Origin of the sequence: Marinobacter sp. (genome assembly GCF_039977835.1) — a bacterium.
GTDB lineage: Bacteria > Pseudomonadota > Gammaproteobacteria > Pseudomonadales > Oleiphilaceae > Marinobacter.
This window is the reverse complement of the sequence record NZ_JBDWCL010000017.1, coordinates 57,672-171,031: the sequence shown is the minus strand read 5'-3', so window position 1 is coordinate 171,031 and position 113,360 is coordinate 57,672. Positions and strand designations below refer to the sequence as shown.

At 58.1% G+C, this 113,360-nt stretch carries 107 protein-coding genes and 4 tRNA genes (2 of these 111 cut by a window edge); 30 read left to right on the top strand and 81 right to left on the bottom strand.

Features of this window, described 5'->3' with window-relative positions; all coding sequences use genetic code 11:
- Positions 1–768 carry the 5' portion of an SDR family oxidoreductase gene (locus ABJM11_RS07185; protein WP_348295071.1) on the bottom strand. 6 nt of this gene lie to the left of the window's left edge, so the window shows 768 of its 774 coding nt (coding positions 1–768); the start codon lies at positions 766–768; its stop codon lies off the left edge, out of view.
- Positions 769–915: 147 nt separating this feature from the next.
- On the opposite strand from ABJM11_RS07185, the gene dusA reads away from it, so the two are divergent.
- The 5 genes from dusA to ABJM11_RS07160 all read left to right on the top strand — a co-directional run bounded on the left by dusA (position 916) and on the right by ABJM11_RS07160 (position 5,457).
- Positions 916–1,950: a tRNA dihydrouridine(20/20a) synthase DusA gene (gene dusA / locus ABJM11_RS07180; RefSeq protein ID WP_348295070.1), complete on the top strand. Its 1,035-nt coding sequence runs from the start codon at positions 916–918 to the stop codon at positions 1,948–1,950.
- Positions 1,951–2,069: 119 nt separating this feature from the next.
- On the top strand, positions 2,070–3,035 hold the full coding sequence (gene tal, locus ABJM11_RS07175; protein WP_348295069.1) for a transaldolase: 966 nt from the start codon (positions 2,070–2,072) through the stop codon (positions 3,033–3,035).
- A 34-nt stretch (positions 3,036–3,069) separates the two neighbouring features.
- Entirely contained in the window at positions 3,070–3,516 is a 447-nt protein-coding gene (locus ABJM11_RS07170; RefSeq protein ID WP_348295068.1) for a TerB family tellurite resistance protein, read from the top strand.
- Positions 3,517–3,532: 16 nt separating this feature from the next.
- Positions 3,533–4,660: a 3-deoxy-7-phosphoheptulonate synthase gene (locus ABJM11_RS07165; protein WP_348295067.1), complete on the top strand. Its 1,128-nt coding sequence runs from the start codon at positions 3,533–3,535 to the stop codon at positions 4,658–4,660.
- Positions 4,657–5,457, top strand: coding sequence for a glycerophosphodiester phosphodiesterase (locus ABJM11_RS07160; protein WP_348295066.1), 801 nt, complete (start codon positions 4,657–4,659; stop codon positions 5,455–5,457). The genes ABJM11_RS07165 and ABJM11_RS07160 overlap by 4 nt, the downstream gene beginning before the upstream one ends.
- On the opposite strand, the gene sthA is transcribed toward ABJM11_RS07160, so the two are convergent.
- The 10 genes from sthA to ABJM11_RS07110 all read right to left on the bottom strand — a co-directional run bounded on the left by sthA (position 5,431) and on the right by ABJM11_RS07110 (position 15,908).
- Positions 5,431–6,822: a Si-specific NAD(P)(+) transhydrogenase gene (gene sthA / locus ABJM11_RS07155; protein WP_348295065.1), complete on the bottom strand. Its 1,392-nt coding sequence runs from the start codon at positions 6,820–6,822 to the stop codon at positions 5,431–5,433. The genes ABJM11_RS07160 and sthA overlap by 27 nt on opposite strands.
- A 123-nt stretch (positions 6,823–6,945) precedes the next feature.
- Positions 6,946–7,194: a (Na+)-NQR maturation NqrM gene (nqrM, locus tag ABJM11_RS07150; protein WP_348295064.1), complete on the bottom strand. Its 249-nt coding sequence runs from the start codon at positions 7,192–7,194 to the stop codon at positions 6,946–6,948.
- Positions 7,195–7,208: 14 nt separating this feature from the next.
- Complete coding sequence (locus tag ABJM11_RS07145; protein WP_348295063.1) at positions 7,209–8,258, bottom strand: FAD:protein FMN transferase; 1,050 nt, start codon at positions 8,256–8,258, stop codon at positions 7,209–7,211.
- A 9-nt stretch (positions 8,259–8,267) separates the two neighbouring features.
- Entirely contained in the window at positions 8,268–9,494 is a 1,227-nt protein-coding gene (nqrF, locus tag ABJM11_RS07140; RefSeq protein ID WP_348295062.1) for an NADH:ubiquinone reductase (Na(+)-transporting) subunit F, read from the bottom strand.
- A gap of 37 nt (positions 9,495–9,531) precedes the next feature.
- Positions 9,532–10,140: an NADH:ubiquinone reductase (Na(+)-transporting) subunit E gene (gene nqrE / locus ABJM11_RS07135; RefSeq protein WP_150987815.1), complete on the bottom strand. Its 609-nt coding sequence runs from the start codon at positions 10,138–10,140 to the stop codon at positions 9,532–9,534.
- Positions 10,140–10,805: an NADH:ubiquinone reductase (Na(+)-transporting) subunit D gene (locus tag ABJM11_RS07130; RefSeq protein ID WP_348295061.1), complete on the bottom strand. Its 666-nt coding sequence runs from the start codon at positions 10,803–10,805 to the stop codon at positions 10,140–10,142. The genes nqrE and ABJM11_RS07130 overlap by 1 nt, the downstream gene beginning before the upstream one ends.
- A gap of 2 nt (positions 10,806–10,807) precedes the next feature.
- Positions 10,808–11,611 (bottom strand): Na(+)-translocating NADH-quinone reductase subunit C, encoded by an 804-nt coding sequence (locus ABJM11_RS07125; protein ID WP_348295060.1) that lies wholly within the window; start codon positions 11,609–11,611, stop codon positions 10,808–10,810.
- On the bottom strand, positions 11,604–12,809 hold the full coding sequence (locus ABJM11_RS07120) for an NADH:ubiquinone reductase (Na(+)-transporting) subunit B (protein ID WP_348295059.1): 1,206 nt from the start codon (positions 12,807–12,809) through the stop codon (positions 11,604–11,606). Before ABJM11_RS07120 ends, ABJM11_RS07125 begins: the two co-directional genes overlap by 8 nt.
- 4 nt (positions 12,810–12,813) lie before the next feature.
- Positions 12,814–14,160, bottom strand: a complete 1,347-nt coding sequence (locus tag ABJM11_RS07115; protein WP_348295058.1) for a Na(+)-translocating NADH-quinone reductase subunit A — start codon at positions 14,158–14,160, stop codon at positions 12,814–12,816.
- A gap of 344 nt (positions 14,161–14,504) precedes the next feature.
- Positions 14,505–15,908: a glyceraldehyde-3-phosphate dehydrogenase gene (locus tag ABJM11_RS07110; RefSeq protein ID WP_407069974.1), complete on the bottom strand. Its 1,404-nt coding sequence runs from the start codon at positions 15,906–15,908 to the stop codon at positions 14,505–14,507.
- A 259-nt stretch (positions 15,909–16,167) separates the two neighbouring features.
- Here ABJM11_RS07110 and mfd point away from each other — a divergent pair, with 259 nt between their 5' ends.
- A complete protein-coding gene (gene mfd, locus ABJM11_RS07105) occupies positions 16,168–19,677 on the top strand; it encodes a transcription-repair coupling factor (RefSeq protein WP_348295056.1) in 3,510 nt (1,169 codons plus the stop codon).
- A 23-nt stretch (positions 19,678–19,700) separates the two neighbouring features.
- On the top strand, positions 19,701–20,534 hold the full coding sequence (locus ABJM11_RS07100; protein ID WP_348295055.1) for a CsiV family protein: 834 nt from the start codon (positions 19,701–19,703) through the stop codon (positions 20,532–20,534).
- Here ABJM11_RS07100 and ABJM11_RS07095 read toward each other — a convergent pair.
- The 5 genes from ABJM11_RS07095 to ABJM11_RS07075 are packed head-to-tail and all read right to left on the bottom strand — an operon-like array spanning position 20,515 to position 24,774.
- Positions 20,515–21,297 carry an S-methyl-5'-thioinosine phosphorylase gene (locus ABJM11_RS07095; protein WP_348295054.1) on the bottom strand — a complete coding sequence of 261 codons (783 nt, stop codon included), beginning with the start codon at positions 21,295–21,297 and terminating at the stop codon, positions 20,515–20,517. The two genes, ABJM11_RS07100 and ABJM11_RS07095, sit on opposite strands and share 20 nt — an antisense overlap.
- On the bottom strand, positions 21,294–22,535 hold the full coding sequence (locus tag ABJM11_RS07090; RefSeq protein ID WP_348295053.1) for a mechanosensitive ion channel family protein: 1,242 nt from the start codon (positions 22,533–22,535) through the stop codon (positions 21,294–21,296). The genes ABJM11_RS07095 and ABJM11_RS07090 overlap by 4 nt, the downstream gene beginning before the upstream one ends.
- Positions 22,536–22,568: 33 nt before the next feature.
- Positions 22,569–23,087 carry a L,D-transpeptidase gene (locus ABJM11_RS07085; protein ID WP_348295052.1) on the bottom strand — a complete coding sequence of 173 codons (519 nt, stop codon included), beginning with the start codon at positions 23,085–23,087 and terminating at the stop codon, positions 22,569–22,571.
- A 58-nt stretch (positions 23,088–23,145) separates the two neighbouring features.
- Positions 23,146–23,820, bottom strand: a complete 675-nt coding sequence (locus ABJM11_RS07080) for a TetR/AcrR family transcriptional regulator (protein WP_348295051.1) — start codon at positions 23,818–23,820, stop codon at positions 23,146–23,148.
- 60 nt (positions 23,821–23,880) lie between these two features.
- Positions 23,881–24,774, bottom strand: coding sequence for a hypothetical protein (locus ABJM11_RS07075; protein ID WP_348295050.1), 894 nt, complete (start codon positions 24,772–24,774; stop codon positions 23,881–23,883).
- Between the two features lie 204 nt (positions 24,775–24,978).
- On the opposite strand from ABJM11_RS07075, the gene ABJM11_RS07070 reads away from it, so the two are divergent.
- The gene (locus ABJM11_RS07070; protein WP_348295049.1) at positions 24,979–25,593 is read left to right on the top strand and encodes a riboflavin synthase subunit alpha; all 615 of its coding nucleotides are present in this window, start codon (positions 24,979–24,981) and stop codon (positions 25,591–25,593) included.
- Here the strand turns inward: ABJM11_RS07070 and ABJM11_RS07065 are convergent.
- From ABJM11_RS07065 to ABJM11_RS07045, 5 genes are all read right to left on the bottom strand, one after another.
- Entirely contained in the window at positions 25,572–26,717 is a 1,146-nt protein-coding gene (locus ABJM11_RS07065) for a methyltransferase (RefSeq protein ID WP_348295048.1), read from the bottom strand. The two genes, ABJM11_RS07070 and ABJM11_RS07065, sit on opposite strands and share 22 nt — an antisense overlap.
- Before the next feature lie 128 nt (positions 26,718–26,845).
- The gene (locus ABJM11_RS07060; RefSeq protein WP_348295047.1) at positions 26,846–27,910 is read right to left on the bottom strand and encodes a methyltransferase; all 1,065 of its coding nucleotides are present in this window, start codon (positions 27,908–27,910) and stop codon (positions 26,846–26,848) included.
- A 115-nt stretch (positions 27,911–28,025) separates the two neighbouring features.
- Positions 28,026–28,199, bottom strand: coding sequence for a hypothetical protein (locus tag ABJM11_RS07055; protein WP_348295046.1), 174 nt, complete (start codon positions 28,197–28,199; stop codon positions 28,026–28,028).
- Positions 28,200–28,323: 124 nt separating this feature from the next.
- Positions 28,324–29,001: a carbonate dehydratase gene (gene can, locus ABJM11_RS07050; RefSeq protein WP_348295045.1), complete on the bottom strand. Its 678-nt coding sequence runs from the start codon at positions 28,999–29,001 to the stop codon at positions 28,324–28,326.
- A 65-nt stretch (positions 29,002–29,066) separates the two neighbouring features.
- On the bottom strand, positions 29,067–33,953 hold the full coding sequence (locus tag ABJM11_RS07045; RefSeq protein WP_348295044.1) for an NAD-glutamate dehydrogenase: 4,887 nt from the start codon (positions 33,951–33,953) through the stop codon (positions 29,067–29,069).
- Positions 33,954–34,097: 144 nt separating this feature from the next.
- On the opposite strand from ABJM11_RS07045, the gene ABJM11_RS07040 reads away from it, so the two are divergent.
- Genes ABJM11_RS07040 through ABJM11_RS07015 form a run of 6 tightly spaced genes read left to right on the top strand, consistent with a single transcriptional unit; the run spans position 34,098 to position 41,055 of the window.
- Positions 34,098–35,060, top strand: coding sequence for a MoxR family ATPase (locus ABJM11_RS07040; protein WP_348295043.1), 963 nt, complete (start codon positions 34,098–34,100; stop codon positions 35,058–35,060).
- 11 nt (positions 35,061–35,071) lie between these two features.
- Entirely contained in the window at positions 35,072–36,019 is a 948-nt protein-coding gene (locus ABJM11_RS07035; RefSeq protein WP_348295042.1) for a DUF58 domain-containing protein, read from the top strand.
- Positions 36,020–36,037: 18 nt separating this feature from the next.
- Entirely contained in the window at positions 36,038–36,508 is a 471-nt protein-coding gene (locus ABJM11_RS07030) for a DUF4381 domain-containing protein (protein WP_348295041.1), read from the top strand.
- Positions 36,502–37,524, top strand: coding sequence for a VWA domain-containing protein (locus ABJM11_RS07025; protein ID WP_348295040.1), 1,023 nt, complete (start codon positions 36,502–36,504; stop codon positions 37,522–37,524). The genes ABJM11_RS07030 and ABJM11_RS07025 overlap by 7 nt, the downstream gene beginning before the upstream one ends.
- On the top strand, positions 37,517–39,310 hold the full coding sequence (locus tag ABJM11_RS07020) for a VWA domain-containing protein (protein ID WP_348295039.1): 1,794 nt from the start codon (positions 37,517–37,519) through the stop codon (positions 39,308–39,310). The genes ABJM11_RS07025 and ABJM11_RS07020 overlap by 8 nt, the downstream gene beginning before the upstream one ends.
- Positions 39,304–41,055, top strand: a complete 1,752-nt coding sequence (locus ABJM11_RS07015) for a BatD family protein (RefSeq protein ID WP_348295038.1) — start codon at positions 39,304–39,306, stop codon at positions 41,053–41,055. Before ABJM11_RS07020 ends, ABJM11_RS07015 begins: the two co-directional genes overlap by 7 nt.
- Positions 41,056–41,059: 4 nt before the next feature.
- Here the strand turns inward: ABJM11_RS07015 and ccmI are convergent, their stop codons facing one another.
- From ccmI to ccmA, 9 genes are all read right to left on the bottom strand, one after another.
- Positions 41,060–42,337 (bottom strand): c-type cytochrome biogenesis protein CcmI, encoded by a 1,278-nt coding sequence (gene ccmI, locus ABJM11_RS07010; protein WP_348295037.1) that lies wholly within the window; start codon positions 42,335–42,337, stop codon positions 41,060–41,062.
- Positions 42,338–42,409: 72 nt separating this feature from the next.
- Positions 42,410–42,892 carry a cytochrome c-type biogenesis protein gene (locus ABJM11_RS07005; RefSeq protein WP_348295036.1) on the bottom strand — a complete coding sequence of 161 codons (483 nt, stop codon included), beginning with the start codon at positions 42,890–42,892 and terminating at the stop codon, positions 42,410–42,412.
- Positions 42,892–43,428 (bottom strand): DsbE family thiol:disulfide interchange protein, encoded by a 537-nt coding sequence (locus ABJM11_RS07000; protein WP_348295035.1) that lies wholly within the window; start codon positions 43,426–43,428, stop codon positions 42,892–42,894. The genes ABJM11_RS07005 and ABJM11_RS07000 overlap by 1 nt, the downstream gene beginning before the upstream one ends.
- Positions 43,425–45,437 (bottom strand): heme lyase CcmF/NrfE family subunit, encoded by a 2,013-nt coding sequence (locus ABJM11_RS06995; RefSeq protein WP_348295034.1) that lies wholly within the window; start codon positions 45,435–45,437, stop codon positions 43,425–43,427. Before ABJM11_RS06995 ends, ABJM11_RS07000 begins: the two co-directional genes overlap by 4 nt.
- Positions 45,438–45,476: 39 nt before the next feature.
- Entirely contained in the window at positions 45,477–45,953 is a 477-nt protein-coding gene (gene ccmE, locus ABJM11_RS06990) for a cytochrome c maturation protein CcmE (protein WP_348295033.1), read from the bottom strand.
- Positions 45,954–45,967: 14 nt separating this feature from the next.
- The gene (gene ccmD, locus ABJM11_RS06985; RefSeq protein WP_348295032.1) at positions 45,968–46,195 is read right to left on the bottom strand and encodes a heme exporter protein CcmD; all 228 of its coding nucleotides are present in this window, start codon (positions 46,193–46,195) and stop codon (positions 45,968–45,970) included.
- Between the two features lie 4 nt (positions 46,196–46,199).
- Positions 46,200–46,943: a heme ABC transporter permease gene (locus tag ABJM11_RS06980; RefSeq protein WP_348295031.1), complete on the bottom strand. Its 744-nt coding sequence runs from the start codon at positions 46,941–46,943 to the stop codon at positions 46,200–46,202.
- Between the two features lie 22 nt (positions 46,944–46,965).
- Entirely contained in the window at positions 46,966–47,691 is a 726-nt protein-coding gene (ccmB, locus tag ABJM11_RS06975) for a heme exporter protein CcmB (protein ID WP_348295030.1), read from the bottom strand.
- Positions 47,681–48,319 carry a cytochrome c biogenesis heme-transporting ATPase CcmA gene (gene ccmA, locus ABJM11_RS06970; protein ID WP_348295029.1) on the bottom strand — a complete coding sequence of 213 codons (639 nt, stop codon included), beginning with the start codon at positions 48,317–48,319 and terminating at the stop codon, positions 47,681–47,683. Before ccmA ends, ccmB begins: the two co-directional genes overlap by 11 nt.
- A 109-nt stretch (positions 48,320–48,428) precedes the next feature.
- On the opposite strand from ccmA, the gene ABJM11_RS06965 reads away from it, so the two are divergent.
- The gene (locus ABJM11_RS06965) at positions 48,429–49,781 is read left to right on the top strand and encodes a flagellar hook-length control protein FliK (RefSeq protein ID WP_407069973.1); all 1,353 of its coding nucleotides are present in this window, start codon (positions 48,429–48,431) and stop codon (positions 49,779–49,781) included.
- Positions 49,778–50,095 (top strand): EscU/YscU/HrcU family type III secretion system export apparatus switch protein, encoded by a 318-nt coding sequence (locus tag ABJM11_RS06960; protein ID WP_348295027.1) that lies wholly within the window; start codon positions 49,778–49,780, stop codon positions 50,093–50,095. The genes ABJM11_RS06965 and ABJM11_RS06960 overlap by 4 nt, the downstream gene beginning before the upstream one ends.
- Here ABJM11_RS06960 and ABJM11_RS06955 read toward each other — a convergent pair.
- The 14 genes from ABJM11_RS06955 to flhA all read right to left on the bottom strand — a co-directional run bounded on the left by ABJM11_RS06955 (position 50,073) and on the right by flhA (position 64,284).
- Entirely contained in the window at positions 50,073–50,465 is a 393-nt protein-coding gene (locus tag ABJM11_RS06955; RefSeq protein ID WP_348295026.1) for a DUF2802 domain-containing protein, read from the bottom strand. The genes ABJM11_RS06960 and ABJM11_RS06955 overlap by 23 nt on opposite strands.
- 67 nt (positions 50,466–50,532) lie before the next feature.
- On the bottom strand, positions 50,533–51,021 hold the full coding sequence (locus tag ABJM11_RS06950; RefSeq protein ID WP_348295025.1) for a chemotaxis protein CheW: 489 nt from the start codon (positions 51,019–51,021) through the stop codon (positions 50,533–50,535).
- 143 nt (positions 51,022–51,164) lie between these two features.
- Positions 51,165–51,926, bottom strand: coding sequence for a CheW domain-containing protein (locus ABJM11_RS06945; protein WP_348295024.1), 762 nt, complete (start codon positions 51,924–51,926; stop codon positions 51,165–51,167).
- Positions 51,919–52,716: a ParA family protein gene (locus ABJM11_RS06940; RefSeq protein WP_348295023.1), complete on the bottom strand. Its 798-nt coding sequence runs from the start codon at positions 52,714–52,716 to the stop codon at positions 51,919–51,921. The genes ABJM11_RS06945 and ABJM11_RS06940 overlap by 8 nt, the downstream gene beginning before the upstream one ends.
- 198 nt (positions 52,717–52,914) lie before the next feature.
- On the bottom strand, positions 52,915–53,697 hold the full coding sequence (gene motD / locus ABJM11_RS06935) for a flagellar motor protein MotD (RefSeq protein ID WP_348295022.1): 783 nt from the start codon (positions 53,695–53,697) through the stop codon (positions 52,915–52,917).
- Positions 53,694–54,431, bottom strand: a complete 738-nt coding sequence (locus ABJM11_RS06930; RefSeq protein ID WP_348295021.1) for a flagellar motor protein — start codon at positions 54,429–54,431, stop codon at positions 53,694–53,696. The genes motD and ABJM11_RS06930 overlap by 4 nt, the downstream gene beginning before the upstream one ends.
- Positions 54,431–55,564: a chemotaxis response regulator protein-glutamate methylesterase gene (locus ABJM11_RS06925; protein ID WP_348295020.1), complete on the bottom strand. Its 1,134-nt coding sequence runs from the start codon at positions 55,562–55,564 to the stop codon at positions 54,431–54,433. Before ABJM11_RS06925 ends, ABJM11_RS06930 begins: the two co-directional genes overlap by 1 nt.
- A gap of 49 nt (positions 55,565–55,613) precedes the next feature.
- A complete protein-coding gene (locus tag ABJM11_RS06920) occupies positions 55,614–57,749 on the bottom strand; it encodes a chemotaxis protein CheA (protein WP_348295019.1) in 2,136 nt (711 codons plus the stop codon).
- Positions 57,750–57,766: 17 nt separating this feature from the next.
- Positions 57,767–58,555, bottom strand: a complete 789-nt coding sequence (locus ABJM11_RS06915; protein WP_348295018.1) for a protein phosphatase CheZ — start codon at positions 58,553–58,555, stop codon at positions 57,767–57,769.
- Between the two features lie 21 nt (positions 58,556–58,576).
- A complete protein-coding gene (gene cheY, locus ABJM11_RS06910) occupies positions 58,577–58,960 on the bottom strand; it encodes a chemotaxis response regulator CheY (protein ID WP_114613228.1) in 384 nt (127 codons plus the stop codon).
- A 178-nt stretch (positions 58,961–59,138) separates the two neighbouring features.
- A complete protein-coding gene (locus tag ABJM11_RS06905; protein WP_348295017.1) occupies positions 59,139–59,870 on the bottom strand; it encodes an RNA polymerase sigma factor FliA in 732 nt (243 codons plus the stop codon).
- 30 nt (positions 59,871–59,900) lie between these two features.
- Complete coding sequence (locus tag ABJM11_RS06900; protein WP_348295016.1) at positions 59,901–60,713, bottom strand: MinD/ParA family protein; 813 nt, start codon at positions 60,711–60,713, stop codon at positions 59,901–59,903.
- 46 nt (positions 60,714–60,759) lie between these two features.
- Positions 60,760–62,055: a flagellar biosynthesis protein FlhF gene (gene flhF / locus ABJM11_RS06895; RefSeq protein WP_348295015.1), complete on the bottom strand. Its 1,296-nt coding sequence runs from the start codon at positions 62,053–62,055 to the stop codon at positions 60,760–60,762.
- A gap of 60 nt (positions 62,056–62,115) precedes the next feature.
- Complete coding sequence (gene flhA, locus ABJM11_RS06890; RefSeq protein WP_348295014.1) at positions 62,116–64,284, bottom strand: flagellar biosynthesis protein FlhA; 2,169 nt, start codon at positions 64,282–64,284, stop codon at positions 62,116–62,118.
- A gap of 233 nt (positions 64,285–64,517) precedes the next feature.
- Between flhA and upp the strand changes: the two genes are divergently transcribed.
- From upp to ABJM11_RS06875, 3 genes are read left to right on the top strand one after another with little or no spacing between them, the layout of a single operon-like run.
- Positions 64,518–65,156, top strand: a complete 639-nt coding sequence (gene upp / locus ABJM11_RS06885; protein ID WP_348295013.1) for a uracil phosphoribosyltransferase — start codon at positions 64,518–64,520, stop codon at positions 65,154–65,156.
- Positions 65,157–65,158: 2 nt separating this feature from the next.
- Positions 65,159–66,415 carry a uracil-xanthine permease family protein gene (locus ABJM11_RS06880; RefSeq protein ID WP_348295012.1) on the top strand — a complete coding sequence of 419 codons (1,257 nt, stop codon included), beginning with the start codon at positions 65,159–65,161 and terminating at the stop codon, positions 66,413–66,415.
- On the top strand, positions 66,396–67,265 hold the full coding sequence (locus tag ABJM11_RS06875) for a class I SAM-dependent methyltransferase (RefSeq protein WP_348295011.1): 870 nt from the start codon (positions 66,396–66,398) through the stop codon (positions 67,263–67,265). Before ABJM11_RS06880 ends, ABJM11_RS06875 begins: the two co-directional genes overlap by 20 nt.
- Positions 67,266–67,448: 183 nt before the next feature.
- On the opposite strand, the gene flhB is transcribed toward ABJM11_RS06875, so the two are convergent.
- From flhB to ABJM11_RS06760, 23 genes are all read right to left on the bottom strand, one after another.
- On the bottom strand, positions 67,449–68,585 hold the full coding sequence (gene flhB / locus ABJM11_RS06870; RefSeq protein WP_348295010.1) for a flagellar biosynthesis protein FlhB: 1,137 nt from the start codon (positions 68,583–68,585) through the stop codon (positions 67,449–67,451).
- A 158-nt stretch (positions 68,586–68,743) separates the two neighbouring features.
- On the bottom strand, positions 68,744–69,526 hold the full coding sequence (gene fliR / locus ABJM11_RS06865; RefSeq protein WP_348295009.1) for a flagellar biosynthetic protein FliR: 783 nt from the start codon (positions 69,524–69,526) through the stop codon (positions 68,744–68,746).
- Between the two features lie 7 nt (positions 69,527–69,533).
- Positions 69,534–69,803 (bottom strand): flagellar biosynthesis protein FliQ, encoded by a 270-nt coding sequence (fliQ, locus tag ABJM11_RS06860; protein ID WP_348295008.1) that lies wholly within the window; start codon positions 69,801–69,803, stop codon positions 69,534–69,536.
- Between the two features lie 12 nt (positions 69,804–69,815).
- Positions 69,816–70,568, bottom strand: coding sequence for a flagellar type III secretion system pore protein FliP (gene fliP, locus ABJM11_RS06855; protein WP_348295007.1), 753 nt, complete (start codon positions 70,566–70,568; stop codon positions 69,816–69,818).
- Position 70,569: 1 nt separating this feature from the next.
- Positions 70,570–71,031 carry a flagellar biosynthetic protein FliO gene (fliO, locus tag ABJM11_RS06850; protein WP_348295006.1) on the bottom strand — a complete coding sequence of 154 codons (462 nt, stop codon included), beginning with the start codon at positions 71,029–71,031 and terminating at the stop codon, positions 70,570–70,572.
- Between the two features lies 1 nt (position 71,032).
- A complete protein-coding gene (gene fliN / locus ABJM11_RS06845) occupies positions 71,033–71,542 on the bottom strand; it encodes a flagellar motor switch protein FliN (protein WP_348295005.1) in 510 nt (169 codons plus the stop codon).
- Positions 71,535–72,536, bottom strand: coding sequence for a flagellar motor switch protein FliM (gene fliM, locus ABJM11_RS06840; protein ID WP_348295004.1), 1,002 nt, complete (start codon positions 72,534–72,536; stop codon positions 71,535–71,537). The genes fliN and fliM overlap by 8 nt, the downstream gene beginning before the upstream one ends.
- Positions 72,537–72,619: 83 nt before the next feature.
- Positions 72,620–73,129 carry a flagellar basal body-associated FliL family protein gene (gene fliL / locus ABJM11_RS06835; protein ID WP_348295003.1) on the bottom strand — a complete coding sequence of 170 codons (510 nt, stop codon included), beginning with the start codon at positions 73,127–73,129 and terminating at the stop codon, positions 72,620–72,622.
- Positions 73,130–73,284: 155 nt separating this feature from the next.
- The gene (locus tag ABJM11_RS06830) at positions 73,285–74,508 is read right to left on the bottom strand and encodes a flagellar hook-length control protein FliK (protein ID WP_348295002.1); all 1,224 of its coding nucleotides are present in this window, start codon (positions 74,506–74,508) and stop codon (positions 73,285–73,287) included.
- A gap of 119 nt (positions 74,509–74,627) precedes the next feature.
- Positions 74,628–74,972 (bottom strand): Hpt domain-containing protein, encoded by a 345-nt coding sequence (locus ABJM11_RS06825; RefSeq protein ID WP_348295001.1) that lies wholly within the window; start codon positions 74,970–74,972, stop codon positions 74,628–74,630.
- Between the two features lie 14 nt (positions 74,973–74,986).
- Positions 74,987–76,732 (bottom strand): fused response regulator/phosphatase, encoded by a 1,746-nt coding sequence (locus ABJM11_RS06820; protein WP_348295000.1) that lies wholly within the window; start codon positions 76,730–76,732, stop codon positions 74,987–74,989.
- Between the two features lie 32 nt (positions 76,733–76,764).
- Positions 76,765–77,070 (bottom strand): STAS domain-containing protein, encoded by a 306-nt coding sequence (locus ABJM11_RS06815; RefSeq protein WP_348294999.1) that lies wholly within the window; start codon positions 77,068–77,070, stop codon positions 76,765–76,767.
- Positions 77,071–77,193: 123 nt separating this feature from the next.
- On the bottom strand, positions 77,194–77,634 hold the full coding sequence (gene fliJ / locus ABJM11_RS06810; RefSeq protein WP_348294998.1) for a flagellar export protein FliJ: 441 nt from the start codon (positions 77,632–77,634) through the stop codon (positions 77,194–77,196).
- A complete protein-coding gene (fliI, locus tag ABJM11_RS06805) occupies positions 77,634–79,016 on the bottom strand; it encodes a flagellar protein export ATPase FliI (protein ID WP_348294997.1) in 1,383 nt (460 codons plus the stop codon). Before fliI ends, fliJ begins: the two co-directional genes overlap by 1 nt.
- On the bottom strand, positions 78,997–79,860 hold the full coding sequence (locus ABJM11_RS06800; RefSeq protein ID WP_348294996.1) for a flagellar assembly protein FliH: 864 nt from the start codon (positions 79,858–79,860) through the stop codon (positions 78,997–78,999). The genes fliI and ABJM11_RS06800 overlap by 20 nt, the downstream gene beginning before the upstream one ends.
- Complete coding sequence (gene fliG, locus ABJM11_RS06795) at positions 79,860–80,900, bottom strand: flagellar motor switch protein FliG (protein WP_348294995.1); 1,041 nt, start codon at positions 80,898–80,900, stop codon at positions 79,860–79,862. The genes ABJM11_RS06800 and fliG overlap by 1 nt, the downstream gene beginning before the upstream one ends.
- A complete protein-coding gene (fliF, locus tag ABJM11_RS06790; protein WP_348294994.1) occupies positions 80,893–82,593 on the bottom strand; it encodes a flagellar basal-body MS-ring/collar protein FliF in 1,701 nt (566 codons plus the stop codon). Before fliF ends, fliG begins: the two co-directional genes overlap by 8 nt.
- Positions 82,594–82,608: 15 nt before the next feature.
- Complete coding sequence (gene fliE / locus ABJM11_RS06785; RefSeq protein ID WP_348294993.1) at positions 82,609–82,977, bottom strand: flagellar hook-basal body complex protein FliE; 369 nt, start codon at positions 82,975–82,977, stop codon at positions 82,609–82,611.
- 216 nt (positions 82,978–83,193) lie between these two features.
- On the bottom strand, positions 83,194–84,645 hold the full coding sequence (locus tag ABJM11_RS06780) for a sigma-54 dependent transcriptional regulator (protein WP_348294992.1): 1,452 nt from the start codon (positions 84,643–84,645) through the stop codon (positions 83,194–83,196).
- A 12-nt stretch (positions 84,646–84,657) separates the two neighbouring features.
- On the bottom strand, positions 84,658–85,947 hold the full coding sequence (locus ABJM11_RS06775; RefSeq protein ID WP_348294991.1) for an ATP-binding protein: 1,290 nt from the start codon (positions 85,945–85,947) through the stop codon (positions 84,658–84,660).
- 219 nt (positions 85,948–86,166) lie between these two features.
- Positions 86,167–87,618 carry a sigma-54 dependent transcriptional regulator gene (locus tag ABJM11_RS06770; protein WP_348294990.1) on the bottom strand — a complete coding sequence of 484 codons (1,452 nt, stop codon included), beginning with the start codon at positions 87,616–87,618 and terminating at the stop codon, positions 86,167–86,169.
- A gap of 73 nt (positions 87,619–87,691) precedes the next feature.
- On the bottom strand, positions 87,692–88,018 hold the full coding sequence (locus tag ABJM11_RS06765) for an SOS cell division inhibitor (RefSeq protein ID WP_348294989.1): 327 nt from the start codon (positions 88,016–88,018) through the stop codon (positions 87,692–87,694).
- A gap of 72 nt (positions 88,019–88,090) precedes the next feature.
- On the bottom strand, positions 88,091–89,452 hold the full coding sequence (locus ABJM11_RS06760) for a DUF1329 domain-containing protein (protein WP_348294988.1): 1,362 nt from the start codon (positions 89,450–89,452) through the stop codon (positions 88,091–88,093).
- Between the two features lie 256 nt (positions 89,453–89,708).
- Between ABJM11_RS06760 and ABJM11_RS06755 the strand changes: the two genes are divergently transcribed.
- The gene (locus ABJM11_RS06755; RefSeq protein ID WP_348294987.1) at positions 89,709–90,185 is read left to right on the top strand and encodes a DUF6586 family protein; all 477 of its coding nucleotides are present in this window, start codon (positions 89,709–89,711) and stop codon (positions 90,183–90,185) included.
- Between the two features lie 60 nt (positions 90,186–90,245).
- On the top strand, positions 90,246–90,506 hold the full coding sequence (locus tag ABJM11_RS06750) for a hypothetical protein (RefSeq protein WP_348294986.1): 261 nt from the start codon (positions 90,246–90,248) through the stop codon (positions 90,504–90,506).
- Between the two features lie 38 nt (positions 90,507–90,544).
- Here the strand turns inward: ABJM11_RS06750 and ABJM11_RS06745 are convergent, their stop codons facing one another.
- Positions 90,545–91,033: a SulA-like leucine-rich domain-containing protein gene (locus ABJM11_RS06745; protein WP_348294985.1), complete on the bottom strand. Its 489-nt coding sequence runs from the start codon at positions 91,031–91,033 to the stop codon at positions 90,545–90,547.
- Between the two features lie 76 nt (positions 91,034–91,109).
- A complete protein-coding gene (gene lexA, locus ABJM11_RS06740; RefSeq protein WP_348294984.1) occupies positions 91,110–91,718 on the bottom strand; it encodes a transcriptional repressor LexA in 609 nt (202 codons plus the stop codon).
- A 182-nt stretch (positions 91,719–91,900) separates the two neighbouring features.
- On the opposite strand from lexA, the gene ABJM11_RS06735 reads away from it, so the two are divergent.
- Entirely contained in the window at positions 91,901–92,896 is a 996-nt protein-coding gene (locus ABJM11_RS06735; protein WP_348294983.1) for an amidoligase family protein, read from the top strand.
- A complete protein-coding gene (locus tag ABJM11_RS06730; RefSeq protein ID WP_348294982.1) occupies positions 92,889–93,653 on the top strand; it encodes a type 1 glutamine amidotransferase in 765 nt (254 codons plus the stop codon). The genes ABJM11_RS06735 and ABJM11_RS06730 overlap by 8 nt, the downstream gene beginning before the upstream one ends.
- Here ABJM11_RS06730 and ABJM11_RS06725 read toward each other — a convergent pair.
- Positions 93,638–93,838 carry a hypothetical protein gene (locus ABJM11_RS06725; RefSeq protein WP_155939962.1) on the bottom strand — a complete coding sequence of 67 codons (201 nt, stop codon included), beginning with the start codon at positions 93,836–93,838 and terminating at the stop codon, positions 93,638–93,640. The two genes, ABJM11_RS06730 and ABJM11_RS06725, sit on opposite strands and share 16 nt — an antisense overlap.
- A gap of 11 nt (positions 93,839–93,849) precedes the next feature.
- Between ABJM11_RS06725 and ABJM11_RS06720 the strand changes: the two genes are divergently transcribed.
- Positions 93,850–94,536, top strand: a complete 687-nt coding sequence (locus ABJM11_RS06720; protein ID WP_348294981.1) for an SIMPL domain-containing protein — start codon at positions 93,850–93,852, stop codon at positions 94,534–94,536.
- Between the two features lie 9 nt (positions 94,537–94,545).
- Here ABJM11_RS06720 and ABJM11_RS06715 read toward each other — a convergent pair whose 3' ends face one another.
- Both ABJM11_RS06715 and ABJM11_RS06710 read right to left on the bottom strand, forming a co-directional pair.
- Positions 94,546–98,283 (bottom strand): translocation/assembly module TamB domain-containing protein, encoded by a 3,738-nt coding sequence (locus ABJM11_RS06715; protein WP_348294980.1) that lies wholly within the window; start codon positions 98,281–98,283, stop codon positions 94,546–94,548.
- Positions 98,280–99,974 (bottom strand): autotransporter assembly complex family protein, encoded by a 1,695-nt coding sequence (locus ABJM11_RS06710; RefSeq protein ID WP_348295138.1) that lies wholly within the window; start codon positions 99,972–99,974, stop codon positions 98,280–98,282. The genes ABJM11_RS06715 and ABJM11_RS06710 overlap by 4 nt, the downstream gene beginning before the upstream one ends.
- A gap of 298 nt (positions 99,975–100,272) precedes the next feature.
- Here ABJM11_RS06710 and ABJM11_RS06705 point away from each other — a divergent pair, with 298 nt between their 5' ends.
- The 4 genes from ABJM11_RS06705 to ABJM11_RS06690 all read left to right on the top strand — a co-directional run bounded on the left by ABJM11_RS06705 (position 100,273) and on the right by ABJM11_RS06690 (position 105,469).
- Positions 100,273–101,460 carry an acyl-CoA dehydrogenase family protein gene (locus ABJM11_RS06705; RefSeq protein ID WP_348294979.1) on the top strand — a complete coding sequence of 396 codons (1,188 nt, stop codon included), beginning with the start codon at positions 100,273–100,275 and terminating at the stop codon, positions 101,458–101,460.
- A 49-nt stretch (positions 101,461–101,509) separates the two neighbouring features.
- Positions 101,510–102,718: an acyl-CoA dehydrogenase family protein gene (locus ABJM11_RS06700; RefSeq protein ID WP_348294978.1), complete on the top strand. Its 1,209-nt coding sequence runs from the start codon at positions 101,510–101,512 to the stop codon at positions 102,716–102,718.
- A gap of 231 nt (positions 102,719–102,949) precedes the next feature.
- A complete protein-coding gene (locus tag ABJM11_RS06695) occupies positions 102,950–103,957 on the top strand; it encodes a hypothetical protein (protein ID WP_348294977.1) in 1,008 nt (335 codons plus the stop codon).
- A 30-nt stretch (positions 103,958–103,987) separates the two neighbouring features.
- A complete protein-coding gene (locus ABJM11_RS06690) occupies positions 103,988–105,469 on the top strand; it encodes an amidase (protein ID WP_348294976.1) in 1,482 nt (493 codons plus the stop codon).
- On the opposite strand, the gene nhaD is transcribed toward ABJM11_RS06690, so the two are convergent.
- The 3 genes from nhaD to ABJM11_RS06675 all read right to left on the bottom strand — a co-directional run bounded on the left by nhaD (position 105,459) and on the right by ABJM11_RS06675 (position 108,472).
- Positions 105,459–106,796: a sodium:proton antiporter NhaD gene (gene nhaD, locus ABJM11_RS06685; protein WP_348294975.1), complete on the bottom strand. Its 1,338-nt coding sequence runs from the start codon at positions 106,794–106,796 to the stop codon at positions 105,459–105,461. The genes ABJM11_RS06690 and nhaD overlap by 11 nt on opposite strands.
- A 160-nt stretch (positions 106,797–106,956) precedes the next feature.
- Positions 106,957–107,033 (bottom strand) — tRNA-Met (locus tag ABJM11_RS06680).
- A gap of 101 nt (positions 107,034–107,134) precedes the next feature.
- Positions 107,135–108,472 carry an acetyl-CoA C-acetyltransferase gene (locus ABJM11_RS06675; protein ID WP_348294974.1) on the bottom strand — a complete coding sequence of 446 codons (1,338 nt, stop codon included), beginning with the start codon at positions 108,470–108,472 and terminating at the stop codon, positions 107,135–107,137.
- 166 nt (positions 108,473–108,638) lie between these two features.
- Here ABJM11_RS06675 and ABJM11_RS06670 point away from each other — a divergent pair, with 166 nt between their 5' ends.
- Positions 108,639–110,045, top strand: a complete 1,407-nt coding sequence (locus ABJM11_RS06670; RefSeq protein WP_348294973.1) for a 3-oxoacyl-ACP reductase — start codon at positions 108,639–108,641, stop codon at positions 110,043–110,045.
- A gap of 90 nt (positions 110,046–110,135) precedes the next feature.
- Here ABJM11_RS06670 and ABJM11_RS06665 read toward each other — a convergent pair.
- The 6 genes from ABJM11_RS06665 to ABJM11_RS06640 form a co-directional block, all read right to left on the bottom strand.
- Positions 110,136–110,211 (bottom strand) — tRNA-Val (locus tag ABJM11_RS06665).
- Between the two features lie 11 nt (positions 110,212–110,222).
- Positions 110,223–110,299: transfer RNA gene (locus ABJM11_RS06660), tRNA-Asp, on the bottom strand.
- Positions 110,300–110,368: 69 nt separating this feature from the next.
- A tRNA-Val gene (locus ABJM11_RS06655) sits at positions 110,369–110,444 on the bottom strand.
- Between the two features lie 79 nt (positions 110,445–110,523).
- The gene (locus ABJM11_RS06650; protein ID WP_348294972.1) at positions 110,524–110,766 is read right to left on the bottom strand and encodes a hypothetical protein; all 243 of its coding nucleotides are present in this window, start codon (positions 110,764–110,766) and stop codon (positions 110,524–110,526) included.
- Positions 110,767–110,853: 87 nt separating this feature from the next.
- On the bottom strand, positions 110,854–111,732 hold the full coding sequence (locus tag ABJM11_RS06645; RefSeq protein ID WP_348294971.1) for a DUF2846 domain-containing protein: 879 nt from the start codon (positions 111,730–111,732) through the stop codon (positions 110,854–110,856).
- 117 nt (positions 111,733–111,849) lie between these two features.
- Positions 111,850–112,857 (bottom strand): hypothetical protein, encoded by a 1,008-nt coding sequence (locus ABJM11_RS06640; RefSeq protein WP_348294970.1) that lies wholly within the window; start codon positions 112,855–112,857, stop codon positions 111,850–111,852.
- Positions 112,858–113,038: 181 nt separating this feature from the next.
- On the opposite strand from ABJM11_RS06640, the gene purE reads away from it, so the two are divergent.
- Positions 113,039–113,360, top strand: the 5' portion of a protein-coding gene (gene purE, locus ABJM11_RS06635; RefSeq protein ID WP_348294969.1) for a 5-(carboxyamino)imidazole ribonucleotide mutase. Its footprint extends 170 nt past the window's final position; 322 of the gene's 492 nt are visible here — the first part of the coding sequence; its start codon is at positions 113,039–113,041; its stop codon lies off the right edge, out of view.

Here is a 113,360-nt window from a genome sequence, read left to right as displayed (position 1 = left end):
TTTTCGCCATAACCGTTTCATAACTGCCCGTGTAACGCTGGTTGGCGCCGTGCGGGTAATGGGCCAGAGTGCCCGGAACTGCATCGAAACCGGGCGGTGCAGTCGCGGTTTGCGCACCTGCTGCCAGACCGAAGCCGCAACCGTCTCCGGCGTCAGGTTGATGCCCATGCTGTCGAACAGGGCCGACTGCCCTTCGTTGGACTGGACCATACCGGTATTCACAAACGGCGGCATCAGATCCCCGACCTGTATATCATATTGCTCCCATTCGATATCCAGCGCCTCGGTAAGCGCACGCACCGCATGCTTGCTGGCGGAATAGGAGGCGAAATCCGGGATTCCATAGGAGGCCGACGCGGAGCTCATGTTGATCACCTGGGCGCCGGGCGTCGCCTTGAGGTAGGGAAAGGCGCCGTGAAGGACATTCATCAGGCCAATCACGTTGACCTCTACCACACGACGATGCTCGGCAGGGCTCATTTCAGCAAAGGGACCGACGCTCAGGATACCGGCGTTGTTATGCAACAGTCTCAGCCTGCCCTCTGTGTACCCGGCGAACTGCTCCAGCGCCTGCGTTACTGACGAGACGTCGGTAACATCCGCGACATGAGTACTGCACCTGTTGGTGCCGAGTTCGTCGCGCAGGGCATCCAGCGCCTCGGAGTTTCTGTCTGCGGCGCCGACGAACCAGCCTTTCCCAGCAAAGAGCCTGGCCGTAGCCCGGCCGATTCCGGCACCGGCACCGGTAATAAAAATGCAATCGTTCATGACGAGTCCCGTGTTTCGCCAAAGCCTTACGGCCAGGCACTCTGATTTCCTGATAGAATAGCAGCTCTTTTCAATGGCTCCGTTGACCTCAGCGACCAGTCACAGATTCAGATTAGGCAGTTAATGATTACCAGCAGCACGGCACCGATGCCAGAACAGACCGGAGTAAAACCGGCAATCCCTCCCACCGGACTGTCACGCCGCTTCTGCGTGGCCCCGATGATGGATTGGACGACCACCCACTACCGCTACCTGGCTCGTCAGCTCAGCCGGCACACCCTGCTCTATACCGAAATGGTCACCACGGGCGCTTTGATCCACGGGGATACCGCGCGGTTTCTGCGCCACAGCGAGGCGGAATACCCGCTGGCACTGCAGCTGGGCGGCAGTAACCCGCAGGAGCTGGCCCACTGCGCCGGGCTGGCCGAGCAATACGGTTTTAGTGAAGTGAACCTGAACGTGGGCTGCCCCAGCGACCGGGTACAGAACAACATGATCGGCGCCTGCCTGATGGCCTGTCCGGACAAGGTTGCCGAGGGCGTGCGGGCGATGATCAATGCCACCGGGCTGCCGGTAACGGTGAAACACCGGATAGGGATTGATGACCGCGAATCCTGGGAAGATCTGTGTGAATTCATCGAAAAAGTCGCGGAGGCGGGATGTCGCACCTTTATCGTTCATGCCCGCATTGCCATTCTGGAAGGACTGAGCCCCAAGGAAAACCGGGACATACCGCCACTGAAGTACGACTGGGTATACCGGCTCAAGGCCCGCTACCCTCACCTGGAAATTGTCATCAACGGCGGCATCAAGACGTTCGATGAGTGCCATCAGCACCTTGAACACACGGATGGGGTGATGCTCGGCCGCGAGGCCTACCACAACCCGTGGCTGCTGGCCGGCGTGGACAGCGAGTTTTTCGGACAACCGGGGCCGGCACAATCCCGCCACGGGGTCCTGCGCTCGGTATTACCATTCATTCAGGATGAGCTTGACCGCGGCGTGTACCTCACCCATATGTCGCGTCACCTCATGGGCCTGTTCCATGGTCAGCCCGGAGGCCGCCAGTTCCGCCGCTACATCAGTGAGAACGCTCACAAGCCGGGTTCCGGTATCGAAGTTATCGAGCAGGCCATGGCCCGGGTTCCGGAGCCCGACGACCTGGCGGCAGGGCCGGCCTGACCGCCCTGATACCTTTTACTGTCTTGTTCCTGTCAGAGCAGCCCGTTATTGTAGGCGTATGACCTTCAGCGCCCACGATACGGGCGATCAATAACAGACCTATCAGGACGACAGGACGAATGACCAGCAAGCTCGAACAACTCAAAGCCATGACCACCGTGGTAGCCGATACCGGGGATCTGGACGCTATCGCCCAGTGGAAGCCGCAGGATGCCACCACCAACCCGTCGCTACTTCTCAAGGCCGCGGCCTCCGACGCCTATCGCCCCATGCTGGACGAGGCCGTGGCCGCCGCTCGTAAACAGGGTGGCTCCGACGCCGAGCAGCTGACGTACGCCACCGACATGCTGGCCGTACTGGCTGGAAAAGAGATTCTGGGCCGTATTCCGGGCGTGGTTTCAACGGAAGTGGACGCCAGACTTTCCTTCGATACCGGCGCCACCCTCACCCGGGCCCGCCGTCTGGTAGAGCTTTACGACCACCTTGGCATGGACACCAGCCGGGTACTGATCAAGATTGCCTCCACCTGGGAAGGAATTCGCGCTGCCGAGCAGCTGGAGAAGGAAGGAGTTCACTGTAACCTGACCCTGTTGTTCTCCTTTATCCAGGCTGCCGCCTGTGCAGATGCCGGCGCCTTCCTGATTTCTCCGTTTGTGGGCCGCATTCTGGACTGGCACCTGGCTGCCACCGGCCGTGATGCCTTCCCGGCGGAAGAGGATCCTGGTGTGCAGTCCGTCAGCCGTATCTACAACTACTACAAGGCCAACGGCTATAAGACCGTCGTCATGGGGGCCAGCTTCCGCAACACCGGTGAAATCGAGATGCTGGCCGGCTGTGACCGGCTCACCATCAGCCCGGCGTTGTTGCAGGAACTGGACAACGACTCCGGCGACCTGCCGCAGCGGTTGTCGGCCAACGGCGCGACAAGTGCTGACAGGCCCGGCCACATTGATGAACGCCTGTTCCGCTGGGAATCCAACGAAGATGCAATGGCCACCGAAAAACTGGCGGACGGCATCCGCCGTTTTACGAATGACCAGATCGAGCTGGAGAACCGTGTCCGCCGGCTTTCCCAGGCCGCCTGACTTGCAGCCGCTACCGGGAGGAGTGTCGTAAACCATGATTGAGCGCCTGAAAAAACTGTTTGGTTCACCTGAGGACGAACCAACGCAGCCAGACAATCACCAGCTTGCCGTTGCCGCCACTGCACTGATGGTGCAGTTGTCCAGAGTGGACAATGAGCAGGACGACGAAGAACTGAAAACCATCGTGGATTGCGCAGTCCGGGCCCACCAGGTGACCCGGGAGGAGGCGGAAGACATTCTCCAGGACGCTCTCAGCCATGCCGATGACGCCACGTCCCTGTACGAATTTACCGGTATGATCAATGAACAGCTGGGCCAGGAAGACAAACAGGCCCTGCTCGAGAGTATCTGGCGGGTAGCCTTTGCCGATGGCCGTATCGACAAATACGAGGAACACCTGATTCGCCGCATGGCAGACCTGCTGCACCTGAACCACAGGGAATTCGTGCAGGCCCGCCACCGCGCCGAGGAAGCTGACTGAAGCTTAAGGAGCAAGTATGTTAGCCATTCTCCACCCGGATACCGCCCTGGATAGCGAAGCCTATCGCCAGACCATGCACTTTCTCGAAAACCTGCCAGGGGTGTCCGTCAGGGTTCATGAGGTTCAGGGCGCCAAACAGCGCCTCACCGAGGTTTACCTGCTGGGTGAAACCAAGTCCCTCGACAAGGATGAAATCGAAGCCCTGCCGGCCGTCGAGCGGGCCATCCGCATCTCCGACGATTACCGGATACTGGGGCGCCACAAGGACGACCGCCGCCAGAGTGGCTTCACCTACAATGGTGTTACGTTTGACCAGTCCAACCTGAACATCTTTGCCGGGCTGTGCGCCGTCGATGTACCCGAGCACGTAGAGCAGATGATGCAGGCGCTGGAGGAAAACGGTCAGGTGTGCACCCGCATGGGCGCCTACAAGCCACGGACGAATCCGTATTCGTTCCAGGGTCACGGTAAGGGCTGTCTGCCCTGGGTTTTCGAAAAAGCAGGAAAGCATGGCATTAAGGTGATTGCCATGGAAATCACCCATGAAAGCCATATCGAGGAGATTGACCACTGCCTTGAACAGCTTGGCCGCCCGACCGGCGTCATGCTTCAGGTCGGCACCCGCAACACCCAGAACTTCGAGCTTCTCAAGGCCATTGGCCGCCAGTCCACCTATCCAGTGCTCCTGAAGCGCGGTTTTGGTATCACCCTTAACGAATCCCTGAACGCGGCGGAGTATCTTGCCAGTGAGGGCAACGCCAACGTGATTTTCTGCCTGCGCGGAATGAAAACCGAGGCCGGCCAGCCACACCGCAACATGGTCGACTTCGCCCATGTGCCTGCGGTGAAACGCCTTACCCGTATGCCGGTGTGCGTCGACCCATCCCATTCGGTGGGAAGCCGTGAACGAGCGCCCGACGGCGTTCTGGACGTCATGCATGCCACAGCCCAGGGGGTGATTGCCGGCGCCAACATGGTACTGGTGGACTTTCATCCGAAGCCGGAAAAGGCACTCGTGGACGGCCCACAGGCCCTGCTGATGGAAGAATTGCCGGCCTACCTGGAAGACATCCGCCTGTGTCACGACACCTGGAAGAAACGCCAGCAAATTTACAATCGCCTGAAGGAATCCGCTAAAGCATGATCGTTTATGGGCACAGGGGCGCAAAGGGAGAAGCCCCGGAAAACACCCTTGCCGGTTTTACCCATGCCTATCGTCATGGTGTACGGCATTTTGAACTCGACCTGGTCCTGTCCAAAGATGGCAAGCCCGTGATCGTTCATGACCTCACGGTAGACCGCACTACCGACCAGAACGGCAGTGTCGGCAGCTTTACCGCCGACGAACTTGCGGGGATGGACGCCCGGCGAAACAGCAAACCCTGGCCCAGGGCCGTCGGCATTCCCTCACTGGAAACACTGCTCAACGAGTATCCCGATTTCGAGCATTTGCAACTGGAAGTGAAAAAAGACACCCGTCGCCGTCTTAATGTTCTCTGCAATCGCCTGACCGAAGTGATTCAGCGTCGCGACCTGTATCACCGCGTTGCCATCACCTCTTCAGATCCATGGTTCCTTCAACAGGCACGCCGCAGGGATACAAAGGTACGAATTGGTCTGGTTACTGACCGTAAATTCCCGAAACCCGTAAACGCCGCCGCCCGGCTGCACTGTGACTTTCTGTGCATCGGCTGGCGTATCTGCTCGGAAGCCATCGTGAATGATGCACACAGAAGAGGGATGCACGTCTCCACGTGGACCGTTAATCGCATCCACGACATGCTGCAGCTTGAGGCTAAAGGCGTCGACAGCATCATCACCGACTATCCGACCAGTACACGTATGTATTTCGATAACCGGTCTAAAGCAGCCCTGAATTTACCCGGAGGGCAAAGCAGGGCCGACAACGCCAGGTCAGAAGATCCGGTTCAGGCCGTTTAGTGCGGCTACCCGATAGGCCTCGGCCATGGTCGGGTAATTGAACGTAGTGTTGATGAAATAGTTCAGGGAATTGGCTTCCCCTTCCTGGTTCATGATGGCCTGGCCGATGTGAACAATTTCCGCGGCCTGGTCACCAAAGCAGTGAATGCCCAGTAACTGGCGGGATTCGCGGTGAAACAGCAGCTTCAACATTCCGACGGGATCGCCGGTGATCTGTGCCCGCGCCAGATCCTTGAAGAATGCCTGCCCCACCTCATACGGCACCTTGGCTTCGGTCAGCTCACGCTCGGTTTTTCCGACGGAGCTGATCTCCGGGAGGGTATAGATGCCAGTAGGCACATCGGTGACAAGGCGAAAGTAATCATCCTTGACGATGTCAGAGGACGCTGAGCGGCCCTGGTCATAGGCAGCACTGGCAAGGCTGGGCCAGCCAATGACGTCGCCTGCTGCGTAAATGTTCTCCACCTCAGTCCGGTAATGGTCGTCCACGGCCAGCTGGCCCCGGCCGTTGGGGGTCAGGCCAATATTCTCCAGCCCCAGCTTCTCGGTATTGCCGCTGCGGCCATTACACCAGAGAAAGGCATCCGCACGGATTTTTTTGCCGGATTTCAGTGACAGCACTACCCCGTGGTCGTCGCCATCCACTGACTCGTATTCCTCGTTGTGGCGGACAAGTACCCCATTGTTGCGGAGGTGATAACTCAGGGCATCGGATATTTCGTCATCCAGGAACGTCAGCAGACGGCTGCCGGGGTTGATCAGATCCACCTTCACCCCAAGCCCCGCAAAAATCGAAGCGTACTCGGAACCGATAACACCTGCACCATAGATGATCAGGGTGCGGGGGGTATGGGAAAGATTCAGAATCGTATCGGAGTTGTAGATGCGGTGATGACGGAAATCCACATCGGGCGGAAGATACGGACGCGAGCCTGTGGCGATGATAGCCTGCTTGAAGTGGAGAATCTCGTGGGACTTGTTACCACGGATTTCCAGCCGGTTGGTGTCCAGAAAGCTGGCCCTGCCGTTGATCAGGTCCACCCGGTTGCGGGCATAAAACTGGGTTCTCAGCTTGACCTGTTTCCCGATCACTTTCTGGGCATTCTGCAAAACGCGCGGGAACGAGAACCAGCGTGGCTCCCCGATATCGCGGAACATCTGATTGGTGTTGAACGTGATGATCTGCTTGACCGAATGGCGCAATGCTTTGGAGGGGATTGTGCCCCAATGGGTACAGTTACCGCCAACGGTGGGTTTGTCCTCGATGATCGCGACACGTTTACCATGTTTCGTCGCATTCATCGCCGCACCCTCACCTGAGGGACCCGCGCCGATAACGACGACGTCGTAATGATGCTCTGCCATTCTGCAGTGACTCCTTATCTACGTCGTGAGGAAGCCTCTGAAAAGACCCTGCCGTTGCGCACAGGCCAGGCAGGCGCTTTTCAGAGGCTCCCGGAATTTTTATGGTGTTCTGGTTACGCCGGATCAGCGGTTCTTTTTATCGGAGGCATCATAGGTCAACGCGTCCGCTGATTTACCCTCGTTGGCAAGGCGTTCGTTTTCTTCTTCGCATTTCTGCGTGTTACCGCCGCAGATATCACAGGATTTGCTGATACCCAGTGCCCCGATGCCCCCACACGTACCACTAATAGGCTTGCGACCGAATATAACGCCAACCGACATGCCGGCAACCAGCAACACAACAATTGTCAGAACCAGTAGAAAAGTACCCATAGGAGGTCTCTCCGTTAATTTGCCAGGAACGAGGAAAAAGCTGGCGTGTAATCCGTTTGAAACCCACCTTCGCCCCGCACAATAAAGTAAGCGGCAATGTTTTCGCGGGTGGCAAGCTCTTGAGCCTGCTCATAACCCATGACATTAAAGGCAGTCGCCAGTGCGTCTGCCGTCATACAATCCTCAGCAATGACACTGACCGAAGCCAGATGGTGCGTGATCGGCTTGCCACTCTTGGGGTCTATTGTATGTGAAAACCGCTTCCCTTCCGATTCGTAATAGTTACGATAGTCTCCCGAGGTTGCCATTGCCTGGTCCTCCAGCGCAACCACCCGGTTGATCTGCCGTCGCCCGGTCACCGGCGCTTCAATGGCCAGGCGCCAGGCTTCACCGCCAGGTTTGCGCCCCGAAACGCGCACTTCACCACCGATTTCCACAAGGAATGCGGAAATACCTTCAGACTCAATGAAACGTGAAACCGCGTCCACCCCGTACCCTTTTGCTATCGCAGACAGATCAATGTACTGGTTGGGGTCGGCCCTGAGCGCAGGCGGTTCGTCTTTCAGGGCAAGTTTGTCATGGCCGATGACTGCGAGCAGTGATGAAAGTTCATCCTCGGTGGGCACCTCTTCTGGTCGGGCATCAGGCCCGAACCCCCAAAGGTTCACCACGGGGCCTACCGTCACGTCGAAAGCACCACCAGTCAGTTCGGACACTTTCTTCGCCGTTGCCAATACCTCATAAAGCGAACGGGATATGCCGGTCCACTTGCTCTGGTCGTCCAGGCGGTTGAATCGTGACAGTTCCGAGTCGTTCCGCCAGGTAGACATGGAGGCGTCAATGTCTTCAAGCACCTCTTCGATACCATTGGCCAGATTTTCAAGCCGATCCTGATCTTCCTTCAATACCACATTGATATGATACTGGGTGCCAAATACCGGCCCTGATATCTCCCAGACTTTTTCCTCTTCCTCAAACGAACAACCCGCCAGCGCGGCAACGGCCAGCACCAAAAAGGCGCTGGCCAGAACCACCCTGACGGGTCGTAGCACGCTGAATGTCATGTGAGCTGATTAACCCCCAAAGTCATCCAGCATGATGTTTTCATCTTCCACACCAAGATCTTTCAGCATCTTGATGCAGGAGGCGTTCATGATAGGGGGTCCACACATGTAGTACTCGCAGTCTTCCGGAGCCGGGTGGTCCTTCAGATAGTTCTCATACAACACGTTATGGATAAACCCTGTCGGGCCCTCCCAATTGTCCTCGGGCAGCGCATCAGAGAGAGCCACGTGCCACTCGAAGTTGTCGTTCTCTTCCTGCAGCCCGTCGAAATCTTCAACGTAGAACATCTCCCGAACGCTTCGTGCACCGTACCAGAAGCTGATCTTGCGCTTGGAGTTCAGGCGCTTGAGCTGATCGAAGATGTGCGAACGCATGGGCGCCATACCGGCACCACCACCGATGAAGACCATTTCAGCGTCGGTCTTCTTGGCGAAGAACTCACCGAACGGCCCCATCACGGTAACCTTGTCACCCGGCTTGAGGTTGAACACATAGCTCGACATGATGCCCGGGTTGTGGTCTGTGCCAGGAGGCGGCGTGGCGATACGGATATTGAACTTGAGAACACCCTTCTCTTCCGGATAGTTCGCCATGGAATAGGCCCGGATGGTCTCTTCCTTGTTGATCGCCTTATAGCGCCAGATATTGTGCTTGTCCCAGTCTTCGTGGAACTCTTCCTCTATATCGAAATCCTTGAAATCGATCTCGTAAGGAGGGCATTCAAGCTGGACGTAACCACCGGCACGGAAATCCACTTCTTCGCCTTCCGGAAGCTTCAGTACCAGTTCCTTGATGAAGGTTGCCACGTTGTGGTTGGAAACCACCTCGCACTCCCACTTCTTGACGCCAAAGAATTCCTCCGGCACCTCAACCTTCATATCCTGCTTGACAGGCACCTGGCAGGACAGGCGCCAGCCTTCCTTCTCTTCACGGTTGGTGAAGTGCGTTTTTTCCGTTGGCAGCATCGCACCGCCACCTTCCAGAACCTTGCACTTACACTGGGCACAGGTGCCACCGCCGCCACAGGCGGAAGACAGGAAAATGCCGTTATTTGCCAGAGTACCAAGCAGCTTGCTACCAGCTTCCGTTTTCAACGTGTGCTCTGGATCATCGTTGATTTCGATGGTCACATCACCGGTGCTTACCAGCCTGGACCGTGCCGCGAGGATGACCGCGACAAGGGCCAGTACGATAACGGTGAACATGACCACGCCGAGAATAATTTCTGTATTCATGGTCTCGCCTTTTCGTTAAACCGAATCACCGGATTGGTTACAGTGAAATGCCTGAGAATGACATAAAGCCCAGGGACATCAGACCAACCGTAATGAAGGTGATACCCAGGCCGCGCAGGCCCTCGGGAACATCGCTGTACTTGAGCTTTTCGCGGATACCTGCCAGTGCCAGTATCGCCAGCGCCCAGCCAACACCTGCCCCAAACCCGTAAACCACGCTTTCGCTGAAGGTGTAGTCACGCTCTACCATGAACAGTGACGCACCAAGGATGGCGCAATTCACCGTGATCAGTGGAAGAAACACGCCAAGCGCTGCGTATAGCGCCGGAATGTACTTGTCCAGAATCATTTCCATGATCTGGATAAGCGCGGCTATAACTCCGATATACGTAAGCAGGCCCAAAAAGCTCAGGTCAACGTTCGGCAGACCTGCCCAGTCCAGCGCACCTTCCCTGAGGATAGTGTTGTAAAGCAGGTTGTTCACCGGAACCGTAATTGTCAGCACCACGACAACGGCGATACCCAGCCCGGCGGCTGCCTCGATCTTCTTCGAGATCGCCAGGAAGGTACACATGCCCAGGAAGAAGGCCAGCGCCATGTTTTCAACAAAAATGGCCTTCAGGATCAGACTGATATAATGCTCCATCAGAAGGCCTCCTTAACCGTGTGGCGGGACATCTTGAAGTCGGGCTCTTCAACCTGCTCAGGCTTCCAGACCCGCAGGCCCCAGATAGCCAGACCAATGATGAAGAATGCGCTCGGCGGCAACAGCAGCAAACCATTTGGAATGTACCAGCCGCCCTCGTTCACCACCGGCATCAGGGACACGCCAAACAGCGAGCCTGCGCCCAGCAGTTCGCGGAAGAACGCCACGAAGATCAGCATTACCGAATAGCCCAGGCCGTTACCGACCCCATCCAGGAAGCTCAGCAGCGGGCCGTTCTTCATGGCGAAGCCTTCTGCGCGGCCCATAACGATGCAGTTGGTGATAATCAGACCAACGAACACCGACAGCTGCTTGCTGATTTCGTAGGCATACGCCTTGAGCACCTGATCCACCACAATAACCAGAGACGCGATGATGGTCATCTGGACAATGATCCGGATGCTGCCGGGAATCTGCATGCGGACCAGCGACACTGCCAGGTTCGAAAACGCCGTTACCGCGATAACCGCCGCACACATGACCAACGTTACGTTCATGCTGGTGGTCACCGCCAGTGCTGAACAGATACCCAGTATCTGCAGAGCAATGGGGTTGTTGCTGAAAATCGGTTCGAAGAGAACCTGTTTGGCTGAAGCGTCTGCCATGATCAGACCTCCCCTTCACGAAGTTTTTTCAGGTACGGTGCGAAGCCCCGGTCACCCATCCAGTAATTGACCAGGTTTTCCACACCACGGCTGGTCAGCGTCGCACCGGACAGCGCGTCGACCTTGTGTTCCCTGTTGGCTGCGTCGGAGCTTACACCACCCTTGACCAGACGGATCTGGGGCTCCTCAAACTCATCGTCGTAGACTTTCTTGCCCACCCACTGACGCTTCCAGCGCGGATTGTCCACTTCACCTCCAAGACCCGGTGTTTCGGCGTGGTCATAAAAGCCCAGCCCTTCGATGGTATTGGCATCGCCTTCCAGCGAGACGAATCCGTAAAGCGTTGACCAGAGACCGTAGCCATGAATCGGCAGCACCACACGAACCAGTTCGCCGTCCTCTTCCAGGGTAAATACCTTGGCGACGTTCGGGCGGCGTTTGATGCCTGCCTTGTCAGCGGCCGACAGGATGTTGGTCGACATCTCCGGATCAGACGACGCTTTGTACATGTCGTACTTCATCGGGTCTTCAACACCGACGGATGACGGTTCCACGTATTCACCGGTATCAAGATCGACCAGACGAACACTGAAACGGGAGAAGGCGTCTTCAATCTCATCTGCGCTGGCACCCGGTTCCAGCATGCCAGCAGCGGCGAGCATGTTCGAGCGGATGTCCAGGTTCTGATTCTTGACTTGCGCCGGACGGAGCATTACTGCGGCAGTAGAAACCACTACCGAGAAGGCAATACTCAACACCAGTGCAACCATCAATGTTCTGGAGACAGTTTCTTTAGCTTTAGCCACGTGCGAGCCTCCGTTTGATGTTGGCCTGAACCACATAGTGGTCCATCAGCGGTGCAAAGAGGTTGGCAAACAGGATTGCCAGCATGATGCCTTCCGGGAAAGCCGGGTTGATCACGCGGATCAGCACAGTCATGACGCCCACCAGGATACCAAAGCACCAACGCCCCGTGTCGGTCATGGCGGCAGATACCGGGTCCGTTGCCATGAACATCATACCGAAGGCAAAACCGCCCATGACGAGATGCCAGTGTGCCGGCACATCAAACATCGGGTTGGTCTCAGAGCCGATAACATTCAGCAGCAACGACATGCCAATCATGCCGATCATTACCCCTCCGACAATGCGATAGGAGGCAATTTTCATCACCAGCAGGATAAGACCGCCGATCAGCACTGCCAGCGTCGAGGTTTCACCCATGGAGCCCTGGATCGAGCCCATGAACGCCGACATCCAGCCAATCTGGGTTTCCAGTGCTTCAAGGCCACCGCTGGCTGCCCAACTGAGAGCCGTTGCACCACTGAATCCATCAACCGCTGTCCACACTGTGTCACCGGAAATCTGCGCCGGATAGGCAAAATAAAGGAAGGCGCGGCCGGTCAGGGCCGGGTTCAGGAAATTCTTGCCGGTTCCCCCGAACACTTCCTTGCCGATGACCACACCGAAGGTAATGCCCAGAGCCACCTGCCATAGCGGAATGGTTGGAGGACAGATCAGTGCGAAAAGCACAGAGGTGACGAAGAAGCCTTCGTTCACTTCATGGCGGCGGACCGTCGCGAACAGCACTTCCCAGAAACCACCCACCACAAAGGTGACGAAGTAAATGGGCACGAAGTACGCCATGCCGTATACGAAGTTGTCCCAGATGCTGGCGGCATTGTTACCGGCCAGGGCACTGATGAAAGCCGTTCGCAGGCCACCGTCACCCATCAGGGCGTCCGGATTCTCGGCCAGGAAGCTGTTGGCCTGAAAGCCGATATTCCACATCCCGAAGAACATTGCCGGGAAGGTACACAGCCAGACCGTGATCATGATGCGCTTGAGGTCAATGCCATCGCGCACATGAGACGTAGTGGAAGTCACGCTCGCCGGAGAATAGAAGATGGTATCCACCGCCTCGTAAAGCGCATACCAGCGCTCGTACTTACCACCTTTTTCGAAATGATGCTCGATACCATCGAGAAACTGTCGGATTGCCATCGATTTAGCCCTCGATCTCGATTCGGGTCAGGTTCTCACGGAGAATCGGACCGTACTCGTATTTACCCGGACACACGAAGGTGCACAGCGCCAGATCTTCTTCATCCAGCTCCAGGGCGCCCAGCTTCTGTGCCATCTCAGTGTCGCCTACGATCAAAGACCGCAACAACTGGGTCGGCAGAATGTCCAGCGGCATGACCTTTTCGTACACCCCTACCGGCACCATGGCCCGCTCACTACCGTTGGTGGTAGTGGTCATATCGAAGCGCTTGCCACCCACCAGTTTGGACAGATAGATATTCATCACAGAGAACTTATTGGCTCCCGGCGATAGCCAACCCATGAATTCGCGCTTGTACCCCTCTTCCAGAACCGAGATCTGATTGGCAAAGCGACCAAGATAGGCACACGGACCATCGCCCCGACGGCCACCGAAAACGGAGCCGGAAATTGTGCGAACCTCGCAGTCTGTGGCAACTTCACCATCCAGAAGTTCCGTCAGGCTGGCACCGATGCGGGTGCGAAGCAGGCGCGGCTTCAGCGCCTTTGGCCCGCCAACGGCGACAATCCGCTCCACCGGCAATTCTCCGGTTTCAAAAAGCCTGGCGATGTCGATCACTTCCTGGTAGCCAATACTCCAGACCACCTTGTCTCCAGCGATCGGATCCAGATAGTGGATGTGAGTACCCACATTACCTGCCGGGTGAACACCATCGAATTGCTGAACTTCCACGTTATCGCCTGAAGGAACCGGCACATCGGACCCGGGTTTACCGGTGACAAACACCTTGCCGTTGGTCAGCTTGGCAATAATCTTCAGGCCCTGCTCGAAGGCCGCCCGGTTTTCACCGATGATGACCGTGGGGTCGGCCGCCAGGGGATTGGTATCCATTACCGATACGAAGATGGAGTGCGGTGCAGAGTCGATCTCAGGCACTTTACTGTACGGACGGGTTTTGAAGGTGGTCCACAAACCGGATTCGACCAGGTTGTCAACAACCTGCTGGCGTTCAAGGCCAGCCATATCGGAGGCGTTGTAGCGCGCAAAGGTTTCAGCGTCCTCGCCATCAATTTCAATGACAAGAGACTGGAACACGCGGCGCTCACCGCGGTTAATTTCCTTGACCACACCGGCTGCCGGTGAGGTATAACGAACGCCCTCGGTCTTCTTGTCCGTAAACAGCAGCGTACCGCGCTTTACACGGTCCCCTTCTTTCACAACCATCGTCGGCTTCATGCCGATATAGTCAAAACCGATCAATGCCACATGGCGAACGGGTTTGCCGTCAGTAATGGTCTGTTCAGGAGCGCCGCTGATGGGAAGATCCAGGCCTTTTTTGATCTTGATCATTAGCCTCATCCAATCATCAGAAACTGTTCGATGGATTTGTAACGCCCGACGCCTGCGGCCCAGGTGTGCAATCCGGCTTCCGCCGGACGGCGATGCCAGAGCAACGAATACACCGGCGTCAGTTACATGCCAGGCATCCTGTTACAGATAGCGATGGGAAGCGGGTGTCAGACGTACCCAAAATCGCGCCAATTATAGAGATTAAGGAATACTATTTCCACCAGAAACCCTGCGGAGTTTGTGCCCGAACGTAACCACACAATGGTTCATAGATCCCCAAAAAGAAACCCCGACCACTTAAATGGCCGGGGTTTCCTGTGTCACCGTGGCTATCAGGGCGCCGATCAGCCCCTGGTGCGTTTCGGGAAGATCGGGTAGGTGACGCCAGCCATCTGGTTAACCACCCGGATCACCTGGGCGCTGTAACCTGCCTCGTTGTCGTACCACACATATAGAATCAGACGCTTGCCATTGGCGATCGTCGCCTGGGCATCCACAATGCCGGCGTGACGAGAACCGACAAAGTCGGTAGACACCACTTCCGGAGAGTTGACGAAGTCGATCTGCTTCTGCAGCTCCGAGTGCAGAGCCATGTCACGAAGGTAATCATTTACCCCCTCAACGGAGACTTCTTTCGCCAGATTCAGGTTGAGAATGGCCATGGACACGTTCGGTGTCGGCACACGAATCGCGTTGCCGGACAGTTTGCCCTTGAGCTCAGGCAGCGCCTTGGCAACAGCCTTGGCGGCGCCCGTCTCGGTAATTACCATGTTCAGAGGCGCACTGCGGCCGCGACGGCTGCCCTTGTGATAGTTGTCGATCAGGTTCTGGTCGTTGGTGTAGGAGTGAACCGTCTCGACATGGCCATCTTCGATGCCGTATTCGTCCACGATTGCCTTGAGCACCGGAGTAATGGCGTTAGTGGTACAGGAGGCCGCGGAAAGAATGCGATCTTCCTCGGTTATCCAGTCATTGTTGATACCATGGACAATGTTCTTGATATCGCCCTTGCCCGGCGCCGTCAGCAAGACCCGGCTTACACCCTTTGATTTCAGGTGCAGACCAAGACCGGCTTCGTCACGCCAGATACCGGTATTGTCAATGACAATGGCGTTGTTGATACCGTACTGGGTGTAATCGACCTGGTCCGGCCCCGGGGAATAAATCACCTTGATGAAGTTGCCATTGGCAATCAGCGCAGAATTCTCTTCGTCCACGGTGATAGTGCCGTTGAAGGGACCGTGGACAGAATCGCGGCGCAGCAGGCTCGCACGTTTCTCGAGGTCGTTAGCAGCACCACCCTGGCGCACAACAATCGCGCGCAGGCGAAGGTTGTTACCACCACCGGCCTTTTCAATCAGGATGCGGGCCAGAAGACGGCCGATACGGCCGAAACCATAGAGAACAACATCTTTGGTGTCGTTTTCTGCGTCCTCTTCCGACTGCGTCTGATACTGGCCTACAATCGGTCCGATTTCGCGCTTGAGGAAATCCTCGAGGGAGCCACCCTCCTCCTTGAACTTCACAGCAAGCTTGCCGATATCAACATGCCCGCGCCCCAGATCCATTTTGTCCATTGCCTGCAGAATGGGAAGGGTGTTGTGAACCGACAGTTCGCTATCCTCAACCTGCCGCACAAAGCGGTGCGCGCGGATGATATCGATAACCGACTGGTTGATGACGGCGCGACCATAAACGGAAGTAACCACGTTGTTTTTGCGGTAGAGGCGGCCTATCAGCGGAATCATGGCTTCCGCAGTGGATTCTCTTTCAGTCCAGTTAGACAGGTGCTGGTTGATCTGTTCGTGACTCACGCTTGAACCTCTGCAGTTGGAACCTGGAAAATAGGGCGCACATTATCCAACGTTATGGGACAGACAGCAAATACAGGCCCCCACTTTGCACGTATCAGTATGTCCCCGTTGTCATGACAGCGCTATCTCTGGCCGGTAGAATACGCGCCTCGCCGCTTTCCGGCCCGTCACTTTCAGGAGAACCCAAACAATCATGAGCCAAGGTGCCTCCCATTCCGACCGACCTGCCGTGCTGGTGGCTCCACCTGCTCCACACAAGGCAGCGGATCATCGAACCTGGGGCGAGCTGCAGGGCAGCAGTGACGCTCTGGCGATCTGCGAGAGCGCGCAGGCCCATGCCGGACTGACCCTGGTCATCACCCGCAGCACCGATGAAGCCATCCGCCTGGAGCAGGCCATGCGTTTCTACCTCGGCCTGCCAGCTGACGAGGACCAGGCTGCCATCACGCCTGACGGATTGGAAGTACTGTCACTGCCGGACTGGGAAACCCTGCCATACGACCTGTTTTCTCCGCACCAGGACATCACATCGCGGCGCATCCGGGCACTGCACCGGCTGCCGGCCACGAGCCATGGCGTTTTGGTGGTGCCTGCCCGCACACTGATGCACCGGTTACCGCCCGTCAGTTACCTGCAGGGTAACACCCTGCTGCTGGAAGTGGGGCAGTCACTGGATATCGACTCCTGGCGGCTGCAGCTGGAAGCCGCCGGCTATCGGCATGCCGAGAACGTCTATGAACACGGCGAGTACGCGGTGCGCGGTGCCATTCTGGACATCTTCCCCATGGGCGCAACCCGGCCCTACCGGATTGACCTGTTTGATGACGAAATCGAAACCCTGCGTACCTTTGATCCGGAAACCCAGCGCTCCATCGACAGGATCGAGAAAATCGAACTGCTGCCGGCCAACGAGTTTCCCTGGCACAAGGAAGCCCGCTCCGGATTCCGCAACCGCTGGTTCGAGCAGTTCCCTCATGCTGACAAGGACTCCCCGATTTACCAGGATGTCACCCACGGCATCACTCCGCCCGGGATTGAATACTACCTGCCACTGTTCTTCGAGCAGACAGCCACCCTGTTCGATTACCTGCCCGGAGAAACCCTGGTGTTTACCGCGTCGGGCCTGCATGAGGCGGCAGAGCACTTCGACGCCGATACCCGTGACCGTTATGAGGAACGGCGCCACGACCGCATGCGGCCGATCCTGCCTCCGGCGCGTCTATTCCTGCAGCAGGATGAACTGTTCGGACACCTGAAGCATTTCCCGCGGGTTACACTCACCGCGGAAACCACAGACTCTGCAGGCGGCCACAATTGCCACACTGAGGTATTGCCCGATGTCGCAATGGACGGCCGTGCAGCCGACCCTGCTGCCCGCCTCAAGCGGTTTATCAATGACTTCCATGGCCGGATTCTGATTTGTGCGGAATCGTCCGGCCGCCGCGAGGCTCTGATCGAGAACCTGGCCGATCACGGGCTTCGGGTAGCAGCCATGGACAACTGGCGGGCGTTCACGGATAACCCGGACTGCACGCTTGGCATCACCGTGGCGCCAATGGAATATGGACTGGTTCTGCCAGAACAGCACATTGCACTGGTCACAGAGACAGCCCTTTTCGGGGAACGGGTGCTGCAGCGACGGCGGCGCGAAAAGCCCACCGAGTCTGATGACTCCGGGTATCGCGACCTCTCTGAACTTCGCATTGGCGCCCCGGTGGTGCATATTGACCACGGTGTTGGCCGCTATCGGGGCCTGGAAACCATCACCGTCGAAGGGGACGCCAGCGAATTCCTGATGCTGGAATACGCCGGCGGCTCGAAGCTCTACGTACCTGTCTCCAGCCTGCACCTGATTTCCCGTTACACAGGCTCCGACATCGACCACGCCCCCTTGCACAAGCTGGGCACCGATCGCTGGAGCAATGCAAAACAGAAAGCGTTGGAAAAAATACGCGACACTGCAGCCGAGCTGCTGGATGTCTACGCCCGGCGGGAAGCCCGTGAAGGTTTTTCCTTCGAAGATCCGAAGGAAGCCTACCGCGCATTCGCTGCCGGCTTCCCGTTCGAGGAAACACCCGACCAAGAAGCGGCCATCGAAGCGGTTTTCGAAGACATGATCAGCGAAAAACCCATGGACAGACTGGTCTGTGGCGATGTCGGTTTCGGTAAAACGGAAGTGGCCATGCGTGCGGCCTTTATGGCCACCTACTCCGGCAAGCAGGTAGCAGTGCTGGTACCCACCACCCTGCTGGCGCAGCAGCACTATGAATCCTTCCGGGATCGCTTTTCGGATACCGCGGTCAACGTGGAACTGCTCAGCCGGTTCCGCAGCGGCAGCCAGACCACCAGAGCCTTGACCGCCATCGAGGCCGGCAAGGCAGATATCGTGATCGGAACTCACAAACTGCTTCAGGGTGATATCCGGTTCAAAAACCTGGGGCTGGTGATTATCGACGAGGAACACCGGTTCGGCGTGCAGCAAAAAGAACGCCTGAAAGCCCTGCGTGCCGAAGTCGACATGCTTAACCTGACGGCAACCCCGATCCCCAGGACCCTCAACATGGCCATGGGGCACCTCAGGGACCTCTCGATCATTGCCACCCCGCCGGCCCGGCGCCTGTCTGTGAAGACCTTTGTGCGCCAACGGGACGAGGCCATGGTCAAGGAAGCCATCCTGCGGGAAGTCCTCCGCGGCGGTCAGGTGTATTTCCTGCACAACGATGTTGCCACCATCGAGAAAACCGCCGAGGACCTGCGGCGGCTGATCCCCGAAGCCCGCGTGGGTGTCGCTCACGGCCAGATGCGCGAGCGTGAGCTGGAACAGATTATGTCGGATTTCTATCACAAGCGTTTCAACGTACTGGTATGCACCACCATCATTGAAACCGGCATCGACATTCCCAGCGCCAACACCATTATCATCGAGCGCGCAGACAAGTTTGGTCTTGCCCAGCTGCACCAGCTGAGGGGTCGGGTCGGCCGCTCCCACCATCAGGCTTACGCTTACCTGCTGACACCACCGCCACGGTCCATCACGGCGGATGCTAAAAAACGCCTGGAAGCCATCTCCGAAGCGCAGGACCTGGGCGCCGGGTTTATGCTGGCCACCCACGACCTGGAGATTCGGGGCGCCGGCGAACTGCTGGGCGAAGAGCAGAGCGGCCAGATCGAAAGCATCGGCTTCACCCTTTACATGCAGCTGCTGGACGAGGCCGTGCAGGCCATCCGTGAAGGAAGAACCCCGAATGCGGAACTGCCGCTGAGCCATGGCACCGAGATGAACCTGCGAATACCGGCGCTGATTCCCGATGACTACCTGCCCGACGTCCATAATCGGCTGATGCTGTACAAACGAATTGCCAGCGTCAGCGACAAAGATGGATTAAAAGAACTTCAGGTTGAGATGATCGACCGCTTCGGGTTATTACCGGAGCCGGCAAAAAATTTGATTCGGCAATCGGAACTGCGAATCCGTGCGGAAGCCCTGGGCATCGTGAAAGTGGACGCCGGCAAGGAATGGGCGAGGCTGGAGTTTGGCAGCTCAACACCAGTTGATCCGCTGATGCTGGTTAAAAAAGTGCAATCCTCGCCCGACCGGTATCGCCTTGAAGGGGCCAACAGTTTTCGTTTCCGGCTGAACGACACCTCAACCAGTGGTAAACTCGACGGCATTTCCGACATGCTGGGCCAGCTGGTGTCATAATGCGCCCGGCTCAGAGGCCCGAGATGAATAACAGCAACATGGGAGCAAAGCACTTGCGAACGCCCGCTAACGTACTGCCCGGAAAGTCCACCTTCGTTTTTGTGGTCGCGCTGGCGCTGTCATCAATGGCGGCCGCCCAGCAGCCTTCTCAACAGGCCGCCGCGGCAGAGCCCCGTCCGGATTACTATCGTGCCGAGATTGTGATCGTCGAGCGCACGGTTGACCCGGAAAGCATCAATGAGCGAATGGCCAGTCGCATCCCCGAGCCGCCCAATCCGGAGATTACCGAAATTCTGCGGGCGGTGGACGGCAGCGGTACGGTAGAAACCACACGGGACCTGGTTTCGCGCAGCGAACTTCATCTCAACTACGCCGCCAGCCGCCTGGAGAACAGCGGCAAATACCGGGTTCTGCTTGCCACCGGCTGGTACCAGTCCTTCCCACCCGATTTCGAGGGTGAACCACTGCGGGTCGCTATCGGCGACTGGCTGGCCGAGGCCGGTCACCGCGATGTAGAAGGCCATATCACTATCGACCGACAACGCTACCTGCACGTCGGTGTGCATCTCAATCACTGGCAGCCCATGCCCCCTGCCGAAAACACCATCGGTTTAACGGAGGAGGTTTCTGAGGAGAATCCGCCTTCCGATACGGTAGAGAATAGCGAGGAAGGTACAGAGAATGCTGGCGCCCCCCTGGCTTCACCGGAACCAGCAGCAGTTTCCGACGTGAACTGGCCAAGAGCGGAGTTGCTGACCTGGATTCGCGAAACCCGTCGCATGCGCAGTGAGGAAGTCCATTTCCTGGACTCCCCAACCATAGGGGTGTTGGTGTTTTTCAAGAAAATTGAGGAATAAGCGCGCCCAGGCCAACCATTGAAACTTCGAGAACCCGCTTGATGCCAGACATTCCCTGGTCGATAGCGGCCTCGATTTCAGCCATGGTAATAATGTGGTCAGATTTACCGGCGGCATGGTTCACCACCAGCGCCAGGCAAACGTAATTCATCTTCAGTTCCGCCGCCAGCACTGCCTCGGGCATACCTGTCATGCCCACCAGATCGCATCCGTCGCGCTCCAGGCGTATAACTTCAGCCGCTGTTTCAAGCCTTGGCCCCTGGGTCGCACCGTAAACACCAAAATCAGAAAACGACAGGTTCTGGTCCCGGGCGGCTGCAATCAGCAGTTCACGGGCGCTTTCAGTGTAGGGCCAGGTGAAATCGATATGAGTGGTCTCGTCCAGGTCACCCTCATAAAAAGTACTCGCCCTGCCCCAGGTGTAATCAATAATCTGGTTCGGGATGACGATATGCGCCGGGCCCATGTCCGGATGAATGCCGCCCACGGCATTGACACCCACAACTGTGCGAACACCCACATCATGGAGCGCCTGCAGGTTGGCCCGATAATTGACCTGGTGCGGCGGAATACGATGCGGATTGCCATGGCGGGACAGGAAAACCACCGCCTGGCCCGCCAGCCGCCCCTCAACCAGAGTCGAAGAGGGTTGACCCCACTGTGTATCAACAGGCCGCTCCGCCGTTATCTCCAAGCCTGAAAGAGTCGTAAGCCCGGTACCACCAATGATGCCAACCGGTGGGTTGTTCTCCGACCTGCTCATGATCCTTCCCCTGTTGCCTCGGCGCTGTCCCCCTGTGTTTCCGTGGAGCCCTCACTGCCGTCCACCGGTGCCCGGCTGCTGCCAGGTTCAGCACTGGAAGCTTCGCCATCGTCGCGCTTCCCGGCCTGGTCATTGGCAAGGCGCACGCCGTCCGGCAGGTGAAGTGTGCGTGTCGGGAAGGCAACCTCAGCACCATGGCCTTCAATAATGTCACTGATTTTCAACAACACATCCTGTTTGACTTCGTGGAACCTGACCCATTCGATAGTCCTCGTGAAGGTATACACCATGATATCCAGGGAGGACGCATTGAAGGCCAGGAAATTGACAATCAGCGTCTGGTCCTGGTCGATATCTTCATGGTTCTCCAGCATGTCGCGGATTTCCGCAACAATCTCCGCCATACCGCTGACATCCGCATAGCGGATTCCGATGGTTTCCGAGATACGGCGGTTAAGCATTCTGGAGGGATTTTCCACCGAAATCGTGGTGAAGACAGCGTTGGGCACATACAGTGGGCGCTTGTCGAACGTGCGGACGGTCGTAAGGCGCCAGCCGATGTGCTCAACCGTGCCTTCAATATTACGATCCGGCGAACGTACCCAGTCCCCCACTTTGAAAGGCCGATCCAGGTGAATAATGAATCCGCCGAAAAAGTTGGCAAGCAGATCCTTCGCCGCGAAACCGACCGCGATACCGCCAACACCACCAAATGCCAGCACGCCAGAAATACTGTACCCCAGTGACTGCAGGGCGATCAGTACCGCGGTAATGATCACCACCGCCCGCGACAGTTTGCTGACCGCATTGACGGTGGTGTAGTCCATCGGCGTTTTCATTTTCAGGGGTGAGGTGAGTATCTCCTCCCCCTGCTTGATAAGCCGCAACAGGGTCCAGACCAGCAACCAGACAAAACCGATCTGCAGCAGCGTGTCATTGACGGAGAATATCTCCGCTTCGGAGTACCGGTGAGCAACCTCGGCAGCCCAGAACACCCCCTGCAACCAGACGAAAGCAATGACCGGTTTCCGGGCGGCATGCAACAAGGCGTCATCCCAGAGGTTGTCGGTTTTCTTGAAGCGCCGTTCAATAGCACCGACAATAAAACTGGCAATGTAGGCAACCACTGCCGTTCCAGCCACCAGGGCAAATACCACCAGCCCGACTCGCCAGCTTTCGGACAGCAGACTCCAGTCCTGAATCCAGTTATTCACTGTGGAAGGCATTTCTTCAAGCATCGGTTTCTCGGTTCCGTCAGTTCAGGGAGAGGCTTATTGTATAAACACCGGTGTGCCTGGCTTCACCCGGCCGTACAAATCGACCACGTCAGTGTTTCGCATGCGGATGCAACCATGGGAGCGTGGAACACCCATGGGTTCAGAATCCGGTGTGCCGTGAATGTATATGAAGCGACGGAAACTATCGACCCCGGCCCCCCGGTTTTTGCCGGATTCCAGACCACAAAGCCAGAGGATGCGGGACAGTATCCAGTCCCTTTCGGGAAACTGGCCGGCAAGTTCCGGCGAATAGACTTCTCCGGTCGGCCTGCGGGCAACGAAGACAGTGTTCAGGGGCTCGCCATCACCGACCATTGCACGAACATAATGCCTGCCCGTAGGCGTGCAGCCGCTGCTCTGGCGTTCACCGGCGCCATTAAGGGCCGTCGAAATCTGGTAGGAGATTGAAGAGGTGGCGTCTTCCGGATACAGCGTCAGTGTCTGCCTGGCCAGATCGATTTCAATACCGGGAGCTGTTGAGCGCACTGAAGGGGAAACAGGATCACTTGTCATACGGTGCGGGGCTCCCAGCCGACGAATCAAACCGGAAGCCTAACCGACAGACCGCAATTCAGGCAACTGAGCTTTTATGGGACGGAGGGACCAGCATGGCGTCCTCGGCCTGCATTCCGGCTGCGAGGAAGGGTACCAGGCGAGCCGCAATTTCCTGAACCGTGGTCTCCACCCCCAGTTTGTTCTGCAGGATGTCCCTCAGGGCATCGCTGCTGGACATGGTGAAGGCAGTTGCCCCCAGCATGAACTGAATACGCCAGTAGCGGTCGACCGACGACAGTTGCGGCGTCGCCTCTTTCAGCAAACGCATGAAGCGGCTGAATGGCTGACTGTACTCCTGCTCGAGAAACTTGCGCAGGTGCCCCTGGGACTGCGTGTAAGCCAGCCCGAGCAGGCGCATGAATATGGAAATGCCCTTCTCATTGCGCTGAGGCATACGCACAGCACTTTCCGTCAGCGCCCAAAGAGTCTGGTTCAGTGTAGGGGGCTCGCCATCACAGCGCGCCTCGAGGTCATCAAACGCGTTCTCCAGGGTTGCCGAAAAAGGCGTTAGAAAACGGGCGAACACCGCATGAATGAGCGCGTTCTTGGAACCAAAATGATAATTGACAGCGGCCAGATTTACCTTAGCCTTGCTGGTAATCATCCGCAGTGAGGTTTCAGAAAACCCGCGGTCAGCGAAAAGCTCTTCCGCCGCATCCAGAATCCGGTCAACCGTATCAGACTGAGCCATTTTATTATCAGAGCCTCTAGCAAACGTCTGTTTGAAACATACGTTTGACCGGCAATCTTGTCAAGTTCTCTGCTCAGGCTCCGACGCCACGGAGACCCAACCCTTGTCGATAGCCAGCTGATGGCCTTCAAAAAACGCCTGCTGAGCGCGGGCATAAGCCTTTTCAGCCTCAAGGAGATACACCAGATAAAGACGGACATGCTCCCTGCGCGCCATGTTTCGTGCCAGCACGCGACGCTCAGACAAGGCGACAAGCTCACTGAAACGGGTCGCCTTGAGAGCAGGGTTGAATTCCGCCATGCGCGCGCATTGCCATACCAGCCCTTCTTTCCCCTCCAGGTGGTCGACGTGCTTTCGTGCGTCCCGCAACAGGCGACGCCGCCGGACTATCAGGTCTGTATACGAGGGGTGGGAGCTATACAGGCGCCTGACTGCTGGTACCCCCGTCAACAGGATAATAACAAATGCACCGAATCCGCCACCGGCAATCCAGGCGGGCACAAAGCCGGTCATCCCGCTAAGGAAAACGATTACCGCCAACAACGCACTGAACAGCCACAGATCCCTGTTCCGACGCGCGGCGGAGAGCGTGTAATTGTCTGGCCAGTCAGGCAGTGCCAGCAATTCAAAATCCAGCAACAGAACCCGGTCGCACTGCCGCAGCATCAATCTCAGCTTACGCTGGCGGGATTCCGCCATGGTTTTTTCGATATCGTTTGTATCATCACCGGTAACATCCCGCTCACCAGAGCCCACCTCATCCGAGTCATCGTCCTGCCCGGGTAAGGAGACCTCCTGGCCGATTACTGAGGGCAGGGTGTCCGCCGATATTTTTCCGGCCGTATCCCCCTGCCCTTCGGGCACAGGGGGCTGCGGATCCGCAGGGCGCCCTTTGCGCAACAGCGGCTCCTCCGGATTAGTACGCTGCCGGACTGTGCTTTCGTTCTCTGCCATCAGGTTTCCCGTTAACTTTAACCGGGCCTACACCCGCAAAACCGTGCCCGTTCCTGGCGTTTATCGACCACGGGTTCAGATCCTTGAGCCCGGGTCAGGGGCAATAGAGTGGCAAACCCGGCTTGGCATGGCATCATGCGATCGCTATCCTTGCTTCTCACAGTGTAGCCGGTACCGGCCACGAACGTCGTCAGAGGGGAATGAATGTTTACAGGCATTGTTCAGGGTGTTGCCACCATCGACAACCTTTCGGCCGAGCCAGGGCTAAGCAGCTTCGTGGTCCGTTTTCCCGAAGAGCAGGTTCACGGCATTACCGTCGGAGCGTCCGTCGCTATTAACGGTACCTGCCTGACCGTAACCCGGCAGGAAGGCGATCAGCTCTACTTCGATGCCATGCAGGAAACGCTTCGGGCCACCACCCTGGGAGAGTTAAGGCCCGGAGACAGAATAAACTTCGAAAGGGCTGCCAGGATCGGCGACGAGATTGGCGGGCATCTGCTCTCCGGCCACATTCATACCACCGCGGATATCGTTGCGATTGACCGGCCCGAGAACAACTGCACCCTGGAGTTTGAAGTGTCGGAATCCTGGGCCAGATACCTCTTTCCAAAGGGCTATATCGCTATCAACGGGTGCAGCCTCACTATCGGAGAAGTCCGGGATAACCGATTTAACGTGTACCTGATTCCGGAAACGCTGCGTGCCACTACTTTTGGCGAGGTGTCCGTTGGCGACCGGGTCAATATCGAGATCGACAGCCAGACCCAGACCATCGTCGATACCCTGGCGCGAATGGGCTACGACCGGCCGACGCCCTGATCAGAGGCTTCAAACACCACGAACCTGGGATCGGCCTCCAGCTGACGAACCCTTGAGAAAAAGCGCCTCAGGCTGCGGTGGTACCCCAGGTGGCGATTCCCCACCATAAGCATTCGTCCGCCAGGCTCGAGATGGCGGGCAACCTGGCGGAACAGTCGCAGGGCGATGTGATCGCCGACCACACCACCCTCGTGAAACGGCGGATTCAATATGACCAGCTTGAAGTGGCCGGCATCTTCAGGAATACCGTCGCTATGGAGAAACGCAACATCGGCGTCAGGAAACGCCTGTGCGGTATTATCGCGGGCACTTACAACGGCCTGACTGGAAACATCTGAAAACGTCACGGCCAATCCAGGATTCTCCGCCAGCGCCGTCAGGCCCAACACGCCATTCCCACAGGCAAGGTCCAATACTCGGCTGCCGGGAGGCAGGCCGACGGCCTCACGGGCAACCAGGGGCAGTAGCAGGCGGGTGCCTATATCCAGTTTTTCCCTGGCGAACACGTTGGGCATGGCGCTCACCTTGTGCTCCGAGTTCGGCAGCAGGTACCCCTTCCAAAGATCATCCCAGTTTCTCAGAGTCTGCTCTCCTGCGGCTGCGACAATCACCCTTGCTTTTTTGCGAGCCGGGCACACTTCCCGGGTGTGCACCAGGTCCGCAAACACAGCAGAGCTGCTGTCCGGTAAATGCTTGATCATGCCCCCCACGATAAGGGTTCCGTCAGAGTCAAGCACAGTGTTAACCCACCTGAGCAGGCAGCTCAGATAATCCACCTGCCTCGGGATGCGCATAACCACCACATCAAACGGGCCTTCTGGGGGAGCCAGCCAGCTCGAAGGCGTCTCAATGTTCTCGCCGGCGGGCGTGTTCACCGCCAGGGCGTAGGAAAGTGAGCTGCTGTCAGCAAAGGAAACCGGCGCAAATTGCGCCAGCCCGAGCGTCAGTGCGCCAAACTGGTCGTCGACAATGAGCATGCGGGGACGGGAGTCCGGGCTAAAGCGGGCAAGGGTCTGCTCCAGTAGCTGCTCGTCAGCCGCGTCCCAGGCCCGCAGCGAACGGCTACCGCCCGGGCGTTTCAGAGGCAGGGAGAGACCACTCACTTCCAGCACGTCACTTGTCATTTCGGGCTTCCGCTATCTGGTTAATGCAACAGCGGACATTCTAGGCTGATTATTCTAGAAATTAACCCTATTCTGGGCAGACGATTTCAGGTTGCTCCGCTTTTTTTGGACGCCAACCTCTTTGCCCCTTACCCCAGGGGCTTTTTTTTGTCCTCGCGGGCAGACCAGACGGTAAAACGCTTGTCGGTGGTAATGGCCTTCACCGGACCCACATGGCGACGAATCAGGTCTTCATAGGGCAGAAAACTGTTGGCCACAAGACGCAACTCACCGCCCGGTAAAAGGTGCCCAGCCACCTGCCGCAAAAACTCCTCCGTCATTGAGGTATCCGTGCGGATACCCGTGTGAAAGGGTGGATTACTCAGTACAACTGCATACTTGCCGTCAACGCGATCCAGACCGTCCGAGGCAACGATAGTGCCGAGGGCTGCAGCGCGCTGGTAGGTTGAGCGGGCACAGATGACTGCCTGTGACTGAACATCAACCCCGTCAACTTGAGTAACCGGCTGACCCAGTGAACGCTGGTAAAGCTGAAGCCAGGTGCCTATAACGCCTGCGCCACAGGCAAAATCCAGCACCGGCCCCGCTTTCAAGGGTTCGTCAGCGAGTGATTCAAGCAGCATGGCGGTGCCGGCATCCAACTCACCGGCACTGAAAATTCCTGGCAAACCGGCCACGTCGAAACGGATACCGGCACATTCAACCGGATGCCACGTCTGCCACTGGGATATATCAAAGATTTCAGCCGGTGGCAGGATCTCCGCCTGCCAGACCTGGCAGTGCCGGGCGCTGTCTATCTTGACGGCGCCGGGTGCAACAGCCTTGAGCTGTTTCACGGCACCGGCCACTCCTTCCTTTTTCTCGCCCACCAGAGTCACGCGGGCCCCAGGTGCGGCAAGCCAGCTTGCAAGCGCCAGCCTCAGAGCCAACTCGGCCCTTGCCTTGGGAAGGAAAACCACTATTGTATCCGCGATGGCAGGAGCCAACGCCTCGTCGTCGTAACCGAACGCGGCGGCCCAGCCATCAATGGTCGTCATCTGCTGCCAGAGACCAAAATGCTCGGTTACCACAAGGCCAGAGGGCGCCAGGGCGGGCATCAGGGAAATATCCACAGGGCCCAGCACCGCCACCCGGCCGTGCAGGTGTTGCAGATTTTTCAGCAGTGCTTCGTGGGAGTTAGGCAACGCAGGCATTGTTGGGTTATTCCGGTATGGGTATCAGGTATGGATATCAGGCGCCATACTCTAACCGGAACAGAACCCGGCGTCTCGGCTCGGGCCATTGGAAAGCAGGAAAAAGTCCCCGGAGTTATTTGTACCGTGCCACAGTGTTGGCACGAAGTGCGTCTTCCGGAGACATACCCCAATCTTCGGAGGCAGCGGGCTGCGATACAGAACTGCCGGACCTGCGACGGACCTCTGCCACCTGCGATGTTCTACGCTGGCTCAACGCGCTAAGGGCTTTCTGCATGATTTCTCGCATTGCTAACCTCCTCAATTGCTACAAAATCAGTGTAACAACGAAGACAACGATTAACTGTGATGACTGCGAGGGTCAGTTAGTGACGCCTGTCACGAATAATTGACACAATTTGACACCATTGGTGTCACTTTTTTTGACGACCGGAACGAACCGGCCTTAAAATCAGCTCGTCAACACTGTTCTGCTTGATGCTTTCACGGTCGGCTTCGGAGGCAATGGAGAGCCCCATATCCCGAAGAATGCCGTCGGCCACATCATAGACAAACCCATGCACCGTCAACGGCTGACCTCTGCGCCAGGCCTCCTGGACAATGCTGTTCTGACAGACATGCCCGACCTGCTCAACCACGTTAAGCTCGCATAACCGATCCACGCGATCCTGGTCCGAGGCCAGCCCGTCGAGTACACCCTGGTGCTTGTCACGGACGTCCTGAACGTGTCGAAGCCAGTTGGAAATCAGCCCGAATCCTTCGTCATGCAGCGCCGCCTTGACGCCACCACAGCCATAGTGCCCAACAACCAGGATGTGCTTCACTTTTAAAACATCAATGGCAAACTGGAGAACCGAGAGACAATTGAAATCCGTATGCACCACCACGTTCGCCACGTTGCGGTGCACAAACAGCTCCCCTGGCATCAGGTCTACAATCTGGTTAGCCGGCACCCGGCTGTCTGCACACCCGATCCAGAGATACTCGGGGGCCTGCTGATTGGACAGCCGGGTAAAGAATTCCGGATCCTGACTCTTGATGCTGTCCGCCCATGCCCGGTTTTTATCCAGCAACTTATCAAGCTGACCCATCGAACCTCCCATCCGTAAATTTGTGATGCCGGAATTGAACGGCAATAAACACCATAAATCAATACTCAAGTGGTCGGAGTGACAACGTCCTCGTGCTGCTCATGCATGGTTGTCTGTGCCAGATCCAGAAGCTCCCGCAAAGCCACCGAGAACATGGCATATTCCGGTTCCCTGACACCTTTGAGCTCGGTCAGCATGGATTTCCAGCGGTTTATCATGGCGGAGTGCCGCTCTATCCAGTTCCCGACACAGCCATTAACGTCTGCTGGTTTTTCAGCCAGTTTGAGTACCCCCGTGGTAAGCGCACGCTGCTGCCAGTCCAGGTCCTCGCGGAAGCTCTCGCGAGCCAGGGCCTGCCAGTGGGAGGCGGGCACCAGTGCCGCAATGGCATTGGCAAACCAGTTGAGGTCAAGCTTGTCACCGAGGTCATAGTACAGATTGGCAACGGTTTTCAGCGGCATACCGGTTGCCTCCCTTGCCTCGATAATACCCAGAGAGGAGTAGAGGTAACTGGTACCGGACACCACCGAGGCAAGATCCTCGGGTAACCCGGACTCAACCAGCGCATCGTGCCGCTTCTTCCAGTCTGCCCGCGCCTGGTCTCCCAGATAATCCGGCAGGTCCGCCGTGATTTTCCAAACGCTGTCGGCAAACCTCTCCATATGGCTCTGGATACTGAGTTCGGCCCGGCGGTTACGCAGCAGCCAGCGAACAGCGCGGCGAATCAGCCGCATCAGATCCCCCATCAGCTCTATCTGCAGGTTCGCCGGAATGAAGTAGTCCAGGTATTCGATCTTGTCCCACCAGGTATCCAGGCGGAACACGTCCCGGGCGATAATCCATGCCAGCGCGATCGAGGCGGCATCGGCCCCGGTAGACTGCTTCAGCCGCTCAACAAAGGTAATCCCCATGTGGTTGACCATATCGTTCGCAATCTGCGTTGCGATGATCTCCCGGCGCAACTGGTGTTCTCCCAGCTCCCTGGAGAATTTGCGGGTGAGCTCCTGAGGGAACACCTTGTACATTTCCCCGGCCAGCAAGGGCTCGTCAGGAAGACTGCTGTTGATAAGCGTCTGTTTCAGATCGCCCTTGACGTAAGAGATCAGCACCGAAAGTTCGGGGCGTGTCAGCCCCTTTTTGTCCAGTTTTCTCTCCGACAGGGTTTCATCGTCCGGCAGGAACTCAAGGCTGCGGTTCAGCTTGCCTTCGCTTTCCATGGTGTTCATCAGGCGGCGGTATTCTTCCAGGCGCGTCACTGCACTCATGCTCGCAATACTGATCGCCTGGGTTTGCCGGTAGTTGTTCTTCAGCACCAGTGCGGCAACGTCGTCGGTCATTTCCTCCAGCATGATGTTGCGCTGCTTGTCGGTGAGATCCCCCATGGCAACGGCATGGTTGAGCAGGATTTTCATATTCACTTCATGGTCTGAGCAGTCCACGCCACCGGAGTTATCGATAAAGTCGGTATTCAACCGGCCACCCCTCAGGGCAAATTCGATGCGCCCGAGCTGTGTCATTCCCAGGTTGCCACCTTCACCCACAATCTTGCAGCGAAGTTCGGAGCCGTTAATACGCAACGCATCGTTGGCCTTATCGCCGACATCAGCGTGGGATTCCTCGTGTCCCTTCACATACGTGCCGATACCACCGATCCAGAGCAGGTCTGCCTGGGATTTCAGAATGTGGGTAATCAGCATATTTGGCGGTACACGATCAGACTTGATCCCCAGCAACTTCTTCATCTCAGGGCTGACGGGTATCGACTTGGCACTGCGACTGAACACGCCACCACCCTTGGAGATCAGGCTGGCGTCGTAGTCCGTCCATGAGGAACGCGGCAGCTCGAACAGACGCTTACGTTCTTTGTAGCTTTTGGCCGCATCTGGTGTCGGGTCGATAAAGATATGGATGTGGTTGAACGCAGCCACCAGTTTTGTCTTCTCCGATGACAGCAGCCCGTTACCAAATACATCGCCCCCCATATCGCCAATACCAATGGCGGTGAATTCGTCCAGCGCAGGATTGATCCCCAGCTCGCGGAAATGCCGCTCGACGGATACCCAGGCACCACGGGCGGTAATGCCCATTTTCTTGTGGTCATAACCATTGCTGCCGCCAGAGGCAAACGCATCCCCCATCCAGAAGCCGTATTCGGCCGCCAGGCCATTGGCTATGTCAGAGAAGGTTGCCGTGCCCTTGTCCGCGGCAACCACCAGGTAGTGATCGTCGTCGTCATGCCGGATAACCGATTCAGGTGGCTGGATGCCGGTCTCCACAAGGTTATCGGTGATATCCAGCAAACCCCGGATGAACGTCTTGTAGGCCTCTATACCCTCGGCCTGGAAAGCTTCGCGGTCCGACATGTCGGGCAGGCGCTTGGCCACAAAACCGCCCTTGGCTCCGACTGGCACAATAACGGCGTTCTTGACCTGCTGCGCCTTGACCAGCCCCAGGATTTCGGTGCGATAGTCCTCGAACCGGTCGGACCAGCGCAAACCGCCCCGCGCAACTTTGCCACCGCGCAGATGCACACCCTCAACCCGTGGCGAATAGACAAAAATCTCGAACATGGGCAGAGGCAACGGCACATCCGGAATCTCTGACGGATCGAACTTCACACTGATATAAGGCTTGGTCCTGCCCTCCCTGTCGGGCTGGTAGTAGTTGGTGCGCAGGGTGGCCTGCATCAACTCGAGAAATAGCCTCAAAACGCGGTCTTCACTGAGGTTTTCCACATCATCAAGGCCAGCGTTGAACTCGATTTCCAGCTTCTGCTGCGCGGCGGCACTCTTTCCCTCACTCTGATAGCGAGCAGGGTTGAACCGTACCTCGAAGAATTCAAGCAACAGGCGCGTAAGGTCCACATGGTTGACGAGGGTGTTGGATATAAAGGTCTGACTGTTGGAGAACCGGATCTGCCGCATATAGCGGGCATAAGTCCGCAGCAAGGCGATTTCACGCCAGCTCATATAGGACGACAGCAACAACCGGTTAAAGGCATCATTCTCCGCATCGCCATACCAGACCCGGCGGAACAGGTCCTCAAAGATGGGACGAATGCGGTGTATATCCACGACCTTTCCGCTATGGGCCTGCAGGGTGAAGTCGTGAATCCAGACAATATTCCCTCGCCGGTCACTGACCTCGAACGGATGCTCACCAATGACCCGGAACCCGAGATTATCAAAAATCGGCATCACGTCCGACAACGGCAGAGGCTCATCTGGGTAGAAAAGCTTGAAGTGCAGTGTGCTCTCGTCTTCTTCCAGCGCTCTGTAAAAGCTCATCGCAAGGTGCTTTTCACTGGCCGCACCGGAAATGTGCTCGAGATCTATGGCGGCACGCCTTGGCGAGAACATATCCTTATAGCTGGCCGGGAAACCAGCGGAATAGAGCCGGAACATTTCGTTGCCCTGCTCTTCGCCGTAAGCCTCGTTCAGGGCCTCCAGGAGCCCGTCGCGCCACGACTGGGCAAGATCGATAACCTTCTCGCGTATTTCCGAGATCGGGAGCTGGCGATTTTCCACCTGGGGCACACGAATGGTGAATTGCACCCTGGCCAGCACGGATTCGGAGAAATGGGTGACGAACTCGATATCTTCGGCGTCGAGTGTATCGTGCAACACTTGCTCCACTTTCAGTCGCAGTTCGGTGTTGTAGATGTCCCGTGGGAAAAACGCCAGACAGGTCACGAACTGGCCATACACGTCTTCCCGCATGAACAGTTCTATGCGTCGACGCTCCTGTATGTACAGGATGCTCTTGGCGACCGACAACAACTCGGTTGGCTCAATCTGGAACAGCTCGTCCCGAGGATACACGGTGAGAATCTGATCCAGCTCCTTGCCGGCGTAATCATCCCTCAAAAAACCCGACCGCCTCATGACAGACTGAACCTTGCGCCTGAGCAGAGGGATCTCGTCCGGCCGCTCGTTATAGACACGGGACGTGTAAAGACCCAGGAAGCGGCGCTCGCCAACCACCTCGCCTTTGCTGTTGAACTTCTTGACCGCGATATAGTCCGGATAGGCAGGCCTGTGCACCCGCGACCGCTGGGCGGACTTGGCGAAGATGAAAATATCGTCAGTGCGGGTCATTTCATGCCGCGTGCGCTGCGGCAATTCATTCAGTCGCACTTTATCCGGCCGTTCATTGTTGACGCGGAGAATCCCCAGCTCGGAGTTCTCCACACGGCGAACCACCAACCCGCTCTTGTCCTTTGCGAAATCGTATTCGTCGTAGCCCAGAAAGGTGAAATGATCCCTGACCAGCCACTCCAGAAATGCTTTCGCCTCTTCCTTCTGATCCTCATCTATGCCGGCGGTCGTGCTATCCAGCTCCCGGCTGATTTCGTTGACTTTTTCAGTGACAATCGGAAAATCACTGACCGCAATCCGGACTTCATGAAGGATAGTCTGAAGCACTTCCTCCAGGGACCTAAGATCATCCGGGCTGCTGTGGCGATCAATCTCGAGAACAATGAACGCTTCGTATCCGGTATTGGTCGCCTTCTTCTTGGGCGGGTGCAGCTTTTTCAGCTTGCCCTGGCCATCCCGTTCCACCTGGAGGATCGAATGCTGAATGGAATGAGTACCGATTTCACGTTGATTGATCGCAATACGCAGCGAGTCGATGAGAAACGGCATATTGGGATGAAGGATATAAATAACCGTATGGGTCGACTGCCAGCCATCACTCTCCAGATCAGGATTGAAGACCGACACCGGGGTTTCATCCGCAGCGCGCTTCTGGAGAAACTGCCAGCGGGCGAGGATGGCACCGTAGGTATCTGAGAACCGGCGACTCACGAGCTCTTCGAGAGGAATATGGGCATAATGCTGTTTTGCGAATTCACTGATTTTCTTCGCTTCGGTTTTTGCTATTTTTTCCGCGAAAGCTTCGTCCAGCTGCTGAAAGAACTGTTCCTTGCTGGCGATTGTCAGCGCATTCATAGTCGACCTCTATGAGTGTGAAATAAACGTAATCGGCGTACTGTCACATAAGCATAGTCAAAGCCTTGATTTTTGCGCCGCAGATGCGAAAACTGCGGCAACTACTTACGCGAACCTTCCGTGCACCAGGAGTAGACATTTCCCATGGCATTACAGCATACGTTTGGCGAGCTCAGGTCTCAGTTAGCAAAAAGAATAATCGGCCAGGAAAAGCTGGTGGACCGTTTGCTGACTGCCCTGCTCGCCGACGGTCACCTGTTGGTGGAAGGCGCTCCCGGCCTTGCCAAGACCACTGCTATCAAGGCATTGGCCGATCACCTTGAAGGTGATTTCCACCGCATTCAGTTCACTCCCGATCTGCTTCCGTCAGACGTTACCGGTAGCGAAATCTACCGCGCTGAAACAGGCCAGTTCGAGTTTCAACACGGGCCGATCTTCCATAATCTGGTGCTGGCCGACGAAATCAACCGGGCACCAGCCAAGGTCCAGTCGGCATTGCTCGAGGCCATGGGCGAGCGACAGGTCAGCGTCGGTATGCGCACCTTTCCGCTGGATCGCCTGTTCATGGTAATGGCCACCCAGAACCCGATAGAGCAGGAGGGCACCTATCCGCTGCCCGAAGCCCAACTGGACCGCTTCCTGATGCACGTGGTCATCGACTACCCGTCCGCTGACGCCGAAAAAGCCATACTGCACCTGGCAAGAAACGACTACCGGCGCGGCCAGGTGGCGGCGGAAGTCCGCCTGACGGCAGATCAGGTCTTCCAGGCCAGAAATGAGGTTTCAGATATCTACATGTCGGAGCCTGTCGAGCAGTACCTGCTGGCACTGGTACTGGCAACCCGGGATCCGGCCACCCTGGACCCAGAGCTTGCACGCTGGACCGCGTTTGGCGCCAGCCCGCGAGGCACGATTGCGCTGGACCGTTGCGCCCGCGCCATGGCCTGGCTCGAGGGGCGGGATTACGTCAGCCCGGACGATGTCCGCAACATTGCCTTTGATGTACTCAGACATCGGATCCTGCTCACATTCGAGGCAGAGGCCGAAGGTCTGACGGCGGATGCCATCATCCAGCGGCTCATCGACCGCGTTCCGGTCACCGCCTGAACACCGTGACCATGACCGTATCTGACGAGCCAGCCACCCATATTTCACTGCCCGGGCTGATCCGGCTGCAGGCGGATGCCCGCGCCCTGAAACTGCCAGCGGCGCGGCCGGTGAGATCCCGCCAGGCCGGGCTGCAGCGTTCTCCCCGCAGGGGCCGTGGCATGGCATTTGCCGAAGTGAGACAGTATCAGCCCGGTGACGATATACGCAGTATTGACTGGCGGGTGACAGCTCGGCGCCAATCGCCCCATACCAAGCTTTATGAAGAGGAGCGTGAGCGGCCGGTGTTGTTGCTGTGTGACCTTGGCCCGTCGCTTTTCTTTGCCAGCACCGGCGCGTACAAGCAGGTTCGCTGTGCGCAACTGGCAGGCATCCTGGCATGGCTTGCACTCGGGTCCGGGGATCAGGTGGGAGGTATCGTATTCAATGGCAGGACCCTCAGTGTCCAGCGCCCTGCACGCCGCAAGAAATCGGTACTCAGGCTGCTTGATACCGTGGCACAACAGCAGCGGGTATCCCGTAACGATCAGAACCGGCAGCCGGCAGGCGAGCCGGACCGGAACCTGGATACCGCATTGCAGGAGGCTCGCCGGGTCGCCCACACCGGCAGTCGTATTTTCGTACTCAGTGATTTTCTCAACATTACCGCAGACACGTCACGGTTACTCGGAGCACTGGCGCGTCACAATAGCGTCAGTGCACTCAGGATTATTGACCCGCTGGAGCTGAAACTGCCCGAGAGTGGTCGTTTTGCCATCGCCGGCGAAGACGGGCCGGTGTGGTTTGACAGCAGCAACCCCCGGTTCCAGCAGGCGTATGCCGAAAAGGTCCGTAAGCATACCGAAGCGCTGGGAGAGTGCTTCCGCATGGCAGGTGTACAACCCGCCAGCGTCATGACCAGCGACCAGCCGGCACTGATACTGCAGACACTGCTCGGCCCCCGTGGGCACATTGGATAACAGGACCGCTTCAGACCGATGATGGAACAGGATCCACTGAGCCAGCTCAGAGACATACACCTGCCACAACCCGGAGGCTTCTGGCCCCCGGCCCCTGGCTGGTGGATATTATTGGCTATTGCCCTGACACTGGTGGTACTGGCGTTCGTTCTCCTCCGGCAGAAGCGCAGCAAAAACCGTTGGCTGGGCACGGCAAAGAAGGAACTGCAGCGGCTGGAACAGAACGCCGTGGCGGATAATCACTGGTTCGCCGCCCTGAACCAGCTGTTGAAACAGTCCGCCAGGCAGCGCTACCCGGAACGGATACCGGAGTCCCTCTCCGGTGAACCCTGGGTCCGCTTTCTCCTCGAGACCAGCCCGAAAGACCGGGTAGCATCCCGGCCGGTGGTCGAGGCCATGGTTAACAGTGCATGGCGCCCGGTTCCCGGCTGTCGACCAGAGGAAGCCGTCGCCTTTGCCAGGGTTTGGCTGGGAGGGCAGAAATGCTGACCCTTGCCTATCCATGGTTGTTGTTGCTGGCCTTGCTGCCGCTGCTTCTGCGCCTGCGCCGTCGCAGTGCCCAGTCTGTGGAAGCACCGGTTTTTCCGGTTGGCCATTGGCTGTCCGATCTGCCAGGCGTCAGCCGCAGTGGCAGCCGGGTCCCTCTCTGGCAACAGTTGGTGACGCTGCTGATGTGGCTTCTGCTGGTGGTAGCACTGGCCCGGCCACAGCATGTGGGAGAGCAGGTACAGCTTCCCGTCAGCGGGCGTGACCTCCTGCTGGCAGTGGACATTTCTCCTTCGATGGACGAACAGGACATGGTGATCCAGGGCCGCAGCATAAATCGGCTGCAGGCGGTCAAGCGGGTCCTCGATGATTTCATTCAGCGCCGGGAAGGCGACAGGCTCGGGCTCCTGCTGTTTGGTACCGAGCCCTATATCCAGGCGCCACTGACGTTTGACCGGGCCACAGTGAAAACCTTGCTCAATGAAGCAGGCATTGGCATGGCTGGCCGTGCGACAGCCATCGGCGATGCGCTGGGCCTGGCGGTAAAACGCCTGCGGGACCGCCCCCAGGAACAGCGGGTTGTCATCCTGCTGACCGATGGCGCCAATACGGCGGGAGAAATTGCCCCGGACAAAGCCGCCGAGATTGCCAGGGCTGCCGGCGTGCGCATTTACACCATCGGCATCGGCGCCGAATCCATGGTTCAGCGCGGATTGCTTGGCTCCCGCCGTGTCAATCCCTCACGGGATCTGGACGAAGAGCTGCTGAAGCGTGTAGCGCAGCAAACCGGCGGAGAGTATTTCCGGGCCCGCAGTCTGCCCGAGCTGGAACTGATCTACGAAAGCATTAACCAACTGGAGCCGATCGAGCTGGAGGGCAAGCACTACCGCCCCGTGACCGAACTCTATGCCTGGCCTGCAGGCTTTGCAGCACTTATATGGGTATTGATGCAGGGGGTCAGGATTGCAGGCGCCGGACGCCAATCGGTAAACCCGGCACAGGAGGCAGGCAATGGCTGATTTCCACTTCCTCCGCCCACTCTGGTTACTGTTGTTGCTGGCGGCCTTGCTGTTGCCCCTGATTTTAAGGCGCTTTCACCTGAGCGACAGTGGCTGGAGCAAAATCATCCCGGCGAGATTACTTCGACCCATGATCAGTCAGTCCGGCGCTGACGGTACGCCCCGTAAATCACCCGTATGGCCGGCAGTGGCAGCTGTCGTCGTACTGGCGATTGCGCTTGCCGGGCCTTCGTGGCGCCAGGCGCCCACCCCGTTACAGCAGCAAGACGACAGTCTGGTGATCGTACTGGACCTGTCGCTGTCCATGCTGGCAACCGATGTGGAACCTGACCGGCTGACGGTGGCCAAACGCAAGATCCGCGATATTCTCAGGGCTCGCGAAGGCGCCCTGACAGCGCTGGTGGTTTATGCAGGAGATGCCCATGTGGTCACGCCACTGACCGATGACCGCAACACCATCGAAGGCATGCTCGACGTGCTGGAGCCCGTTATCATGCCCGCCACCGGGAACCGCACGGACCTGGGCATTCAGCGCGGTCTTGAATTACTTGAGCAGGGAGCGCCAGGCAAGGGACGTATGCTGTTGATCGCTGACGAGGTAGGAGAACGCTATCGCAAGCGCATCACTGACAACCTCGGGGCCAGCCGCTTTGCTCTGAGCACGCTCACCGTCGGAACTGCAGAGGGTGGGCCAATACCACTGGCTCGGCAGGGATTCATTAAAGAAAACGGCGACATCGTCATTGCCCGGGCCGACCCGGACGGCATGGCCAGGCTGGCGCGCAGGAACAATGGCAGCAGCCACGGGTTGACCATTACCGATGACGATATTCTTGCCCTGGAGCTCCGCCCCATCGACTCCGCGGACTGGAGAGACAGCGACCGGGACCTGACCGTCAAACGCTGGCAGGACGATGGCTACTGGCTACTCTGGCTGGCAGCACCGCTGGCACTTATCGGATGGCGCCGTGGGGCCATGGTCGTCATGCTGTTGGCACTGCTCCCCCTCACACCCCGTCCGGCCATGGCGCTGGACTGGGACAGCCTGTGGTCGCGACAGGACCAGCGGGCCCCTGAACTGATTGAAAAAGATCCGGGCCGTGCGGCACAAATTCTGGATGATCCTGCCTGGCGCGGCAGCGCGCTCTACCGGGAGGGCGACTTCGGGAGCGCTGCTGAAGCCTTTGCCCGGGCTGAAACCCCATCGGCGGAATACAATCGGGGCAATGCATTGGCTCGAGCTGGCAAGCTGGAAGAAGCGCTGAAAGCCTACGAAAAAGTGCTGAAAAACCAACCGGATCATGACGATGCCCTATTTAACCGTGACCTGGTAAAGCAGCTCCTGGAGCAACAGCAGGATCAGTCGGGAGGGGAAGGAAATGACTCCTCGGATCAGGACGGCAACCAGCAACAACAGGGCAACCAGCAACAAAAGGGTAATCAGCAAAATTCCCAGGGCGATCCGGAAAGGGAGAACCAGCAAGGACAGTCATCCGGGCAGCCCGGCGACCAGCGGCAGAATAATCAACAACCGGACGGCGACAGCGACAACCAGGAACAGGACCCGTCGCCAGGACAGGAAGATCAAAGCAACGCCCAGAGCAATGAAAACGATGGCCAGGCGACCCGCTCGCCGGCGGAGTTGGAAACCTCGCCACTAAGCCAGGGCCAGGAGCAATGGCTCAGACGCATTCCGGACAATCCGGGAGGCCTGCTGCGAAGAAAATTCCTGCAACAATACCAGGAACGGGAAACACCATCTGACGAGGGCGATACACCATGGTAAGCCGGCTGACCTATCCGTTTATTCTGATATCGCTGCTTCTGGCCATGGCGGGACAGGCCATGGCGGCAAATGACCTCATCGTTGAGCCGGACAGGACGCGTCTTTACGAAGGCGAAGTGCTCACCCTGACGGTGAAAGGCAGCACCAAGATCGATATCAATCTCGGCAACCTGTTTGATTTCGACATGTCCAGCCTGCCCAAGCCGGACATCGAGAAAGTAGAGGACGATTTCGAGATCCTGGCCCGTAATCAGCAGTACTCCATCCGCACTGTCAACAACGAAATGATCGGCGAGATCACCTGGACGTATCAGTTGGCCCCAAAAACCACCGGCGAGCTGACGATTCCCGGGTTCAAATTCCGGGATTCGGAGTCCGACCCGGTCACTATCGAAGTGATCAGCGGCACGCCACCCGACCAGGAAGCGGATGCCTCACGGGAAAGTTTTATCGAACTGACGGCCGACAAAGATGAAGTCTACGTGCAGGAGCAGCTGGTGCTGACCATCAGGCTGTTCTTCACCGGCAACCTCATTCGTGGCGAGTTGTCAGAGCCCGAGCATCCCCACGCCATCATTGAATCCCTGGGCAAGCAAAGCGAGTACACGCGTTACCGGGACGGCGTGCGCTACCGGGTGGTGGAACGGCGGTACGCGATCTTCCCGCAAAGAGAGGGACAGCTCAGCCTGCCACCCGTCCGGTTTGAAGGTCAGGCCCGTAATAACGACGGTCAGCTGAAATTCCTGCGGGATAATGCCACCCTGTTCGATGTGCCCGTAAAGGGCGTACCTGCGAATTTCAGCGGTGATACCTGGCTGCCGGCACGTAACCTGGAGCTGAACGAATCCGGGTTGCCTCAGAATCAGACACTGACCGCGGGCCAGAACCTAACCCGAACCCTGACACTGCAAGCTGACGGCTTGCCCGCCGAGACCCTGCCGCCCTTCCCTGACGAGATGCCGGACGGTGTGCGGGCGTATCCGGAGAAGCCAGAACGTACAACTACTCCCGGCAAGGAGGGACTGGCATCCCGACTGGCGCAGACAACGGCACTGGTGCCAGTCCAGCCGGGCCAACTGATCTTGCCGGAAATCCGCATCCCCTGGTGGGATACCGAAAGCAACACCGAACGGGTTGCCGTGGTCCCGGCCAGGCCCCTTACCATTGAAGCAATCCCCGGACAGATCGAGACCTTGCCCTCAGATCCACCCAACCAGGCGGATGTTGCTGCTGAAGACGGGGGAGAGGATATGGACGGCACAGCGGCAGGGAACACGGGCCCTGGCTTCTGGCCAGTGGCCACACTGGTATTTCTTGGAGCCTGGATGGCAACCGCTGCGGCCTGGTGGATGTCGAGGCGCAAGGCGCGCACTCCGTCACCCGTCGAGACTCCCCGTGAGGCCCGTGAAAAAGCGCAGTTCCGGGAGCTATGTGATGCGGCCCATGCTGGTTCACCAACCGCCGCCGATTTGCTGGTGCGCTGGATGGCCGCACGGCATCCGGCCACCGCTTTCCACAGCGTGGCCGATGTTAATCACTTCCTTCAGGACAAAGAGCTGGCGGCAGAGATAGAGCAGTTACAACAGCGGCTGTTCGGCACGCCAGAACAGCATGCCTCATCACCCTGGGACGGGGACCGCCTGGTGGCAACGTTGATCCGGATTCGCGGTTCCGCCCATTCGGACGGTAAAACCGAGCCGTTACCACCACTTTACCCGGACGGCTTGCGAACCAGCGGAAACTGAGGGGCTATCGCACAAGCCGGGTGTCGATAACGAGGGTGACGGGGTCAGCATCGGTGCCTGTCACCGGCACCGGCTCGTCCAGTTCGCCCTCCCAATCGCCAGCCTGAGGCCGCGCCGTTCCCGACTGTGACAGTCTTGCCTGTACACGCACCTCGCCGGCCTCCGAAACCTTTGCATCCGGTGACATATTGAAACGGTCATCCAGCCGTACATCTGCCGGTAACTGGCCGGCGGTCAGTCGGGCTACTGCCAGTGGCGGCCCACCCTGCCCCTCGGCTCTGCGAGCCAATACAAACAAAGTGGTGTCGTCCGGTACTTGGTCGCGGAAGGACTCGGCAATTTCTATCCGCACGGTAACGCCCGGCCCGGCAGCCACCTCCGATTCCTGCGCTGGTGCCTCACGACCAAGCCGTTGATAGGCCTGCTCAATACCCTGGCGGATAGAACCGATCTGGGGATGATCCGGCGCCACCGCAACAATGCGCTCCCAATAGCGAATCGCCTCCTCATAGTCTTCCTGGCTGAAGGCATGGATGCCCAACAGTCCCAGTGAGTTCACCTCGTCCGGGTTAAGCTCCCTGGCTTTCTCGATGGTTCCGGTCACCTCGGGCGTCATCTCGCCCTGAGTCAGAAAAAACCGGGCCTGGGCGGCCAGCCCCCACGCTACCGCCTTACCGTTATCGTCTTCGTCAATGCTACCGGCAAGCTGTTCAAAGGCCCACGCAGCATCGCTGTACTGTTCCAGGCGCATATAAGTGCGGCCCAGCATCGCCCAGCCTTCCGTATTGTCGGGCTTCTCCTCCAGGCGCTCCCGCAACTGGGCCGTAAGCTCCTGCATCTGACCAAGCCGGTCCCCATCCGCCGCCATCATTTCCTGCATGGAACGGAACTGTTCCACCTCGTCCATTGCGCCCCACTGCTGGTACAGAAACACAGCTGCGGCCGGGACGATCACCAGGCTGGCAAGCACCACGGCAAAGGAGCTTTTGCCGCCATGCACTTGCGCCGGAGATTCCAGCACACCCTGGTCAGCGTCCGGCACATCATCCAGCATGCTACCTGCCAGTTCTTCCCGGAGCTGCCGGTAGCTGTCCTCGTCCATGGCTCCCGCCTCAAATTCGCTGTCCAGCTCTGCCATCCGGCTCCGATAAGCCAGCAGATTCTGATTGCGCAGGTCCAGCTCGGCACGACGGCCCGAACGGTAAAAAAACAGGGGGGCGATAACAAAGGCCAGCGCCAGTATGATCATTACGGCTGTGGTGAGCCAGAACGTCTGTGTCATGGAGCAGTCATGGTCCGGTTAATGGGAAATGAGTGAAAACATTGCGATACTGAAGGGCTGAAAACCCACGAATCAGGGCTTACGATCGTAATCACCCTCAGCGAGAATCCGGGAGGCCCGGGTTCGCTCTTCGTCCGTCAACGCGGGTTCGTTTACGCCATTTCGACGGGCGCGTATCACGATAATGGCCACCACAAGAAAACCAACCGCCACTGCAATCACCGGGGTGGCCCACAGCAGAATCGTGCGGCGGTCTACCTCGGGTTTGTAGCGTACAAACTCACCGAAGCGACTGACCAGGGCATCGACGATTTCTTCGTTGCGGGCGCCTTCCGACATCATCTGGTAGACCTCCTCCCTCATATCTTTGGATATCGGGGCGTTGGAATCCGCAATGTTCTGGTTCTGGCACTTGGGGCAGCGCAGCTCCGAGATCAGGGTCTGGAACCGTTGTTCTTCCGCGCGGGAATCGAAACTGTATACATCGTTGGACTGGGCCACTGACGAAGGCCCGAATGTCATCAGTAACAACGCCGCCAGTACAGCACGAATCATCAGATCTTCTCCCGGTAACGGTTAACCAGGGGTTCAATATCCCGCTCCCAGACTTTCTCGTTGACTACCCCAACATGGCGGTGGCGCACGATGCCTTCGGCATCGATTACGTAGGTCTCCGGTGCACCGTAGACACCCAGGTCAAAACCCAGCCGGCCACGGGGATCATAGATGGACACCTGATACGGGTCCCCCAGTTTATCCAGCCAGACCAGTGCATCGTCACGGTTGTCCTTGTAGTTCAGGCCTACAATGCGAACGCCCTTGTCTTCTGCCAGCCAGACCAGGTCGTCATGCTCATCGCGGCAGGCGGGGCACCAGGTCCCCCACACATTCAACAGCGATACCTGACCTTTGAATACCTCGCGGGTCAGTTCACGCTCTTCATCGTGAAGGTCCTTCAACCGGAATTCCGGCACCGGTTTGCCGATCAGTGCCGACTCCAGCTTATTGGGGTCCTTGCCGATGCCGGCAAAAAGAACCACACCAAGTACCACCGCGACAATCACCGGTATGAACAGAAACACTCGCTTCATGACAAAGCCCCCGCCGGATCAGGACGGCTTCTGTCGCCATCCTGCGAAGCCGTTGAAGACTGTGTTTCGGTTACCTTGTCGCGGATACGATAACGGCGGTCAGAGATCGCCAGGAAGCCACCGGCAGCCATGAACAGAGAACCGAGCCACAACCAGCGCACCAGGGGCTTGTATTGCAGGCGAATTGCCCAGGCATCGTCGGAAACACGCTCACCGATAGCCACGAACACATCCCGGAACAGGCCGGCGTCTATCCCGGCTTCCGTCATGGTGTTGCGCTGCACCATGTACTGACGTTTTTCCGGGTAAAGGGTCGAAACCACCCGCCCATTGCTATCGGAGACCTCAAAGCGCCCGTATTCCGCAGTAAAGTTCTTGCCGCGACGATTGCCAATTTCCGTAAATGTTACCTGGTAGCCTCCCGCTGAGGCCGTATCCCCCGGGGACATCCTCACATCCCGTTCTACCCCATAGTTGGATACCACCGTGGCACCGGCCATGGTGATAGCCAGCCCCAGATGCCCGAGCACCATGCCGTAATAACTGCGCGACTGGCGCCGCAGCCCATAGAGCCGGCCTTTTTTGGAACCGGACTTGTCCCAGAGATCCCAGAAGGTGGCAACACTTACCCACACGGCGGCGAAGACGCCAGCGAAGGCCCAGGGTTTGAACTCTCCATAACCCACCATAACCGCCGCGGTGACCACCACGCTGACCGCCAGGGGCCAAAGCAGCTTGCGCCCCAGCCAACCACCGTCGGTTTTTTTCCAGCGCGAAAATATGCCAGCACCCAGTAACAGACCGGCAGCAATCGCCAACGGGCTGAAGGTCAGGCTGAAGAACGGCTCGCCAATGGAAAGCCGTCCCATATCAAGATAATCCAGTACCAGCGGATACAGGGTTCCCACCAGGACCAGCAGTGTCGCGGCCACCAGCAGCACATTGTTCAGCAGCAGGAATATTTCCCGTGAAAGGCTTCCATAGCGGGACCGGACATGCACCACCGGCGCCCGGAACGCATACAGGGTCAGGCTGGAGACGATGGTGATCGCCAGCAGCACCAGCAGGAAGGTGCCCCGATCCGGATCAGACGCAAAGGCATGCACGGATGTAAGCACACCCGAACGCACCAGGAAGGTCCCGAGCAGGCTCAGGGAAAATGTGACAATAGCCAGCAGGACCGTCCAGCTTTTGAACACGCCCCGTTTCTCAGTGACGGCCAGGCTGTGCATCAATGCCGTACCCGAGAGCCATGGCAACAGGGAGGCATTTTCCACAGGGTCCCAGAACCACCAGCCACCCCAGCCAAGCTCGTAGTAGGCCCACCAGCTGCCCAGGGCAATACCCAGCGACAGGAACGCCCAGGCCACGGTTGTCCAGGGGCGGGACCAGCGCGCCCAGGCGGCGTCGAGCTTGCCGTTAATCAGAGCCGCAATGGCAAAGGCGAACGCTACTGAAAAGCCGACATAACCCATATAAAGCATCGGCGGATGAACAATCAGGCCGAAGTCCTGCAACAGGGGGTTCAGGTCGGCTCCGTCCGCCGGTACGTTTGGGAGTGTCCGGTCGAAGGGGTTGGAGGTGATGATAGTGAACAGCAGGAACCCCACCGTGACCATGCCAAGGACTGCCAGTACCTGGGAGACCATCACCGCGGGCAGGCGACGGCTGAACACCGCAACCGCCAGGGTCCAGCCCACAAGCATCAGTATCCACAGCAGCAACGAGCCCTCGTGCCCGCCCCAGACCGCACTGAACTTGTAGTACCAGGGCAGCATGCTGTTGCTGTTGTTGGCCACATAAGCCACGGAAAAGTCGTCCGTTACAAAGGCGCGGGTCAGTATCCCGAAGGCCAGCGCCACAAACACAAACATCCCGGCTGAAAGTGGCCTGGCAAAGGCCTGCAACTGGTCACGCCCTGCCACCGAGCCCACAAGCGGGACCACGGAAAGCAACACTGCCAGCAACAGCGCGAGTATCAGTGCGATTTGTCCGAGCTCCGGATACATCAGGGTTCTCCAACTAATTCAACAGGGTGGCCAGCGATTTCAGTAGCTGGCAGTAGCTTCGCCATGGCCGTCAGGCAGGGCAGCACGTTTACCCGCCGCTTTATCCATTGCCTCTTTCACTTCGGGGGACATGTAATTCTCATCGTGTTTTGCCAGCACCTGGTCCGCCACGAAGCGACCATTGCCATCCAGACGCCCCATGGCAACAACGCCCTGACCCTCGGCAAACAGATCCGGCAGGATACCGGTGTATTCCATCAATACCGAAGATGTGAAATCCGTTACCTTGAACTCGACCCTCAGGCTTTCAGGATCCCTTATTACGGAACCTTCCTCCACCATACCGCCGGCTCTTATGCGCACATCCACCGGAGCTTCGCCCTCCGCAATCTGGCTGGGGTCATAAAACAGGTTTATGTTCTGCCGTAGCGCATAGGTGGTCAGCCCTACCGCCACTGACACTCCGGCAAGCAGGAAAAGGATAATGGTGAGCCGTTTCTTCCGGATCGGATGCATGGTTCGTCTACCACTCAGTCTTGTGAAGGTTCAATTCGGGTAAAACTCGCGCCCGCTGGGCTCTGGTCCCGCACTGGTGTGCTATCCATCCGGCGGCGCTGCTGCTTGATCACGAAACGACGCTGGCGCAAGGACCAGTACGCAACGGCCCCCATGAGCAGGAAGAACACGAAGTAACAGGTCCACACGTAGGGGCCGTGCCCTTCCATAACGATAAAGGCGCCGAACGAATCAAATGCCATCGGGTCAGTCACCCCCTGCCTGGACCAGTTGTTTCACCCAGCGGGTGCGGCCTTCCCGAGCCAGGATCTCGGTCTGCATCCGCAAACAGGCCAGCCAGCCAAAAATCAGGTATAGCCCCAGTACCGACAGTAGCAGCGGCACCCACATTTCCGCGGGCATACTGGGCTTTTCCGTCAGTTTGAAGGTGGCGGGTTGATGAAGGGTATTCCACCACTCAACGGAGTATTTGATGATGGGTATATTTACAACCCCCACCAGCACCAACACGGCAACCGCACGAGCCGAGGATTTCTCATCCGATATGGCTGCGCCCAAAGCTATCACACCAAAATACAGGAACAAGAGGATGAGCATGGAGGTGAGCCGGGCGTCCCATATCCACCAGGTTCCCCAGGTCGGTTTGCCCCACACAGCCCCGGTAAACAACGCCAGAAAGGTAAGCACGGCCCCCACCGGCGCGACAGCTTTTACAAATACATCCGCCAGCTTCATACGCCAGACCAACGTCACCAGACCCGCCACGGCCATCATGATGTAGACCGACTGGGCCAGAAACGCCGAGGGTACGTGGATAAAAATAATGCGGTAGCTATTGCCCTGCAGATAATCCTGTGGCGCAAAGGCCAACCCCCACCCAATGCCGGCCAACAGCAGGGCGACGCCAACCCAAAGCAACCAGGGCATCAATGTCGATGCAATACCGAAGAACCACTTCGGAGAGCCCAGCTTGTGAAAAATTTGCCACATCAGGTTGCTACCCTTCTACGTTTTAACTGTTGGACAGACTGATTCGCAAAGCGGCGGCTGATGCGAAGGGCGCCAATGTCAGGGCCAGCATCAGAAACGCGCCCATCAGTGCCAGCTGTCCAGTCACCGGCGCGCCCTCAGCAGCGGCCAGCACCGTGCCGGTGCCAAAAATCAGCACCGGAATGTACAGGGGAATGATCAGCAGTGACAAGAGCACACCGGCCGACCGCAAGCCTAGCGTCAACGCTGCCCCGATGGAGCCGATCAGGCTCAGTACGGGCGTCCCGATCAGCAGCGTTAGACACAGAACCGCAACAGAGTTCCCCTCAAGGTGCACCATTATCCCGAGAACCGGGGCCAGCAGCACCAGCGGCAGCCCGGTCAGCACCCAGTGCGCCAGGGATTTGGCCAGTACCAGCAGGAACAGAGGCTGGGGCTGAAGCACCAATTGCTCAAGGGTGCCATCGTCAAAATCGTGCCGGTACAGGTGATCCAGTGAAAGGAGCACTGACAGTAATGCCGCTACCCACAGGATACCGCCGCCGGCCTGCTGCAGGAATGATACTTCCGGGCTAACCCCGAGGGGGAAAAGGGTTACTACCATCACGAAGAACAGCAGTGGATTGAGCAGGTCCTGGGGCTGCCGGAAGGCTGTTTTCAGATCCCGGACGAAAACCGCTTTCATGGCAGTGGCCGTGCCCACCGACACATCCGCAGAACGCACGCTGACGGTGAATTCAGTGGCCATAACCGTCACCTCCGCCCAGCGTGACCCTTTGCATCGAAGGCAGCCGCAAATCATGGTGTGTGGTTACTACGATGGCGCCGCCATTTTCCACCCGCTCGATCAGCAAACGTTCCAGGGCCGCCACTCCCTGGATATCAATCGCGGTGAAGACTTCATCGAGTATCCACAAAGGCTCATCCGCTATCAGTAACCTGGCAAGGGCCACCCGACGCTGCTGGCCCGCGGACAGATTACGGCAGGGTACTGTCTGGAAACCGCCAAGCCCTGTACCTTCCAGAGCCTGCCACAGGGTCTTGTCAGGCAATGACCGACGACCATCCATCAGGGCGCGCAGATTTTCCATGGGAGTCAGCAGGGGTTTGATGCCGGGACGATGGCCGAGATAGAGCATGTTGCGGAGAAATTCTTCCCGGTATCCGTGGCGGCTTTTACCACACCAGAGCAGATCGCCACTGTAACTGTCGTTCAGCCCCGCCAGTATCCGTAACAGAGTGGTCTTGCCGGAACCATTAGGGCCCTCGACACGGATCAGAGTACCGGGCAGTATGGAAAACGAGAGGTCCCGGAACAACACCCGGTCATCACGTTCACATTCAAGATTGACAGCCTGTAGTAACGGCTCAGACATCGGGGCCCCAGAGCTGGTTCAAACGATCGGGAAGGCAAACCTCGCCGGCGCGGCGTATTATAACGAAAGCGTCTCAGGAATACTCTTGTCTGACATCAAATCAGTGGCAATGAAATTACCAAACGGTAACCCTATACCACCGCCAAAAACAGATACACCCGTGCCGGCCCCCAGCCGGCCGGCAGGCGAGCAACCGGCGGCAACGCCGGAGGCGGCATCCGCGCGGGTTCTTCTCGACCAGCTCAAACTTGCCAACCGGGAAACCACACTGGCACGGGTGGCCGAAGTGATCAACCGCCAGTCATCCACCGGCGCACAGTTGCTACTGGAAATCCGCGGCCAGTCATTGACCGTTCAGGCCGCTATCGGGGATACCGCCCTGGAAGCCGGTGACTGGGTCAAAGTCATGCGGGCCGGCAATGAATTGCAGTTGATGGGCAAGCTGGCCCAGGCACCGGAGGCTGGCATTGCCAGGGCCCTTGCCCAACGTCTGCCCTGGCAGCAGTCTATAGATGCCGGGCTGGCCAAACTTGTAGCGACAATGACGCAGGGCGTCAGACAGGACCCGTTACCGGGCCAGCTACCGTCATCAAGACCGGCCCAACCACTTCCGGAGGCCGCCCGGCAGGCTATCCAACAAATGGTCGCAAGGCTTCCCGCCAGTAATGGGCTGGCGCCGGGTTCCGGCAGTGAGGCGACAGCACCACAACAGGTTCGACAATGGCTTTCGGAAAGCGGCCTGTTTGCCGAGTCGCGCCTGGCCCAGACTCCTGCCAGCCAGCTTCCCGATCTCAAGCTGGCCCTCGGCAGGATCATTACGGCATTGCTGGCCCAACAAGGCAGCACTCCGGAACAATTCAACCGGCTGACACCCATCGCCACCCCCGAACTGATGCAGGCACCGCTGCAATTCCCGCAACCCATGACAACCCCCTCACCCCAGGGTAATGGCGAGCCGCCCAGTGTGGGACAGATGCTTCGCCTGCTGGCAGGGATGCTTAACCGCATTACGGTCAATCAGTTGCATAGCCAGGTATTGACCGCCAGAGGTGGCGGTGACGCGGCACCACCAGCTTCCACGCTACTGCTGGATCTGCCGTGGCTGACGCCTCAGAATGAACCCAGGATGGCTCAGCTACGGGTTGAGCAGTACCTGGAAGAACAGGATTCAGAACGGAAATCTCCGACAAGGCCAACCGCCGAGTGGCGGCTGTCATTGGCCATGGACCTGGATGAAGCCGGGCCCCTGCATTTCGACGTGGCTCTGCGACAGCAGGCGGTGAGTGCCCGTGTCTGGGCAGAAAAGCAGACGACCCTGCGCCGGGTGAATCAGGAACTCCCCGCCTTGCGGCAGAGCCTGGCAGACCTCGGCCTGGAGGTAACAGATCTGGAATGCCGCCGTGGCACACCCCAGAGCAGCGTCACCCGACTCGAACACAGACTTGTGGATACCCGGGCATGAAAAAAGATGACGATCACCCCAGCAAGGCTGCCGTCGCCCTCAATTATGATGGTGAGAAAGCCCCTACCATTACGGCGACCGGTACCCATGAACTGGCGGAAGAGATTATCCGCATTGCCCGCGAGCACAACGTACCCTTGTACGAAAACGCAGAACTGGCGAGTATCCTGGCGCGGCTTTCACTGAATGAAGAAATTCCCGAGTCACTGTACCGGGTGATTGCCGAGATTCTTGCCTTTGCCTTCCACATCAGGGGCTTCACCCCAGAGGACCGCAACCGGGAACAGGGAGTCAGGCCGCCTGACGTTTTCTGAGTGCTGACACCAGCTCGGCCTCGGGACGGGAAATTCCGCACGTATTCATAAGATCGTCGATATCCGCCCCCAGATCCACCAGCCTTGAGGCTTCGTCGTAGGATATTCTTAGGGGATCATTCTGGCGCATTTCGTCGAGTATGCCGCGCAGCTCATGAAGCTGGCGCTCACAGGTGACCACCCGCTGACCCACGCCCATACTGCCACTGGCGGTCGCATGAAGCTCCCGGGCCAGAGTTTCACAGCGTTCTTTTAGCTGCTCCCGTAGTTTGCGGTTTTCACGGCGAGACACCATGCCCTGGAGAAACAGCAGGCCCAGCGAGATGGTGGTCAAAATCCACGGGGCCAGGGAAGAGATATCTGCAAACATGATGGACGTCCTCGGTTGATTATTCCACGGGGCCTCCATCGTGTCTGCCTGCCGGCAACAGCCGGCGTTACAGAGCGGAGACTTCAGCCCATTCGTGGTCTGACAGCATCTTGTCGAACTCGACCAGTATGATCAGTTCGCCGTTCTTGTTACACACACCCTGGATGAACTTGGCGCTTTCCTCGTTCCCCACGTTAGGTGCAGTCTCGATTTCACTGGCTTTCAGGTACACCACCTCGGCCACGGAATCCACCAGAATACCCATCACCTGGTTGGACGACTCCATCACCACAATACGTGTTGCGTCCGTTACTTCCGCATCCGCCAGTCCGAAGCGGCGGCGGGTATCGATAACGGTGACCACATTGCCCCGCAGGTTGATGATGCCCAGAACATAATCCGGGGCACCCGGAACCGGCGCGATTTCGGTGTACCGCAACACTTCCTGGATCTGCATGACATCAATGCCATAGGTTTCGTCGTCCAGCCTGAAGGTTACGTACTGCAATACCTGATCATCCTGGGCCTGATTTTTCTGTCCGCTCGGGGATGCCATAGCCTTGTGTCTCCTGTGGGCCGCCCCTGCGGGCAACCTGATCGTCAAAAAGTCATCATCAGTGCCCAATACTATAGTTAAGGGCACAAACCGTGCCAGCACCGCACGGTTTCATTCAGTAACCGGAGTTATTCAGAAACTGTCTAACTCAGGTCAAGGTGTTGTTCGCGCTCGGCCCGCACCAGCAGGTCGGCCATGGTTTTAACATCAATCAACGCACACATGTGGTCAATGACCGTTCCCGCCAGCCAGGGCCGCTTGCTGCGGCCCGTGCGCCAGCGAACTTCGTCCGGTTTCAGGGTAAAGGACTGAGCCACGTCGTCGCAGGCCAATCCCCACTCGCTGCTGTCGAGCCGGATGACGAATCGATAATTCTCCCTGGCATCCGCTGGCGCACGGCCTGCCATGATCCACTCGGCCGTGTCCACCACCCGCAGGTTGTGGTCCCGGTCCGGACGCATGCCCATATACCAGCGCGGACTGCCGGGAATCGGCTTCACCGGTTCCTCGATGCGATGTATGGCCCCGAGCAGGACCAGGGGCACCGCCAGTTGCAGGCCGGCGACCGTAAAAATCAGGCATTCGAACGGCTTGTCGGACCACTCCGGCCGGCCAGGTGGCTCCCATGCCGGGGGTGACGGAATATCGGCAGCCTGTTCAGCTTCCGGCTCAGGGCTTTTAATGTCAGGCTCAGGTGTTTCAATCTTCACTTCCGGTGCCGGCCTGGCCACAACGGGCGCTGGTCGCGGCGCCACCCGAGCGCGCTCACGAACGACCGGTTTCGGCGGCTCCGGTTCCGGCTCACCCTGCCAGGCGGTACCCGTTGCCGTATGCAGCAATTCATCCAGGTAGCTGGCGATGGCTGAGCTTGGATCAGCTACCTGTGTCAATTTCTTGTCAGGCATGCTGGCGCTCCGTCTTGGAGCGCGTCATTTCCTGCAAATCGTTCAGCAGTCGCACATAAGCCCGTACACCGTGGGTCTCTTTGTCCAGCGAAGAGGGCGTTATGCCGGCCTGGCTGGCATCGCGGAATTTGGTATCCACGGGAACGGCAAAGCGCCAGAGCGAATCGGCATGGTTTTTCCGCAGCAGGTTAAGGCTCTTTACAGAAGCCTGGGTACGCCGGTCGAAAAGGGTTGGCACTATGGTGTAAGAAAGCTGGTTCTTCTGCGAACGCATAATCATGGAGAGCGTGTGCAGCATGCGCTCCAGGCCTTTAATGGCGAGGAACTCGGTCTGTACCGGGATAACCAGATGCTGCGCGGCTGCCAGCGCATTCACCATCAGTACGCCCAGGGACGGCGTGTTATCCAGCAGGACATAATCAAAATCGTCCCACAACTGGGCCAGGGCGCGGGATATGATCAGCCCCATGCCCTCGACACCCACCATCCGCCGCTCAAGGGTCGCGAGCGCAGTGCTCGCCGGCAGCAGGGAAAGCCCCGGGCAGCTGGTTTCGGTGATCAACTGGGCAGGCAGGCCTTCAGGCACCTTGCCCTGATGCTGGAACAGGTCGAACACACTGTGGGCGATGGTGTCCGGGTCATACCCGAACCAACTGGTCAGCGACCCATGGGGGTCCAGGTCCACCACCAGTACGCGTTTTCCGCTTTCTGCCAGCAGACCACCCAACGCCACAACAGACGTGGTTTTACCCACACCGCCTTTTTGATTGGCAACTGCCCAGATTCGCACGCTGCATTCTCCAGAAAAATCAGCTCCGGAAACGCCGGAAACTATGTGGAGTTATCGGCCGTCATCCGCTCAACTTGAAGATAATTCGGCAAGGGTTTGCCGGCATTAAAAGATGTAGGGGAGTTAATACAGATATTATGCCAACTTGCCTATAGGGACCTTCCGTCAGCTTCCGGCAAGTGCATGGGAACAAAGCGTTTATCGCATGGCACCGCGGATGCTGGCATCGCGGGAAACCAGCAATACCACCCGGCGATTGCGTCGCCTCCCCTCTTCGGTGTCGTTGCGAGCCACGGGCTGATACTCTCCGTAGCCAACCGCAGCGAGGCGCTCCGACTCAACCCCTTCCATCGACAGCATGCGCACAATGGCGGCAGCTCGGGCCGCCGAAAGCTCCCAGTTTGACGGGAAAGCATTGGTGCGTATCGGCAGGTTATCGGTAAAACCCTCCACCCGGATCGCGTTATCGCGGTTGCGGAGCACACCGGCGATTTTTTCCACCACCTCAAACGCGTCGTAATGGGGTTCTGCATCGCCACTGCCAAACAGCAGGCTGTTACGAAGGCTAAGTTCAAGCCATTCATCACTGGTTTCCAGAGTCACAACGCCCTGGTTAATCAACTCGTCAAACTCCAGGGCAAGCTGGTCGGCCATGGCACGAAGTGCCTCTGTACGCCCCTGCTCACTCATGGCAGGATTCTGGGGTGCTTCCGTTACCGGGGGGGCAATCACATCTTCGGCTGCCCGGGGTATGGCACGGCGTGGCTGGTCACCCACTTCAATGGGCTGAAAGGAGCGCTGTGGTGCATTAAAAACGCCGGTCAGGGTTTCCGACAGCACCTTGTACTTGCCCTCATTGACCGAAGACACGGAGTACATTACGACGAAAAAGGCAAACAACAGCGTGATGAAGTCGGCATAGGAAATCAGCCACCGCTCCTTGTTGTGAAGGTCATCGTCCCGGCGCCTGCGACGTCTCACAGAAAGCCCCGCAGCCGCAATTCGATGGACTTGGGATTCTCTCCTTCCGCGATGGCGATGATGCCGTCGATCATCATATCTTCGTAACGGGTGCGCTCCCTGAGGATGCCCCGCAATTTGTTGGCAACGGGGAAGAACAGGAGATTGGCCAGCGCCACACCATAGATAGTGGCAACGAAAGCAGTGGCAATACCGCTACCGAGCGACTGGGGGTCTTCAAGGTTGGTCATCACCTGGATCAGCCCCATCACGGCGCCGATAATGCCTATAGTGGGCGAATAGCCGCCCATGGCCTCAAATACCCGGGCAGATTCCAGGTCCCGCTGTTCCCGGGATTCCAGATCCACCTCCATGATGCTGCGGATGGTTTCGGTCTCGGCTCCATCAACCAGCAGTTGCAGCCCCTTGCGGGCAAATCGTTCGGATTCTTTCTCCGCCAGGCCTTCGAGTCCCAATAGCCCTTGCTTGCGGGCTTTCACGCTCCAGTCGATGACCTTACCGATACCGTCTTCGAGGCTGACATAAGGGGGAAAAAACACCCACCGGGCCTGGGAACAGGCTCTTTTCAGCAGCGGCCAGGAGGTCTGGAGAATGGTAGCGGCGAGTGTACCGCCGATCACAATCAACGCTGCCGGGCCGTTGAACAGGGAACTGACTGCGCCACCTTCCAGCAGGTTGCCGCCAAGGATGGCCACAAACGCAAGAATTACGCCCAACAGGCTGAGAATATCCATCAGCTCACCCCTTCAACCAGACGGGGGCCGATATCATCAAGCGCGAGAATCTCGGTAGACAGGCCGGCCCTGGCTACCGCCATTGGCATGCCATAGATCACCGAGGTTTTTTCATCCTGGGACCAGATATCAGAGCCACTCTGTTTCATCATCCGGCAGCCTTCCTTGCCATCCGACCCCATACCGGTAAGGATCACGCCCAGAGTCTTGCCGGGAAAACTCCTTGCCAGCGAACCGAAGGTGACATCCACACAGGGCTTGTAGTTGAGTCGGTCATCACCGGGCAGTATACGTATGCGTCCCTGGCCGCCCCGATTCTCGATCATCATCTGTTTGCCGCCGGGTGCCAACAGGGCCAGACCCGGTTTGAGCATATCGCCATCAGCAGCCTGACGAACCTCAATCTGACAGAGCTTGTTCAGCCGTTCTGCGAACGCGGGGGTAAAGCTGGCGGGCATATGCTGAATCAACACCAACGGTGCGGGAAATCCTGCTGGCAGCGCTGTCAGCACACGCTGCAGCGCGACCGGACCGCCTGTTGAGGTTCCAATGGCGACCACACTGTAATGCTTGGCGGCGCCACGGCGGGAGGTGTGCCGGGCCGTCGGTTGTGGCTCCGGTGCCGGCCTGGGTTTGTCGCGCCCCGGATGTGGGCTGACAGGTGTAGCGCGTTGTTCCGCAGCAGGACGCGGTACCGGAGCTGCAGCCGGTGAAGGAGCCGACTTCGCTCCCGGCCGGCTGCCCGCAACGTCCATTATGCGATCGATCAGAATCTTCTGAAGCTGGCTGGAGTCCCTCGCAATTTCCTCGAAATTCTTGGGGAGGAAATCCACAGCACCGGCTTCAAGAGCATCCAGGGTGACCCGGGCGCCTTCGTAGGTCAGCGAAGAAAACATCAGCACCGGAACGGGATGCCGTTTCATGATTTCACGAACAGCGGATATACCGTCCATCACCGGCATTTCGTAATCCATGGTGATGACATCAGGCCGCAGCTTTTCAGCAAGCTCCACACCCTCACGGCCGTTTGTGGCAACGCCCACCACCTTGATCTGACCGGACGCAGTCAGGATTTCCGTCAGTCGCTTGCGGAAGAAACCTGAATCATCAACGACCAGGACAGAAACCGTCATCCATTTCTCCTAAACCCGGGCCTGCTGCTGATCCGCAACTGAAAAACGGTCAGCCGTAATTCTGAAGCAGGCTTGGAACGTCAATTATGAGTGCGATACGGCCGTCACCGGTGATGGTTGCACCCGCCATGCCCGGTGTTCCCTGCAGGGCGCGACCAAGAGGCTTGATAACGACCTCTTCCTGGCCCACAAGCTGGTCCACCACAAATCCAACCCGGCGGGTACCCATGGCGACGATCACCACATGGGCGTTCTCGGGCTCCGGCTCACCGGCCGCACCTTTCACCAGCCACCGCTTGATATGGAACAGCGGGAACACCTTGTCCCGGACAACAATGCATTCGCGGCCGTCGACAATATTCTTTTTGCTCAGATCCAGATGGAAAATTTCTACCACGTTGACCAGAGGCAAGGCGAAGGACTGGTCCCCCAGCATGATCATCAGTGTGGGCATGATGGCCAGCGTCAGCGGAACCTTTATAACGATGCGCGAGCCCTTGCCCAGTTCCGACTCGACACTCAGCTGCCCATTGAGCTGGCCGATCTTGGTCTTGACCACATCCATGCCAACGCCACGGCCCGACACGTCGGAAATCTGGTCCTTGGTGGAGAAGCCTGCAGCGAAAATGAGGTTATAACACTCGGTGTTGGTCAGGCGGTCAGCGGCATCCTGCTCATAGATGCCCTTTTCCACAGCTTTGCGGCGCAGGACGTCAGGGTCCATACCAGCGCCGTCGTCCTCGATAGACAGAAGGATATGGTCACCTTCCTGCTCTGCAGACAGAGTCACCGTCCCCTGGCGGGGCTTGCCGGCTTTTTCCCGGATGTCCGGAGCTTCAATACCATGGTCAACCGAGTTACGCACCAGATGCACCAGTGGATCGGACAGTGCTTCTACGAGATTCTTGTCCAGGTCCGTATCTTCGCCGTGCATCTCAAGATTGATCTCTTTCCTGAGGTTCCGCGCCAGGTCACGAACCACCCGGGGGAAACGGCCAAATACCTTCTTGATGGGCTGCATTCGCGTTGCCATCACCGCTGACTGAAGGTCTGTGGTAACGACATCGAGGTTGGAGACGGCCTTATGCATATGCTCATCTTCACTCTGCGCACCCAGGCGCTGAAGCCGGTTGCGCACCAGTACCAGCTCACCCACCATATTCATGATGTCATCAAGCCGCTTGGTGTCGACACGCACTGAGGTTTCAGCCACAGGTGCATTCGCATCCCGGGATGGCATCGCAGGCGCGGCCGAGGCGGCACCAGCCTTGCCGTCTGCCTGCGGTTTTTCAGGCTTCAGGGGCGGTTTGACAGGGTTGTCGGAAGCGGGCGATTTGGCCGCCGGTTTACTGTCAGACGGTGCCGAAGTAGTGGCTGACGTATCGGCGGTGGGACTACCCCCCTTGCCATGCAGATCGTCCAGCAGCTTTTCAAATTCGTCGTCGGAAATCAGGTCGTCACCGCTCTTGTTGCCACTGTCATCAGCGGCTTCCGACTTGTGTTCATCAGCCTTGGCGGTATCGGGCGGACCGGCGAACTGCCCCTTGCCGTGCAGTTGATCCAACAGAGCCTCGAATTCATCATCGGAGATTTCATCGCCGGCACCGCTGCTGTCATCGCCGGCAGGTTCGCTGACATTCCCGGATGCCCCCGGGGCTCCGTTCTTCTCGTCTTCGAGAGCGTCCAGCAGTTGTTCGAATTCGTCGTCGGTGATATCGCCGTTATCGTCGTTGGGGCTGGCGTCAGCCGTTGCTTCCGCTTTGCCAGCGCCCGTATTCGCCGCTGGTGCTTCCCCTGCAGGTTGCGCCAGGGCATCAAGGGCAGCAATCAGTTCGTCGGGAGCCGGTGTCAGTTCTTCGTGGTGACGAACCTGCTCGAACATCGCATTGACATGGTCCAGCGCTTCCAGCACCACGTCCATCAATTCAGAGTCAACCTTGCGCTTGTGGTTGCGCAGGATATCGAACACGTTCTCCGCGGAATGACAGCAGCGAACCAGCGGGTCCAGCTGAAGAAAGCCGGCACCGCCTTTTACAGTGTGGAACCCACGGAAAATGGCGTTGAGCAGATCGCTGTCATCAGGATGTTGCTCCAGGTCGACAAGCTGCTCAGACAACTTTTCGAGTATCTCGCCTGCTTCAACAAGGAAGTCCTGCAGGATCTCTTCATCGGCATCAAACGCCATGGGTTACCCTCTTTTCCTCAGAAACCGAGACTGGACAGAAGATCATCAACATCGTCCTGGCCCGATACAACATCTTCGCGCTCTTCGGCTTTTATCTGCGGGCCGACACCCTGCTCCGCCGATACTTTCTCTTTTTCTTCCAGTTCGTGCACCGTGCCGGTCATCTGGTCCACATGGCTGGCCATCACCACCAGGCTAAGCAGGTGTTCCTCTACCTCTTTGACCAGTGTGGTGACCTTCTGGATGACCTGGCCGGTCAGGTCCTGGAAATCCTGGGCCAGCAATATTTCCGACAGATTCTCGTACATGGCGCTGGCGTCGGCATTGAGGCTGACGAAAAACGTGTCTATCCGGGCATAGAGTTCGCGGAATTCTGCCGGCGCCATCTCCCGGCGGCGCAGCCGCTGCCACTCATCCCTCAGTTCCGCCGCTTCATCACGAATCGAGCTGGCCCTGGGCATGGCTTCTTCCACCAGGTCCATGGTGCGGTTGGCGGCCTTTCCGGTCATCTGTACCACGTATTCCAACCGGTCCGAAGCATCAGTCATTTTCGACAGCGCCTCTGACTGCTCGGCATTACGCGGATCAATCTGGAAGTTGCGGATTGCCTCATGGAGGCTACGGGTCAGTCGGCCTACCTCGCGATACAGACTCTGGTCCCTGACCTCACTGAGCTCATTGATCAGGGTCATGGCCCGGCCATACTCTCCGGCATTTACCTGCTCAACCAACTCTGCAGCCTGGCTGCGAAGCTTTTCCGTAATCTCCGGGTCAAGCTCCTGTTGGTTCTTGTTACTTTCACTCATGGAAGCCCGTCCGACCTCTGATTACTGGATTCGCTCGAAGATTTTCTCAATCTTCTCCTTCAGGACCGCGGCGGTGAACGGCTTGACTACGTAGCCATTCACCCCGGCCTGAGCTGCCGCTACGATCTGATCCCGTTTTGCTTCCGCGGTTACCATGAGTACCGGCAGAGTCTTGAGGTTCTCATCAGCCCTGACTTCCTTGAGAAGGTCCAGCCCGGACATGCCCGGCATGTTCCAGTCTGTCACCAGGAAATCATATTTGCCGCTGCGGAGCATTGGCAGTGCAGTATTGCCGTCGTCCGCTTCATCGGTGTTGGTAAAGCCCAGATCGCGAAGCAGGTTCTTGATGATCCGTCGCATGGTGGAGAAGTCATCCACGATCAGGATTTTCATGTTCTTGTCCAATGGGACCTCCAGTTTAAAACGCCCGGAATTCGTTTCTGGCTTCCGGCTTTCAGTCCGGCAAGCCGGCAGATTTACCGCTTATTGTGTTGCCTTTGGCACGGTTGTAAAGCGCCGGTTACCAAAAGGCTACAGTAAAGAATGCTTTGCAACGCTGCACCACGACTGTGACGGGAAAGTCTCACTGTCGCCAATCGGAGAGCCGACCCCGCAAACGAAGTGCCGCCTGGCTGTGAATCTGGCTTACCCGGCTCTCGCTGACACCCAGTACCGCGCCAATTTCCTTCAGGTTCAGCTCTTCCTGGTAATACAGGCTGAGCACCAGTTTTTCGCGTTCCGGCAGGTCGCCAATCGCCGTGGCCAGATTCTTCCGGAAGTTGTCCGACGACAGACCGTCCAGGGGATTATCACTGGCCTCTGTTTCTTCTATCGGCAGGTCTCCGGATTCATTGAGCTCATCGAGACTAAAAAGTCGGCCACTGTTGGCATCGCTCAATGCGGAGTGATATTCATCGAGGCTCTGGCCGAGCTCTTCGGCAACTTCCCAATCGAGGGCTTCGCGGCCCAGACGGTCCTCAACGGCCTTGATGGCCTTGGCAATACGGCGGGAGCTTCTGTGGACGGAGCGGGGAACCCAATCGCCCTTGCGGATCTCATCCACCATGGCGCCACGGATGCGGATACCCGCATAGGTCTCGAAAGTAGCACCTTTGGTGGAACTGTAGCGTTGGGCCGCTTCCAGCAGGCCGATCATACCGGCCTGCATGAGGTCCTCCAACTGGACCGAGGCCGGCAACCGGGCCATGAGATGCAGCGCTATTTTTTTGACCAGCGGCGCCTGCTCTTCAACAAGTTGCGAGGGGCCCTGCGTGCCGGTCCGGTGGTAGATTCCAAGTTCTTTCGCCAATGTCATGTATCCGGCTTTTCGGTGACAGGATCAAATTCAGACTTCGACGAGCCGCTCCACGAAGAATTCCAGATGGCCCCGTGGCGATTGTGGCAACGGCCAGTTGTCGACCTTCTCAGCCAGGCTCTTGATAGCCAGTGATGCCTTGGCTCGGGGATAGGCGTCCAGCACAGCACGCTGACGCTGGACCGCCTTTTTAACGGCCTCGTCGTAAGGCACTATACCAACATATTGTAGTGCCACATCCAGAAACCGCTCGGTCACTCTGGTCAGTTTTTCAAAAAGATGGCGGCCTTCCTGCTCATTACGTACCTGATTTGCCAGTATACGGAAACGGTTGGTGCCGTAGTCCCGGTTCATCAGTTTAATCAGGGCGTAGGCGTCGGTGATGGAAGTGGGTTCGTCGCACACAACCAGCAACAGTTCCTGAGAGGCGCGAAGGAAGCTGACGACGGAGTCGGAAATACCGGCTGCGGTATCCACAATCAGCACGTCAATCTGGTCGCCCAGCTCACTGAAGGCATTGATCAGGCCAGCGTGCTCAAGCGAGGTCAGCTGGGTCATCCGCTGGGTGCCGGAGGAGGCAGGCACAATTTTGATGCCGCCAGGGCCGTTGACCAGCACGTCCCGCAGTTCACATTCGCCGGTAATGACATCCTGGATATTTCGGCTGGCGGTAATGCCCAGCAATACGTCTATGTTGCCAAGCCCAAGATCGGCATCAAGAAGCACCACCCGCCGCCCTTTCTGTGAAAGGGCGATACCAAGGTTTACCGCAACGTTACTCTTGCCAACGCCACCCTTCCCGCCGGAAATCGCAATCACCTGTACCGGATGTGGTTTGCTCATACTGGTTCTGATCTCTTGCCACGTTTAACCGCAGGCTGTGTTGTTATTAAACAGCGACTGCCTCTTGCTGCTGGAGTTTTTTCAGCCTCTCCACGGCCAGCCGCACCAACGGCACGGGCTCGGCGTGGTGCAGGTCTTCCGGGATCTTCTGGCCGTCGGTGTAATAGGCCACCGGTAACCCTGTCTCCATGACAAATCCCAGCGATTCTCCCAGGGTCAGTGCTTCGTCAATTTTGGTCATCACACAACCCGTCAGATTTGCCATCTTATAGCAATGCCAGACGGATTTCATGATACGCGGCTGACTCGTTGCGGAAACCACCAGATGGGTACGAATCTGATGGTGGCTACGGGCCAGTTCCGTAAGTTGCTCCTCGTAGCCTTTGTCGGTGCTGGTAAGGCCGGCGGTATCAATCAGCACCAGGTGCCGGTCCGATAACTCGTCGAGAATATCATCCAGGGAATGGCTCTCATCCACCACCCTCACCGGCACATTCAGAATACGCCCGAATACGAACAATTGCTCATGGGCGGCCACCCGATAGCGGTCCGTGGTCACCAGCGCCAGGGAGTCCGCGCCATGACGCAGTACGTAATGGGCCGCGAGTTTGCCGATGGTGGTGGTCTTGCCGGATCCGGTAGGTCCCACCAGGGCATAGACGCCGCCCTCTTCCGACCACTCGGTCCGGGCGGTTTTCACACCGGCCGCCAGCATCTTCAGCGACTGCTTCCAACCATCCTCCAGGCGCCCCGCACGGTGTCGACGGGACAGTGAGCCGGCAAGCTCATGGCCCAGGCCAAATTCCTGCAGCCGTTCCGCCAGACGTTGCTGCACGGCATTCACCGCGGTTTTCTCAGGCTCGGGACCACGGTTGGCACTGACCAGGTCCCTGAGAGAACTGATCTCTGCACGCATCTGGGCCAGTTCGCCGGAATATCCGGAATCTGCATTGACGGTCTCTTGCGGCATGACTTCGCTGCCGCTGAAGGCATCGGCTGCCATGCTGGCAAAACCCTGATCCCCGACATTATTCCGACTGCCCTGGACGGCGCGTTTTTCCCTGACTTCGCGGATTCGCTCCCGGGAACGGCCAAGCTCATCCTCCAGGCGGCGGTGCTGTTCCGCCTGGAGCTCCGCCAGCCGCGAGCCGTTGGTTGCTTCCCGCGCGGCATCGCCCAGCCGTTGACGCGCCATGTTTTCGTCATAATCCAGTGCTGTCACTATTTCGACACCACCATCCACACGACGATTGGACAGAATCACCGCATCCGGCCCCATCTGGTCACGCACCTGGCGCAGCGCCTCTGCCATGCTCTGTGCAAAAAACCGTTTTACTTTCATGATGACTCTTCCTCCCCGGTCAGCGCTCTGTGTCGCCTTCCGCCTTGCCGTCCGCGGCCTTTACTGGCCTACGGATGCCACGATGGTAATCTGTTTGTTGTCCGGAATTTCCTGGTAGGACAACACGTGCAATCGCTCTACCCCGAAACTTGCAAACTTGGCCAGTACCGGTCGCAGTGGCCCGGATACCAGCAGTATTGCCGGCTTGCCCAGCATTTCCTGGCGCTGGACGCTGTCCTGAAGTGAGCGCTGGAGCTTCTCGACCATATTCGGTTCCAGTACCAGCCCGATGTCTTCCTGACCGCCGGATTGTTGACTCTGCTGCATGGACTTAAGCAATAACTGTTCCAGGTCTGGATCCAGGGTGATTACCGGGATCTCGGCATCGTTGCCACAGATGCTCTGAACAATCATCCGGCGCAGTGACTGGCGGGCAACGGTGGTCAGCAGTTTCGGGTCCTGGCTCTTCGGATGCACGTTGACGATAGCTTCGGCAATGGACCGCATATCCCTTACCGGCACTTCCTCTTTCAGCAGGTTCTGCAACACTTTCAGCAACAGACTGATCGATACAGTAGTGGGGACCAACTCTTCAGCCAGCTTTGGCGATACCTTTTCCAGCTGGTCCAGCCATTTCTGAACCTCCTCATGGCCCAGTAACTCATGGGCGTGTTTCTGCAGGATCTGGTTGAGGTGTGTGGCCACCACTGTGCTGGCATCCACAACCGTATAGCCCAGTGTCTGCGCCTGATCCTTCTTGTCCGGCTCGATCCAGCTGGCGTCGAGACCGAAAGCGGGGTCCTTGCCCGCAATACCCTCAATCTTGCCAAACACCTGCCCCGGGTCGATGGCCAGTTCCCGGTCCGGATGGATCTCGGCCTCGGCGATGGTCACGCCCATCAGGGTTATGCGATACACATTGGGCATCAGGTCAAGGTTGTCGCGAATGTGAACGGATGGCATCAGGAACCCCAGATCCTGGGAAAGCTTCTTGCGCACCCCCTTGATCCGACTCAACAACTGACCGCCCTGGGATTTGTCCACCAGCGGGATCAGCCGGTATCCCACCTCCAGGCCAACAATGTCCACGGTTGCCACGTCGTCCCATCCCAGCTCCCGGGTCTCACCCGGAGGTGGAAGCTGGGCGCCCTGTTCAACGCTGTCACCAGCAGATGTAATGTCACGGCCAGCCGGCCTCGCACCGCCTCCCCTTGCCGGATACACACCTTCCTCTTCAACGGTCTGGCGCTCTTCCTGCCAGATGTACCAGGCAATCGCACCGGAAATAGCGCCAAGACCAAGAAAGGCCACATGGGGCATACCCGGAATCAGGCCGAGAATGATCAGGATAAAGGCGGCAATGCCCAGTGCCTTGGGCGCGTTGAACATCTGCTGCAGGATCTGTCCGCCCATGTCCTGGCTTGATGTCACTCGCGTCACCATGATGGCGGCGGAGGTGGAGAGCAGCAGGGAGGGAATCTGGGCGACCAGGCCGTCACCAATGGTCAGCAGCGCGTAGTTCTGGGTGGCAGTGCCAAAATCCAGTCCGTGCTGGAGCATGCCGATGACAATACCACCGATCAGGTTGATGGCCAGTATCAACAACCCGGCAACGGCATCGCCCTTGACGAACTTGCTGGCACCGTCCATGGAGCCGTAGAAGTCTGCCTCCTGGGCAATCTCGGAACGACGGTGCTTGGCCTCATCCTGGTTGATCAGGCCGGCATTGAGGTCTGCATCAATGGCCATCTGCTTGCCCGGCATGGCATCCAGGGTGAAGCGCGCACTGACTTCGGAAACCCGGCCAGCGCCTTTGGTAACCACCAGAAAGTTGATGATCATGAGGATGGCAAACACCACCAGGCCAACCGCGTAGTTTCCGCCGATCAGTACCGCCCCAAAGGATTCGATGACCTTACCGGCGGCGTCCCCGCCTTCGTGGCCGTTAAGTAGTACGATCCGGGTGGAGGCAACGTTGAGTGCCAGCCGCAGCAGCGTGGCTACCAGCAATACCGTGGGAAAGGAGGCAAACTCCATGGGTCGCAGGGCATAGACACACACCAGCAGGATCACGATGGATAGCGTGATGTTGAAGGTAAAAAACACGTCCAGCATGAACGCGGGCATGGGCAGTATCATCATGCCCAGCAGTCCCATCAGCATAACGGGAACGCCCAGATTACCCCGCGTCAGGGATTTGACATTATTGAGGACTAACGCTCGGTCCATGCCGGAAAATTCTCCGAAAAGCGGTTAACCGCGGTTATCCGCGGGTGGTTTTTTGACGCCTGCGCATCGATAGGGAGGGTATTCGCAAGATCCGTACCAGCCTTCAGAGTTTTTCTGCCCGCCATGCCTGACGGACCTGTCGATATACGGTATCCTTGCGCCATTTGCCGGCCTTTGCGCCGCGCGACACACAGCATCCAGACACAGACCAGAACGCAAATAAAGGTGACCCCATGCCAATCCACGAGGTGAAACACCCGCTGATCCGCCACAAACTCGGCCTGATGCGCCGCGCCGACATCAGCACCAAGAATTTCCGGGAACTGGCCCAGGAAGTGGGGGCCCTGCTGACCTACGAGGCCACCAAGGATTTCTCCCTGCAGAAAAAGACCATTGAGGGTTGGGCTGGCCCGGTGGAAATTGAACAGATCCAGGGCAAGAAGATCACCGTCGTTCCAATCTTACGCGCCGGCATGGGTATGCTGGACGGCGTACTGACCCTGATCCCCGGTGCCCGGGTAAGTGTTGTCGGCCAGGTGAGAAACGAGGAAACCCTGGAAGCCAGCACCTACCTCGAAAAACTGGTGGGCGAACTGGACCAGCGCATGGCCATGATTGTGGACCCCATGCTGGCCACCGGCGGCTCGATGATTTCCACCATTGATCTGCTCAAGAAAGCCGGAAGCCATGAAATACGCGCCCTGGTTCTGGTCGCCGCACCGGAAGGCATCAAAAAAGTGTTGGAAAAGCACCCGGATGTCTCCATCTACACCGCATCCATTGATGACAGGCTGAACGAGAAAGGCTATATCCTTCCTGGCCTTGGCGACGCCGGCGACAAGATTTTCGGCACCAAGCAGAAGGACGTGTGACCATGCAGGACCACCTGAACGACCCGGTATGGAAACAGGCCCTTGCCGGCTCGCAGATGTTGCTGGTCGCCTTTGGCGCGCTGGTGCTGATGCCGCTGATTACCGGCCTGGACCCCAATGTTGCGCTCTTCACTGCCGGCATTGGCACCCTGATTTTCCACATCGTCACCGGCGGCCAGATTCCCATTTTCCTGGCCTCTTCCTTTGCGTTTATCGCGCCGATCATTGCCGCCAAGGGCCGCTTCGGCCTGGAGGAAACCCTGGGGGGCCTTATGGCTGCGGGTATTCTCTACATTGTGCTCAGTGGCGCGGTTCGCCTGCGCGGCACGGGTTTCATCACACGTCTGCTACCCCCGGTGGTGATCGGACCGGTGATCATGGTAATCGGCCTTGGCCTGGCACCCGTTGCCGTTCACATGGCCTCCGGCCGCACCGGTGACGGCGCGGAGCAACTGGTGCCCTACGACACCGCTATCTGGATCGCCATGATTTCCCTGGCAGTGACAGTGATCATGGCTGTCTGGTCCAGCGGTATTTTCCGACTGATTCCGATCATGTTCGGCATTGTTGTGGGGTATATCCTATCCGCCATTGCCGGAATTGTGGATCTATCCCCTATCAGCGAAGCACCCTGGTTCGCCGTCCCCAATTTCGTGACCCCGGAATTCAGCTGGGCAGCCATCCTGTTCATGATCCCGGTCGCCATCGCACCTGCCATCGAGCACATCGGCGATATCCTGGCCATTGGCACCGTTACCCGCAAAAACTACCTGAAAAAGCCCGGTCTGCACCGCACCCTGCTGGGCGACGGCCTGGCAACCAGCGCTGCCTCGGCCCTCGGTGGCCCGCCCAATACCACCTACTCCGAAGTGACCGGCGCTGTGGTGCTGACCAAAAACTTCAACCCGAAAGTCATGATCTGGGCCGCCTGCATTGCCATCGTACTGGCCTTCGTGGGCAAGTTCGGCGCAGCCCTGCAGACCATCCCGGCCCCGGTTATGGGCGGTATCCTGTGTCTGCTGTTCGGCTCGATCGCTGTGGTAGGCCTGAACACCCTGATCCGTCACCAGGTAGACCTGTCACAGGCCCGTAACCTGGTCATCGTAGCCATCACTCTGGTGTTCGGTATCGGCGGCATGGCGATAGGCAATATTGAAGGCATCGCCCTTTGCGCAGTGGTGGCCATCGCACTGAACCTGATCCTCCCCGGCAGCGGTGAGGCCTGGGGCAAAAAGATCCATGAACACGACACCCTCTGACAACAGCCCTGGCAAAGACAGCTCGAGCATCAGCTTTACCGCCCTTTACACCGGTGCCGTCTGGCACCGGAACGGGCTATCAGACGACATACTGGCCACCGGCCAGGGCCGCTGGCTATACCATCTGATGACACCGTTTGAGGCAAGCAGCAAGGCTCTCCTCGGCGGCAACATCCGCACCTTCCTGCTGCAACGCCACCTGATTATCGACCACCTGATCGAACAGGCCCTCGGGCGCGGTGTCACCCAGGTGCTGGAAATTGCCTGCGGCATGTCACCGAGAGGCATCCGCTTGCGGGACAAATATCCACACATTCACATGGTGGAAGCCGACCTACCCGACATGGCCACCCGCAAGGCAGCACGGTTGCTGGTCGCCGGTCGGTTAGGCGATAAACACCAGGTCATGCCCGTCGATATTCTGGCGGAATCCGGTGTGCAGTCCCTGGAGGTGGTCGTCAAGAGGGCTTTCGACAACAACGAACCCATGGTTGTAATTACCGAGGGCCTGACCAGTTACTTCTCGCTGCCGGTCATTTCAAAGTTCTGGAACCGCCTGGCCCGGCTGATGCAGCCGCGCCCGGGCTCGGTCTACCTGTCCGAATGCTACTTGATGCCAGAACGGCCGCTGCTCCGGGGAACACTGAAGTCCCTTGGCGGTTTACTGGGGGCGGTGACGCGGAGTGATGTCAGCTTTCATTTCCTGAATGACCAACAGGCCGCTGAGCATTTTACTGTTTGCGGGTTCCCTTCTGTGGCGGTCCACAATCCTGCGGACTTTTATGATCGCCTTCCGATTCCCGAAAGCCGGCATGATCCCATGGTTCGGGTTATTGAAGCTCGGTCCTGAGCTACGTTTGGAGTTAACCGAAAGGTCAGAAGTGGTTCGTCGGGTGGGCTTTCCAAAACTGTGCGGAGCCATGGATGGCGGAGCTCAAGCGCCACAGGGATGTGCTTGAGCGTGTTTTGGAAAGCCCACCCGACGAACCACCTCCCCACAACCATCAGGCTATAAAACAGGCAAACTCCAAACTCAAACATCCCGCCGCAAATCCGAAGGAATCGGAAAGTCCGGAATATGGGGTTTCTGGCCACGCCCTTTACGGAACTGACGAAGCTGGAATACGTAGGCCAGCACCTGGGCAATGGCCATATACAGGCCATCCGGGATCTCGCCGCCCACCTCGGTGTTGTGGTAAACCGCCCGTGTCAGAGGTGGCGTACGGAGGATATCCACCTTGTGTTCGCGGGCAATCTCCATGATCTTGAAGGCCGTTTCGTCCGACCCCTTGGCGACCACAATGGGCGCTGCCATTTTCTTCTGGTCGTATTTCAACGCCACCGCATAGTGCGTCGGGTTGGTGATCACCACGTCTGCCCCGGGCACATCCTGCATCATCCTGCGCTGGGCCATTTCGCGCTGCAGCTGGCGGATCTTGCCCTTCACTTCCGGTTTACCTTCAGTGTCCTTGTACTCGTCTTTCACTTCCTGCTTGGTCATGCGCAGCTTTTTCTGATGATCGAAGATCTGGAAAGGCACGTCGATCGCAGCGATGACGATGGTAGCGCAGGCCAAAATGAAAAAGCTCCAGCCAAGGGTCCAGACAACGTGTTCCATGGCTGACCGGGCGGGTTCTTCGGAGATACTGAGCAGGTCATCTGTGCGCAGGTTCAGAATCAGGATCGCCACGGCCATGACCAGGCCGACTTTGAGAATCGCTTTCACCAGTTCGATCAGCGAGCGCATGGAGAACATGCGTTTCAGACCTTTGAGAGGGTCCATACGATTCAGTTTGGGGGCGATGGCCTTGCCGCTGACCAGCAGGCCGCCTATACCGATGGAGCCGGCGATGGCGGCAATCAGCAGCAGGACCAGCAGTGGTGCGAGAGCCCAGGCGGCTTCTTTTGCCGAAGCAATCAGTTGAACGCTCATGTGGCGGGTGTCGAAGATGGCGGAGCGTTCTATTACGAAGCTGTCGCGCATGATACTTTCCATAGAGGCGCCCAGGGAAGCTCCGAACATCAGCAGACCACCAGCGCCGGCCAGCAAAACGGCCATCGTGGCCAGTTCTTTGGAGCGGGCGGTCTGGCCATCCTCCTTGGCTTTTTCGAGCCTTCGGGGGGTGGCCTCTTCGGTTTTTTCCTGACTGTTGTCGTTTTCTTCGGCCATGCGTTGTCTTCTTTAATTCGGAGTATCGGCCGGTGGGGATGGCTATCCAAAACACGCTCCTTCGGCACATCCATGTGGCGCTTGAGCTCCGCCATCCATGGCTCCGCACAGTTTTGGATAGCCATCCCCACCGACCTCTGCGAATTCCAGAGTCAGATCTATGGCTGACCCTGCAGGTTACGCATAAATTCGAACGTCTCTCTGGTGTACTGCTCGAAGTGCGGCAGAAAATTGGCGTGCAGTACCCATATGGCAAATAATCCAAAAATCAGGCCAATCGGGAAACCCAGGGCAAAAATATTCATTTGTGGGGCTGCGCGGGTCATAACGCCGAAGGAGATGTTGACGATAAACACAGCTGTGACCGCCGGCAACGCCAGTAGCAGTGCGGACACGAATATCCAGCTTATGTGGTGGGCCAGTTCCCACACACCTGCCTGCCCCAGCCCTTCCAGGCCAATGGGAAGCGTGTAGAAGCTTTCGATAAAGACTTCAAAAGCCACCAGATGGCCGTTCATGGCCAGGTAAAGCAAGGTGATGGTAATGGTATAGATCTGAGCCAGTACGGGTACATTGACGCCGTTGGCGGGGTCCACCATGGAGGCGAAGCCAAGACCCATTTGCATGGCGATCATCTGGCCGGCCACCACGAATAGCTGGAAAAGTGCTGTGAGGGCAAAGCCCATTCCTACGCCGATCAGTATCTGCTGAAGGGTGATCACTACCGCATCCGCGCTGAAGGCGTCCATCTGGGGAACCGGGGGAATCATCGGCACCACGAGGATGGTAATCAGCAATGCCAGCCCCAGGCGGACCCGTGCCGGCACCAGTTGGGTGCCGATGAAGGGAATGACCATCATGAAGCTGGCCAAACGGAAAAGCGGCCACAGGTGCTGGCCAATCCACTGGTTAATCAGGTCAGTTGATATTTCCGTGGGCATGCCCGGGTCAGCCGATCAGGTAGGGAATGCTGGTAATCAGCCGTTCCGCGTGATCAAGAAGCTGGGTCAGCATCCAGGGGCCGAAAACGATAATCGTGATCAGCGTGATCAGCAGCCGGGGCAGGAAGCTCAGGGTCTGTTCGTTGATCTGGGTGGCGGCCTGGAAGGTGCTGACCACCAGGCCGATCACCAGGCCAGGGCCGATGATCAGGCTCGCCAGCAGGACAATCATCCACAGGGCCTCACGAAGTATGTCGATAACGGTTTCGGGTGTCATGGGTGCCCTCCCCTATATCCCGTAACTGGCGGCCAGGGTGCCCATGATCAGGGCCCAGCCATCCACCAGTACAAACAGCATGATCTTGAACGGCAGCGATATGATGATCGGTGACAGCATCATCATACCCATCGCCATCAGCACACTGGCGACCACCATGTCGATAATAAGAAATGGGATGAACAGTATGAACCCGATCTGGAAGGCGGTCTTCAGCTCGCTGGTCACAAAGGCCGGTAACAGAACCCAGAAGGAGACATCCTCCGGTGTGGCGTACTGTTCGTCGGCAATTCGCATGAACAGGCCCAGGTCGCTTTCACGGGTCTGCGCCAGCATGAATTTGCGGAACGGCTGGCTGGCCTGTTCCACCGCCTCGAGCGAGCTCAACTCCTCTTCCATGTAGGGCTGTAGTGCCACCTCGTTCACCTCTTCCAGCACCGGTTTCATGATGAAGATGGTGAGAAACAGTGTCAGCCCGAGAAGGATCTGGTTAGACGGCGTGGACTGCAGGCCAAGGGCCTGACGGAGTATGGCGAACACCACGATGATGCGAGTGAACGACGTCATCATCATCAGCATCGCTGGCAGGAAGGTCAGCGCGGTCATCAGCGCCAGTATCTGCAGTGATACCGAGTATTCCTGTACGCCCTCTTCTTCGCCCGGCGTTACGGTGAAAGCGGGAATTCCCGGTATATCCGCCAGCGCCGATGGCGCCCAGGTGGCGAAAAGTACTAGCGCCAGCGAGGCAAGGAGACGCATCCACATATCAGGAACCGTCCTTCGAAGCACCGGAGCCCCAGGACTTGCCAATCATGCCCTGGAGTTTACGGGCAAAGTCGCCGGATACAGGCTCGCCGGCACTCACAACCGGCTCGTCAAATACGTGCAGTGTGCGAATCGTCGACGGGGTAACGCCAACAAGAATCTGTGTGCCCCCAACTTCGATCAACGCTATTCGCTCCCGCGTGCCCATGGGCATCACCGACACCACCTTGATGGCCCGGGTATTGCCGCCGGTCATTCCGCCCATGCGCCTGACAATCCAGGCACACCCGAAAATAAGCGCCAACACCGCCAGCAGGCCGGCTCCAAGCGTCAGCATGGTAATCAGCGTATCAGGAGCGGAGGTCACTTCCTCCGCAGGGGGTGCCGCCTCCTGGGCAACCACCAGGGCTGGTACCAGTAGCGCCACGAAAACGCTGCCAGATCCTTTGCGAGCCAGAGCCATACTACTTCTGCAACCGCTTGATGCGTTCACCGGGGCTGATGACGTCTGTCAGGCGAATACCGAATTTTTCGTTGACCATTACCACTTCCCCGTGGGCAATCAGGGTGCCGTTAACCAGCACATCCAGCGGCTCACCTGCCAGGCGGTCCAGTTCAATCACCGAGCCCTGGTTCAACTGCAACAGGTTGCGAATCGGAATCTGGGTGTTGCCCACTTCCATGGAGATGGTGACGGGAATATCGAGAATAACGTCCAGATCGGGTGCCGGGCCGCCGCCCTGGCTGAAATTCGAGCCTTCCGGAAACTCCTCCATCGGCGCGGCACGAACATGGTCCTTGCTGTCGCCACTGTCATCCCCTGTTTCACCGGCTTCCGCCAAGGCAGCCGCCCATTCGTCCTCGCGGCCATCGTCGTCGGCATCGCCAGATTCTTCCATGGCAGATTCCCACTCGGCAGCGAGCTTCTCGTCTTCACTGAGCTCCTGCTCGTCTTTCTTGTCGTCATCAGCCATTGTTGCGTCCCACCTTCAGTTGCTTTTTCACCTTGGGCACCGTTGCCCGCTCATGGATTCTCAGTGCCAGCTTGCCATCCCGGGTACCCATCGTGGCTTTGTAGATGGGGATACCGTTAGCAGTCAGGGTCAGAAATTCGGGAACTTCCACCGGAATAATGTCGCCTTCTTTCAGCTTGGCGATATCGCGCAGGGAAATGCGGCGCCGGCACACCGTTGTATTAACAGGCACGTTAACTTCCTTGATGTCTTCCTGAAGCGCGCTGACCCAACGTTCGTCCACATCGTCAATATCACTCTGCACACCCGCGTCCAGCACGTCCCGGATAGGCTCAATCATCGAATACGGCAGCGCCATGTGCAGCTCTCCGCCGCCGCCATCCAGTTCAATGTGGAAGGTGCTGACCACCACCACTTCGCTGGGGCTGACAATGTTGGCCATGGCTGGATTTACCTCGGAGCTGAGATATTCGAAATCCACCTTCAGAACCGCGTGCCAGGCTTCCTTCATGTCATGGAACACCTGGTCCAGCACCATCTGCACGATTCGGGTTTCCGTCGGCGTGAATTCGCGCCCTTCAATCTTGGCGTGGCGGCCTTCACCACCAAAGAAATTGTCCACCAGCTTGAACACCAGCTTTGCATCCAGCACAAACAGAGATGTGCCACGCAGGGGGCGAACCTTGCACAGGTTCAGGCTGGTAGGCACATACAGCGTGTGGATGTATTCGCCGAATTTCATGATCTGAACGCCACCGGTGGACACATCCGCATTACGGCGCAGCAAATTGAAAAGACTGATACGGGTGTAGCGGGCAAAACGCTCGTTGATCATTTCAAGCGTGGGCATGCGGCCACGGACAATACGATCCTGGCTGGCCAGGTCGTAGGACTTGATGCCGGCCTCATCGGTCTCGTCGTAGGTATCAATGTCGCCATCGTCCACACCGTGGAGAAGCGCGTCGATTTCGTCCTGTGACAGTAGGTCCTGCATATGTTTCTCTGCCCCTGTGTCCGCCCTGGCCGGGCCTGTTGAGCTATTGGTTGAGCGACTTTATGAACTCGCTGACGAACTCGCTATTGAACGACGAAATTCCTGAAAAGCACCCTCAATAACGGAGGCTCGCTTTCCTGCTCGAGAGCATCGTTAACGGTCGCCAGCATATCATCAGCCAACGCCTGCCTGCCTTCCGGCGTCTGCAGCTCGTCAAAACTCCTGTCCCCGAGCACTGTGATCAGCCGGCTCCGCAACAATGGCATATGCATGCTGGCGGCGGCCAGAGCCTCGGGATTGTCTGCTTCCAGTGCAAGATAGACCTGAGCGTAACGCTGCCGGCCCTCTGCCTGCACCGTTGTGACCAGCGCCTTCTCCAACACGGTATAGGTGCTGGGCACGAAAACGTCGGTCTGCTCCGCAACCTCTTCCTCGTCACCACCCGTAATGCCGGGAATGCCCCCCTTGAGGAACCACATTGTTCCGACCACGGAGAGCCCTATCGCCAGAACAACTACCACTACCAGCAGCAGAATAAGCTTGAGTTTGCCTTTCTTCGCCGGCGCCGCTTCGGGCGTTTTATCTTCAGCCATAACGTGCTTCTGCCAGAAATCCGTCAACCAGACAGGTTATATGAAGGTATAAGCAAAGGACGGGCCAGAAAGCCCAATCCTCCTCATCCGCACAGCAGTTTAGCCTTGCGACGGAGGATGGGCAAAAGAAGAATTACCGGGGAAAGCCATTCCGGTCAGGCGAAGATATCAACTTCACCTTTCCAGGTCAGATCCAGGGATTCCGATTCCAGGTCCTGCTCATCCAGGCCCCCGTCGGCGAGGGCACCACGGCCATTTCCGCCCTGTTCACCGGGGCCCTCTTCCCCAGCCTGTTGCTGAGGAGGGTCGGATACGTCGAACTGCTCGAGGGACAACCCCTGCTCATTCAGCATGTCCCTGAGGCGGTGACTGTGAAGTTCCAGCTGATCCCGCACGGCGGGATTGGCCGAATGCACGGTTATATTGGCCTGTTCCTGCTGAACCTGGACCCGCACTTCCATCGGGCCCATATCCGGTGGTGTCAGATGTATTTCAGCAACGGACATGTTGCGTGCTGTCAGCCAGGTCAGCTTGCCAACCAGCTTGTCGCCCCATTCCGCGTGGTTGACCGGCACATCGATAGAGGTAGTGTATCCCCGCAACGCGGCTGCGTCGGCTGGAAGCCTGACGCTGTTGGGATTCGCCGCCTGCTGAGTGGCCAGTTCTGCTGCCGCCTGAAAGCGTAACGCCCCCTGAACCAACGGCGTCTCCTGGGTGCGGCCGACATCAGTCGTCAAGCCGGACATCAGCCCCTCGGCCAGTGTCAGCCCCGCCCCCGCGCCGACAATGGTACCATTGCCCTGGCCCGGTTTACTGCCGGTCGCCCCAGGCAGGCCGGCCATGATTCCGGCAATGGCCTGCCGGCCCGGAACCACGCCACCAACACCGGCCTGGCCGTTACCGGGCCCGGCTGCCACAGGCATGGCACCGCCGTCACCCTTACCAGCCGGCATCAACAGAGCCTGAAGGCCGGCAAACGTCAGTGGAATGGCTTCTTCCGGAGTGTTGTCCTCAGCCGCTTGCTGCGGCCTGCTATCGGAATTCCCGGATGCGGCATCAGCCGTTACCGCTGACTCCCCGGCCTCTTCCCCGGCATTGGTGTCTTTAGCGGGGGTTTCTTTGGCCGAAGCGGCTTCCTGGCGGTCGTCAGGGCGCGTGCTGTTCTCTTTGTCCTGACGCACCTGTTCATTGCGGGCCGATTCGTCATTACGGGCCTGCTCCCGCTTTTCGGCCTGTTTCTTGTCGAGCCGCTGCTGTTCGGCGCGGGAAACCGAATCGAACTCACTGTCACCGCTTTTCTCACGGCCGCCCGAGGCTGGCTTTATGCCGTTATCGGGCTGCGCCTTCGGGGATGTCTGGGGAAGAACCATTTGGGACATGGCAACCTCTTGCCGCTTTTTTGCTGATCGGAGTGCATTTGTCTGCGTTACCGGGCTATTGAGCAAGAGGTAGCAAAAGCAATGCCATTCGGGGCAGAAGCAAGACCATTTACGCTGTACTACTCCAGAAACCGTCGGAGAGTGACCTCTACCCGCCCGAATTCGCTTTCTATGGCATCGACCATAACCGCAGCTTCCCCCAGGCGATTGTCACGCCCGGCCTTTTCCGCCTCAGAGCAGAGCTCACCCAGTCTGGGGGCTCCAATATTGATGCAACTGCCCTTGAAGCTGTGTGCGGACTTGGAAAAACTGTCTGCGTCTTTCTGTTCCAGAGCCGACCGCAGGTGTGCGATACGATCCGAGGAATCCTTGATGTATGTGGTAATCAGGATGTCGAATTCGTCTTCCATTACATCCTGCAACTCAGCGAGTGCTTCCTGATCAAGGTGTGGCTTGTCCGTCATGACCAACCCCCTGTCTATGTGTTGGTACTGCCCTCACGGGCAGCAACCTCGGAAAAATGCCAATCATATACAATTTCTACCCGGGTACCATATTCCCGGAAGGTGAGAGAATGTCCCAGCTTCCGCAAAAGCATCAGCCCTCGCCCGGAATAGCCACTTTCGTTGCCTGCGTCGGAGACGTCACCGTAATCGAACCCGCTGCCGCTGTCTTCACAGACAATCGTCAGCTGCCCCCCCTGCGCCGTCATGGTATGGGTCAGGGTAAACCGGATGAAATGGTCTGATACGGACTGCAAACGCAGCTCCCGCTCCGCATAGTAACGGCCAAAGCCATCCGGCGTGGCCTTCCACTCCGACGACAGGCCCAATACACCATGCTCCAGGGCATTGGTGTATAACTCAGACAACAGCGTGTAGATTTCTCCACTCTTGCGGCGCAGCCCGGGCACCTCCATACAGATATGAAGCAACAACGGCAACGGGCTGAATTGCCCCAGCGAACGATCCTGAATCTCGTAGACGCAATGCCACTCCGCGGGACCTTCCAGTGCCGATTGAGGCAATCGTTCCGAAACCCCTTCCAGCTCGGATTCCTCGACCATTTCCAGCGACAGTAGCGTGACATCATCCTGTTCCGGTTGCTTGCCGGTGAAGGCATGAATGCCTGTCATAACCGCATCGAACGGTGAGCCGGTATTGCCGGCGACGTCCAGCGAGCGCTTCAGGCGCTCCTCGCCATACATCTCGCCGCGGTGGTTCTCGGCCTCCAATACACCATCAGTCATCATCAGCAGGGTATCCCCCGGCTCCGTACGAAACACCTCCATTCGGGCATCAAAACGTGCGGTGCCGAGCACACCCAGCGGCAGGTGTCGGGAGGCGATGGTCTCGCTTTTTCCATTCCTCTTCAGGAGAACGCCATCCGGCAGCCCACCGTTCCATATCTGTAACTGATTAAGATGAAAATCCGCCTGGATCATTGCGGCGCAGCAAAACATTCCAACAGGCAGTATCCGGCAGAGCTTCTGATTTATCTCCCGTAGCACATCACTACCGCTGAACCCCTTGCTGGTCATGCCATAGAAAATTTCAGCAACCGGCATGGCACCAATGGCTGCCGGCAGGCCATGGCCGGTGAAATCGCCAACCAGTATCTGCATACCCCCTGCCGGACGGGGGCAGGCGAACAGAACATCGCCGTTAAAAATAGACATGGGCGAGGCGTGATAGCGGATATTCGTCGCGTTGAGGCAGCCGGTGTGGGCGACGTTATCAAACACCCGCTTGGCAATTTCCTGTTCTTCGAGAAGCTGTCGGTTACGATCGCGGATCAGGTCGCGTTGCTGGCTCAGAGTGCGGTGCATCAGCCGCATGCGGTTGAATGCATTGATCTTGGCTTCAATGATGATGCGATTATAGGGCTTGGTCAGAAAATCATCGCCACCGGCCTCCAGGCAGCGGGCAAGCGCATCCGCATCTGAAAGAGAGGTCAGAAATATCAGTGGCACCAGTCGCTCGCCCGCCAGCGCCTTGATGTGACGAGCGGCTTCCATCCCGTCCATCACTGGCATCAGCGCATCCAGCAATACTATATCCGCTCCACAGTGGCGGAAAATTCCGACCGCGTCCTCGCCGTTTCTGGCGTCTTCCACTTCATGACCAAGACGACGAAGGAGGGTCTTGAGAATCAGTCGGTCACTGTCGCTGTCGTCGGCGATCAGAATCCTCAGCGGCCGGTTGTCTGAGAGTGAATCATCCACAACGAACCTCCGCGACCCTGCGATGTGATCGTTCAGCGAATCGCAAACAACTGTTCGAAATTGGATATGGACAGTATTCGACGCACATCACTGTTACAGTTTTCTATGCGAATTTCCGCACTGTCGCCACCGGCGTAGTCTCTCAGTAACAACAACATGCCCAGAGCAGAGCTGTCGAGATAGGTCGTATCGGAGAGATCCACCACAAACGCCGTTACGTTTTCGTCACCATGTTCATAGGCATCACGGAAGGCCTGATGGGTACTGAAGTCAAAGCGCCCTTCAATTTTTATGGTCAGGGTCTGACCATCCTCACTGCGATGCGTCTGAATCGGCATTCCGGTGCCTCCATGATGTACGGGCTTGTTTACAGGTAACAACGTGAGCCTCTGGGGCATCTTGTGGTAAAGGATAGCTCACCACACTGATTTTGCACCCGTGGTACAACGTCAGCAAACGTTTCAACGTCGCCTGGCGAAATTCCGGCCGGCAGCCTCGTCCATCAGTTTCTGATCCCTCAGATCCTGCTCCCGCTGCTCCTGTCGGCGGCAGGTTTCAATATATTTTTCCATGCCTCGGCGTCGCTCCCAGGCTTTCTGCCACTCCTCACGGCAGACCCTGAGCCGATCCTCGGCCTGGGCAAGCAGTTTCTGTTGCTGGCCAATCACCTGATCCAGCTGGGCAATAAATGCCTGCCAGCCCTGCAGCCGTGCCACCGACACCACGCCCTGCTGACTGCTGCGAATCTGGTCCCGATATTCCTTCTGGTAGCGCTCCAGATTCTCGATCTGCTGGCGCTGGGCTTCGTGATGTTTCTGGGCCTCGGCCATTTTCTTCAGTGCCGCCTTTTCCTTGCGTTCCTCAAGGGTCAGCACCACTGCCAGCCGCTGGGATCGCAACATCAGCTAGGGCCTCCGGTGGCTGCCGGTGGCATTTTGGGACGGTCGGCAGACCGCCTTTCAGGAACCACCGCCAGCAATTGCCGGACGCTTTCGTCGAGGGGTGCGCTTTCGTTCAGCCCCTGTTGCAGGAACTGCCCCATATTGCCGATATGGGTTATGGCGAAATCGGTTTCCGGATCGGACCCTTTCACATAAGCACCCACACTGATCAGATCCCGTGCCTGCTGGTAACGGGAATACACCTGCTTGAAACGCTGGGCACGGGAAAAGTGTTCGGTTTCCGTCACCTGGGGCATAACTCGGCTGATAGAGGCCTCGACATCAATGGCGGGATAGTGCCCCTCTTCCGCAAGCCGCCGAGACAGCACGATGTGGCCATCAAGGATCGCCCGAGCGGCGTCGGCAATGGGGTCCTGCTGATCATCGCCTTCCGTCAGTACGGTATAGAATGCGGTTATCGAGCCACCGCCGGGGCGGCCATTGCCGGTTCGCTCCACCAATTGCGGCAGCTTGGCGAAGACCGACGGGGGATAACCCTTGGTGGCCGGCGGTTCACCAACGGCCAGAGCAATTTCCCGCTGAGCCTGGGCGTATCGGGTGAGCGAGTCCATCAGTAACAGCACCCGCTTGCCCTGGTCCCGGTAGTATTCCGCGATACGGGTGGTCAACATGGCAGCACGCAGCCGCATCAGCGGCGAATCATCAGCGGGCGAAGCCACGACCACGGAACGGTCAAGGCCCTCGTCCCCCAGGATATCCTCAATAAACTCTTTAACCTCGCGGCCACGCTCTCCGATCAGCCCGACCACGGTGATATCCGCGTTGGTAAAGCGCGTCATCATACCCAGCAACACACTTTTACCAACACCGCTGCCGGCGAAAAGCCCGAGGCGCTGCCCCTGCCCCACCGTCATCAATGCATTGATCGCCCGTATGCCCACATCCATGGACTGGCGAACCGGAGCCCGGTCCAGCGGATTGATGATATCGCCACTAAGCGACACCCGCGCTTCCGCCTGCAATGGCCCCTTGCCATCAAGCGGTTCGCCATTGCCGTTCACCACCCGCCCCAGCAGCTCCGGGCCCACCGGTACACGGCTGGCCACCGACAGCGGCACCACCCTGGCGCCGGGGCGCAACCCTTCAATGGCGGTCAGTGGCATGAGGTAAACACGGTCATCCTCGAAACCCACCACTTCCGCTTCAACAGTGCCGGTACCCTGACCGGTAATCACACAGCGATCACCCACCACCATGGGGCAGCCCACACATTCCAGAGTCAGGCCAACCATGCGTGTCAGCCGCCCGGATAGCTCAGGCCTGAGCTCGTCGGTAAAGGAACCCTGTAATCTTGCGAGGCGTTCAGCCAGGTGCGCCGTCATTGCCCTCACCCTTGTCCGTGCTCTCATCGGAGTCAAGCACGCCGTGCTGGAAGTCGGTGAGATCGCTCATCATGGCGCCAAGCTCTTCCCCCTCAACGGCTTTCTCAGTATCCAGCTGTTTGTCGAGCATGCCCTGAATGGCTTTCTGGAACCGCTTTTCAACGGTGAAGTCCACCAGGCTGTGGCGGGTCTCCAGTTTGCAGCCACCCCGCAGAATCGAGTCATCCTCCACGATGGAGGTGGCGGCCTCGAACTTTCCGGCAACCTCGCTGACCCACTGGTAATCCTCGGGATGAACATGAACCCGTACGTTTTCTGTGGTCGATGGCAGGGAGGCCATTGCGCACCGGACCACCTCGGCGATATGAGAGGAATCCAGTGAAAGCTCCCGGAACACAATAGCGCGGGCGAGTACGGTCGTCAGGTTAACAAGCGCGGTTTCAATCTCGTCTTCGTGGCGCTGGATGGGAACCAGCAACTCACCCAGCAGATGTTCCAGCCGGTCGAGCTTCACATCCACTTCCTTTCGGGTTTCCGCCAGGCCCTGTTCCGTGCCCTGCTCACGCCCTTCCGCAAAGCCGGCTTCGAACCCTTCCTGGCGGCCCTTCTCCAGGCCCTCACTGAACCCCGCCTGGTACCCCGCCTCACGGCCTTCGTTATGGCCATCGTCATGGGCGGCCTGGCGGATTTCGTCAATGTCGGCCGCGGTCAGCGGCTTTACATCCCGCTCCTCTTCCCGCGCAACTTCGTTGCCCCGGGCGTCCAGCAGAGGAAGCTCCCAGCGCTCATAGGCGGTGAGATTTTCCTTGGGAATGCGGTCGAGGTTGCGACGGGAATCTTTCATCACATCATTTCTTCGCCGGAACCGCCAAGAGTGATTTCACCGGCCTCGGCCATACGGCGGGCGATGGTGATAATGTCTTTCTGGGCCGACTCCACTTCGCTGACCCGCACCGGCCCCTTGGCCTCAAGGTCATCCTGCAGCAATTCGGCAGCGCGCTTGGACATGTTCTTGAAAATTTTCTCCTGAACGCCATCGTCGGCGCCCTTCAGTGCCACCACCAGAACCTCGGAGGAGACTTCCCGCAACAGTGCCTGGATACCACGGTCATCAATATCTTTCAGATTGTCGAAGACAAACATCAAATCCTCGATGGTGGAGGCCAGGTCGGGATCCATATCCTTGATGGAATCCATCAGGCCACCCTCGACGCTGCGGTCCATGAAGTTCATGATGTCGGCTGCCCGCTTGACCCCGCCGATGCGACTGGTCTGGGCGGCGGAACCACCTGAGAACTGCTTCTCGAGGATATCGTTCAATTCCTGGAGCGCCTGGGGCTGGATACTTTCAAGGGACGCCACCCGCATCATCACATCCAGGCGCACCTTGTCGTCCAGAGTACCCAGGATTTCAGCGGCCTGGTCCGGATCCAGATAGGAAATAACAATGGCCTGAATCTGTGGGTGCTCGTAGCGAATGATGTCACCAACCGCACGGGGCTCCATCCACTTCAGTGTGTCCAGGCCGGTGGTATTACCACCAATAAGAATCCGGTCAATCAGGCTGGACGCTTTGTCATCACCCAGGGCCTGGGTAAGCATGGTGCGGATGTAATCATCGTTGCCAACGCCCAAACCAGTCTGGCCGCCCACGGCCTCGACAAACTGGTTGAGCACGTAGGTAACATCGTCCTTGCTGACATCCTTCATCTGCGCCATGGCCACGCCCACCCGCTGCACTTCTTTCGGGCCCATGTGTTTGAGCACTTCGGCAGCGTCGTTTTCGCCCAGCGACATCAGCAGGATCGCCGCTTGCTCTACCCGGGGAATTTTCCGTTGGGGCTTTTGCGGGGCCTCAGGCTGGCGGTTGTTTTCATCAGTCATCGACATTCACCCACTGGCGCATCACCTGGGAGACCCGCGCGGGGTCTTCCGCAATCAGGCCTTTCAGTGCATTCAACTGCCTATCATAGCTGTCTGTTGCCCCCGGCAAAAGCAGATCGTCCTGTGAGTGCATGGCTTCACGCAGGGCATCGCCACCCTCAATGCCATCCAGCCCTTCATAGCCGTCATCATCCGAATCACCCCGGCGTTCACTGCGACCGCCACCAGAGAGACTTTTAAGGGTCGGGCGGAGCAAACCCAGTACCAGTACCAGAATAACCAGCCCCGCCAGGACCTGTTTCATCAGGTCCCAGAACCAGGGTTGTTCCCAGAACCCCGGGGCCTCAAATTCCACCTGTTCCTGGGCCGCGAAAGCGGTATTCATCACCGTGACACTGTCGCCCCGGGCCGCCGAATAACCAACAGCATCACGAACCAGCATGGTCAGGCGCTGAAGTTCCTGCTCCGGCCAGGGTTCGTAGCTGACTTCACCCGTCTGCGGGTCGATTACTTTCATATCGTCAACGGCAAGGGCTACCGACAACCGTTTCACCCGCCCGAGTTCCTGGCGCACATAGCTGACCGTGCGGTCCATTTCGTAGTTGCGGGTTGATTCCTCACGCACATTCACAGGAGCCGGCGGTGCCCCGCCCTCGTCATCACCGTTGGCCTGTTCCGGTACAGCAGCCTGGGCCGGGGGCTGGTTGGACAGTGCACCGGGGATACCCCCTGCACTCCCAGCGGCCCGACGCTCGGACATCTTGCGCTCGCTACGCACGGCCTGCTGCTCAGGGTTAAACAACTCCTCTGCCTGCTCTACAGACGAAAAATCCAGATCTGCCGTCACCTCGGCGCGGAAGCGGCCGTCACCGACCACGGGACGCACCAGAGACGCAACCCGGCGCGTCAGCCGGTCCTCGACTCGTGCGGTGTAATCGTACTGGTCTTCCATTTGGCGCGTATCGCCACCGTCTTCTCGTCCCGTCAGCAGGTTGCCGCTCTGGTCAACCACCGTCACATTCTCTTTCGACATTTCCGGGATACTTCCGGCAACCAGGTTTATGATCGAGGCAATCTGTTCATGCTCCAGCCGACGGCCGGCAATGACTTCCAGAAACACCGACGCTGTCGGCGTGCGGGCATCACGAACAAAAACCGAACGCTCCGGAATGGCCAGATGCACGCGGGCGGAACGCACCGTACGCATACTGCTGATGGTGCGGGCCAACTCTCCTTCGAGGCCGCGGCGAAAGCTGATGGTTTCCATGAACTGGGAGGTTCCCAGGCCACGATCCTGATCCAGCAGTTCGTATCCCATCGTCTGTTCGTCTGTCACACCTTCGGCAGCCAGCTTGAGGCGGGCGTTATAGACCTCATCGGAGGGGACCAGTAGCGCTCCGGTACGGGGGTCCATCCGGTAATCAATACCGCTGCTGTCAAGGATTGTGGTGACGTCCTGGGGATTGTAACCGGACATATCCCCGACCACCGGCTGGTAATTGGGCTCCTGCGCCCACAGAACCACGGCAACACCGAGGGCGACACTGGCAGCAAGGCCTACCATCAGGCCTACCTGCCGTAACAGGTTGAGCCGGTTGAACCCGAATATCAGGTCACTACGGCTTTCGCCGGAGTCGTCGTCCCGCGCTGCGGGCATATTCGAGGATGAAGTTTCGGCAGGTAAACTGGCCATGGGTCTGCTCCGCTATCAAACCGGCATATTCATGATGTCTTCGTAAGCCTTGACCACCCGGTTACGAACCTGGGTCAGTGCCTCGAAGGAAATGGACGCCTTTTCGGAGGCGATCATGACACGGGTAATATCCACATTGGGGTCTCCCATGTCATAAGCGGTCTTGAGATCACTGGACGACTGCTGAAGTTCGTTCACTGACCCCACCGCGTGGCTGAGCATGTCACTGAATTTCGGGGTTTCCGGGCTTTCCTGAATGCGGGAAGGTCCATCCAGCCGGCCGCGGATATTGTTATCCTGCTCAACCCGCTGATTCTCCATCATCTGCGAGCGCATGTTGCGGATTTCAGAAAGAACACTGTTGATGTCAGCACGCTGAACCATGATTCACTCCCCGGATTACCCATTTGGCGGGCAAGCCATTGAACTGGATATTACTTTCCGGGATATAAGCAAACCACAGGCCAACAATAATTATTGCCTGTTTTTCAGAAAGTTAATGCAAGTTTTGAGCACAAGGGATGAACCGGTGACGGTCTTTTGACGAGCCCATAAAAAAACGGCACCCGAAGGTGCCGAACGAAGGAGTCTAAGAGGGCTTCAGGCAGCAGCCAGTTCAGCGTCCAGATCAATGCCGGCATCCCGCATCTGCGCCAGTTTGTACCTGAGTGTGCGGGGACTGATACCCAGTTGTTCCGCTGCCCGATTACGACGGCCGCGTTCCTTTTTCAGTGTCTGGATAATAATCCGGAATTCACGCTGGCGAACCTCGTCACCGAGGGAAGTGGGCGAAAGATCATCGATACCCGGGCTATCCAGGGTGCCGATTGCTCCCTCGTCCGCCTGCATGGCTGTTTCAGACGACTGTTGAGGTGCGGACTGCTGAGAGACGGCCGCTGAGCCGCTGTCCATCCGCCCGGTAATGCCCAGCTCCAGGCATAAGTCGCCGGCATGAATCACATTGCCCTGGTGAAGCACGAGTGCCCGCTGAATGGCATTGTCCAGCTCGCGAACATTTCCGGGCCACTGATGGGCCATGAGCGCACTTCTGGCGTCAGGAGCAAAGGTTACGCCGGTCAGTTTCATTTTGCGGCAGTGGTTTTTCAGCAGGGCGCTGGCCAGCGGCATGATATCAAGCGTGCGCTCGCGCAGAGGCTGCCAGTGCATGGGAAACACCGTCAGCCGGTAATACAGGTCTTCCCGGAATTTACCCTCGCGGACATAGTCGGACAGGTCACGGTTGGTCGTTGCAATCACCCGAACGTCCAGGACAATCGTCTTGCGGCCACCCACCCGCTCAACCTCACGCTCCTGCAACACCCGAAGCAACTTGGATTGCAGGCCCAGATCCATTTCCGAAATCTCATCCAGCAGAATGGTACCGCCGTTGGCCTGTTCAAACTTACCGGGTGACGATGCCACGGCGCCGGTGAAGGCGCCCTTCTCGTGACCAAACAGGATGGCTTCAAGCATGTTTTCGGGAATCGCTGCACAGTTAATGGCAACGAAAGGCTGATCGGAACGGGGCGACTGCTGGTGTATATAGCGTGCCAGCACTTCTTTGCCGGTTCCGCTCTCGCCGGAAATCATTACCGTTGAGTCGCTCCCGGCTACCTTTGCCGCCAATTGGAACATGCGCTTGCTGATGGGGTCTTCCGCCACGGGCTCGTCACTACTTTTCTGGCGGCTGCCGCCCACAACCTTGCTGACTGCGTCGACCAGTACTGCCGGTTCAAACGGCTTGACCAGGTAGTCAATAGCGCCCGCCTGCATGGCAGAAACCGCATGGCTGATCTGGCCGTAGGCAGTAATCAGCATGGTGGGTAATCCCGGATACAACCTCTGTATTTCATGCAGCAGGTCATGGCCGGACATACCGGGCATGTTCACGTCGCTGACCACCATGTCTACTGGCGACTCGGCCAGTTGCGCCAGCGCCTGCCTTGCATCAGCAGCTTCCCGCACCCGGAACTTTGCCAGCTCCAGCGTGGTCACCAACGCTTCGCGCAGATCGTGGTCATCTTCAACGATCAGAATTTGGGCCTTGGCCATGATTGCCTCCGGTCAGTTGTTCTGGTGTGGCTGCGGGCGACGGCCACTGGCCGACGGCGAACGCAGCAATGGCAGCGAAATGGTTGCAACAGCGCCCCCAACAGCGGGCGATTCAATGTCAAAGCGGCCCTGGTGTGCCTTCACAACGGCCTGAACAACCGCAAGCCCCAGTCCTGTGCCATGGGACTTGGTGGTGTAGAAGGCTTCCAGCAGCTGGCCGGTCTGTTCCGGAGAAAATCCGGGGCCGTTATCCGCTACCCGAACCACCAGCTCACCGCTGGCAGAAGCAATGGCAACTTTAACCTTCGTTGCGCCTGCTTCCACACTGTTATTCACAAGGTTTGTACAGGCACCGACCAGCGCATCGCGATTACACATCATCGTCTCTTCGTCGGCCTCGCTGTCCAGCTCCACGGAAACACCGACGGGAAGTTTCAGCCCATCGAGCGCCGACCCCAGCGCCTGCACCAACGCAGAGGCAGACAGCTCTTCCGCCAGCCGGGTTTCACCGCGGGCGAAAATCAGCATGTCGCGAACCTGCTGCTCAAGGTGGGTAAGACGGGACATCAGGCGGGAGGCGCAACGCTGCCGCATCTCTTCGTCCAGATCATCCTGGCTGAGGTGACCTCCATACAGAATGGCGGCAGACAACGGCGTGCGAATCTGGTGGGCCAGTGACGCCACCATCTTCCCCATGGCCGACAGGCGCTGGGCATGGGCCAGTTGTGCCTGAAGATGACGGGTCTCGGTCAGATCCGTCAGCAGGATCAACTGCCCTGGCTGATTCTCCATGGTACGGATTTCGATACTCACCCGGCGGCCATCTTTGAGCGATACCTCGTGACCGTCGTCCCGACGCGGCGCAAAGCAGCGGCGAATCACATCCACCCAGCGCTCTCCGCCAAGGGGTTCCCCCAATAACGTAATGGCTGCTGGATTCGTCTGGGTCACCACACCCTGGCTGTCGAGAACCACCACGCCTGCCGGAAGCGCATGGAGCAACGTGGAAAGACGATCTGCCAGCTCCTCCTTCTGCTCCAGCTCCGCCTGACGCTGCCGTGACTCTGCAGACAGTTCCCCGGACAACTGGTTTACACGAGACTCCAGGGTACGGTAGGAATCAGTAATCTGCCGGGACATCTGATTGAACAGGTCCAGCGCCGTACCCACAGCTTCATCATCCTGTTCGGGGAACAACGCGGTCACCTTGTCATTGACATCCGCTGCCGCATTGGCGGAAGAGTCCTTAACGACGGAGGCCCCCTTCGCCGACGACAAACCAACAAAATGCAACTGACTCATAAACTCGCCCTCTGACCGGGCCATGCCCGGCCCGTACCAATCGGATGGATCGTTTGATCAGTACTAAGCCAGCACTGTGCCAACTTTACTTTTTGTTTATATTTCAAGTAGTAGAGGAATTACTGAAAGGAGAGATGACGAGTTTCCGTCACCCCTGAAACAACAACGGCGTCGCAGGTTACAAACCTTTGACGCCGTTTGATAGCCGCTATGGGCTACTTAATTTTCCTCGGACTCCTCGTCCCGAAGCCCGTACTTCCGGACCTTTTCCACCAGGGTCGTCCGTCGAATCCGCAGTTTCTCTGCCGCCCGGGCCACCACTCCCCCGGCCTCATCCAGCGCCTGCTGGATCAGCTGTTTCTCGAGGTTGGAGAGGTAGTCCTTCAGATCAATACCGTTCACCGGCAACAACGCTGGTGCATCCAGCCCCACCAGCCCCGGAATACTGGAAGGCATGCCCGAATCCTCCACCGGGCGATTCTCATCGTAGTCGTCCACATAGCGGAACTTCTTGGGCAGCTCCTGCACCCCGATCACCCCGTAAGGATGCATAATGGCGAGGCGCTCTACCAGGTTTGCCAGCTCCCGGACATTGCCCGGCCAGTCATGGCGACAGAGGCTCATGATCGCTGCCGAGTTCATTCGCAGTGATCCGCGTTTTTCTTTCTCCATACGGGAGATGAGCTCATTGATCAGCAACGGTATGTCTTCTACCCGTTCCCGCAGAGCCGGCATTTCGATGGGGAACACATTGAGGCGATAGTAAAGATCTTCGCGGAAATCACCGCTCTCGATCATGTCCTCCAGAACCTTGTGGGTGGCCGCAATTACCCGCACGTCGGCGGACTGGGTGCGGTTACTGCCCACGCGCTCGTAGGTACGTTCCTGCAATACCCGCAGTATCTTGACCTGCATGTTCAGAGGCATATCGCCGATTTCGTCAAGAAACAGGGTGCCGCCCTCGGCCAGTTCGAATCGACCAACGCGGGCGGTGATGGCGCCCGTAAAGGCGCCCTTCTCATGGCCGAACAGCTCACTTTCGAGCAGCTCTGCTGGAATGGCGCCGCAATTGACCGGGACAAAGGGCTTGTCACGGCGGGCGGAGTGGTAATGCAGATTACGAGCCACCACTTCTTTGCCGGTGCCGGATTCGCCGGTTATCAACACGCTCACATCCTTGTCTGCAACCTGTTCCATCAGCTGACGAACGGACTGCACCTTGCGGCTGGTACCAACCAGGCTGCGGAAAAGCTGTAACCCGCGCTGCTTGCCACGCTCCCGGGACCGGGCAAACTGGTCACGGTAAATCTGGGCACGATACAGCGAATCCACAAATTTGGTGTAGTTCAGGGGCCATTCCATGCGGGCAATCACCCGGCTGGCGTGTTCCTCGGACAGCGGTTTCAGGTCAGGATACCCGATCATCAACACGGGCACCCCCACTGTGGCGTCGCACACCGACGATATGGTCTTGTGCACCCCCGAATCTTCGCCGTTAACGACCACAGCAGAGATCTCGTCCAGTGTTGCCGCATCGCCACTGGCAAGCATCAAGCGCGCTTCCTCACCGGCAATAACCTCTTCCTCACCAACAAACTCAAGTATGGTGGCGATATCACGCTTTCTCGTGTCGTCCTCGCTGAGCACCAGCAACTTATTGTTCTTCGACATTCAAACGAATCTCTTGCGGGGATTTGTGAGCGGTATTTAAGACTGTAAGTGCGCCTGAGTCAATTTTATGACGCTATTTGGGACGATTTGAGGAGACGTTCTGATAGGCTTTCGCCGCGCTTCGATTCTGATTAATCTCCTTGAGAGCTTTCTGGGCCTCGGCTTTGGCCTCATTTGCCGAAATATTGGCACGGTCACAATAGGTCTGAAGGGTTGCCAGTCGTTGTCGTACCGGCTCCGGGCTCAGCTCACCGGCTTCCAGGGCGGCCATCACCGGTTCAATGGTCGGCTTTACCAGCTCGTTCAGGCGTGACAGTTCTTCCCAGTTTTTTTCCGCAAGAGCGGTCTTCAGGTGCTCCACCAGGGTATCCACTGCTTCCAGTTGCTCCGGCACCGACATACCTGTGTCTCCAGTATCGTTGTATGGCCCGGACAATGGCCGGGGATCCGAAAACCCCGGCCATCACTGTCGTCAGCGCCGAGCTGCCCTGCGGGCAGCTGAAGCCGAGAACTGGTTGCCGCGGAAGCCGGGTTTGAAATCATAGGCCGGGAATCCATTGTCCAGACCATCAATATAGTAACGCTCCGCTTTGAGATCGTACGTCATCTCCATGGTAGTCCAGAACACCGGCTCACTGTAATAGCTAATGTTGTGGGCCTCGGATACGCGCCAGAGTTCACCCTCACTGTCATATTCTTCGCTCGCGAGAATCTGCCAGCTATCCTCATCCACATAGAATACCCGGCGGGAATAGATATGGCTGATACCGGTCCGCAGCTTCGCCTCGACAACCCATACCCGGTGAAGCTCGTAGCGGGTCAGTTCCTGATTGATGTGCTGCGGACGAATAACATCGTCAGGCTGAATGTTTTCATCATGAAGCCTGTAGGCGTTATAGGGCACAAAAATTTCACGCTTGCCTTTGAGCTCCCAGTCATACTGATTCGGAGCACCGTTATACATGTCTTTCTGGTCGACGGACCTCAGCGAGGACGAGTTCGGCAGGTCGGTTTCATAGGCCAGGTTCGGTGACCGGCGCAGGCGGCGCGAGCCGGCATCATAACGCCAGGCCAGGCGCGGCGAGCGGATCTGGTCAAGCGTCTCGTGAACCAGAGTGATGGTGCCCGCCAGGTTTGAGGGCGCGATGGTTTCGGTTTTCAGGTAGAAAATCTTGTTATCGATATCCTCCAGATCGGCCCCGCGACGGCTGTAGGCAAAAAAGTAATCATACTGGTTCACCACCTGATTGTAAGAACCGTTCACTTGCGGAGTCGCCGAAGAACTCCGGAATGTGAGCTCTTCACCCCGATACCGGAGAATGTGGTTCCAGATAACCTCGAGACCATCCTCGGGAATCGGGAAGGGGCTGGTCATGATGGTGTTCCGAACCCCGTTGCCGTTGCTCAACAGTTCAGCGCTGAGGGCGTTCTCCCGTGACTTTTCGTAGACATGTTCCGGAAAAGATGCCGTACGGCGAGTCTGGTAAACCGGCATCACGAATTCCGGACCATACTGCTTCAGCATCCGGATGTGGCCGTCGGTAAGTTTGTCGCGGTAAAGTTCCACATTGCCCGCGTTGATCACGAACAACGGCTCATCCTGCGGGAAAGGATTGATCTCCACCTGCCCCGGCCTCCAGCCCGAGGGTGGCGTGGTCAGCCCCCCGGTCCATTCCGGGATACTGCCGGATACATTACCTTTTCTTTCGGCACCGACGGGGGTGAGTTCTTTGCCCAACCGCTCGGCTTCAGACTCACTAACCTTCGCGTAAACGCTACTACCTGCAAGCCCGAGCATTGCCACTGTAAAACCTGCGACCAAATGGTTACGCATTCCCTTCCACCTCCACGGAAACAGATCTGGACAACCGGCAGTCAAGATTTTTCACTTAACGGAATTCCGCGCCAGACGATCAAAAGTCACTCAACCGGGCGCCTTTTTGCCAAATTCAAACGACCGTTTCAAGTGAATCTTTGTAGTTTCTTGTCAAAGACACGCGGATTGACGGGAAGGGAGAAATCCCTGGCCAGAAATGTTATCATTGGCAGTTAATCCATTGCTCGACACAGCTCGTTAGACAGGTCACTCCATGGCGTCACCGTGGCATTCACTGGTTTCCCAGAAAATTTTTCTTGCCAGAACCCTGCTGGCTCAGTTGGACGAGAACGACAGCGTACCAACGCGGGAAGCACTGGTTCAGGGGGCGGTGGAGCTCGGTCTGCGCGCCAGGAAGCTGATTCTGGTCATGGTGGCAAGAATGTATCAGGAGAAACTGGCACAGCCCGAAAGCCTGGAAGCACTAATCGAGTTGCTCGGAAGCGACATCCCGGAGACAACGGAACTGACCCGACTGGCTGGCGAGACCAACAGTTGGTGGAACCACCTTGATCAGCTGGAACGACATCAGGGCAATCCGCCAGTGGCCAGGAAAACCGTGAGTGATGAAAACGTGATTGCTGTTTCTGCCGATACCGGGCCGGACAGATCAAGACAGGCTCTGGAACAAACCCTGACGGCCATCAAACACTTTACCGACACCCTTGAGGAACGGCACAGCGAGTGGTAATACCATAGCCCGTCGCTGCTATCCGCCGACACCCGGGGAATGAACTGAAAGGCTAACTGAATGTCACCCTCATTTTTTGAAATTGTACAACTGAGCAACGGCGATTATGCACTTCGCCGTATCGACGACGACAGCGAACCGCTGGTAAAAATATCGTTCTCGGCCGAAGCCAGGGAAATGATGGAAGACCGGGATATGAATGTGGCCAAGGCCATGATTTCTGCCGGCATTGAGGCCGCAGGCAATGTTGCTCATGATATTGACTGGGACGAAGACGAGCCAGATGCGCATGACATCCGGCCCTCTTATACACTTCATTGACGTGGCAACTTCACCGAACGACGCACACCGCTGAGACTTCAGCGCTGGCGCAGGACGACGCCGTGACTGTTTCCTCTCGCCGAAGCCTGCTCCAGTGAAGTCAGGGCTTCACGCCCCAGCTTCCGCGTCCACATTACGACGGCATGACAGGTGCCTGCGCTGAGCGCCCGCTCTGCCAGTTGCCGGGCCGGATAGTCCGAAGTGGACCGCAATACCAACAGCTCGCCCGCCACGATCCCGCGCATGGTCTGCCACTTGCTGACCAGGCTTTGGGGCGGGTCGATCCAGGCCAGCCACCGCTTTTCCTGGTTCAGCTGAGTCAGCATCGGCAGCAGCAGCTGGAAATTTTCAACCTGCCCTTCCGGGAGAATGATTTCCGTCACATTGCCTGTCGGCTGCGCCGGGCGTGAACGGTTCGCTGTTTCACGCTTCACATCATGGCTGCTCAGACCGGCAGCCTCCGGGCCGACGAATCTGCCGCCTCCGTGAGCATACGCCTGGTTCTGATTAAAGCTGAGTTGTTCCATGATAAGCCTCGTCTGCCTTTACGCTGAGCCCGGCGGAGATTGACACCCTGCTGAGCACTGCCGGAAATGTCGGGGATCAGTGAAGATCGGACCGCCGGATAACTCCGACACCCAGACCCTCGATGAATAATTCCTGTTCTGCCAGATCCACTTCAATGGGTGCGAATTCTTCGTTCTCTGCAATGAGATACACTTTGGATCCGTCCTTGCGGAACCGCTTCACGGTCACCTCTTCACCGACCCTGGCCACCACGATCTGGCCGTTATGTACATCGCTGGTGCGGTGCACCGCCAGCAGATCGCCATCCAGGATGCCGATATCCTTCATACTCATACCGCGCACACGGAGCAGGTAGTCTGCCGAGGGCGAGAAAAATTCCGGCTGCAGCGTACAGTGGTCTTCAATGTGTTCCTGGGCCAGAATCGGGCTCCCGGCTGCCACCTGGCCTATGACCGGCAATCCCGGGTCCGCTTCAACTTCCGGAAGACGGATACCACGGCTGGCTCCCGGAACCATCTCGATGGCCCCCTTCCTGGCCAACGCCCTGAGGTGTTCTTCAGCAGCATTGGCCGAACGAAACCCCAGTTCTGCGGCAATTTCCGCTCGGGTCGGTGGATATCCGGTCTCGTCGACGGAGCGACGAATGATTTCCAGTACCTGTGTCTGCCTTGCTGTCAGCTTCATGTCTCGGTGACCCCGGTTAGCCCTGTTTTTATATACAGTGATTTGACTATATACAGTGTTTTATCCAGTGTAAAGTCTGCGCCTGAAATTTTTCCAGCGCCTGTAGGTTTTGGCCGGCAACGGTCATTTTCACTGTATGGGTCTGTGGTAAGGTATCGCTAACCCCCTGTGGAGACGCATTAATGAGCAACAGATGCAGCATGCCGGACATCATGAGAACCGATGACGGAAAGGAACGTAAAGTCGGTGTGGAGATTGAACTGTCCGGCCTGGGATACGAGGCGCTCGTTTCCCTTTCATCCCAGCTGCTTGGCGGCGAGGCGAAGGCCGTTTCGCGTTATGTATCGGAAATTTCAACTGATGTCGGTGCTTTTACCATCGAACTGGATTCCGACCCCATCAAAGACCTGGATCTGCAAGACCAGAGATTACCGGAATCGGTCCAGGAACTTGGCGGCCAGGCAATGAGCGTGATAGACGCAGCAGCCGAGAAAATCGTGCCTCTGGAGATCATCAGCCCTCCGCTACCGTTCAGTGAGCTGGAGCGCATAGAAAAGCTCTGTGACGAGCTCCGCAAGGCGGGCGCTCTTGGCAGCCGGGAGGCCATCTACTATGCATTCGGCCTGCAACTGAACCCGGAGCTTCCCGACCTGAAGGCCTCCACCCTGGTGCGTTATCTGCAGGCGTTTGCAGCGCTGTACGAATGGCTGAAGACACGTCACCAGATTGACCTGAGCCGCAAGTTCACCAGCTATATTGAACCGTGGAGCAGCACCTATACCGATCTGCTGGTAGCTGAAGATTATGATCCGGACATGGATCAACTGATGAAGGACTACCTTCACTACAACCCGACCCGGAACAAGGCGCTGGACCTGCTGCCGCTGTTTGCCCACCTTAACAGCGATCTTCTGTCCGCGTACGTAAAGGATGAGCGCATCAAGAGCAGGCCCACCCTGCACTACCGGCTGCCGGACTGCGACATCGATAATCCTCTGTGGCATTTCTCGACGGTATGGAACGACTGGGTGGTACTGGAACAACTGGCCGCCAACGCCGGCGATCTGGCGGAACTGGTCACCGAGTTCCGCAAAAGCCGTAAGCTGAGTTTTCACAACCTGACCCATAGCTGGGTCGATACCTGTGAGCAGTGGCTGCGGTCCCGTAGTTATGCCTGACGTCATCGAGGAAAAGCCGGAGCATCCCGGCCTCACCATCGGGATCAGTGGCCCTGCCCGCCGCAGCCTGGCGCATCGGTTGATCAGCTTTGCCCTGCGCATGCATGGGGCGCGCACCCATTTCATTCGCCCAGGCTCCAGGGTGGATGTTTCCCTGCTTGATGGCCTGGTACTCTCTGGTGGCACCCATGTTCACCCCTCCCGGTATGGTCAGGCACCCCAGGTCACGGCGAATTATGACCCGCGGCGGGATGAGACTGATGTTCGCCTGCTTTCCCGGGCGGAGGAGCTGAATATCCCGGTGCTGGGAATCTGCAGGGGTGCCCAGTTCATCAATATTTTCCGTGGCGGCTCGCTGTGCCAGAACGTCACCCCCCTGCGGGTAAATACCCGTCACCGCCCGCTGCTGTTGCCCATGCAGACTGTCCGCATTGTCAGCGACAGCCGTCTCGGACAGGTCATGCGCCAGCCAGTGATTGGTGCCAACCGCATTCACAGCCAGACCATCAAGAGGCTGGGACAGCACCTGCGTGTTGTCGCTCTGGATAATGACCATTTCGTGCAGGCGATAGAGAACACCCGCGGTCAGTGGCTGATGGGAATCCAGTGGCATCCTGAATACCTGCTTTATCACGGCGGCCACAGGCGTATCTTCAGGCACTTTGTCCACGCTGCAGAAGAGAGAAAACTGATAAGGCTGGATGAGCCGGCGGAGCCTGATGACTCCCCCGGTGAAGAATTTCAGAGCGGCAGGTAACGCTGCAGAACCGCTTTGATTTCGCGTATTTCCCTGGCATCACCGGGCAGGGCTTCCAGGTGGCGGGCCGCCCACTCTTTCAGTTGATCCCGGGTCGTCACATAATGGGGATCACTCCCGGTAAGCCTGAGCAGGATGTCACGCTCCCGGGGAGTCAACCTGACCTGATTATTGTGTAAAAGCATGGAGATCCCAAATGTTTTCTACGGCCCATCGATATCTGTTGACTCCAGCCGCCCTGGCCTCCCTTTCCCTGGGCGCAATGGCCGGTGAGGTAAGCCTTAGCGGCCAGGCCTCAGTAAAGTATACGCCAGACAGCGCCCGGCTGCAGTTTACCGCCAGTGCCGAGCACAGCCTGCCGGAAACAGCAACGCAACGCGTGAACGAACAAATGGAGCAATGGCGCGATGGCATCAGCGACTACCGTGACCGGCTCAACGCCTACAGCGATGCTTCTGTTAACCTCTACAGTCGCTCCATCCCGTCCCAGGAGCGTGACCAGAAACCGGAAAAAATGGCCGTCGCCTCACAAACAGTGAGCTTCACCATTGACGATCTTTCCCTGCTCAATCCCATTCTGCAGCAGGCTCAGGCACTGGGTATGGATTACAACGTGGGGCAGCACCAGTTCTTCCATTCCGACGAGAGCAGTCTCCGTAAGCAGGCGCTGGCCGGCGCCATCGCTGACGCGAGGGCAAGATGCGAATTTGTGGCCAATGAACTGGGCAAGCAGTGCGGAGAGGTGATCAACATCAGTGTCGATGACGGCTACCAGCCCCCGGTTCCGATGATGGCGGAGATGCGGGCCTCGTCCGCTCCCGTGTCCGACGTAGGTCTACGGGAACTCACCTCCCGGGTCAGTGCCACCTTCGAACTGGAATAAGAGGCTGGTTCAGAAATCCCGGGTGTAGAAAATATCCAGGGAAGCTGCCAGGCCGCTGGCAGCTTCCAGATAGAAATACTTTCCAAGATCGTAACGCAAGGCAACGGTAGTGATCGGCTCGAAAATACCCACGCCATAGCGAATACTGAGTTCATCGGTCAGGTAGCCACTGGCAACCACCGCAGACTCATCTCCGGAGCCCTCCGCTTCCAGCATCAGATTCCGTATACCCAGTTCCTCACCAAGGCCCTGAGTGACCTTGTTGGCCTGGGTCAGCCCGAGTGAAATGGCCGCCCGGCTCATCTGCCCTTCGTCCCCCCGGCTTTGAGGCGCCCGGCCCAGAATGACATAGGATAATGCATCTGTCTGGGGCATCTCCGGCTCTGAAAACACTTCCGTCTGGGGAGAACTTACCGGGCCGCTGAGTCTTATTCCCGCTACGACGGTATCCACTCGCCGGATAGCTTCGATGTCCAGATACGGCTCTGTCAGCGGCCCTACAAAAATCAACCTCGCCCTTCGCAGTTCCAGCTCCTGTCCGTAGGCTTCATACTGGCCCTCAACCAGCCGCAGCTCACCGCGGGTGTCCATGTTGTTGCCGATACGCAGGGTGCCCTTGAGGTTCCCGGTCACACCAAAGCCACTGAAACTCACCTGGTCATCCCCGACCACGACTGTCACATCCATATCCAGGGAGCGCAAACCACCCTCTTCCTGTTCCGCGCCGACAATCACCTCGTCTTCCGATACCGAGACTGCCTGGGCCGGCAGCTCCCTGATCTCGATCTCGCCACGGGGCACCTCCAGGCGGCCGGTTACCGCAAGGTCGCCCCCGCTGTAGGTGACGGTGATATCCGGAACCAGTTCTACGCGGGCGTAAGGGTCATAGCTGAAAGGCAACCGGTCCCCCGTAAGATTGATCTCAACCGAGGGTTCCGCGGACCAGTCCACTCCGCCCTTGATATTACCGGTACTGCGCTCGTTGCTGCGCCAGCGGCCGGAAAGGTCGGCGGAATATCCATTCAGCTCCACGCTTACAACCATGTCTTCCAGCGGTATCGGAAGCTGCGGGTCGGAAATCCGTCCGCCGGTCAAGCCTATCTGGCCGTTGACCGCCGGCTTCAATAACGGGCCCGAGAGCCTGCCCTCGCCGTTGAGTTCGCCCTCGACCACTTCCAGCCCGGCAAAAACGCCTGCCATCGCAATGTCCAGGCCCTGAACGCGGAACTGACCGTCAACCTCCCGCTCACTGTCGTTCGGATCAACCGCCATTGATACCGAAAGGTCACCCAGCTCCGGTCCCTTCAGCTCCACATTCAGTTCAGCAATTTCCGGCTTTAACCGAAGCGCGGTGGTGAAGGTGTCATAGCCCAGGGTCTGCCACTCGTCCCTGACCATGACTTCGAATTCGCCGGCGCCCGCGTCGAGTGATACCTCACCATCGGGCCCAGTGTCGGTCATCACCAGCCGTACGTCAGCGTTCAGCAGCGCATCCCAGCGCAACGTTTCCGGCATTAGCGGCGCCAGCGCGGTGGTGGGGAAGTTCTCGACCCGATAGGCGATGTTTTGAGTGGGCAGCAGGGTCTGATTTTCGGCACATACCGAGGCCTGCTGCCACTGCCAGCAATGGCTGCCGAAGGTCAGTCGACCGGTTTCAGCATATTCCAGCGCCGCCGGCCCCGTTAGCGTCCATTGTTGCCCCTGTTCCGGAACATCAATGCGCCCGCGTTCGACAGCACCCTGCCAACTCTTCCAGTTTTCGCCCGCCTTACCGGAAAATACCAGCCCGACTTCAGCTTCCTCATGCACGGCATCGACGTCCAGCCGGTGATTATCCCGGGTACCCGACAGCCCCAGCGTCAAATCCTGCAGCACCTGCTCGCCGTACCGGAGTTCGCTCGCATTGACATCAGCACTCAGGCTCAGCCCTTCGGCAAGGTCAGCTTTCACCTCCAGGTTGGCCAGGCTCAGTTCATCCAGCCAGGCCAGATCGGACCCAGACACGCTCACACTGCCTTGAGGCTGCTCGGGGGTTCCGGACATCGAAACGGTTCCGCTCAGCGAGCCCGTCACGCTGGGGAGGAGGATTTCAGGCGAAGGTATCTCCAGGGCCAGATCGCCTTCAATCTCGCTACTCCACTCGCCCTTGCCGGTTACCCGGTTATCGCCCACCTGGAGCTCCAGGTCAGACAACGTCCAGGCCCCGGTGTCACTCTCAAGAGCACCGCGAACCAGGGCGTCATTGGACTGCCAGGTACCTGAAAGATCCCACTGAGCCTCTACCAAAGGCTTGCCACTTTCAGCCAGCCGCCCACTCGTTGTGATATCGCCATTCAGGCTCGCTTCCAGAGCGGGCAACCAGTAGCCGGGGTTGAAAGCGTCCAGTTCCAGGCGCGCATCCCAAGCCAGTTGGTCTGCAAACGCAACCTTCCCCTGACCACCAAGAAACCCTGCCCCTGTGTTCACTCGCAAGCGGCTGATGTTGACCGCTTCCATATCACCTTCCAGTTCTCCGGACAGGTCCGCCTCTCCATGCGGGCCATCAACGCGGGCTTCCACACTCGCCTGGTAGGCACCAGACTGATACCGGACCTTACCGTTCAGTTGGCGGAGGGAAACGGGCGGCTGCTCAAAATCCGGAATCAGGCTGTACCAGGGGAAGGCTTCCATAGCGACGCGGGCATCCACCAGGAAGGCCTCCTGCCAGTCCATGCTTCCCGTCACCACCGCTTTCCCGGTCTCAGCATCACCGGTTCCCGGAGCCGAGAGCGCGAGGTTCAGGTCTTCCACGCCGGTGGTTGTTACCAGTCCCTTCAACGCAACCGCAATATCACCGGAGGCGCCGGGTAACGAGGTACGGGAATCGGAACGGAAGCCGTTTTCGAGGCTACCCTCCAATGCTACGACCGTGTCCTGGAGTACCAGGGTTTCAGGCAAACCCTCAGCGGGAGCAAATCGGGGGGATTTCACTGTCAGTTGCGCCGGCAACGCACTGTCCAGAGGGGCCACTCGGCCGGCAAGTGTGGCCTCCAGGTAACCAGTGCTTGTCCCCTGCACTCTCATGTCCACAGCACTTCCGCTCAGGTTGAGCGCAAGGTTCCAGTCGGGCCCATAGGGGGGCGGCAGGCTTACTCCCACATCCAGGTCGAGCGGCCAGTCGCCGCGTGTCTGTACCCGGCCGGACGCATCAATTGCTATATCATCACGAACAAAGGTGAGGTTCTGCAGGTGCCAGTCCGCTCCAGAGCCTTCGGCCCGCATCTGCAGACGGTCCCAGATCTTGCCGTTATTCAGGGTGAAAGTGCCAAGATCCACCTCCCTGACAGCCAGGCCCAGCGGCAGGTTAAGGCCGGGAAGCTCGATATCGCCGCCCTCTTGCTCATCCGCCGATGGTTGCAGCGTCAGATCGATGGTTTCCACCCGCAGGGTTTCAAGGCATAGCTGCTTGCTGAACAGACAGGTAGGAGACCAGTCAACCACCGGCCCGTCCAGATGAAGACCCACACCATAGCCCTGCCATTTCAGCGACCGGGCCTGCCACTGTCCCAGCAATGAGCCCTGCCCCTGCTCCACATCCAGACCGGGAACCTGATCAATTACCCACGCCGTTCCGGTCTCTGAGCGCAAGGCCAACAATAGCGCCCCGACCAGGATCAGAGGCAGCAGGATCAGAACGGCGAGCGCAATCAGCAGGCCGTTTCTCAGACGCTTTGGCTTGTGGGGCTTTTCCGCTGGCGCTTCGGTCATAACTCGGGCCCCATGGAAAAGTGGATACGCCATTCCCCGCCAAATTCCGGGTTCAATCCTTTTGCAACATCCAGGCGCAAGGGCCCCACCGGGCTTATCCAGCGAATACCAAGCCCAACGCCAGTGGCCAGGGGGTCCGCCAGATCATCAACGGCGTTACCTTCATCCACAAAGGCCGCCACCCGCCAGTTGTCGGCAAACTGGTACTGATATTCAGCACTGCCAACCATCAGGTAACGCCCACCAACCGCAACGTCTTCCTCATCTCGCGGCGACAGGGTTTCGTAACCATAACCACGCACACTCTGGTCACCACCGGCAAAAAACCGCAACGACGGCGGCACATCGGAAAAGCGATTGGTTGCTACACCTCCAAAATGGAAGCGGGTCAGGAAGCGGTGGTTATCCGCCAGCGTATACAGGCCCTTGAGGAGAACATTCACATGTAGAATGTCGACGTTCGACAACACGGCCCTGTGAGCACCGGTGATATCAAATTGAATGCGGTAACCCCGGGAAGGGTCCAGGGGCGAGTCGGCATGCAGCTTTGAATAGCCCAGCCCGGGCAGTAAAAGGCTGCTCTGCTCGGTCTCACCCTCGCCAATCCGGAAGCGTTCCCCCTCCCACCGCAGGGACGCAACCTGCAACCAGCCATCGTCGAGCTGGTGTTTCCACTGTTGACCGAGGGTCAGCAGTTCGGACTCAACATCCTCTATATCTTCCCGCTGGTAACCGGCAGACAAACGGATGGAATCTGTCATCGGTGGATCCAGTGGCAATTCATACCACGTGCTCAGATTCTGGCGGGGCACTGAAAGTTCGGTTTCGACGCCACGGCGATGGCCCATGGGATTAATCCAGTGTTCCCGCCAATTGCCCCGCAGACGTGGCCCCACATCGGTAGAGAAACCAATACCCGCGGCAACCGAGCGGGGTGGCCGTGTCGTCAGCCCGACATTCACCGGAATTACCCCCTCCTCCGCGCTACCGGGTGACGCCTCAATATCCACTCCGGAAAAATAGCCACTGTTGGACAAGTCCGTGTTAAGCCTGGCGATCTTGTCAGCGTGAAAGACTTCGCCCGGTTCAAAACGCACAAACTGCTCAAGGAGCTGTTGCTCGAATCCATGGCCTTCACTGAAACTGACCTCACCCAGCCGGTAACGTTCACCACTGCGGTAAATCAACGTGATGTCCGCAACCCTTTTTTCAGGGTCCACTTCCAGCCGGCGGGTAGTGAACCCGCCATCAAAATACCCCAGCCGGCTGGCGCGATTCTCAATTGTCTGGCGCAGCGAACTGTACTCACCGTGGTTCAGCACATCGCCCTTGGCCGGTTCCTGCGGCAGCGATCCCGTAAAACCGGGGTCTTCACTGGCAGGGCCCTCGATTTCCACCGTACGGGACCGAACACGCACCGGCTCGCCCGGCTGAACGGTAAGAACCAGGCGCGCCGGCTCTTCATCCTCGCCGGGTGGTTCGATGATTTCCCACTGGATAACCGGATTGTAGTAACCGAGTGCGCGGAGAGCGTCTTCCACCTGGGCTTCAGCGGTGCCGGCATAGCGCCTCAGACTGTTGGCAGTGCGGCCTTCAACCTCCCCGACAAACGCCTCCGCATTGTCCTGCAATTGCGGAAAGTCCCCCTCCACTTCGATTTCCACCTGCTGGGCCCTGGACAACGCCGGCATGGCCCAGACAAAAAACCAGAGGATCAGGAGCCGACGGTTAAAACGAGCGCTAATGTGGGGGAGCATCCAGCCGCGTTACTTTAGTCAGTGGGTTTCAGCCAGTGTGTTAAGGGGCACGGTAACACCCGGAGTGTAACGGGTAGAGGCACGGTTAATCCATGGCTATTGACCAACTTGCCTGCCGATAATGTACGACATGCCAATGGCGACGGATCGGCCCGGGCCCATGATCAGCAAACAATAGCCGCCCTGATCGCGTGCCGGCGAAAACAGGAAAGTGCCACCGAGGAGACAGCAGATGACACGGGACCCCATGGGCTTCGCCCTTTCCATGATGAACCGGCTTGCCGCGAATCCCCTACTGGACCGCTTTGGCCTGCGTGCACCGCTGGAAAAGACCGCCTACCACGGAACCCGAAGCGGTTTTCGCGCACTCTCTGTCGCGGGGCGGGAGTTTCGGCGTATGACCAGCTGGCTGCCCACAAACCGCCTGCCCGGGCGCGACCCGGCTGAACTGTTCGACCTCTCACTGACCGACGCCCAACGCATGATCACTGACCTGCTTGGCCGGTTTGCCCGTGAGGAACTAAGAACAGCCGCTGCCACGGCCGATGAAACCGGGAAGATACCAGACGATATCGCCACGGCTGCCACTGAACTGGGCTTGCCCCTGTATGCGATACCCGAAGCGTTCGGCGGCGTCGCGGAGCATCAGTCCCCGGTCACCAGTGTGTTGATCGCCGAACAGCTGGCCTGGGGAGACATGGGCCTGGCTACCGCGTTGCTGGCGCCTTTCAGTATGGCCCAGGCGCTCACCCGCTGGGGCACCGGTGAACAGCAGAGCCGCTACCTGCCAGCATTCTGTGGCGACCAGCCTCCGGTAGCGACAATCGCCATTGACGAACCGACGCCGCTGTTTGACCCTCTCACCCTGCAGACGTCGGCCCGGAAAACCGGAACCGGCTATACCCTCAACGGCCTCAAAAACGCCGTCGTGCAGGGCGAAAGCGCGGAACTCCTGTTGGTTGCGGCAGAACTCGATGGACAACCGAGACTGTTTATCATGGAAGCAGGAACCCCGGGCCTTGGCGTTAAAGCCGACCCGACGATGGGGCTCAGAGCCGCCGGCGCAGCCCGGTTACTGCTGGAGAATGTTGAAGTTTCAGCCGACGCCCTGCTGGGGGAGGACGACTTCGACTACCAGGCTTTCCTCGATTGCGGCTCACTCCTGCGCTGTGGGCTGGCCATCGAAACCGACAGCATGCGCATGCTCACGTGGCGGGCTGCCAGCCGGCTGGAACAGGGCCTTCCAGCGCACCGGGAAACCGCACTGGCACGGTTGCTCTGCAACGAAAAAGCAATGGCAGCCGGCACCAACGGCGTGCAACTGCTGGGTGGCCATGGCTTCGTCAAAGAGCATCCCGTTGAACGCTGGTACCGGGATCTGCGCTCCGTTGCCGCCCTGACCGGCGGCCTGCACGCCTGATTACTCTCGCGCCTCCAATCATCATTCCAGCCACAGCGAGCACAATGACATGAACCTTGAAGTCCCCGGAAAATTCACCCCACTGATCAACCAGGCCCGGCAAGTCGCCCGCGAAGTGTTCCGTCCCATCTCCCGCAAATACGATCTGGCGGAACACGAATACCCAAGGGAGCTGGACATGTTCGCATCCATCATGGACGGCATGAACGACGGCGCGGCCGATGGCGGCACTGGCGCCGGGAAACTTGCCCGCTCCGACAGCAACGGGGGTACTGATAACCGCAACGGCATCAACATGAAAACCGTTCTCGGGCTGACTGAACTCTGCTGGGGTGATGTGGGGCTGGCGTTGTCCATTCCCCGCCAGGGCCTGGGCAACTCCGCCATCGCCGCCGTTGCCAACGACGAACAGTTGGCCCGCCTGGGCAACACCTGGGCGGCCATGGCCATTACCGAACCCGGAGCCGGCTCCGACTCCGCCGCCATCCGCACCACCGCCACCGAAGACGGTGACCACTACGTTATCAACGGCGAGAAAATCTACGTCACCGCCGGCGAACGCGCCGACGCCGTGGTGGTCTGGGCCACACTGGACCGAAACAAAGGCCGGGCCGCCATCAAATCCTTCGTTGTAGAAAAAGGTACCCCCGGCATGACGGTGGAAAGGCTGGAGAAGAAGCTTGGCATCCGCGCCTCCGACACCGCCGCCATCCGCTTCGACAACTGCCGCGTTCCGAAAGAAAACCTCCTGGGCGATCCGGACATCAGCGTCGAAAAAGGCTTTGCCGGGGCCATGCAAACCTTCGACAATACCCGCCCTGTCGTCGCCGGCATGGCCATCGGCGTCGCCAGCGCTGCCCTGCAAAAAACCCGCGAACTCATCGCCCTCACCGGCACTGACCTCGACTACCACCACCAGACCTGGACCCAACCCGCTGTTACCCGCGAACTCCAGCTCATGGAGGCGGAACTCGAAGCCGCCCGCCTGCTCACCCTCCGTGCCGCCTGGATGGCCGACAACGGCCTGCCCAACTCCAGGGAAGCCTCCATCGCCAAAGCCAAGGCCGGCCGCGTTGGCAACAGCATTACCCTGCGCTGCGTGGAACTCTGCGGTAGCCTGGGATACAGCGAAACAGAACTGCTGGAAAAATGGGCCAGGGACTCCAAAATCCTCGACATCTTCGAAGGCACCCAGCAGATCCAGTTGCTAATCATCGCAAGGAGACTGCTTGGCAAGTCGTCGGCGGAGCTGAAATGAGCTAACCTGTGTGAAAGCGCCGAAAAATCAGGCAGGTGCAATCCGTTTTTGGTAACGCAGGGGCGGACACCTCAGAGCCTGATCGCGGCGGATGTATCACTTCTCCCCAGACCGTGCATTGCCATGGACGGCAATGCCGAGCCCCCATGGATGGGTTCACGGCGTGTCTGGGGAGAAGTGATACATCCGCCGCAGACTCCAAAACCGCAGTCATAAGGCATAGCCCCCTGAATGCTGAAAATAAACCGAGAAAACCTGAAAACCAGCCACCAATTCATCTGGTTCGTCATAGACTTCCTGATGCTGGGCCTGCTCATTATCAACCTGGCCTTCATCATCTTCGATTCCATCTACAACTTCGCGGGCGTCCAGAACCTTCTGGCCGAAAACGCCCCGGCTATCAAAGAACTCTACCACCCCATCCACGAAAACTTCCTGTTCTACGACCTCATCTTCGTCAGCATCTTCCTGACCGAGTTCGTCATACGCTGGGGCTATGCCATCAAGGCAAAGGTCTATGACCGCTGGTACTTCTATCCCTTCATACACTGGTACGACATCATTGGCTGTCTCCCCGTCGGCAGCTTCCGCTTCCTGCGGATACTGCGGGTAATTTCCATTGTCTACCGCCTGCACCAGTACAAGGTCATCGACTTCACCCAGACCCGAACTTTCCAGTTCTTCAACTTCTACTACGAAGCCTTCATGGAAGAACTCTCCGACCGCATCGTCATCAAGGTACTGTCCGGCGCCCAGGACGAAATCCGCCGGGGCTCCCCACTGTTTGACCGCATCCAGAACGACATACTCTATCCCAGACGGGACATGCTGTCGGACTGGATTTCACAACGCGTGGCGGAAGCGGCGCAGGAAGGCTACGTCCCCAACCGGGGCGCCCTGCGGAGTTACCTGGAAACCCGCGTGGACAATGCCCTCAAGCAGAATCTCGAATTGTCACGACTAAAATACCTGCCGGTCGTCGGGCCCACCATTCAGGAAACCCTGGAGGAGGCCGTCGGGGACATCGTTGCACATGTTATCCACCAGATCCTGGAGGACCTGGCGTCGGCCTCCAATCACGCCTTTATCGAAGACATTGTGAATGTGTTTCTGCCATCACCGGATGAACACGGCGGCGAAGAAGCTCCCAATGAAGCCCTGATCAACCTGATCATCGAGATACTGGATGCTGTGAAGTCTCAGGTGAAGGTCAAGCATTGGCGGTCCGAATTGTCCTGACCCGCTCCGGAAAACAATAACGAGGAAACAATGAACCCACTGCATTACCGCTCCGCCACCGAACTGGTTAGCGACCTCAAGAACGGCAAGCTAACCAGCGTGGACGTTACCAGGGCTTTCCTGGACCGAATCCGACAGCACAACGGCACCATTAACGCCGTGGTAACCCTGGATGAACAGAAGGCTCTGGACACCGCCCGGAAGGCAGACGAAGCCCTGGCAAGGGGAGACGCGCCAGGGCCTCTGCACGGCCTGCCTCTCACCCTCAAGGACACGTGGGAAGTGGCGGGCATGGCCTGCACCGCGGGCGCCCCGGCACTGAAAGATTACGTACCGGAGAAGCATGCCGATGTGGTCCGGCGACTGGAAGCCGCCGGTGCCATCATTCTGGGAAAAACCAACGTGCCCATCTACGCCACCGACCTTCAAAGTTACAACAAGCTCTTTGGCGTCACCAACAACCCCCACAACACGGCACATACCCCGGGCGGTTCCTCCGGTGGCGCCGCAGCGGCCCTGGCAGCGGGGATGACACCTCTGGAAGTGGGCAGTGACCTGGCCGGCTCCATCCGCACTCCGGCCCACTTCTGCGGCATTTTCGGCCACAAGCCGTCACGGACGCTGGTCTCCTTCCGGGGCCATATTCCGGGGCCTCCGGGCACCGAGTCCCGGCCCGACCTGGCCGAGGGCGGCCCACTGGCACGCTCGGCCAAAGACCTGGAATTGTTACTCAAGGTGATCGCCGGCCCTACCGAGCGGGAAAGCACCAGCTGGCAACTGGCCATGGCCCCTGCAGCCATCGAGTCGCTGGAGCAGGTGCGCGCAGGTTTCTGGCTGAAAGACCCGCTGTGCCCGGTCGATGATGAAATGATCGCCGGCTACGAGCAACTGGGCCGCAACCTGGAAAACCGGGGCGCATTGGTCGCCGAAGCACACCATAACCTGTTGAACCTGGAACATATCCTGCCGGCCTATTTCAACCTGCTCGGCAGCCTGCTGAGTACTTCCATGAAGCCGGCCCAACGGCGACAAATGAAATGGATCGCCCGCCTGGAAAAGTGGCTGCACCTGTTCGGGCCGGTGACGGCCTTTATCGGCGAATATGGCCGCGGCGTAAACCAACCGGTGTACCAGTGGATGGCATGGAACGAAACCAGAGAGAAAATGCGGGCGGAAATCACATCGCTGTTCGAGGAATTCGATGTTCTTCTGACCCCGGTTACGCCCACAACGGCAATCCGACACGATCACAGCCAACCGGTTTTCAAGCGGCAGATTACCGTTGCCGGTCAGCCCCGTGCCTATATGGACCAGTTCTGCTGGATTGCCCTGGCTACGCTACTCGGGCTACCCGCAACCTCGGTACCCATTGGCAAGACCAGAGACGGGCTGCCATTCAATGTGCAGGTGATCGGCGCTCCGGGAATGGATCTGACGACCATACGGTTTGCGGAGTTGCTGGAAGCACAGGGGCTTGCCGGCTTCCAGCACCCACCGGATCTCAGCCATTAATCATGAAGTGCACCCAGATACTTGCTCCGTAGCCCAGGGCGATTGCCGGTGTCCATTTCAGGTGGCTGAGGAAGGTATACTGCCCCCTTGCCTGTCCCATCAGGGCGACACCGGCGGCTGAACCTATCGATAACAGGCTGCCACCGACTCCGGCCGTCAGGGTAACCAGCAACCACTGGAAGTCCGGCATTGCCGGGTTCATGGTCAATACCGCAAACATCACCGGGATATTGTCCACCAATGCTGAAATCACCCCGATCATGACGTTGGCAAAGGTAGGCCCCAGGTCGCCATACAGTGTGGCTGACATCATGCCCAGATAACCGATGAAACCCAGACCGCCAACCGCCATGATGACGCCGTAGAAAAAAAACAGCGTATCCCATTCCGAGCGGGCAATGTGGGAAAACACATCAAAGGCACGACGACCCTGTGCCTGATCGCCCGAGCTGTCGCCGGGCGGCGTTTCAAAGCTCTCGTTCCAGTGGTATTCCTCGTGGCGTTTGAGGTAAAAACCAAAAACCTTGAGGTAACCCAGCCCCGTCATCATGCCGAACACCGGAGGGATGTGCAGGAACTGGTGAAAACTGATGGCAGTGGCGATTGTCAGCAGGAACAGGGCGCAGATCACCAGCCCGCCCGGACGAATGACATTGTCGTAGGACTCGGGCGAGGCCGGTTGCCCGTTCGGCAGGGCGAAGTGCATCAGCGCAGCCGGCACCAGGAAATTCACCATCGACGGCAGCAACAGCTGGAAAAAATCCTGGAAAGGAAGAATGCCTTTCTGCCAGACCATCAGGGTAGTGATATCACCGAACGGGCTGAACGCGCCCCCAGCATTGGCTCCGACCACAATATTAATGCAGGAAAGGGAGACAAAAGCAGCGCTGTCCCTACCCACCGCCATCACCACCGCACACATGATCAGTGCCGTGGTCAGATTGTCCGCTACCGGCGAGATACAGAACGCCAGAATACCGGTAATCCAGAACAGGCGCCGGTAACCATAGCCCTTGCCCAACAGCCAGATCCGCAGCTGATCGAAAACGCCGCGCTCAAGCATGGCGTTTATGTAAGTCATCGCCACCAGCAGGAAGAAGAACAATTCAGCGTATTCCAGGAAATTGTGACGAATCGCCTCCTCCACTTCGCCATTGGCTCCGGATACCCGATAGGTAATGGCCACCAGCACCCAGATCAGCCCGGCGGCGATCAACATAGGCTTGGACTTGCGCAGATGAATCCGCTCCTCCAGCATCACCAGAACGTAAGCCAGTCCAAAAATCGCCAGGGCGAGGTAACCGACCGGGTGGGTAACTAGATTCATCGAGGAGGTACTCCAAAACTGCGCTCAGTATGGTGAAGCTGACATCAACGGTAGGTCTGTGCGGTGTGGCTCCAGGGCACACCACAGTTTGGGGCCGGGCTGTTTACCCGTCAACGAAAAAAGGCAGACCAGTTAGCTACTGATCTGCCTTTCTTTTATATGGTAGCGGGGGCAGGATTCGAACCTACGACCTCCGGGTTATGAGCCCGACGAGCTACCAGACTGCTCTACCCCGCATCAAACTGGTGGTTAACCGGGTAAGGCCCCGATCAACGAGGTGCGCATGGTACGGGTAGAAAACCGGCCTGTCAAAGGTAAAAATTAACTTTTCCGAAGACTTACCGTTCCAGTATCGCCGTTACGCCCTGCCCGCCCGCGGCGCAGATAGAGATCAGCCCGCGACCGCTGCCTTTCTCTTCCAACAGCTTCGCCAGCGTGGCCACAATGCGACCGCCAGTAGCGGCGAAGGGATGTCCGGTCGCAAGGCTACTGCCCTTGATGTTGAGTTTGTTACGGTCAATGCTGCCCAAGGGCTTGTTCAGCCCCAGACGTTCCTTGCAGAACGCCGGATCTTCCCACGCCTTGAGGGTAGAAAGTACCTGGGCGGCGAAGGCCTCGTGGATTTCGTAGAAATCGAAGTCCTGCAGGGTCAGCCCGGCCTTCTCCAGCATGCGCGGCACGGCATAGGTCGGCGCCATCAGCAGGCCTTCTTTCTTGTCCACGAAATCCACCGCAGCCACTTCGGAGAACGTGAGGTACGCCTTGATCTCCATGTTGTTGGCCTTCGCCCATTCTTCGCTGGCCAGCAGCACGCAGGAAGCACCATCACTCAGGGCGGTGCTGTTGGCTGCGGTCATGGTACCCTTCTCCCGGTCAAATACCGGCTTCAGTGTCGCCAGCTTCTCCAGAGTGGTATCCGGGCGAAGGATGTTGTCTTTCTCCAGGCCCGCCAGGGGCGTCATCAGGTCTTTAAAAAAGCCTTCCTCGTACGCCGCTGCCAGTTTCTGGTGGCTTTCATAGGCCAGCTTGTCCTGCTCGTCCCGGGGGATGGACCATTCGTGAGCGGTGATCTGGCAGTGGCCTCCCATGGAAAGGCCCGTTCTGGGCTCACCGTTCTGGGGGATTTCGGGCTTCAGGTGTCCCGGGCGGAAACGGCTGAGAATCTTCAGGCGCTCACCGGTGGTTTTGGCCCGATTGAGGTCCAGCAGGATTTCCCGCAGGCCCTCACCAACGCCAATGGGTGCATCCGACGTGGTGTCCGTGCCACCGGCAATACCGCACTCAATCTGGCCCAGGGCGATCTTGTTGGCCACCAGAATGGCTGCTTCGAGGCCGGTACCGCAGGCCTGTTGAATGTCGTAGGCAGGTGTTTCCGGGGCCAGGCCGCTGCTGAGGGCAGACTCCCGGGTCAGGTTGAAGTCCCTGGAATGCTTGATCACTGCGCCCGCAACGACTTCCCCCATGCGCTGGCCCTGCAGGCCGAAGCGATCAACCAGCCCTCTCAAAGCAGCCGTCAACAGCTCCTGATTGCTGACCTTGCTATAGGCGGTATTGGAGCGGGCGAAGGGAACCCGGTTACCACCAATAACCGCCACGCGGCGAACGCCACTGCTGGCAGTAGCGGTCTTTTTCGGAGCTGAGGTTTTCTTTTGGGTGCTTTTCGGTGCCTGTGCCATGATGTTGTCCTGTTTGAACGAGTTTATTCATTGCGTTGCAGTTTAGCGCCGAGGGTGCCTGGCTCATTGGCACCCCTGACAGACGTGTGGGAGCGTTAAGTCAATCCAAAAACGGCCCGATTCTTTAACCTGTACGCCGATATCCGTTTCGCAAAAGGAAAATGCCATGTCTGATCGTTATCTCAAATTCGTCAACACTCCGGTCGGCCGAACTGCCGCCCAGTCCCTGGGGCTGCCCTCACCTGTCAATCTGAAACGCTGGAAACGCGCCGATCAGCCGTTCATCGAAGGTGATGTGCTTGTCGGTGCAGCCAATGGGAGCAAGGCCATTGCCGCTATCGGCAGCCTGCTGGGCGCCAGCCCTGCAAAACTCTTCCATGCCAGTGCTGTAGACACTTTGAACGATTCTGCCAAAAGCGGCAACAAGGCCAGGGCTCTGCCACTCAATACCGACATCGACCGGACATTCTCCGCCCTGGTGTTCGATGCCACCGGCATGAAAAACACCACCGATCTCAGAGCGCTTTACGACTTTTTCCACCCTACCATCCGTAAGCTTGCAGGCAATGGCCGCGTACTGGTGATCGGGCAGGATCCCGCCACCTGCCGCCAACCGGCCAAAGCCGCAGCGCATCAGGCACTGGAAGGTTTTGTGCGCAGCGTAGGCAAGGAAGTGGGTAAGAAAGGCTCTACGGCCAACCTGTTGTGGATGGCGCCCAACGCGGAAAAACAGCTGGATTCCAGTGTGCGATTTTTCCTCTCTCCCCGCTCAGCCTATCTCTCCGGACAAGTGGCCCGTATCGGCAAGAGCACAGACGCCCCTGCCACCAATCCGGTGGCTCCGCTGGCCGGGAAAGTGGCCCTGGTCACCGGTGCGTCACGAGGTATTGGCGCCTCCATTGCTGAAACCCTGGCCCGGGATGGTGCCACTGTCATCGGTCTGGATATTCCGCCCGCAATGGAAGACCTGCAAAAGGTCACGAATCCCATCAAGGGCAAGGCGCTCGCCTGCGATATTACCGATGAAAAAGCTCCCAGCCAGATCGCTGAGTTCGTGAAAGAGCACTTCGGTGGCATTGACCTGGTCATCCACAATGCTGGCATTACCAGGGACAAAACCCTCGGCAATATGCCGGAGCATTTCTGGGACATGACCATCGCGGTGAACCTGACGGCGGAAGAGCTGATTGATGAGGAACTGATGCACCAGGAGCTGCTGAGGGAGAACGGTCGCATTGTTTGCATATCCTCCATCAGCGGTATTGCCGGCAACTTCGGCCAGACCAACTACTCCACCGCCAAATGCGGTGTAATCGGTTACGTGGAGGCCATGGCAAAACAGGTGAAGAACGGCGTAACCATCAATGCCATCGCACCCGGTTTCATCGAAACCCAGATGACCGCCGCCATGCCCATCACCATCCGCGAAGCAGGCCGTCGCATGAACAGCCTTTCCCAGGGCGGCCTGCCAGTGGACGTGGCTGAAGCCATAGCCTGGTATTGCAACCCCGCGTCGAACGGAGTGAACGGGAATGTTGTTCGGGTTTGTGGGCAGTCGTTGATTGGCAAGTAGGGACATTGCCGCTGATGTGGTGTCGGATTACGCCTGCGGCTAATCCGACCATCCCGGTACCTGGATCGCGATCAGACTTCAAGGGGAAAATGGTGGGTGGTACTGGGATCGAACCAGTGACCCTCGCCTTGTAAGGGCGATGCTCTCCCAGCTGAGCTAACCACCCGGGAATAAAAATGGCGGAGCGGACGGGACTCGAACCCGCGACCCCCGGCGTGACAGGCCGGTATTCTAACCAGCTGAACTACCGCTCCGCATCAATCCCGGCCTGGACGGCCTTCGGGATCTGTAACCGGGCGGGGTGGCCCGGTGATGCTGAAAAGTGGTGGGCGGTACTGGGATCGAACCAGTGACCCTCGCCTTGTAAGGGCGATGCTCTCCCAGCTGAGCTAACCGCCCACTTTTACAGCACACTGGCGATTCAGCGTTGCTGTCTCGACCAAGTGAGACGCGCATTTTAAGCATTTGTCTGACGGTGTCAAATTTTTTCCCGGATTTTTGTGACTTTCTGCCCCGCCTGTTCAGCTTTGCGACTCAGCGACAGCTCCCTGACCCTCAACCTGCGGTTTTCGGGCAAAGCGCGCTCCGCCAGCGAACAGTTCATATGGTCCAGCCGCTTTCTGAGATGCTCGATTTTCTCGCTTACGCTACCCAAGCCTTCCGGAAGAATTTCCTCAGAAAACCGGCGGAATCTTGCCTGCAATGAATCCCTCAGCGACATGTTCAAGCGACCTTGTTGTGACTGACTGCTAACAGTCTAGTAACCGAATACGGAAACAACAATTCACTTCGGGCCGGAATGTCAGTATCAGAATATCCACCAGCCGCCATCACCTTCCGCCTCTTCCCTGCGCTTGCGCTCCTGCTCCAGTGCGGCATAGTCCCGCTCAAGCTCACGCAGCTTGCGGTCGCTTTCAAGCGGCACTGTCGGGCCGCCGCCAAACGGCCAGTACCAGGGCGCCTCCTCATACTTCCCCTCGGCTTTCAGGCGCTCGATCTCGGCCTCACGCTCTTCTTCCAGCAACGCCAGGTCGCGTTCGTAGTCGCCGTCTTCATTCACCTCCACGATGGAAACGGCGGCATGGTTGGGCGCCAGCAGATCGCTGTTGAGAAAACGGGTGGAGACGATCTCGCCGGCCTGCATGGCGTACTCCCGCGTGACGAGCTGCAAGTCGCCTGCGGTCAGAGGATGGTCTTCAGCCAGCTCGGGGTGAGTGCTCTCCGGGCCTTCCAGTTCGTTGTAACGCAGATAGTAGATCTTTCCCGGCTCCACCTTCAGCGTGGCATCCGCAATCAGGCTGAGACTGAAGGAGTTCAGGCCCTCCAGCCCCAGCAAAGGCCGGCGGATAGCAATGTGACGTTCTCCGGGGGCAACTTCCAGCCAGGTAAAGCTGTCGTTGCGGATATTGAAGTAATGGTTGTCGTCGATATAGACGCTCGGGGCTTCTATTTCATCAGCAGCCCACTGGGAATGAGTGCGGTAGAAGTACAGAACCGCGTTGCTGCGGTCCCACTGGTCATTGTCTATATGGACAAAGTCATGCCCGGATACCGGGTGCAGAAACGAGCCCACACTCTTGCCGATGGACTGATACACCGTGCAGCCGGAGCCGGACACCAGCACCAAAACCACGAATACCGCTGCCAGAAAACGGGAAAGACCGGGAAAAAGAAATCGGGTTTTCATTGTTGTTCACTCTTCATCCTTTCGCGAGTTGTCCCGATCATAACAACTGCAAACCTGCGGAACTGAGAGCTACCGCAAGGGATGAATACAAACTGTTACAAAGCTCAGTCCGGGGCGTTACTGCCCCGAAATGCGCGATCGCAGATCGTTCACTTCCTCAGACAACCGGACAAGCCGTGAGGTTAACTGGGCACGGGAAGAGTCGATCGACGCTACCGTGCGCTTCAGGTCCGCCAGATCATTACGGACCGCATTCAGCTGGCCGCTGCTGGAAAGGTTGCCCGTTGTCTCCTCAAGTGCTGCAATGCGGCTTTCCAGGCCATCAATGGTCAGTTTCTGCTCTCGCTCAAACCGGACCAACTGGCGCTCGACCAGTTGGTCGACGCCGGCAAGGGATTCATCCAGCCTGGTCAGTCTGGATGCGTTCTCCTGACCGGTCTCGCGCACGGCTGTGATCTGCCTTTCAAGATCAGACTCCACCTCGTTCAGCCGGCTTGCAATATCGGTTTCCAGTTTTTCCACCGATGCTGTCAGCGTCTCGCGGGCGCTTTTGCCCTCGTCGACGCCTGACCGCAGCGACTCAAGCCGTGACTCATGGTCGTCCAGCCGTTTCCGGTTGCGATCATTGGCCACACCCCAAAGTTTGCGAATTTCGCTGTCGGCTGTATCCAGGCGCTCGCCCTGAGTGGCCAGCCGCTCTTCAATGGACTGTCCTTTTTCCTGCAGGTTTTCACCGGTTTCGGTCAGATCGCCCTCGAACCGGGCCAGGGCCAGCTTGCTCTGGCGCGCCCAGTAGTCCGCCTCTTCAAGCTGTCCTTCCAGCATCTGGAGTCGCTGCTCCTGCTGGTACCACCCGGCACCGGCCGCACCAGCGACAATAAGCAGGGCAAGCGCCCACATCCCACCCCGGCCGTGACCACCTCCTCCGGAAGCCCTGCCCGGTTTGCCTGCAGGCTTGTTGGCGCCCCCACCTCCGGCAGCGGCCCGGCTGGGCGCCTCATGTTTTCTGTCACTGGCTGGCTTCTCGCCACCTCGGGGTTCCCGCTGGGCGGATAGCCCCTCTTCCCGTTGGGTATCTGCGGTGCCAGTACGTACTTCATCATCATCCGGACGGATCGGTTCCATAACAGCTCCAGGATATGGACGGTAAGGGTAACAAGGCATGATAATACCCGTACCTTGCAACGACGCAAAATGAGCACCCTCTGCGGGGCTTGTTAAGTGGAGGCTACATCATGATGGGTTTGCATGGTTACAGGGCCTTACATACAATGGCCGGCTTTCTCACACATCAGGACTGTTGCATATGCAGCCGCTTGTAGGACTCATCATGGGCTCAAAGTCAGACTGGCCCACCATGGAGCACGCCGCCGGGATGCTGGAAAAGCTGGGCGTAGCTTACGAGACGAAGGTTGTCTCTGCCCACCGCACACCGGACCTGCTGTTTGATTACGCCAAAACCGCTTCCGACCGGGGCCTGAAGGTTATCATAGCCGGCGCGGGCGGCGCTGCCCACCTGCCCGGCATGGTTGCCTCACAGACGTCTTTACCGGTACTCGGCGTTCCCGTCCAGTCCAAAGCCCTTAATGGTCTTGATTCACTGCTGTCCATTGTACAGATGCCCGGAG

What these genes read in the sequence shown, in the direction of transcription:
- dusA (WP_348295070.1), top strand. Translation starts at nt 916, where the DNA reads ATGCCAGAACAGACCGGAGTAAAACCGGCAATCCCTCCCACCGGACTG.
- tal (WP_348295069.1), top strand. Translation starts at nt 2,070, where the DNA reads ATGACCAGCAAGCTCGAACAACTCAAAGCCATGACCACCGTGGTAGCC.
- ABJM11_RS07170 (WP_348295068.1), top strand. Translation starts at nt 3,070, where the DNA reads ATGATTGAGCGCCTGAAAAAACTGTTTGGTTCACCTGAGGACGAACCA.
- ABJM11_RS07165 (WP_348295067.1), top strand. Translation starts at nt 3,533, where the DNA reads ATGTTAGCCATTCTCCACCCGGATACCGCCCTGGATAGCGAAGCCTAT.
- ABJM11_RS07160 (WP_348295066.1), top strand. Translation starts at nt 4,657, where the DNA reads ATGATCGTTTATGGGCACAGGGGCGCAAAGGGAGAAGCCCCGGAAAAC.
- sthA (WP_348295065.1), bottom strand. Translation starts at nt 6,822, where the DNA reads ATGGCAGAGCATCATTACGACGTCGTCGTTATCGGCGCGGGTCCCTCA.
- nqrM (WP_348295064.1), bottom strand. Translation starts at nt 7,194, where the DNA reads ATGGGTACTTTTCTACTGGTTCTGACAATTGTTGTGTTGCTGGTTGCC.
- ABJM11_RS07145 (WP_348295063.1), bottom strand. Translation starts at nt 8,258, where the DNA reads ATGACATTCAGCGTGCTACGACCCGTCAGGGTGGTTCTGGCCAGCGCC.
- nqrF (WP_348295062.1), bottom strand. Translation starts at nt 9,494, where the DNA reads ATGAATACAGAAATTATTCTCGGCGTGGTCATGTTCACCGTTATCGTA.
- nqrE (WP_150987815.1), bottom strand. Translation starts at nt 10,140, where the DNA reads ATGGAGCATTATATCAGTCTGATCCTGAAGGCCATTTTTGTTGAAAAC.
- ABJM11_RS07130 (WP_348295061.1), bottom strand. Translation starts at nt 10,805, where the DNA reads ATGGCAGACGCTTCAGCCAAACAGGTTCTCTTCGAACCGATTTTCAGC.
- ABJM11_RS07120 (WP_348295059.1), bottom strand. Translation starts at nt 12,809, where the DNA reads ATGGCAATCCGACAGTTTCTCGATGGTATCGAGCATCATTTCGAAAAA.
- ABJM11_RS07115 (WP_348295058.1), bottom strand. Translation starts at nt 14,160, where the DNA reads ATGATCAAGATCAAAAAAGGCCTGGATCTTCCCATCAGCGGCGCTCCT.
- ABJM11_RS07110 (WP_407069974.1), bottom strand. Translation starts at nt 15,908, where the DNA reads ATGATTCCGCTGATAGGCCGCCTCTACCGCAAAAACAACGTGGTTACT.
- mfd (WP_348295056.1), top strand. Translation starts at nt 16,168, where the DNA reads ATGAGCCAAGGTGCCTCCCATTCCGACCGACCTGCCGTGCTGGTGGCT.
- ABJM11_RS07100 (WP_348295055.1), top strand. Translation starts at nt 19,701, where the DNA reads ATGAATAACAGCAACATGGGAGCAAAGCACTTGCGAACGCCCGCTAAC.
- ABJM11_RS07095 (WP_348295054.1), bottom strand. Translation starts at nt 21,297, where the DNA reads ATGAGCAGGTCGGAGAACAACCCACCGGTTGGCATCATTGGTGGTACC.
- ABJM11_RS07090 (WP_348295053.1), bottom strand. Translation starts at nt 22,535, where the DNA reads ATGCTTGAAGAAATGCCTTCCACAGTGAATAACTGGATTCAGGACTGG.
- ABJM11_RS07085 (WP_348295052.1), bottom strand. Translation starts at nt 23,087, where the DNA reads ATGACAAGTGATCCTGTTTCCCCTTCAGTGCGCTCAACAGCTCCCGGT.
- ABJM11_RS07080 (WP_348295051.1), bottom strand. Translation starts at nt 23,820, where the DNA reads ATGGCTCAGTCTGATACGGTTGACCGGATTCTGGATGCGGCGGAAGAG.
- ABJM11_RS07075 (WP_348295050.1), bottom strand. Translation starts at nt 24,774, where the DNA reads ATGGCAGAGAACGAAAGCACAGTCCGGCAGCGTACTAATCCGGAGGAG.
- ABJM11_RS07070 (WP_348295049.1), top strand. Translation starts at nt 24,979, where the DNA reads ATGTTTACAGGCATTGTTCAGGGTGTTGCCACCATCGACAACCTTTCG.
- ABJM11_RS07065 (WP_348295048.1), bottom strand. Translation starts at nt 26,717, where the DNA reads ATGACAAGTGACGTGCTGGAAGTGAGTGGTCTCTCCCTGCCTCTGAAA.
- ABJM11_RS07060 (WP_348295047.1), bottom strand. Translation starts at nt 27,910, where the DNA reads ATGCCTGCGTTGCCTAACTCCCACGAAGCACTGCTGAAAAATCTGCAA.
- ABJM11_RS07055 (WP_348295046.1), bottom strand. Translation starts at nt 28,199, where the DNA reads ATGCGAGAAATCATGCAGAAAGCCCTTAGCGCGTTGAGCCAGCGTAGA.
- can (WP_348295045.1), bottom strand. Translation starts at nt 29,001, where the DNA reads ATGGGTCAGCTTGATAAGTTGCTGGATAAAAACCGGGCATGGGCGGAC.
- ABJM11_RS07045 (WP_348295044.1), bottom strand. Translation starts at nt 33,953, where the DNA reads ATGAATGCGCTGACAATCGCCAGCAAGGAACAGTTCTTTCAGCAGCTG.
- ABJM11_RS07040 (WP_348295043.1), top strand. Translation starts at nt 34,098, where the DNA reads ATGGCATTACAGCATACGTTTGGCGAGCTCAGGTCTCAGTTAGCAAAA.
- ABJM11_RS07035 (WP_348295042.1), top strand. Translation starts at nt 35,072, where the DNA reads ATGACCGTATCTGACGAGCCAGCCACCCATATTTCACTGCCCGGGCTG.
- ABJM11_RS07030 (WP_348295041.1), top strand. Translation starts at nt 36,038, where the DNA reads ATGATGGAACAGGATCCACTGAGCCAGCTCAGAGACATACACCTGCCA.
- ABJM11_RS07025 (WP_348295040.1), top strand. Translation starts at nt 36,502, where the DNA reads ATGCTGACCCTTGCCTATCCATGGTTGTTGTTGCTGGCCTTGCTGCCG.
- ABJM11_RS07020 (WP_348295039.1), top strand. Translation starts at nt 37,517, where the DNA reads ATGGCTGATTTCCACTTCCTCCGCCCACTCTGGTTACTGTTGTTGCTG.
- ABJM11_RS07015 (WP_348295038.1), top strand. Translation starts at nt 39,304, where the DNA reads ATGGTAAGCCGGCTGACCTATCCGTTTATTCTGATATCGCTGCTTCTG.
- ccmI (WP_348295037.1), bottom strand. Translation starts at nt 42,337, where the DNA reads ATGACACAGACGTTCTGGCTCACCACAGCCGTAATGATCATACTGGCG.
- ABJM11_RS07005 (WP_348295036.1), bottom strand. Translation starts at nt 42,892, where the DNA reads ATGATTCGTGCTGTACTGGCGGCGTTGTTACTGATGACATTCGGGCCT.
- ABJM11_RS07000 (WP_348295035.1), bottom strand. Translation starts at nt 43,428, where the DNA reads ATGAAGCGAGTGTTTCTGTTCATACCGGTGATTGTCGCGGTGGTACTT.
- ABJM11_RS06995 (WP_348295034.1), bottom strand. Translation starts at nt 45,437, where the DNA reads ATGTATCCGGAGCTCGGACAAATCGCACTGATACTCGCGCTGTTGCTG.
- ccmE (WP_348295033.1), bottom strand. Translation starts at nt 45,953, where the DNA reads ATGCATCCGATCCGGAAGAAACGGCTCACCATTATCCTTTTCCTGCTT.
- ccmD (WP_348295032.1), bottom strand. Translation starts at nt 46,195, where the DNA reads ATGGCATTTGATTCGTTCGGCGCCTTTATCGTTATGGAAGGGCACGGC.
- ABJM11_RS06980 (WP_348295031.1), bottom strand. Translation starts at nt 46,943, where the DNA reads ATGTGGCAAATTTTTCACAAGCTGGGCTCTCCGAAGTGGTTCTTCGGT.
- ccmB (WP_348295030.1), bottom strand. Translation starts at nt 47,691, where the DNA reads ATGGCCACTGAATTCACCGTCAGCGTGCGTTCTGCGGATGTGTCGGTG.
- ccmA (WP_348295029.1), bottom strand. Translation starts at nt 48,319, where the DNA reads ATGTCTGAGCCGTTACTACAGGCTGTCAATCTTGAATGTGAACGTGAT.
- ABJM11_RS06965 (WP_407069973.1), top strand. Translation starts at nt 48,429, where the DNA reads ATGAAATTACCAAACGGTAACCCTATACCACCGCCAAAAACAGATACA.
- ABJM11_RS06960 (WP_348295027.1), top strand. Translation starts at nt 49,778, where the DNA reads ATGAAAAAAGATGACGATCACCCCAGCAAGGCTGCCGTCGCCCTCAAT.
- ABJM11_RS06955 (WP_348295026.1), bottom strand. Translation starts at nt 50,465, where the DNA reads ATGTTTGCAGATATCTCTTCCCTGGCCCCGTGGATTTTGACCACCATC.
- ABJM11_RS06950 (WP_348295025.1), bottom strand. Translation starts at nt 51,021, where the DNA reads ATGGCATCCCCGAGCGGACAGAAAAATCAGGCCCAGGATGATCAGGTA.
- ABJM11_RS06945 (WP_348295024.1), bottom strand. Translation starts at nt 51,926, where the DNA reads ATGCCTGACAAGAAATTGACACAGGTAGCTGATCCAAGCTCAGCCATC.
- ABJM11_RS06930 (WP_348295021.1), bottom strand. Translation starts at nt 54,431, where the DNA reads ATGGATATTCTCAGCCTGTTGGGCGTAATTCTTGCGTTTGTGGCCATC.
- ABJM11_RS06925 (WP_348295020.1), bottom strand. Translation starts at nt 55,564, where the DNA reads ATGACGGTTTCTGTCCTGGTCGTTGATGATTCAGGTTTCTTCCGCAAG.
- ABJM11_RS06920 (WP_348295019.1), bottom strand. Translation starts at nt 57,749, where the DNA reads ATGGCGTTTGATGCCGATGAAGAGATCCTGCAGGACTTCCTTGTTGAA.
- ABJM11_RS06915 (WP_348295018.1), bottom strand. Translation starts at nt 58,555, where the DNA reads ATGAGTGAAAGTAACAAGAACCAACAGGAGCTTGACCCGGAGATTACG.
- ABJM11_RS06905 (WP_348295017.1), bottom strand. Translation starts at nt 59,870, where the DNA reads ATGACATTGGCGAAAGAACTTGGAATCTACCACCGGACCGGCACGCAG.
- ABJM11_RS06900 (WP_348295016.1), bottom strand. Translation starts at nt 60,713, where the DNA reads ATGAGCAAACCACATCCGGTACAGGTGATTGCGATTTCCGGCGGGAAG.
- flhF (WP_348295015.1), bottom strand. Translation starts at nt 62,055, where the DNA reads ATGAAAGTAAAACGGTTTTTTGCACAGAGCATGGCAGAGGCGCTGCGC.
- flhA (WP_348295014.1), bottom strand. Translation starts at nt 64,284, where the DNA reads ATGGACCGAGCGTTAGTCCTCAATAATGTCAAATCCCTGACGCGGGGT.
- upp (WP_348295013.1), top strand. Translation starts at nt 64,518, where the DNA reads ATGCCAATCCACGAGGTGAAACACCCGCTGATCCGCCACAAACTCGGC.
- ABJM11_RS06880 (WP_348295012.1), top strand. Translation starts at nt 65,159, where the DNA reads ATGCAGGACCACCTGAACGACCCGGTATGGAAACAGGCCCTTGCCGGC.
- ABJM11_RS06875 (WP_348295011.1), top strand. Translation starts at nt 66,396, where the DNA reads ATGAACACGACACCCTCTGACAACAGCCCTGGCAAAGACAGCTCGAGC.
- flhB (WP_348295010.1), bottom strand. Translation starts at nt 68,585, where the DNA reads ATGGCCGAAGAAAACGACAACAGTCAGGAAAAAACCGAAGAGGCCACC.
- fliR (WP_348295009.1), bottom strand. Translation starts at nt 69,526, where the DNA reads ATGCCCACGGAAATATCAACTGACCTGATTAACCAGTGGATTGGCCAG.
- fliQ (WP_348295008.1), bottom strand. Translation starts at nt 69,803, where the DNA reads ATGACACCCGAAACCGTTATCGACATACTTCGTGAGGCCCTGTGGATG.
- fliP (WP_348295007.1), bottom strand. Translation starts at nt 70,568, where the DNA reads ATGTGGATGCGTCTCCTTGCCTCGCTGGCGCTAGTACTTTTCGCCACC.
- fliO (WP_348295006.1), bottom strand. Translation starts at nt 71,031, where the DNA reads ATGGCTCTGGCTCGCAAAGGATCTGGCAGCGTTTTCGTGGCGCTACTG.
- fliN (WP_348295005.1), bottom strand. Translation starts at nt 71,542, where the DNA reads ATGGCTGATGACGACAAGAAAGACGAGCAGGAGCTCAGTGAAGACGAG.
- fliM (WP_348295004.1), bottom strand. Translation starts at nt 72,536, where the DNA reads ATGCAGGACCTACTGTCACAGGACGAAATCGACGCGCTTCTCCACGGT.
- fliL (WP_348295003.1), bottom strand. Translation starts at nt 73,129, where the DNA reads ATGGCTGAAGATAAAACGCCCGAAGCGGCGCCGGCGAAGAAAGGCAAA.
- ABJM11_RS06830 (WP_348295002.1), bottom strand. Translation starts at nt 74,508, where the DNA reads ATGTCCCAAATGGTTCTTCCCCAGACATCCCCGAAGGCGCAGCCCGAT.
- ABJM11_RS06825 (WP_348295001.1), bottom strand. Translation starts at nt 74,972, where the DNA reads ATGACGGACAAGCCACACCTTGATCAGGAAGCACTCGCTGAGTTGCAG.
- ABJM11_RS06815 (WP_348294999.1), bottom strand. Translation starts at nt 77,070, where the DNA reads ATGCCGATTCAGACGCATCGCAGTGAGGATGGTCAGACCCTGACCATA.
- fliJ (WP_348294998.1), bottom strand. Translation starts at nt 77,634, where the DNA reads ATGTTGCGATCCCAGCGGCTGGCAGTGGTGCTGACCCTTGAGGAACGC.
- fliI (WP_348294997.1), bottom strand. Translation starts at nt 79,016, where the DNA reads ATGACGGCGCACCTGGCTGAACGCCTCGCAAGATTACAGGGTTCCTTT.
- ABJM11_RS06800 (WP_348294996.1), bottom strand. Translation starts at nt 79,860, where the DNA reads ATGAAAGATTCCCGTCGCAACCTCGACCGCATTCCCAAGGAAAATCTC.
- fliG (WP_348294995.1), bottom strand. Translation starts at nt 80,900, where the DNA reads ATGACTGATGAAAACAACCGCCAGCCTGAGGCCCCGCAAAAGCCCCAA.
- fliF (WP_348294994.1), bottom strand. Translation starts at nt 82,593, where the DNA reads ATGGCCAGTTTACCTGCCGAAACTTCATCCTCGAATATGCCCGCAGCG.
- fliE (WP_348294993.1), bottom strand. Translation starts at nt 82,977, where the DNA reads ATGGTTCAGCGTGCTGACATCAACAGTGTTCTTTCTGAAATCCGCAAC.
- ABJM11_RS06780 (WP_348294992.1), bottom strand. Translation starts at nt 84,645, where the DNA reads ATGGCCAAGGCCCAAATTCTGATCGTTGAAGATGACCACGATCTGCGC.
- ABJM11_RS06775 (WP_348294991.1), bottom strand. Translation starts at nt 85,947, where the DNA reads ATGAGTCAGTTGCATTTTGTTGGTTTGTCGTCGGCGAAGGGGGCCTCC.
- ABJM11_RS06770 (WP_348294990.1), bottom strand. Translation starts at nt 87,618, where the DNA reads ATGTCGAAGAACAATAAGTTGCTGGTGCTCAGCGAGGACGACACGAGA.
- ABJM11_RS06765 (WP_348294989.1), bottom strand. Translation starts at nt 88,018, where the DNA reads ATGTCGGTGCCGGAGCAACTGGAAGCAGTGGATACCCTGGTGGAGCAC.
- ABJM11_RS06760 (WP_348294988.1), bottom strand. Translation starts at nt 89,452, where the DNA reads ATGCGTAACCATTTGGTCGCAGGTTTTACAGTGGCAATGCTCGGGCTT.
- ABJM11_RS06755 (WP_348294987.1), top strand. Translation starts at nt 89,709, where the DNA reads ATGGCGTCACCGTGGCATTCACTGGTTTCCCAGAAAATTTTTCTTGCC.
- ABJM11_RS06750 (WP_348294986.1), top strand. Translation starts at nt 90,246, where the DNA reads ATGTCACCCTCATTTTTTGAAATTGTACAACTGAGCAACGGCGATTAT.
- ABJM11_RS06745 (WP_348294985.1), bottom strand. Translation starts at nt 91,033, where the DNA reads ATGGAACAACTCAGCTTTAATCAGAACCAGGCGTATGCTCACGGAGGC.
- lexA (WP_348294984.1), bottom strand. Translation starts at nt 91,718, where the DNA reads ATGAAGCTGACAGCAAGGCAGACACAGGTACTGGAAATCATTCGTCGC.
- ABJM11_RS06735 (WP_348294983.1), top strand. Translation starts at nt 91,901, where the DNA reads ATGAGCAACAGATGCAGCATGCCGGACATCATGAGAACCGATGACGGA.
- ABJM11_RS06730 (WP_348294982.1), top strand. Translation starts at nt 92,889, where the DNA reads ATGCCTGACGTCATCGAGGAAAAGCCGGAGCATCCCGGCCTCACCATC.
- ABJM11_RS06725 (WP_155939962.1), bottom strand. Translation starts at nt 93,838, where the DNA reads ATGCTTTTACACAATAATCAGGTCAGGTTGACTCCCCGGGAGCGTGAC.
- ABJM11_RS06720 (WP_348294981.1), top strand. Translation starts at nt 93,850, where the DNA reads ATGTTTTCTACGGCCCATCGATATCTGTTGACTCCAGCCGCCCTGGCC.
- ABJM11_RS06715 (WP_348294980.1), bottom strand. Translation starts at nt 98,283, where the DNA reads ATGACCGAAGCGCCAGCGGAAAAGCCCCACAAGCCAAAGCGTCTGAGA.
- ABJM11_RS06710 (WP_348295138.1), bottom strand. Translation starts at nt 99,974, where the DNA reads ATGCCGGCGTTGTCCAGGGCCCAGCAGGTGGAAATCGAAGTGGAGGGG.
- ABJM11_RS06705 (WP_348294979.1), top strand. Translation starts at nt 100,273, where the DNA reads ATGACACGGGACCCCATGGGCTTCGCCCTTTCCATGATGAACCGGCTT.
- ABJM11_RS06700 (WP_348294978.1), top strand. Translation starts at nt 101,510, where the DNA reads ATGAACCTTGAAGTCCCCGGAAAATTCACCCCACTGATCAACCAGGCC.
- ABJM11_RS06695 (WP_348294977.1), top strand. Translation starts at nt 102,950, where the DNA reads ATGCTGAAAATAAACCGAGAAAACCTGAAAACCAGCCACCAATTCATC.
- ABJM11_RS06690 (WP_348294976.1), top strand. Translation starts at nt 103,988, where the DNA reads ATGAACCCACTGCATTACCGCTCCGCCACCGAACTGGTTAGCGACCTC.
- nhaD (WP_348294975.1), bottom strand. Translation starts at nt 106,796, where the DNA reads ATGAATCTAGTTACCCACCCGGTCGGTTACCTCGCCCTGGCGATTTTT.
- ABJM11_RS06675 (WP_348294974.1), bottom strand. Translation starts at nt 108,472, where the DNA reads ATGGCACAGGCACCGAAAAGCACCCAAAAGAAAACCTCAGCTCCGAAA.
- ABJM11_RS06670 (WP_348294973.1), top strand. Translation starts at nt 108,639, where the DNA reads ATGTCTGATCGTTATCTCAAATTCGTCAACACTCCGGTCGGCCGAACT.
- ABJM11_RS06650 (WP_348294972.1), bottom strand. Translation starts at nt 110,766, where the DNA reads ATGTCGCTGAGGGATTCATTGCAGGCAAGATTCCGCCGGTTTTCTGAG.
- ABJM11_RS06645 (WP_348294971.1), bottom strand. Translation starts at nt 111,732, where the DNA reads ATGAAAACCCGATTTCTTTTTCCCGGTCTTTCCCGTTTTCTGGCAGCG.
- ABJM11_RS06640 (WP_348294970.1), bottom strand. Translation starts at nt 112,857, where the DNA reads ATGGAACCGATCCGTCCGGATGATGATGAAGTACGTACTGGCACCGCA.